99 protein-coding genes and 3 riboswitches (2 of these 102 only partly in view) are annotated in these 113,821 nt (G+C 69.1%); of the genes, 65 read left to right on the plus strand and 34 right to left on the minus strand.

Annotation, left to right across the window (positions count from 1 at the left end; all coding sequences use genetic code 11):
- The 11 genes from WS75_RS22615 to WS75_RS22670 form a co-directional block, all read left to right on the plus strand.
- Positions 1-41 carry the final stretch of a fimbrial protein gene (locus WS75_RS22615; RefSeq protein ID WP_059683715.1) on the plus strand. The gene continues 472 nt to the left of window position 1, outside the view, so 41 of the gene's 513 nt are visible here — the last part of the coding sequence; its start codon lies off the left edge, out of view; it ends in the stop codon at positions 39-41.
- Between the two features lie 122 nt (positions 42-163).
- A complete protein-coding gene (locus WS75_RS22620; RefSeq protein ID WP_059683322.1) occupies positions 164-2,617 on the plus strand; it encodes a fimbria/pilus outer membrane usher protein in 2,454 nt (817 codons plus the stop codon).
- Between the two features lie 16 nt (positions 2,618-2,633).
- Positions 2,634-3,380, plus strand: a complete 747-nt coding sequence (locus tag WS75_RS22625) for a fimbrial biogenesis chaperone (protein WP_059683717.1) — start codon at positions 2,634-2,636, stop codon at positions 3,378-3,380.
- Positions 3,377-4,399, plus strand: coding sequence for a fimbrial protein (locus tag WS75_RS22630; protein ID WP_059683324.1), 1,023 nt, complete (start codon positions 3,377-3,379; stop codon positions 4,397-4,399). Before WS75_RS22625 ends, WS75_RS22630 begins: the two co-directional genes overlap by 4 nt.
- A 369-nt stretch (positions 4,400-4,768) precedes the next feature.
- Positions 4,769-5,437 carry an RNA polymerase factor sigma-70 gene (locus WS75_RS22640; protein WP_059683328.1) on the plus strand — a complete coding sequence of 223 codons (669 nt, stop codon included), beginning with the start codon at positions 4,769-4,771 and terminating at the stop codon, positions 5,435-5,437.
- Positions 5,438-5,531: 94 nt separating this feature from the next.
- Positions 5,532-5,774: an MbtH family protein gene (locus tag WS75_RS22645; RefSeq protein WP_059510746.1), complete on the plus strand. Its 243-nt coding sequence runs from the start codon at positions 5,532-5,534 to the stop codon at positions 5,772-5,774.
- Between the two features lie 45 nt (positions 5,775-5,819).
- Positions 5,820-6,839 (plus strand): TauD/TfdA family dioxygenase, encoded by a 1,020-nt coding sequence (locus tag WS75_RS22650; protein ID WP_059683330.1) that lies wholly within the window; start codon positions 5,820-5,822, stop codon positions 6,837-6,839.
- The gene (locus tag WS75_RS22655; RefSeq protein ID WP_059683332.1) at positions 6,829-7,680 is read left to right on the plus strand and encodes an ABC transporter ATP-binding protein; all 852 of its coding nucleotides are present in this window, start codon (positions 6,829-6,831) and stop codon (positions 7,678-7,680) included. Before WS75_RS22650 ends, WS75_RS22655 begins: the two co-directional genes overlap by 11 nt.
- Positions 7,677-9,770, plus strand: coding sequence for a Fe(3+)-hydroxamate ABC transporter permease FhuB (gene fhuB, locus WS75_RS22660; RefSeq protein ID WP_059683334.1), 2,094 nt, complete (start codon positions 7,677-7,679; stop codon positions 9,768-9,770). The genes WS75_RS22655 and fhuB overlap by 4 nt, the downstream gene beginning before the upstream one ends.
- Positions 9,767-10,567: a siderophore-iron reductase FhuF gene (gene fhuF / locus WS75_RS22665; protein WP_059683336.1), complete on the plus strand. Its 801-nt coding sequence runs from the start codon at positions 9,767-9,769 to the stop codon at positions 10,565-10,567. The genes fhuB and fhuF overlap by 4 nt, the downstream gene beginning before the upstream one ends.
- Entirely contained in the window at positions 10,564-11,607 is a 1,044-nt protein-coding gene (locus tag WS75_RS22670) for an ABC transporter substrate-binding protein (RefSeq protein ID WP_059683338.1), read from the plus strand. The genes fhuF and WS75_RS22670 overlap by 4 nt, the downstream gene beginning before the upstream one ends.
- A 213-nt stretch (positions 11,608-11,820) precedes the next feature.
- Here the strand turns inward: WS75_RS22670 and WS75_RS22675 are convergent, their stop codons facing one another.
- Positions 11,821-13,566: a cyclic peptide export ABC transporter gene (locus WS75_RS22675; protein WP_059683340.1), complete on the minus strand. Its 1,746-nt coding sequence runs from the start codon at positions 13,564-13,566 to the stop codon at positions 11,821-11,823.
- 271 nt (positions 13,567-13,837) lie between these two features.
- Here WS75_RS22675 and WS75_RS22680 point away from each other — a divergent pair, with 271 nt between their 5' ends.
- The 9 genes from WS75_RS22680 to WS75_RS22720 all read left to right on the plus strand — a co-directional run bounded on the left by WS75_RS22680 (position 13,838) and on the right by WS75_RS22720 (position 36,121).
- Positions 13,838-23,521: a non-ribosomal peptide synthetase gene (locus WS75_RS22680; RefSeq protein ID WP_059683720.1), complete on the plus strand. Its 9,684-nt coding sequence runs from the start codon at positions 13,838-13,840 to the stop codon at positions 23,519-23,521.
- A 9-nt stretch (positions 23,522-23,530) separates the two neighbouring features.
- Positions 23,531-28,525, plus strand: coding sequence for a non-ribosomal peptide synthetase (locus tag WS75_RS22685; protein ID WP_059683343.1), 4,995 nt, complete (start codon positions 23,531-23,533; stop codon positions 28,523-28,525).
- Positions 28,515-29,540, plus strand: coding sequence for a GNAT family N-acetyltransferase (locus tag WS75_RS22690; protein ID WP_059683344.1), 1,026 nt, complete (start codon positions 28,515-28,517; stop codon positions 29,538-29,540). Before WS75_RS22685 ends, WS75_RS22690 begins: the two co-directional genes overlap by 11 nt.
- Positions 29,541-29,574: 34 nt before the next feature.
- Entirely contained in the window at positions 29,575-30,951 is a 1,377-nt protein-coding gene (locus WS75_RS22695) for a lysine N(6)-hydroxylase/L-ornithine N(5)-oxygenase family protein (RefSeq protein WP_059683346.1), read from the plus strand.
- Between the two features lie 46 nt (positions 30,952-30,997).
- Positions 30,998-33,214, plus strand: coding sequence for a TonB-dependent siderophore receptor (locus WS75_RS22700; RefSeq protein WP_059683348.1), 2,217 nt, complete (start codon positions 30,998-31,000; stop codon positions 33,212-33,214).
- An 87-nt stretch (positions 33,215-33,301) separates the two neighbouring features.
- Positions 33,302-34,141, plus strand: coding sequence for a formyltransferase family protein (locus tag WS75_RS22705; RefSeq protein ID WP_059683350.1), 840 nt, complete (start codon positions 33,302-33,304; stop codon positions 34,139-34,141).
- A complete protein-coding gene (locus WS75_RS22710; RefSeq protein WP_059683352.1) occupies positions 34,141-35,160 on the plus strand; it encodes a GNAT family N-acetyltransferase in 1,020 nt (339 codons plus the stop codon). Before WS75_RS22705 ends, WS75_RS22710 begins: the two co-directional genes overlap by 1 nt.
- A 275-nt stretch (positions 35,161-35,435) precedes the next feature.
- Positions 35,436-35,702, plus strand: a complete 267-nt coding sequence (vapB, locus tag WS75_RS22715; RefSeq protein ID WP_059606948.1) for a type II toxin-antitoxin system VapB family antitoxin — start codon at positions 35,436-35,438, stop codon at positions 35,700-35,702.
- On the plus strand, positions 35,699-36,121 hold the full coding sequence (locus WS75_RS22720; protein ID WP_082729703.1) for a PIN domain-containing protein: 423 nt from the start codon (positions 35,699-35,701) through the stop codon (positions 36,119-36,121). Before vapB ends, WS75_RS22720 begins: the two co-directional genes overlap by 4 nt.
- A 42-nt stretch (positions 36,122-36,163) precedes the next feature.
- Here the strand turns inward: WS75_RS22720 and WS75_RS22725 are convergent, their stop codons facing one another.
- Both WS75_RS22725 and WS75_RS22730 read right to left on the minus strand, forming a co-directional pair.
- Positions 36,164-37,069, minus strand: coding sequence for a nucleotidyl transferase AbiEii/AbiGii toxin family protein (locus WS75_RS22725; protein ID WP_059683354.1), 906 nt, complete (start codon positions 37,067-37,069; stop codon positions 36,164-36,166).
- Positions 37,038-38,105, minus strand: coding sequence for a type IV toxin-antitoxin system AbiEi family antitoxin (locus WS75_RS22730; protein WP_059683724.1), 1,068 nt, complete (start codon positions 38,103-38,105; stop codon positions 37,038-37,040). The genes WS75_RS22725 and WS75_RS22730 overlap by 32 nt, the downstream gene beginning before the upstream one ends.
- A gap of 354 nt (positions 38,106-38,459) precedes the next feature.
- On the opposite strand from WS75_RS22730, the gene WS75_RS22735 reads away from it, so the two are divergent.
- Positions 38,460-39,623 (plus strand): M20 aminoacylase family protein, encoded by a 1,164-nt coding sequence (locus tag WS75_RS22735; protein WP_059683356.1) that lies wholly within the window; start codon positions 38,460-38,462, stop codon positions 39,621-39,623.
- 168 nt (positions 39,624-39,791) lie between these two features.
- Positions 39,792-40,331, plus strand: a complete 540-nt coding sequence (gene bamE, locus WS75_RS22740; RefSeq protein WP_059683727.1) for an outer membrane protein assembly factor BamE domain-containing protein — start codon at positions 39,792-39,794, stop codon at positions 40,329-40,331.
- A 33-nt stretch (positions 40,332-40,364) separates the two neighbouring features.
- Here the strand turns inward: bamE and WS75_RS22745 are convergent, their stop codons facing one another.
- Genes WS75_RS22745 through cobA form a run of 4 tightly spaced genes read right to left on the minus strand, consistent with a single transcriptional unit; the run spans position 40,365 to position 43,433 of the window.
- The gene (locus WS75_RS22745) at positions 40,365-41,669 is read right to left on the minus strand and encodes a cobyrinate a,c-diamide synthase (RefSeq protein WP_059683358.1); all 1,305 of its coding nucleotides are present in this window, start codon (positions 41,667-41,669) and stop codon (positions 40,365-40,367) included.
- 3 nt (positions 41,670-41,672) lie between these two features.
- Entirely contained in the window at positions 41,673-42,275 is a 603-nt protein-coding gene (gene cobO / locus WS75_RS22750) for a cob(I)yrinic acid a,c-diamide adenosyltransferase (RefSeq protein ID WP_059524395.1), read from the minus strand.
- A 34-nt stretch (positions 42,276-42,309) separates the two neighbouring features.
- The gene (locus WS75_RS22755) at positions 42,310-42,687 is read right to left on the minus strand and encodes a cobalamin biosynthesis protein (protein WP_059683360.1); all 378 of its coding nucleotides are present in this window, start codon (positions 42,685-42,687) and stop codon (positions 42,310-42,312) included.
- Entirely contained in the window at positions 42,684-43,433 is a 750-nt protein-coding gene (cobA, locus tag WS75_RS22760) for a uroporphyrinogen-III C-methyltransferase (RefSeq protein WP_059683361.1), read from the minus strand. Before cobA ends, WS75_RS22755 begins: the two co-directional genes overlap by 4 nt.
- A 171-nt stretch (positions 43,434-43,604) precedes the next feature.
- Positions 43,605-43,842, minus strand: a riboswitch (cobalamin riboswitch).
- 124 nt (positions 43,843-43,966) lie between these two features.
- Positions 43,967-44,229, plus strand: a riboswitch (cobalamin riboswitch).
- A gap of 187 nt (positions 44,230-44,416) precedes the next feature.
- On the opposite strand from cobA, the gene WS75_RS22765 reads away from it, so the two are divergent.
- The 8 genes from WS75_RS22765 (at position 44,417) to WS75_RS22800 (ending at position 53,757) form a co-directional block, all read left to right on the plus strand.
- Positions 44,417-45,475: a HoxN/HupN/NixA family nickel/cobalt transporter gene (locus tag WS75_RS22765; RefSeq protein WP_059683363.1), complete on the plus strand. Its 1,059-nt coding sequence runs from the start codon at positions 44,417-44,419 to the stop codon at positions 45,473-45,475.
- Between the two features lie 25 nt (positions 45,476-45,500).
- Positions 45,501-46,589 (plus strand): cobalamin biosynthesis protein CobW, encoded by a 1,089-nt coding sequence (gene cobW, locus WS75_RS22770; protein WP_059683365.1) that lies wholly within the window; start codon positions 45,501-45,503, stop codon positions 46,587-46,589.
- 6 nt (positions 46,590-46,595) lie between these two features.
- The gene (gene cobN, locus WS75_RS22775) at positions 46,596-50,411 is read left to right on the plus strand and encodes a cobaltochelatase subunit CobN (RefSeq protein ID WP_059683366.1); all 3,816 of its coding nucleotides are present in this window, start codon (positions 46,596-46,598) and stop codon (positions 50,409-50,411) included.
- Positions 50,408-51,496 (plus strand): ATP-binding protein, encoded by a 1,089-nt coding sequence (locus WS75_RS22780; protein ID WP_059683368.1) that lies wholly within the window; start codon positions 50,408-50,410, stop codon positions 51,494-51,496. Before cobN ends, WS75_RS22780 begins: the two co-directional genes overlap by 4 nt.
- A gap of 68 nt (positions 51,497-51,564) precedes the next feature.
- A complete protein-coding gene (locus WS75_RS22785; protein WP_059683370.1) occupies positions 51,565-52,173 on the plus strand; it encodes a vWA domain-containing protein in 609 nt (202 codons plus the stop codon).
- Positions 52,174-52,248: 75 nt separating this feature from the next.
- The gene (locus WS75_RS22790) at positions 52,249-52,701 is read left to right on the plus strand and encodes a YaiI/YqxD family protein (RefSeq protein ID WP_059683373.1); all 453 of its coding nucleotides are present in this window, start codon (positions 52,249-52,251) and stop codon (positions 52,699-52,701) included.
- A 120-nt stretch (positions 52,702-52,821) separates the two neighbouring features.
- A complete protein-coding gene (locus WS75_RS22795) occupies positions 52,822-53,394 on the plus strand; it encodes a DUF1993 domain-containing protein (protein WP_059683375.1) in 573 nt (190 codons plus the stop codon).
- Positions 53,395-53,430: 36 nt separating this feature from the next.
- Positions 53,431-53,757 (plus strand): low molecular weight protein tyrosine phosphatase family protein, encoded by a 327-nt coding sequence (locus WS75_RS22800; protein WP_059683377.1) that lies wholly within the window; start codon positions 53,431-53,433, stop codon positions 53,755-53,757.
- A 15-nt stretch (positions 53,758-53,772) separates the two neighbouring features.
- On the opposite strand, the gene WS75_RS22805 is transcribed toward WS75_RS22800, so the two are convergent.
- Both WS75_RS22805 and WS75_RS32695 read right to left on the minus strand, forming a co-directional pair.
- Complete coding sequence (locus WS75_RS22805; RefSeq protein WP_059683379.1) at positions 53,773-54,201, minus strand: NUDIX hydrolase; 429 nt, start codon at positions 54,199-54,201, stop codon at positions 53,773-53,775.
- Between the two features lie 160 nt (positions 54,202-54,361).
- Positions 54,362-54,607, minus strand: coding sequence for a hypothetical protein (locus tag WS75_RS32695; protein ID WP_082729704.1), 246 nt, complete (start codon positions 54,605-54,607; stop codon positions 54,362-54,364).
- A gap of 270 nt (positions 54,608-54,877) precedes the next feature.
- Here WS75_RS32695 and WS75_RS22810 point away from each other — a divergent pair, with 270 nt between their 5' ends.
- The 3 genes from WS75_RS22810 to WS75_RS22820 all read left to right on the plus strand — a co-directional run bounded on the left by WS75_RS22810 (position 54,878) and on the right by WS75_RS22820 (position 58,254).
- On the plus strand, positions 54,878-56,044 hold the full coding sequence (locus WS75_RS22810) for a CaiB/BaiF CoA transferase family protein (RefSeq protein ID WP_059683380.1): 1,167 nt from the start codon (positions 54,878-54,880) through the stop codon (positions 56,042-56,044).
- A gap of 246 nt (positions 56,045-56,290) precedes the next feature.
- Positions 56,291-57,457, plus strand: a complete 1,167-nt coding sequence (locus WS75_RS22815) for an acyl-CoA dehydrogenase family protein (protein ID WP_059683382.1) — start codon at positions 56,291-56,293, stop codon at positions 57,455-57,457.
- A gap of 53 nt (positions 57,458-57,510) precedes the next feature.
- Positions 57,511-58,254 (plus strand): IclR family transcriptional regulator, encoded by a 744-nt coding sequence (locus tag WS75_RS22820; RefSeq protein WP_059683384.1) that lies wholly within the window; start codon positions 57,511-57,513, stop codon positions 58,252-58,254.
- 275 nt (positions 58,255-58,529) lie between these two features.
- Here WS75_RS22820 and cobJ read toward each other — a convergent pair whose 3' ends face one another.
- From cobJ to cobG, 4 genes are read right to left on the minus strand one after another with little or no spacing between them, the layout of a single operon-like run.
- Positions 58,530-60,245, minus strand: coding sequence for a precorrin-3B C(17)-methyltransferase (cobJ, locus tag WS75_RS22825; RefSeq protein WP_059683386.1), 1,716 nt, complete (start codon positions 60,243-60,245; stop codon positions 58,530-58,532).
- Positions 60,242-60,976, minus strand: a complete 735-nt coding sequence (locus WS75_RS22830) for a precorrin-2 C(20)-methyltransferase (RefSeq protein WP_059683388.1) — start codon at positions 60,974-60,976, stop codon at positions 60,242-60,244. Before WS75_RS22830 ends, cobJ begins: the two co-directional genes overlap by 4 nt.
- A complete protein-coding gene (locus tag WS75_RS22835) occupies positions 60,973-61,599 on the minus strand; it encodes a precorrin-8X methylmutase (protein WP_059683390.1) in 627 nt (208 codons plus the stop codon). The genes WS75_RS22830 and WS75_RS22835 overlap by 4 nt, the downstream gene beginning before the upstream one ends.
- Entirely contained in the window at positions 61,592-62,953 is a 1,362-nt protein-coding gene (gene cobG / locus WS75_RS22840; RefSeq protein WP_059683392.1) for a precorrin-3B synthase, read from the minus strand. The genes WS75_RS22835 and cobG overlap by 8 nt, the downstream gene beginning before the upstream one ends.
- Before the next feature lie 107 nt (positions 62,954-63,060).
- Positions 63,061-63,251: riboswitch (cobalamin riboswitch) on the minus strand.
- Positions 63,252-63,456: 205 nt separating this feature from the next.
- On the opposite strand from cobG, the gene WS75_RS22845 reads away from it, so the two are divergent.
- Genes WS75_RS22845 through cobM form a run of 4 tightly spaced genes read left to right on the plus strand, consistent with a single transcriptional unit; the run spans position 63,457 to position 67,280 of the window.
- Positions 63,457-64,692 (plus strand): bifunctional cobalt-precorrin-7 (C(5))-methyltransferase/cobalt-precorrin-6B (C(15))-methyltransferase, encoded by a 1,236-nt coding sequence (locus WS75_RS22845; RefSeq protein ID WP_059683730.1) that lies wholly within the window; start codon positions 63,457-63,459, stop codon positions 64,690-64,692.
- Positions 64,692-65,780: a cobalt-precorrin-5B (C(1))-methyltransferase gene (locus WS75_RS22850; protein WP_059683394.1), complete on the plus strand. Its 1,089-nt coding sequence runs from the start codon at positions 64,692-64,694 to the stop codon at positions 65,778-65,780. Before WS75_RS22845 ends, WS75_RS22850 begins: the two co-directional genes overlap by 1 nt.
- A complete protein-coding gene (locus WS75_RS22855) occupies positions 65,777-66,508 on the plus strand; it encodes a cobalt-precorrin-6A reductase (protein WP_059683397.1) in 732 nt (243 codons plus the stop codon). The genes WS75_RS22850 and WS75_RS22855 overlap by 4 nt, the downstream gene beginning before the upstream one ends.
- Positions 66,509-66,551: 43 nt before the next feature.
- A complete protein-coding gene (cobM, locus tag WS75_RS22860; RefSeq protein ID WP_059683400.1) occupies positions 66,552-67,280 on the plus strand; it encodes a precorrin-4 C(11)-methyltransferase in 729 nt (242 codons plus the stop codon).
- 197 nt (positions 67,281-67,477) lie between these two features.
- On the opposite strand, the gene WS75_RS22865 is transcribed toward cobM, so the two are convergent.
- Positions 67,478-68,662: an MFS transporter gene (locus tag WS75_RS22865; protein WP_059683402.1), complete on the minus strand. Its 1,185-nt coding sequence runs from the start codon at positions 68,660-68,662 to the stop codon at positions 67,478-67,480.
- Positions 68,663-68,794: 132 nt separating this feature from the next.
- Between WS75_RS22865 and WS75_RS22870 the strand changes: the two genes are divergently transcribed.
- Entirely contained in the window at positions 68,795-69,307 is a 513-nt protein-coding gene (locus WS75_RS22870; RefSeq protein ID WP_059683404.1) for a MarR family winged helix-turn-helix transcriptional regulator, read from the plus strand.
- A gap of 135 nt (positions 69,308-69,442) precedes the next feature.
- Here the strand turns inward: WS75_RS22870 and WS75_RS22875 are convergent, their stop codons facing one another.
- The 3 genes from WS75_RS22875 to WS75_RS22885 all read right to left on the minus strand — a co-directional run bounded on the left by WS75_RS22875 (position 69,443) and on the right by WS75_RS22885 (position 74,430).
- Positions 69,443-70,147: a glutathione S-transferase N-terminal domain-containing protein gene (locus WS75_RS22875; protein WP_059683406.1), complete on the minus strand. Its 705-nt coding sequence runs from the start codon at positions 70,145-70,147 to the stop codon at positions 69,443-69,445.
- Positions 70,148-70,362: 215 nt separating this feature from the next.
- A complete protein-coding gene (locus tag WS75_RS22880) occupies positions 70,363-71,487 on the minus strand; it encodes a porin (protein ID WP_059683407.1) in 1,125 nt (374 codons plus the stop codon).
- Between the two features lie 249 nt (positions 71,488-71,736).
- Positions 71,737-74,430 carry a LuxR C-terminal-related transcriptional regulator gene (locus WS75_RS22885; RefSeq protein WP_059683410.1) on the minus strand — a complete coding sequence of 898 codons (2,694 nt, stop codon included), beginning with the start codon at positions 74,428-74,430 and terminating at the stop codon, positions 71,737-71,739.
- Positions 74,431-74,684: 254 nt separating this feature from the next.
- Between WS75_RS22885 and WS75_RS22890 the strand changes: the two genes are divergently transcribed.
- The 13 genes from WS75_RS22890 to WS75_RS22950 all read left to right on the plus strand — a co-directional run bounded on the left by WS75_RS22890 (position 74,685) and on the right by WS75_RS22950 (position 87,413).
- Complete coding sequence (locus tag WS75_RS22890) at positions 74,685-75,596, plus strand: universal stress protein (protein WP_059683413.1); 912 nt, start codon at positions 74,685-74,687, stop codon at positions 75,594-75,596.
- An 18-nt stretch (positions 75,597-75,614) separates the two neighbouring features.
- Positions 75,615-76,595 carry a quinone oxidoreductase family protein gene (locus tag WS75_RS22895; protein ID WP_059683416.1) on the plus strand — a complete coding sequence of 327 codons (981 nt, stop codon included), beginning with the start codon at positions 75,615-75,617 and terminating at the stop codon, positions 76,593-76,595.
- A 10-nt stretch (positions 76,596-76,605) separates the two neighbouring features.
- Positions 76,606-77,454, plus strand: coding sequence for a TauD/TfdA dioxygenase family protein (locus WS75_RS22900; RefSeq protein WP_059683419.1), 849 nt, complete (start codon positions 76,606-76,608; stop codon positions 77,452-77,454).
- A gap of 119 nt (positions 77,455-77,573) precedes the next feature.
- Complete coding sequence (locus WS75_RS22905) at positions 77,574-78,629, plus strand: 3-keto-5-aminohexanoate cleavage protein (RefSeq protein ID WP_059683421.1); 1,056 nt, start codon at positions 77,574-77,576, stop codon at positions 78,627-78,629.
- A gap of 156 nt (positions 78,630-78,785) precedes the next feature.
- Entirely contained in the window at positions 78,786-80,114 is a 1,329-nt protein-coding gene (locus WS75_RS22910) for an MFS transporter (RefSeq protein ID WP_059683423.1), read from the plus strand.
- A 22-nt stretch (positions 80,115-80,136) separates the two neighbouring features.
- Positions 80,137-80,712, plus strand: a complete 576-nt coding sequence (locus WS75_RS22915; protein ID WP_059683425.1) for an RBBP9/YdeN family alpha/beta hydrolase — start codon at positions 80,137-80,139, stop codon at positions 80,710-80,712.
- A 262-nt stretch (positions 80,713-80,974) separates the two neighbouring features.
- A complete protein-coding gene (locus tag WS75_RS22920; protein WP_059683427.1) occupies positions 80,975-82,141 on the plus strand; it encodes an ABC transporter substrate-binding protein in 1,167 nt (388 codons plus the stop codon).
- Between the two features lie 49 nt (positions 82,142-82,190).
- Positions 82,191-83,270 carry an ABC transporter ATP-binding protein gene (locus tag WS75_RS22925; protein ID WP_059683430.1) on the plus strand — a complete coding sequence of 360 codons (1,080 nt, stop codon included), beginning with the start codon at positions 82,191-82,193 and terminating at the stop codon, positions 83,268-83,270.
- Positions 83,271-83,316: 46 nt separating this feature from the next.
- Positions 83,317-84,189 carry an ABC transporter permease gene (locus WS75_RS22930; RefSeq protein ID WP_059683732.1) on the plus strand — a complete coding sequence of 291 codons (873 nt, stop codon included), beginning with the start codon at positions 83,317-83,319 and terminating at the stop codon, positions 84,187-84,189.
- A complete protein-coding gene (locus tag WS75_RS22935; RefSeq protein WP_059683433.1) occupies positions 84,189-85,112 on the plus strand; it encodes an ABC transporter permease in 924 nt (307 codons plus the stop codon). The genes WS75_RS22930 and WS75_RS22935 overlap by 1 nt, the downstream gene beginning before the upstream one ends.
- A 191-nt stretch (positions 85,113-85,303) precedes the next feature.
- On the plus strand, positions 85,304-85,741 hold the full coding sequence (locus tag WS75_RS22940) for a hypothetical protein (protein ID WP_059683436.1): 438 nt from the start codon (positions 85,304-85,306) through the stop codon (positions 85,739-85,741).
- Positions 85,742-85,991: 250 nt separating this feature from the next.
- Positions 85,992-86,204, plus strand: coding sequence for a hypothetical protein (locus WS75_RS22945; RefSeq protein ID WP_059683438.1), 213 nt, complete (start codon positions 85,992-85,994; stop codon positions 86,202-86,204).
- A 381-nt stretch (positions 86,205-86,585) separates the two neighbouring features.
- Positions 86,586-87,413: an alpha/beta hydrolase gene (locus tag WS75_RS22950; protein ID WP_059683441.1), complete on the plus strand. Its 828-nt coding sequence runs from the start codon at positions 86,586-86,588 to the stop codon at positions 87,411-87,413.
- A 17-nt stretch (positions 87,414-87,430) separates the two neighbouring features.
- Here WS75_RS22950 and WS75_RS22955 read toward each other — a convergent pair whose 3' ends face one another.
- Positions 87,431-88,456, minus strand: coding sequence for a hypothetical protein (locus WS75_RS22955; protein ID WP_257129435.1), 1,026 nt, complete (start codon positions 88,454-88,456; stop codon positions 87,431-87,433).
- 294 nt (positions 88,457-88,750) lie between these two features.
- Between WS75_RS22955 and WS75_RS22960 the strand changes: the two genes are divergently transcribed.
- The 7 genes from WS75_RS22960 to WS75_RS22985 all read left to right on the plus strand — a co-directional run bounded on the left by WS75_RS22960 (position 88,751) and on the right by WS75_RS22985 (position 94,889).
- Complete coding sequence (locus tag WS75_RS22960; RefSeq protein ID WP_059683446.1) at positions 88,751-89,677, plus strand: LysR family transcriptional regulator; 927 nt, start codon at positions 88,751-88,753, stop codon at positions 89,675-89,677.
- 118 nt (positions 89,678-89,795) lie between these two features.
- Positions 89,796-90,998, plus strand: coding sequence for a YbfB/YjiJ family MFS transporter (locus WS75_RS22965; RefSeq protein WP_059683448.1), 1,203 nt, complete (start codon positions 89,796-89,798; stop codon positions 90,996-90,998).
- Positions 90,995-92,254 (plus strand): MFS transporter, encoded by a 1,260-nt coding sequence (locus WS75_RS22970; RefSeq protein ID WP_059683450.1) that lies wholly within the window; start codon positions 90,995-90,997, stop codon positions 92,252-92,254. The genes WS75_RS22965 and WS75_RS22970 overlap by 4 nt, the downstream gene beginning before the upstream one ends.
- A gap of 272 nt (positions 92,255-92,526) precedes the next feature.
- Positions 92,527-93,627, plus strand: coding sequence for an NAD(P)H-dependent flavin oxidoreductase (locus WS75_RS22975; RefSeq protein ID WP_059683452.1), 1,101 nt, complete (start codon positions 92,527-92,529; stop codon positions 93,625-93,627).
- A 168-nt stretch (positions 93,628-93,795) separates the two neighbouring features.
- On the plus strand, positions 93,796-94,167 hold the full coding sequence (locus WS75_RS22980) for a GFA family protein (protein ID WP_059606833.1): 372 nt from the start codon (positions 93,796-93,798) through the stop codon (positions 94,165-94,167).
- Entirely contained in the window at positions 94,164-94,307 is a 144-nt protein-coding gene (locus WS75_RS34235; RefSeq protein ID WP_179948940.1) for a hypothetical protein, read from the plus strand. The genes WS75_RS22980 and WS75_RS34235 overlap by 4 nt, the downstream gene beginning before the upstream one ends.
- 126 nt (positions 94,308-94,433) lie before the next feature.
- Positions 94,434-94,889, plus strand: a complete 456-nt coding sequence (locus WS75_RS22985; RefSeq protein WP_059683454.1) for a MarR family winged helix-turn-helix transcriptional regulator — start codon at positions 94,434-94,436, stop codon at positions 94,887-94,889.
- Positions 94,890-95,000: 111 nt separating this feature from the next.
- Here WS75_RS22985 and WS75_RS22990 read toward each other — a convergent pair whose 3' ends face one another.
- The 5 genes from WS75_RS22990 to WS75_RS23010 form a co-directional block, all read right to left on the minus strand.
- On the minus strand, positions 95,001-95,744 hold the full coding sequence (locus WS75_RS22990; RefSeq protein WP_059683456.1) for a GNAT family N-acetyltransferase: 744 nt from the start codon (positions 95,742-95,744) through the stop codon (positions 95,001-95,003).
- Between the two features lie 150 nt (positions 95,745-95,894).
- Complete coding sequence (locus WS75_RS22995; RefSeq protein WP_059683458.1) at positions 95,895-96,224, minus strand: DUF4148 domain-containing protein; 330 nt, start codon at positions 96,222-96,224, stop codon at positions 95,895-95,897.
- 72 nt (positions 96,225-96,296) lie between these two features.
- Positions 96,297-96,623 carry a DUF4148 domain-containing protein gene (locus tag WS75_RS23000; protein ID WP_059683735.1) on the minus strand — a complete coding sequence of 109 codons (327 nt, stop codon included), beginning with the start codon at positions 96,621-96,623 and terminating at the stop codon, positions 96,297-96,299.
- A gap of 66 nt (positions 96,624-96,689) precedes the next feature.
- Positions 96,690-97,109, minus strand: a complete 420-nt coding sequence (locus WS75_RS23005; protein ID WP_059683461.1) for an organic hydroperoxide resistance protein — start codon at positions 97,107-97,109, stop codon at positions 96,690-96,692.
- Between the two features lie 274 nt (positions 97,110-97,383).
- Positions 97,384-97,848 (minus strand): RidA family protein, encoded by a 465-nt coding sequence (locus WS75_RS23010; RefSeq protein WP_059683463.1) that lies wholly within the window; start codon positions 97,846-97,848, stop codon positions 97,384-97,386.
- Positions 97,849-98,202: 354 nt separating this feature from the next.
- Here WS75_RS23010 and WS75_RS23015 point away from each other — a divergent pair, with 354 nt between their 5' ends.
- Entirely contained in the window at positions 98,203-99,135 is a 933-nt protein-coding gene (locus WS75_RS23015; protein WP_059683465.1) for a LysR family transcriptional regulator, read from the plus strand.
- Between the two features lie 114 nt (positions 99,136-99,249).
- On the opposite strand, the gene WS75_RS23020 is transcribed toward WS75_RS23015, so the two are convergent.
- A complete protein-coding gene (locus tag WS75_RS23020) occupies positions 99,250-99,963 on the minus strand; it encodes an SDR family NAD(P)-dependent oxidoreductase (protein ID WP_059683468.1) in 714 nt (237 codons plus the stop codon).
- 542 nt (positions 99,964-100,505) lie between these two features.
- Here WS75_RS23020 and WS75_RS23025 point away from each other — a divergent pair.
- Positions 100,506-101,417: a HEAT repeat domain-containing protein gene (locus WS75_RS23025; protein WP_082729706.1), complete on the plus strand. Its 912-nt coding sequence runs from the start codon at positions 100,506-100,508 to the stop codon at positions 101,415-101,417.
- A gap of 352 nt (positions 101,418-101,769) precedes the next feature.
- Here WS75_RS23025 and WS75_RS23030 read toward each other — a convergent pair whose 3' ends face one another.
- A complete protein-coding gene (locus tag WS75_RS23030; protein WP_059683473.1) occupies positions 101,770-102,258 on the minus strand; it encodes an aminoacyl-tRNA deacylase in 489 nt (162 codons plus the stop codon).
- A 453-nt stretch (positions 102,259-102,711) separates the two neighbouring features.
- Between WS75_RS23030 and WS75_RS23035 the strand changes: the two genes are divergently transcribed.
- Complete coding sequence (locus WS75_RS23035; RefSeq protein ID WP_059606847.1) at positions 102,712-102,999, plus strand: YciI-like protein; 288 nt, start codon at positions 102,712-102,714, stop codon at positions 102,997-102,999.
- A gap of 12 nt (positions 103,000-103,011) precedes the next feature.
- On the opposite strand, the gene corA is transcribed toward WS75_RS23035, so the two are convergent.
- The gene (corA, locus tag WS75_RS23040; RefSeq protein WP_059683476.1) at positions 103,012-103,989 is read right to left on the minus strand and encodes a magnesium/cobalt transporter CorA; all 978 of its coding nucleotides are present in this window, start codon (positions 103,987-103,989) and stop codon (positions 103,012-103,014) included.
- A gap of 179 nt (positions 103,990-104,168) precedes the next feature.
- On the opposite strand from corA, the gene cydX reads away from it, so the two are divergent.
- Both cydX and WS75_RS23045 read left to right on the plus strand, forming a co-directional pair.
- Positions 104,169-104,315, plus strand: coding sequence for a cytochrome bd-I oxidase subunit CydX (gene cydX, locus WS75_RS32705; RefSeq protein ID WP_082729050.1), 147 nt, complete (start codon positions 104,169-104,171; stop codon positions 104,313-104,315).
- Positions 104,312-104,929 carry an AAA family ATPase gene (locus WS75_RS23045; RefSeq protein WP_059683478.1) on the plus strand — a complete coding sequence of 206 codons (618 nt, stop codon included), beginning with the start codon at positions 104,312-104,314 and terminating at the stop codon, positions 104,927-104,929. Before cydX ends, WS75_RS23045 begins: the two co-directional genes overlap by 4 nt.
- 119 nt (positions 104,930-105,048) lie before the next feature.
- Here WS75_RS23045 and WS75_RS23050 read toward each other — a convergent pair whose 3' ends face one another.
- Positions 105,049-106,149, minus strand: coding sequence for a saccharopine dehydrogenase family protein (locus WS75_RS23050; RefSeq protein WP_040144221.1), 1,101 nt, complete (start codon positions 106,147-106,149; stop codon positions 105,049-105,051).
- A 442-nt stretch (positions 106,150-106,591) separates the two neighbouring features.
- Positions 106,592-107,056, minus strand: coding sequence for an Lrp/AsnC family transcriptional regulator (locus tag WS75_RS23055; RefSeq protein WP_006481526.1), 465 nt, complete (start codon positions 107,054-107,056; stop codon positions 106,592-106,594).
- Positions 107,057-107,383: 327 nt separating this feature from the next.
- On the opposite strand from WS75_RS23055, the gene WS75_RS23060 reads away from it, so the two are divergent.
- Both WS75_RS23060 and WS75_RS23065 read left to right on the plus strand, forming a co-directional pair.
- Positions 107,384-107,929, plus strand: coding sequence for a Spy/CpxP family protein refolding chaperone (locus WS75_RS23060; RefSeq protein WP_059683481.1), 546 nt, complete (start codon positions 107,384-107,386; stop codon positions 107,927-107,929).
- 129 nt (positions 107,930-108,058) lie between these two features.
- Positions 108,059-108,490, plus strand: coding sequence for a PGDYG domain-containing protein (locus WS75_RS23065; protein ID WP_059683483.1), 432 nt, complete (start codon positions 108,059-108,061; stop codon positions 108,488-108,490).
- A gap of 52 nt (positions 108,491-108,542) precedes the next feature.
- Here the strand turns inward: WS75_RS23065 and WS75_RS23070 are convergent, their stop codons facing one another.
- From WS75_RS23070 to WS75_RS23095, 6 genes are all read right to left on the minus strand, one after another.
- Positions 108,543-108,905, minus strand: a complete 363-nt coding sequence (locus WS75_RS23070; protein WP_059683486.1) for a DUF3022 domain-containing protein — start codon at positions 108,903-108,905, stop codon at positions 108,543-108,545.
- A gap of 13 nt (positions 108,906-108,918) precedes the next feature.
- Positions 108,919-109,707 carry a YhfC family intramembrane metalloprotease gene (locus WS75_RS23075; protein WP_059683488.1) on the minus strand — a complete coding sequence of 263 codons (789 nt, stop codon included), beginning with the start codon at positions 109,705-109,707 and terminating at the stop codon, positions 108,919-108,921.
- A gap of 54 nt (positions 109,708-109,761) precedes the next feature.
- Positions 109,762-110,805: a LacI family DNA-binding transcriptional regulator gene (locus tag WS75_RS23080; RefSeq protein ID WP_059683490.1), complete on the minus strand. Its 1,044-nt coding sequence runs from the start codon at positions 110,803-110,805 to the stop codon at positions 109,762-109,764.
- Between the two features lie 311 nt (positions 110,806-111,116).
- A complete protein-coding gene (locus WS75_RS23085) occupies positions 111,117-112,082 on the minus strand; it encodes a 2-hydroxyacid dehydrogenase (RefSeq protein ID WP_059683738.1) in 966 nt (321 codons plus the stop codon).
- A gap of 5 nt (positions 112,083-112,087) precedes the next feature.
- Positions 112,088-113,368 (minus strand): MFS transporter, encoded by a 1,281-nt coding sequence (locus tag WS75_RS23090; protein WP_059683492.1) that lies wholly within the window; start codon positions 113,366-113,368, stop codon positions 112,088-112,090.
- Positions 113,369-113,623: 255 nt separating this feature from the next.
- Positions 113,624-113,821, minus strand: partial view of a sugar kinase gene (locus WS75_RS23095; RefSeq protein WP_059683495.1) — the 3' portion only. It continues 795 nt past the right edge of the window; only the last 198 of its 993 coding nucleotides appear in the window; the start codon falls outside the window, past its right edge; the stop codon is at positions 113,624-113,626.

A 113,821-nucleotide genomic window follows, 5' to 3' on the forward strand; every position in this document is an offset into this window, starting at 1 on the left:
CGGCCGACGGCGTCGCGAACTTCACGGTCAGCTACCAGTAAGCGGCCGTACCGGAGAAGGGGTGTCCACACCCTTTCTCCGGCTTCCTTGCCTTCACGTCTCACCTTCCTCGGATTTCCGGTAGCGCCGCGTGCGAATCAGACATTCCTTCCTTTGCGTCTCCGTGCTGGTGGTCGGCAGCCAGAGCCATGCGACGGAATTCAATTCGTCGTTCCTCGACATCGACGGCACGAACAACGTCGACCTGTCGCAGTTCTCGCAGCCCGACTTCACGCTGCCGGGCGAATACATGCTCGACGTGCAGGTCAACGACCTGTTCTACGGGCTGCATGCGATCCAGTTCATCGCGCTCGACGCATCCGGCGCGGGCAAGCCGTGCCTGCCGCCGGAACTCGTCGCGCGGTTCGGGCTGAAACCGTCGCTCGCGAAGGACCTGCCGCGCTTGCAGGGCGGACGTTGCGTCGATCTCGGCGCGATCGAGGGCGCGACCGTGCGCTACCTGAAGAGCGACGGACGCCTGAAGATCACGATTCCGCAGGCCGCGCTCGAATTCACCGATGCGACGTACCTGCCCCCGTCGAGCTGGTCCGACGGGATTCCGGGCGCGATGCTCGACTATCGCGTGATCGCGAACACGAATCGCAACTTCGGTTCGGGCGGCGGACAGACGAATTCGGTCCAGGCCTACGGAACGATCGGCGCGAACTGGGATGCGTGGCGCTTTCGCGGCGACTACCAGGTGCAGTCGAACGTGGGCAACACGGCGTATGCGGACCGCACGTTCCGCTTCAGCCGGCTTTACGCGTTTCGCGCGCTGCCGTCGATCCAGTCGACGGTGACGTTCGGCGACGACTACCTGAGCTCGGACATTTTCGACACGTTCGCGCTGACCGGCGCGTCGATCCGCAGCGACGACCGCATGCTGCCGCCTTCGCTGCGCGGCTATGCGCCGCTGATCTCGGGCGTCGCGCGCACCAACGCGACCGTGACCGTGTCGCAGGCGGGCCGCGTGCTGTACGTGACGCGCGTGTCGCCGGGCGCGTTCGCGCTGCAGAACATCAATACGAGCGTGCAGGGCACGCTCGACGTCACGGTCGACGAGGAAGACGGCAGCGTGCAGCGCTTCCAGGTGACGACGGCCGCCGTGCCGTTCCTCGCGCGCACCGGACAGTTGCGCTACAAGGCTGCCGTCGGCAAGCCGCGGCAGTTCGGCGGCGCCGGCATCACGCCGTTCTTCGGGTTCGGCGAAGCCGCGTACGGGTTGCCGTTCGACATCACACTGTACGGCGGCTTCATCGCCGCATCGGGCTATACGTCGATCGCGCTCGGCGTCGGCCGCGATTTCGGCACGTTCGGCGCGGTGTCGGCCGACGTCACGCACGCACGCGCGCGGCTGTGGTGGAATGGCGCGACGCGCAACGGCAACTCGTACCGTATCAACTATTCGAAGCACTTCGATGGGCTCGATGCGGACGTGCGCTTCTTCGGCTATCGCTTCTCCGAGCGCGAGTACACCAACTTCGCGCAGTTCTCCGGCGACCCGACCGCGTATGGCCTCGCCAACAGCAAGCAGCGCTACTCGGCGACGATGTCGAAGCGCTTCGGCGACACGTCGACCTATTTCTCGTACGACCAGACGACCTATTGGGCGCGCTCGTCCGAGCAGCGCGTGGGTCTCACGCTGACGCGCGCGTTCTCGGTCGGCGCACTGCGCAACCTGAACGTCAGCGTGTCCGCGTTCCGCACGCAGAGCGCGGGCGCGAGCGGCAACCAGTTCTCGGTGACCGCGACGCTGCCGATCGGCGGCCGCCACACCGTCACGTCGAACCTGACGACGGGCAACGGCAGCACGAGCGTGAACGCGGGCTACATCTACGACGATCCGGACGGCCGCACCTACCAGATCAACGCGGGCGCGACCGACGGCCGCGCGTCGGCGAACGCGAGCTTCCGCCAGCGCACGTCGACCTACCAGCTGAGCGCGCAGGCGTCGACGCTCGCCAACGCGTACGCGGCCGCGTCGCTCGAAGTCGACGGCTCGCTCGTCGCGACGCAGTACGGCGTGTCCGCGCATGCGAACGGCAACGCGGGCGATACGCGCCTGCTGGTATCGACCGACGGCGTGCCCGACGTGCCGCTGTCCGGCACGCTCACGCATACCGACTCGCGCGGCTATGCGGTGCTCGACGGGATCTCGCCGTACAACGTGTACGACGCGACCGTCAACGTCGAGAAACTGCCGCTCGAGGTGCAGGTGTCGAACCCGATCCAGCGCATGGTGCTGACCGACGGCGCGATCGGCTTCGTGAAGTTCTCCACCGCGCGCGGCAGCAACCTGTACCTGACGCTGACCGATGCGGCCGGCAAGCCGCTGCCGTTCGGCGCATCGGTGCAGGACGCGGCGAGCGGCAAGGAGCTCGGCATCGTCGGCGAAGCCGGCGCCGCGTTCCTGACCCAGGTGCAGCCGAAATCCGCGCTCGTGGTGCGTGCAGGCGAACGCACGCTGTGCGCGGTGAATGCACTGCCCAACCAGCTTCAACTCGAAGGCACGCCGATTCCGGTGACGTGCCAGACGCCCGGCGAGCCGCATGCAGCGGCCGCACGGACCGAACGATGATTTCACGGATCCAGCGATGAACCCTGCTTTCTCTCTTTCCTTCCCGCGCCGCGCATCGTGCATGCTGGCCGTGGCCAGCGCGCTGCTCGCCGGCGTCGCGCATGCGGCGATCGTGCCGGATCGCACGCGCGTGATCTTCAACGAAGGCGAAGCGGCCGCGATCGTCACCATCACGAACAAGAGCACGACGTATCCGTATCTCGTGCAGTCGTGGCTCGAGGACACGCAAGGCAACAAGATCACGTCGCCGCTGATGGTCGTGCCGCCGCTGCAGCGCGTCGAGGCGAACGAGCGCAACGTGCTGCGCATCGCGAAGCTGCCGGGCACCGAACTGCCGGCCGATCGCGAATCGGTGTTCTACCTGAACATCCGCGAAGTGCCGCCGAAGACCGATACGCCGAACACGCTGCAGATCGCGCTGCACACGCAGATGAAGCTGTTCTACCGGCCGAAGGGCGTGCAGCCCGTGCGTGACGAGGACTGGACGCTGCCGATGACGCTGCGCGTCGACGCGGGGGCGCACAAGCTGGTGTTCGACAATCCGACGCCGTATCACATCACGATCGTCGACGTGGCTTCGGGTGCGCAGAAGACGCATGTGCCGCTGGACCCGGTGATGGTGAGCCCGATGAGCATGGCCGACGTGCCGTTCAAGGCCGCGACGCCGTCGACGTTGTTCGTCACGCACGTGGACGACTACGGCGGCCAGGTGGCGGTCGAGTATGCGTGTGAGGCCGGTGCCTGCAAGAGCGTGAAGAAATGAGCGGCGGGATGCGCGCACGGCGGTTGCCGGCGGCGTGGCTGCGCTGGCTCGTGCTGGGATTGCTGGTCGCGGCCGCGCAGCCGGCGTGGGCGCTAAGATGCCTGACGAACAGCGGTGCGACCTCGCTGACCGAGCCGATCGGCGGTGTCGCGTCGTATCCGACCGACGCGCCGGACGGATACGTGATCTGGGTGTCGCCGGTCCGCACCACGTCAGGTTATTGCTACAAGGACCTCGGCGATGCAGACAGCCTGAAAGTCGTCGACAACATCTATTTCTACGCGAACCCGAATCGCACGAACCCGGCGGCGTGGGGGCTGGAGATCGGCATCCGCTACAAGGGAATCGACTATTTCGACAAGACGAGTAATCGCGGCGGAGGGGTGTTTACCGGCAATTCGGTACCGCCGTGCAGCAAGTACGACTTCGATCGCGGACGTTGCGAGCAGACCCGTATCAGCATCGACTACCAGGTCGTCGTGCGCAAGAAGGGCAACTGGGTCCAGCCACCGAGCGATATCTACACGGTATTCCAGTTCGACGGCGAGTTCGGGCTGAATGCATACAACCCGAGCTTCCAGTACCGCCTGAGCGGCCTGCGCAACCTCAAGCCGACGCCGTGCTTCGTCGACGTGCTCGTGACGCCCGAACCGGGCATCGTCAATTTCGGACAGGTGCAGGCCGTCGGCAACGGCTTCATGCCGGCGGTGCCGCGCAAGCGGTTCTCGTTGTCGTTGACCAAGAAATGCAACGTCGCGGTACGCGTCGACGGATATTTCGAAACGAGCTATCCGGTTCAGAACGGCTTGCTGGTGCCGGCGAAGGACAGCAATTTCGGTATCGGGATCGAGGACAGCCAGGGCAAGGCCATTCCGTTCAACCAACAGTTCAACCTCGCTCAGTTTCCGTCCAACGTCATGAACCAGAGCGTATTGATGGACGCGGTGCTGAAGTCGTTCGGGCCGCCGAAGATCGGGCGGTTCGATGCGACTGCAACGATCCGGCTGTTCATCTACTGACGCGAGCCGCGCGAGCGCGGCTCGACGCACCGCACGCACATCATGTGAAAGCGGCGGCATGCCGGCGCTTTTTTCCAGGCTCGCGGCGCGCCGCTCAAAGCACCCGGCGACACACCTTGTGATGGCGATGCACGAGGTCGCATACGTGGCGCGGATGCGCTTCGGCGGTGGCCGGCACGAGCCGTGCGACGGTGGCGGAGGCGTCTTCGTCGAGATCCTGTCGTTCGGCCTGTCCCGTTCGTCAAAACACCGAACCCGTCAATTAATCAGACAAATCCTGACAACCGAAAGGGGCATCCCGTAATCGTATTGAGAATGATTTGCGTTTACGTTAAATTGCGCTATCTCGGAATTTGACGGAGCAGATCGATGGCTATCGCGGAAGTGCTCGAACGACCGGCAGCGGCAACGGCGAACCCGTTCCTCGGCAGTTATCCGGACCTGCCGTCGCGTCCCGCGCCGCGGGCGCGCCGTACCGCCGAGCCGCATGCGCAGGGCGCGCTGCTCGACGTGCTGATCGCCCATCGCGCGATGCTCGTCAACGTCGCGCGCGGCTTCGTCGGCTGTGCGAGCCGCGCCGAGGACGTCGTGCACGACGTGTTCGTGAAGCTCGTCGAATTCCCGAACCAGGACGCGGTGCGCCAGCCGGTCGCGTACGTGACGCGGATGGTGCGCAACGCATCGGTCGACGCGTGCCGTCGGCAAAGCCTCGAAAACGTCTATCACACGGAAGAGGACGACGGCTTCGACGTGCCGTCGCCGGAACCGACGCCCGAGGCCGCGCTGATGACGCGCGACACGCTGCGCCGCGTGTGCGCCGCGCTCGACGACCTGCCGGCGCGCAGCCGTGCGGCGTTCGAGATGGTGCGGCTGCGTGAGGAGACGCTGCAGACCGCGGCGCGCGCGTTGAACGTGTCGCAAACCCTCGTGCATTTCATGGTGCGCGACGCGGAACGGCACTGCGCGGAATGCCTCGACGCGTGCCATCGCGGTGACGCGTGCCCGGTGTTTCTCGGCGGCCGTGCGCGGCGCCGGTAAAAAATCGCGCCGGCCAATCGTCTTCAAGACAGGAGCGGCCGATCCGACGGTTCGCCGCTTCGCCTCCTTCAACCGCCTCCCGCTTTTTTCGATCATGACGCAAGCCACGACGCCTTCCGCTGACACCGACGACCTCGTCTACACGGTCGTCATCAACGACGAAGAACAGTATTCGATCTGGCCGACGTTCCGGCCCGTGCCGGCCGGGTGGCGCGAGGTCGGCGTGCGCGGCCCGAAAGCCGACTGCCTCGCGCACATCGAGACCGTCTGGACCGACATGCGCCCCGCGAGCCTGCGCCGCGCGATGGACGGCGATCGCGCAACGCGCGCGTCGTGACCCGCTGCGCCGCGTGTGCGGCGCGCCACCTCAAGAGGACGTTGCATGACCCTGCTTTCGTTGCCGACGCTCGACGACCTGCGTATCGAGCCGGGGCTGCCCACCGTCGTGTCGCCGCGCGGCGCCGACGGCATGTCGATCGACGAGATCGCGCCGCTCGCGCATGCGATCGCGGCCGACACGCTCGAACGGGCGGGCGGTGTGCTGTTCACGGGCTTTCACGTGCCGTCGATCGACGCGTTCCAGCAGTTCGCGGCGTCGTTCGGCGATCCGCTGATCGGCTATGAATACGCGTCGACGCCGCGCAGCCAGATCGAAGGCGCCGTCTACACGTCGACCGAATACCCGCCGCATCGCGCGATTCCGCTGCACAACGAGCAGTCGTACACGCGCGAATGGCCGCTGCGGATCTGGTTCCATTGCGCGCTTGCGGCGCCGAAAGGCGGTGCGACGCCGATCGCGGACAGCCGCGCCGTCTATTGCGCGCTCGATCCGGCGCTGGTCGCGCGCTTCGAGCAGCGCGAGCTGCTGTACGTGCGCAACTTCGGCCAGGGGCTCGACCTGCCGTGGCAGCAGTCGTTCGGCACGGACGAGCCGGCCGAGGTCGAGCGGATGTGCGCGGCGCGCGGGATCGAATGCGCATGGCGAACGGACGACGACGGCGAACTGCTACTGCGCACCCGCGAACGTTGCCAGGCCGTTGCGCGCCATCCGCGCACGGGCGAGCGCGTGTGGTTCAACCAGGCGAACCTGTTTCACCTGTCGGCGCTCGACGACGACATGCAGGAAGCGCTCGTCGACGCGGTCGGGCTCGAGAACGTGCCGCGCAACGTGTATTACGGCGACGGCGAGCCACTCGAGGCCGACGCGCTCGCGGAAATCCGCGGCGTGCTCGATCGCCAGCGCATCGTGTTCCCGTGGCGGACGGGAGACGTGCTGATGCTCGACAACATGCTGACCGCGCACGCCCGCGACCCGTTCGAAGGGCCGCGCAAGGTGGTCGTCGCGATGGCGCAAAGTTATACGGTTCCGCGCGCGGCCGAACGGAGGACCGATGACGCGTAGTCCCGCCGCGCTGGCCGCGCGCGGATTGACGGTGGGTTATCGCGACCATGTCGTGATCGACGGGCTGGACCTGTCGATCGCGGCCGGCCGCGTGACCGCACTGTGCGGCCCGAACGGCTGCGGCAAGAGCACGCTGCTGCGCACGCTCGCGGGCCTGCAGCCGGCGCGTGCGGGCCGCATCGACGTGAACGGCAAGCCGCTCGCGTCGTTTCGCCGTCGCGCGCTCGCGCGCGAGCTCACGATGCTCGCGCAGTTCAACCAGATTCCGTCGGGGCTGACCGTGCGCGAGCTGGTCGCGTACGGCCGCTACGCGTATGGCGGTTTCCTGCGCGGGCTGTCGCGCGCCGACCATGCGGCGATCGACGAGGCGCTCGAGACGAGCGGCCTCGCCGGCGACGCCGGGCGTGACGTCGGCGCGCTGTCGGGCGGCGAGCGGCAGCGCGCGTGGATCGCGATGGCGCTCGCGCAGCAGGCGTCGATCGTGCTGCTCGACGAGCCGACGACCTATCTCGACATCCATCACCAGCTCGACATCCTCGACGCGCTGCGCGCACTGAACCGTGCGCGCGGGCTGACGATCGTGTGGGTCCTGCATGACCTGAACCAGGCAGCCGCGTTCAGCGACGACATCGTGCTGATGCGTGCCGGCCGCCTCGTCGCGCAGGGATCGCCCGACGCGATGCTGGAACCGGCGCGGCTGCGCGCGGCGTTCGGCGTCGACATGCTGAAGCTCGCGCATCCGCAGACGGGCGCGCCGATGTGCGTGCCGGCATACGGGCAGCAGGCATCCTGCACGGCGGACGGGTTCGATCGCGCCGTTCACCGGGATATCGCCGTATGACGACGTTCGCGATGCGCAAGCGGCTCGCGGCGAGCGGGCAGGGCGCGTCATCCGGCCGCCGTGCCGGCGCGCTCGCACTCAGCCTCGTCGTGCTGATCGCGGTGCTGGCGGTGCTGCGCATCGCCCCCGACCTCCGCGTATGGTGGAACGCGATGCCGGGCAGCGACGCTGCCGCGCTCGCGGGCGTGTTCCTGTTCGACCTCAACCTGCCGCGTGTCGCGGCCGCGCTCGTCGCGGGCGGCTGCCTCGGCATCGCGGGCGCGCTGTTCCAGTCGCTCACGCGCAACCCGCTCGCATCGCCCGACCTGCTCGGCGTGACGGGCGGCGCCCAGCTCGGCCTGCTCGCGGCGATGCTGGTGCCGGCGCTCGCCGATGTCGCGTCGGTGCCGCTGCTGTTCGTCTGCGGGCTGGTCGCCGCCGCGTGCGCGATCGTCGCGGCCGGCGGCTGGCGCGCGACGCCGCTGCGGCTCGTGCTCGCGGGCAGTGTGTGCATGCTGCTGTTCGCGGCACTGTCGACGCTCGTGCTCGCATTCTTCGAGCAGAACATCGCGGGCGCGGCGCTGTGGGCCAACGGCAGTCTCTATCAACCCGGCGCGACCGGGCTCGCGCTTGCCGCGCGCTGGCTCGTCGTGCCGTTGCTGGCGCTGCCGTTCGTGATCCGGCCGCTGAATCCGCTCGCGCTCGGCGACGAGGCGGCGGCCGCGGCCGGCGTGCGCGTCGACGGGGCGCGGCTCGCGGCGACGATCGTCGCGGTCGCGTTCACGAGCGTGGCCGTCAGCATCGCGGGCCCGCTGTCGTACGTCGGGCTCGTCGCGCCGAACCTGGTGCGCCAGGTGCGCGGCGCACGCGCGGCACGACTCGGCGTGCTGGTACCGCTGTCGGCGCTTGCGGGTGGCGCGCTCGTGCTCGTCACCGACAGTGCGGTGCTCGCGTCGGGCCTCGACGCGACGCTGTCGACCGGCGTCGCGATCGCGCTCGTCGGCACGCCGCTGATGCTCGCGATGATCCGGCGCGGCGCTGCTTGGTCGGGCGTGCTGCATGCGCAAGCCGAACGCGCGGCCGGCAGCGGGTCGACGCGGGTGGTCGCGTGGCTCGAGCGGCTCGGCTGGCCGCTGCGCACCGCGTTGTTCGTCGCGGCCGGCGTGCTCGTCGTATTCGCCGGCGTGTCGGCCGGCCCCGAATGGCTGTCGCCGGCACGCTGGTCGGCCGCGCTGTCGGGTCACGATGCCGTCGCCCGAATGCTGATCGACCTGCGCATGCCGCGGCTGCTGTGCGCGCTCCTCGCGGGTGCGCTGCTGGCCGTGAGCGGTGTCGCGATGCAGAGCGTCGTGCGCAACCCGCTCGCCGGCCCCGAAGTGCTCGGCGTCACGCAGGGCGCGGGGCTCGTCACGCTGTTCGCGTTGTCGACGTGGCCGCTGATGGGGCACGTGACGCTCGCCGTGGCCGCGTTGATCGGCGGTGCGCTGTCGCTCGCGATCACGCTCGCGCTGAATCACCGGCACCGTTACGCGCCGCTCGCGGTCGCGCTGACCGGCATCGTGATCGGTGCGTTGTGGACCACGCTCGCGCAATGGCTGATCACGCAGGAAAGCGTGCAGCCCGCGCGCTTCGTCGTGTGGCTCGTCGGCGGCACCTACGGCCGCGGCTGGGGCGAGGTGTCGATGCTGCTACCGTGGTGCGTGCTTGCGGTCCCCGTGTTCGCGTGGCTTGCGCGGCCGCTCGACATGCTCGCGCTCGGCGACGACCAGGCGGCCGCGCTCGGCCTGCCGGTCGCCGTGCTGCGGCCGCTCGCGCTGACGATCGCGACGCTCGCCGCCTGCGCGGCCGTCGCGGCGATCGGGCCGGTCGGCTTCATCGGACTGATGGCGCCGCACGTCGCGACGATGCTCGGCGCGCGCCGGCACCGCACGCGGCTGTGGCTCGCGGCCGCATGCGGCGCGCTGATCCTCGGGTGTGCCGACCTGGCCGCCCGCACGGTCGTCGCGCCGCGCGAAGTGCCCGCCGGCGTGCTGACCGCGCTGATCGGTGCGCCGTATCTGCTCGGGCTGCTGATCCTCGAGGGGCGCCGCGCGCGGCGCGCGGGGCGATGACACCAGCGCTCGACGGTGCACGCGCCACGTGCTTCTCCGCGTTCGCGCCCGAACCGTTCACCGGGTATCTCGACGCGGTGTGGCTCGGGATGCCCGACGACGCGCACGCGCCGGGCCGGATCATCGTGCCGGTAGCCGCGCTGCCCGATCATCGCGATGCGCTGCTCGATGCGATGGTCCGCCACTACGGCGGCGATCCGGCGCTGCATGCGCGCGCGCTGATGTCGCAATGGAGCAAGTACTACTTCGGCCGCGCGGCGCCGGCCGGCGTGGTTGCCGCGCTGACGCTCGGCCGGCCGCTCGACATGACGCCGGACCGCACGTTCGTCGCGCTCGACGACGGGATGCCGGCCGCGCTGTATTTCGCGCCGGACGCGCTCGGCGCGCCGTGCATCGCGCCCGCGCCGCGCTATGCGGGGCTCGTCGCGCATCTCGGCGCGGTGATCGGCCTGCTCGCGGCGATGGGCCGCGTCACGCCGCGCGTGCTGTGGAGCAACGCGGGCAACCTGCTCGACTATCTGTTCGACACGTGCCGTTCGCTGCCGTGCTCGGCCGATCCCGCTCGCGATGCCGACTGGCTGTTCGGCGCGTCCTGCGTCGAAGGTGAGCCGAATCCTCTGCGCCTGCCGGTACGCGACGCCGTGCCGCGCTCGCCGCTGCTGCCGACGCCATTTCGCGCGCGCCGCGTGTGCTGCCTGCGCTATGAAATTCCTGGAGAAACGCAACTGTGTGGAAGCTGCCCCCTGCTATTGACGATGGACGACGCGGCGCTGGCCGAGCAGGATGCGATCCGGTGACGCCGGCACCGCATGCCGGCCGCCGCCATGCGCTTGCCACACTGGCCGCATTCGGCGCCGCGTGCTGCGGCGCGCATGCGGCGCCGGCCGCTGTGGTCGCGAAGGACGCGCGCGGCGGGCAGGGCAGCACGCCTTCGCCATCGGGTCGCTTGCTCGCCGGCAACCCCGTCGTATCGCAGGCGAGCGCGACGATGCCGGTGCAGCCGCAACGTGTGGTCGCGCTCGACTTCATGTTCGCGGAAAGCGTGATCGCGCTCGACATCGTGCCGGTCGGCATGGCCGATACCGCGTTCTATCCGGGCTGGCTCGGCTACGAGAGCGACCGGCTCGCGCATGTGACGGACATTGGCTCGCGTCAGGAGCCGGGGCTCGAGGCGATCGCCGCCGTGAAGCCCGACCTCATCCTCGGCGTCGGCTTCCGGCATGCGCCGATCTTCGCCGCGCTCGACCGGATCGCGCCGACGATCCTGTTCCAGTTCAGCCCGAACGTGTCGGAAGGCGGCGTGCCCGTCACGCAGCTCGACTGGATGCGCCGGATCTTCCGGACGATTGGTACCGTGACCGGACGCGACGCGCGCGCCAAGGCGGTCGAAGCACGACTCGACGCGGGGATCGCGCGCAATGCATCGCGGGTCAAGGCAGCGGGCCGTGGCGGCGATCGCATCGCACTGCTGCAGGATCTCGGGCTGCCCGACCGCTACTGGGCGTATACCGGCAACAGCACGTCGGCGGGCCTCGCGCGCGCGCTCGGGCTCGACCCGTGGCCGAAGAAGCCGACGCGCGAAGGCACGCTTTACGTGACATCCGCCGATCTGCTCCGGCAACGCGATCTCGCCGTGCTGTTCGTCACCGCGACGGGGATGGATGTGCCGCTGTCGTCGAAGCTCGACTCGCCGGTGTGGCGTTTCGTGCCCGCGCTGCGCGAACGCAGGATCGCGCTCGTCGAACGGAACATCTGGGGGTTCGGCGGGCCGATGTCGGCGCTGAAGCTGGCCGACGTGATGACCGATACGATGCTGAAGCTGCCGGCCGTGCGCTGAGCGAGCGAATCGTCGTGGCGGGCAGGGGGCGCGCGTGGCCGAGAGCCACGTAGTTGTTCGCGTGTCGCAGCGTCCCGATGGCGTCACCTTTACGTCAGTACGCCGAACGATTTTTTCTTTCTGCTTTTCCAGTCCATTCCGCTCCGCCGAGCCGAACACCGGCCGCCTGCGCGCCGCAATCGACGCGTGCAGGCGGCCAGTGTTCACGCGTGCTCACGCGCTGAGCGCATCGGCACCGTCCCGTGCGCGTGACCGCGCGGGCGTCGTGTCGCTGACGATCTGCCCGTTGTCGAGCTTCAGCAGCCGATCGGCGAGATCGAAATAGCGGTCGTCGTGCGTGATCACGATCACGGCCTTGCCGCGCGCGCGCAGTTCGGGCAGCAGTTGCTCGTAGAACACCGCCTTGAACGACGGATCCTGGTCGGCCGCCCATTCGTCGAACAGGTAGAACGGCCGGTCCTCCAGATACGCGACGACGAGCGCGAGCCGCTTGCGCTGCCCGGTCGACAGCGCGCGGTTCGAGAACGCGCCGTCGACGACCTTCACCTTGTGATCGAGCGCGAGCTTCGCGACCAGCGCATTCGCGCGCGCATCGGCCTGCGCACGCGCCGGATCGTCGGGATCGACGATGCCGAGCAGCGCATCGAACAGATGGAAGTCGTTGAACACCGCGCTGAAGCGTTGCCGGTACGCAGCACGCTCGCGCCAGCCGATCGTCCGGCCGTCGACCTCGATCGCGCCTTCCTCCGGCTCGTAGAGCCCCGTCAGCACCTTCGCGAGCGTCGTCTTGCCGCTGCCGTTGCCGCCGACGATGAACACGAGCTCACCCGGCCGGATCGTCAGGTCGATCGGTCCGATCCGGAACATCCGTTCGTCACGCTCGTGGAAATACGCGTGCGTGACGCCGCGCAGCGTGATGGCGCCGGCGGGCGGCACGTCGGGGGCGTCGCTGGCGGGCGGCACCGTGCGCAGCGCACCGAATTCGGCCATCACGCTTTCGATGCGCCCGAGCGACACGCGCGCCGCATTGACGGTCGGCAGGTTGTTCAGCAGTCCGTCGAGCGGCACCAGCATGAACAGGAACACGACGACGTAGCCGGCCGCCGTACCTGCATCGGCATGCACGCCCAGCTGCGGCCAGAACGCGGCCGCGCCGAGGAACACGTAGAACAGGAAGATGATCCAGCCGACGCCGACCGCATACGCGCTGAACGCGCGGCGGCGATGGTCGCGCACTTCGCCGATCGCCGCGCCGAGCTGGCCGTCGACGAACTGGCGCGCGCGCGCGTCGTGCAGCTTCAGCTCCTTCGCGCCGGAGAACAGCGAGCCGAGATAGCCGAACAGGCGATCCTGCGCCTGGCCGGCCGCCTCGAGCGACGCGATCGCGCGGCGATCGCCGGTGTGATAGCCGAGCGAGCCCGCGACGATCGCGGTCAGCGCGAGCAGGCACACGGGCCATGACAGCCACGCGAGATAGCCGAGGCAACCGAACACGATCGAGCCGTGCATCACCAGGTTCGGCAGCGCGAAGAACAGCATCGACACGTTGGTCGCGTCGTCGGTCAGCACCGACTGCACGGGCGCCGCGCCGATCCGCTCGATGTCGCGCAGCTCGGCCGCGCCGACGCGCCGCGCGAGATGCACGCGCAGCCGCGCCATCGTGTCCTGCGACAGCCGGGCGAACAGCGTGCCCGACACGATGCGCGTGACGAGCGCGATCACCGCGCACAGCGCGAAGCGCCACGCGAGCGACACGTCGGCCGCGCCGGGCGTCGAGAGCGCGCGGTTCAGCGTCGCGACGAGCAGCACGCTCGCGACGCCATTGAGCACGCATGCGACGAGCGCCAGCGCGAGCGATGCGCGGCTTTCGCGCAGCAGCGCGAGGATCAGGCGGGCCGCGGGGCGGCCGGGGGAGGCGTCGAGGGACGGCGGGGAAGAAGGCTCGTGGGCGGCGGTCATCGGCAACGTCGGTAAATGAAGGGCAGGCAAATCCTGCGGAAACGGCAGGACTGGTGCGAAAGCAGCGCGCGGGACGGGCCAGTCGCGGCTTTCCTCCCTGATAGACGAACGGGGCGCGCAAATATTTAGCCGTGCCTTCAAAAAACGCATCCGCTCCGGCTTTGCGCGCAAAACGGTAAAAAATCGGTCGCGCCATTCGTCACACCAGTGAAGCCGCCCCTTGCGGCCCCGAGACTTGGCCGAAGCGGCCGGACCGAAGGACTTCACGCACATGACGAGTTTCCCGACTGCGTTGCATCACCGAATTCGCGAACTGGCGCGCCGCGCGCCCGACGCACCCGCGCTCGCCGCGCCTTTCCAGAACGACCTGCGCCTGTCGCGCGGCGCGCTCGACGCGCGTGCGTCGCACCTTGCCCGCCAGTTGCGCGCGGCCGGTGTCGGCGCGGAAGTGCGGGTGGGCGTCTGCGTCGAACGCTCGTGCGAGCTGTTCGTCGCGCTGCTTGCCGTGCTGAAAGCGGGCGGCGTATTCGTGCCGCTCGATCCGCGTCATCCGGCCGCGCGTCTGGACTGGATCGTCCGCGATGCGCAACTGCGCCACGGGATCGTCGACGCGGCTGGCCGCGCGGCGCTCGGCGCGCCGTTCGAACACGCGTTCGACGCGATGTCCGCGGATGCAGGGGCCGCCGCCTTCGTCGACGACGAGGACGTGCCGGTGCATCCGCGCTCGGCGGCCTACATGATTTACACGTCGGGCTCGACCGGCACGCCCAAGGCAGTGGTCGTCGAGCACGGGCCGCTTGCCGCGCATTGCGACGCGCTCGCGGCCGCGCTGCCGATCGAGGGCGGCGACCGCCTGCTGCATTTCGCGTCAGTCAATTTCGATGCCGCGCACGAATGCTGGCTCGCACCGCTCGCGGTCGGCGCAAGCGTGACGATTGCGCCGCCGCAGCCGTTCACTCCGGACGCCGCCCATGCGCTGATGGTGAGTGAATCCGTCAGCGTCGCCGCGTTTCCGCCCGCGTATCTGCGCGAATTCGCGGCCGTCGCTGCGCGCGACGGCGTGCCGCCGGCGTTGCGCGTGCTCGCGTTCGGCGGCGAAGCGCTGCCGCAACAGGCATTCGAATTCGTGCGCCGCACGTTCCCGTCGGTTCGCCTGATCAACGGCTACGGGCCGACCGAGGCCGTGATCTCCCCGATGCTGTGGCCGGTCGAGCCGGGCGAAATGCCGGTGCTGGCCGATGACGATGCGTATGCATCGCTGCCGATCGGTCGCGCGATCGGCCCGCGCGTCGCGCGCATTGATGGCGACCAGTCCGACGAGGGCGGCGAACTGCTGCTCGGCGGCGTATGCCTCGCGCGCGGCTATCACGGCCGCCCGGCACTGACGGCCGAACGCTTCATTCCCGATACGCACGGCGAACCCGGTGCCCGCGTGTACCGAACCGGCGACCTCGCACGCCAGCGCGCCGACGGCGCGTTCGATTATCTCGGCCGCCTCGATGATCAGGTCCAGGTGCGCGGCGTGCGAGTGGAGCCCGCGGAAATCGCCGCGTGCCTGCGCACGCATCCGGCGGTGGCCGACGCGGCCGTGATCGCCGAAACCGGCAACGGGCCGACGCGGCTGATCGCGTGCGTCGCGCTGCGCGCGGCCGCCGACGATGCGGCGCTGAAGGCGCACGTGGGCGCGCTGTTGCCCGCCGCGTGGCAGCCGCACCGTTTCGTGCGCTGCGACGCACTGCCATATACGCTGAACGGCAAGATCGACCGTGCCGCGCTACGCGAGCGCATCGCCGGCCTCCGCGACACCGAACAACCCGCAGGCGACGGGCCGCGCACGCCGACGGAGCAGCAGATCGCCAGCCTCTGGCAAACGCTGCTCGGCCTCGACGCGACGCCGTCGCGCGACGACCGTTTCTTCATGCTGGGCGCCGATTCGCTCGCCGCGATGCAACTGCAGGCCGCGATCCGCGCCGCGTTGCGCGTGAACCTGCGGCTCGACACGCTGTTCGCCGATCCGGCGCTGGCCGCGCTGGCCGCGCACGTCGATCGCGCGGAACGCGAAACGGGCGAGCCGCTGGCCGCGATTGCCACACGCCGCGCGCCGGCCGATGCCGCTGCATCGGGCGCTCCGTACGTCGATCGCGCCGCATCGCTCGCCCAGCAGCGCTTCTGGGTGCTCGCGCAAACGCGCGACGCGAGCGCCGCGTATCACATCGCCGCGCACTGGACGATCGACGGCGCGCTCGACCACGCCGCACTGCAGCGCGCGCTCGATCACGTGATCGAGCGGCACGACGCATGGCGCACGACGCTCGTCGACAACGACGACGGCATCGTGATGCAGCGCATCCATGCGCATCTGCCCGTTACGATCGAGACGCTCGACCTGCGCGGTCAACCGCTGGCCGCACGCGACGCGCAAGCCGCGCGCATCGCCGAGCGCGACGCAGGCATGCCGTTCGATCTGTCGAACGGACCGCTGCTGCGCGCGACGCTCGTCGCGCTCGCCGACGATCGCCACCGGCTGCTCCTGACCGCGCACCATGCGATCACCGACGGCTGGAGCTCGCGCTGCGCATTCGACGAGCTGTCGGCCGCGTACCGCGCGTATGCGCAAGGTCGCGAACCGTCGTTGCCGGCACTGCCGATCCAGTACGCCGACTATGCGGACTGGCAGCGCGACATGCTTGCCGGCGGCGAAGGCGAGCGTCAGCTCGACTACTGGCGCGGTGCATTGCGCGACGTGCCGGGCCCGCTTGCGCTGCCGGTCGACCGCCAGCCCGGTGCGACGCGCACGCTGCAGGGCGCACGCGTATCGCTCCGTCTGCCCGACGCGGTCGCTGCCGACGTCCGGCGTCTCGCGCGCGACGCGCAGGCCACGGTCTTCACGGTGCTGCTGGCCGCACTCGACGCATGGCTGTCGCGCCTGACGGGCGAGACCGACGTGGTCGTCGCGGTGCCGGTTGCGCATCGCCAGCGCCCGGAAACGCGCGCGCTGCTCGGGCTGTTCCTGAATACGGTCGCGCTGCGTGTGCGGGTGGCGCCGACGCAGCCGTTCCGTGCGCTGGTCGACGCGGCACGCACGGCGGCGCTCGATGCGGTCGCGCACCAGGACGTGCCGTTCGAGCGCGTCGTCGATGCGGTGAAGCCGCCGGTCAAGCGCGGCGACGAATGGCTGCGCGTGAAGTTCGCGCAGCAGTTCGATGCACGGCACGACAGCGTGCTGCCGGGCGCGACCGCGGTTGCGACGCCGGGGCCCGATCTCGCCGCGCGCTTCGACTTCGCACTGGATTTCACCGACGACGCGCACGGAATCGAACTGGTCGCCGCCTACGCAACCGACTGCATCGACGCCGACACCGCGCGCGCGTGGCTCGACAGCTACGCGGCGCTCGTCGCGTGCGCCGCACATGAACCGCACCGTGCGACGGCCGCGCTGCCGTGCGATGCCTCTCCGGCGTCGCGCCTGCCGCGCGATGGCCGTGCGCTGAACGTCGAACACGCCGACATCGTCGCCGCCTTCGCGCGGCAGGCTGCCGCGTATCCGCATCGCGTCGCGCTCGTCGATGCGTCGGCGTCGCTGACGTTCGCCGAACTCGACGATGCGTCGAACCGCATCGCGCATGCGCTGAAGTTGCGCGGCGCGGCGGCCGAAGCACCCGTCATCGTCTGCATCGAGCGCTCGGCCCGCTTCGTCGTCGGCCTGCTCGGCGCACTGAAGGCGGGCGCGCTGGCCGTGCTGCTCGACCCGGCCCAGCCGGCCGCACGCGTCGCGGCCGCAGCCGCCGATTGCGGCGCGCGCTGGGCCCTCGTCGCGCAGCGCCGGGATGTGGCCGTGTGGCCCGCCGGCAGCGCAGCACAGCCGCTCGACGTCGACACACTCGCGCACGACGCGACGCTCGCGCATGCGGCCGACGTACGCGTCGCGCCGCATCCCGAGCAGGGCGCCTATCTGATCTACACGTCGGGTTCGACCGGCACGCCGAAGGGCGTCGTCGTGTCGCACGGCGCGCTGGCCGATTACGTGCAGGGGATGCTCGACGAGTTCGCGTTCGCACCGGACGCGTCGTTCGCGATGGTGTCGACCGTCGCCGCCGACCTCGGCCACACGACGCTGTTCGGCGCGTTGTGCGCGGGCCGCACGTTGCACCTGCTGCCCGCCGCATGCGCGTTTGACCCGGACCTGTTCGCGGACGAGATGCGCCGCCGCGACGTCGGCGTGCTGAAGATCGTGCCGAGCCATCTGCAGGCGCTGCTCGATGCGCGCGTGCCGGCCGACGTGCTGCCGCGCCACGCACTCGTGACCGGCGGCGAAACGCTGACGTGGGCACTCGTCGCACGCCTGGCCGCGCTCGCACCGGCCTGCCGCGTGATCAACCATTACGGGCCGACCGAAGCGACCGTCGGCGCGATCGCGTGCGACACCGCGTCGATCGGCGCCGATGCGCGCGATCCCGCGAGCGGCGTGCCGCTCGGCCGGCCGCTGCCGAATGCGCGCGCGCTGGTGCTTGACGCGTTCGGCGCGTGCGTGCCGGTCGGCGCAACGGGCGAGCTGCATCTGGGCGGGCCGGGCGTGGCGCGCGGCTACCTGAACCGGCCGGCGCAGACCGCCGAGCGCTTCGTGCCCGACCCGTTCACGCCCGGTGCGCGCCTGTATCGCACCGGCGACCGCGTGCGCCTGCGCGCGGACTGCCGTCTCGCATTCCTCGGCCGCATCGACGACCAGGTGAAGATTCGCGGCTATCGCGTCGAACCGGGCGAGGTGAGTGCGGCGGTACGCGCGGCCGGCCCGGTCGCGCAGGCCGAGACGCTCGCGATCGAGCACGACGGCCGCCTGCGGCTCGCGACGTTCGTCGTGATGCGCGACGGCGCGGCATTCGACGAGGCCGCCATGCGCGCGGCACTCGGCGCGACGCTGCCCGACTACATGGTGCCCGCGCAGTTCGTCGCGCTCGCGCGCCTGCCGGTGACCGCGAACGGCAAGATCGATCGCGCGGCGCTGCGCGAACTGGCCGCCGCGCCGGTGGCGGTTGCCGCCGGCGCCGCGCCGCAGGGCCCGGTCGAAACGGCGCTCGCCGAAGTCTGGCAGGCGGTGCTGAAGGTGCCGCACGTCGGCCGCGACGACAACTTCTTCGAGCTCGGCGGCGATTCGATTCTGGTGCTGCAGGTGATCGCACGCGCCCGCAAGCGCGGCGTGCGCTTCACGCCGAAGCAGCTGTTCGACGGCCCGACGGTCGCCGAACTCGCGCGGATCGCGAAAACCGAGGACGTCGCCGCTGCACCGCCAGCAACGATATCGTCCGCGCCGGCTCAGGTCGCAGCGGCTGCCGCGGCGACGATCCTGACGCCCGCACAGCAGCGCTTCTTCGCGCTCGACGTGCCGCATCCGGGCCACTGGAACCAGTCGGTCGCGTTCGACATGCGCGATCCGTTCGACGCTGATGCATTCGCGCGCGCGTTCGACACGCTGCTCACGCATCACGACGCCTTCCGCCAGCGCTTTGCACAGGGCACGGATGGCCACTGGCACGCGAGCGATGCAGCGAAACCGTACGACGCACTCCCGTTCGTCGAGGTCGCCGCGCAAGACGAAGCCGACGCGCTGGCGCGCTTCGACGCGTTGCAGCGCCGCCTCGATCTCGGCCGCGGGCCGCTCGCGTGCGCCTGTGCGGCGCGCCTGCCGGACGGCGCGACGCAGCTGTATCTGGCGATTCATCACGCGATCGTCGACGGCGTGTCGTGGCGCATCCTGCTCGACGACCTGGGCGCCGCGTATCGCGCCGCATGCGAACGCACGCCGGTCCGCCTGTCGCCGCCGGGCTTGCGTGCGGATGCCTGGGCCGCACGCCTCGCGCGTGCCGCGACGGAACCGGCATCGCCGTTCGCCGCTGAAACGGCTTACTGGGCCGGCATGGCGCAGGGCGACGACCTCGTGCCCGATCATCCCGACGCACCGGCGACGAACGCCGACGCAGCCGTCGTCGTGCAGACGATCGATGCGGCGCTGACCCGCGCCGCGCTGACCGACGCGCACGCGGCGTATCGCACGCAGACGATCGACCTGCTGGGGGCGGCGCTCGCACTGGCGCTGGCCGGTGCCCGCGGCGCCGCGTCGTGCCGCGTCGAATTCGAGGGGCACGGCCGCGAGGCGCTGTTCGACGATGCGGACGCGAGTCGCACGATCGGCTGGCTGACGAGCCACTATCCGGTCACGCTGCCGGTCGAAGCCACCGCGCGCGACACGCTGTGCGCGGTCAAGGACACGCTGCGCGCGGTGCCGCACAAGGGGCTAGGCTTCGGCGTGCTCGCGCACTACGGCGACGCGGCGACGCGTGCGGCGCTGGCCGCCGTGCCGCGTCCCCGCGTCACGTTCAACTATCTCGGCCAGTTCGACGCACCGCGCGACGCGACGCTCGTGCCGCGCTTCGGCGGCACCGGCATCGAGCGTGACCCGCAAGGGCCGCTCGGCAACACGCTCGCGATTCACGCATACCTCGATACCGACCGCGACGGCGCACGCACGCTGAAGGTTCACTGGGTATACGGCACGCCGCAGTTCGAGCGCGCGACGATCGATGCATTCGCGGATCGCTTTGCCGCCGCGCTGCGCGAACTCGCCGACGCATGTGCATCGCGCGTCGCGCATCGCGGCGGCGGTGCGACGCCGGGCGACTTCCCGCTCGCGCGGGCCGCCGGCCTCACGCAGGCCGCGATCGAGCGCGCGCCGCTCGACTGGCGCACGATCGACGACGTGTATCCGCTGTCGCCGATGCAGCAGGGGATCCTGTTCCATGCGCTGTTCGCGCCGGGCCATGCAAGCTACGTGAACCAGCTCGTCGCGACCGCGACGGCGCTCGATGCCGACCGGCTCGTGGCCGCATTCGCCGCATCCATCGCACGCCACGATATCCTGCGCACCAGCGTGATGCCCGACGAGGCCGCACCGCTGCAATGCGTGCATCGCCATGCACGGATGCCGGTCGAACAGCTCGACTGGCGCACGCGTGGCGACACGCTGGACACCGATTTCGACGCGTGGCTCGCGGCCGACCGCGAACGCGGCTTCGACTGGCGCGAGCCGCCGCTGATGCGGCTCACGCTGATCCGCGTGACGGACGACGCGTGGCGCGTCGTGTGGACGCGCCACCACGTGCTGCTCGACGGGTGGAGCACGGCGCGCCTGCTTGGGGACGTGCTGCGCGACTATCGCGACCCCGACGCGGTGTCGCCGTTCGAGCGCCGCCCGGCGCTGCGCTATCGCGACTTCATCGCGTGGCTCGGCACGCGCGACCGCGAGGCCGACGAGCGCTTCTGGACCGGGCGGCTCGCGCGTCTCGACGCACCGACGCTGATCGCCGAGCGCGTGGCCGACCGCGCGGATGCCGACATGGTCACGTGGCGCGCAACGATCGACGCGGCGGCGACGACGCGTGTCGCGCAAACGGCGCGTGCGCTGAAGCTGACCGTCAACACGCTGGTGCAGGGCGCCTGGGCGCTCGCGCTGCAGCGCATGACGCACCAGCCGGCCGTCGAGTTCGGCGCGACCGTCGCGGGCCGTCCCGATGCGCTCGCGGACGTCGACACTGTGCTCGGCCTCTTCATCAACACGCTGCCCGTCATCACGGCACCCGCGCCGCAACAACGCGCAGCCGACTGGCTGCAAGCGCTGCAACGCGAAAACGCGGCGGCCGCCGAGCATGCGCATACGCCGCTCGCCGACATCCAGCGCTGGGCGCGCGGCGCCGGCGGCGCACTGTTCGACACGCTGGTCGTGTTCGAGAACTATCCCGTCGACGATTCGGTGCGCGACGCCGATCCACGCGCACTCGCACTGAGCGGCGTGCGCAGCATCGAGTCGACCGATTTCGCGCTGACGCTCGTGATCGAGAGCGGCGCCGAACTGACGATCGACTACGGCTACGACACCGCGCGCGTCGACGCGCAGCAGGTCGAGCGCTGGCACCGCGCGTTCGCTTGTGCGCTCGATGCGCTGGCCCGCACGCCGGACGCGCTGCTCGGCACGCTGTCGATCGCCGACGACGCGACGCGCGACGCACTGGCGCGCGCGCAGGACACCGCGCGGACGTGGCCGGATGCGCAACGGCAGCCGCTGCATCTGCAATTCGCGGCCGCCGCACGGGCAACGCCCGACGCGATCGCGCTCGAATACGCGGATGTCCACGGTGGCGTGCAGCGCGCGACCTATCGCGAGCTCGACCTGAACACGACACGCGTGGCCGCCGCATTGCGCAGGCGCGGCGTGCGGCCCGACACGCCGGTTGCGCTGTGCGTCGAGCGTTCGTTCGACATGGTGACGGCGCTCGTCGGCGTGCTGAAGGCCGGCGCCGCGTACCTGCCGGTCGATCCCGACTATCCGGCCGAGCGCATCGCGTACCTGCTGCGCGACGCGCGGCCCGCGGTCGCGATCACGCAGGCGCATCTGCGCGAGCGCGTCGAGGCCGCGCTCGGCGACGAAGCACCGACGCAACTGCTGACGGTGGCCGATCTGCTTGCGGACGGGGCGTGCGAAGCGGACGATGCCGCCGCCGACGTCGCAACCGACATCGACGACGCACGGCTCGCGTACCTGATCTATACGTCCGGCTCGACCGGCAAGCCGAAGGGCGCCGGCAACACGCACGGCGCGCTCGCGAACCGCATCGCGTGGATGCAGCACGCGTACCGCCTGACGCGCGACGACGTCGTGCTGCACAAGACGCCGTTCGGCTTCGACGTGTCGGTGTGGGAATTCGTGTGGCCGCTCGCGACCGGCGCGAAGCTCGCGATCGCCGCGCCCGGCGACCACCGCGATCCGGCCCGTCTCGCGGCCGCGATCCATGCGCACGGCGTGACGGTGCTGCACTTCGTGCCGTCGATGCTGGCCGCGTTCGCCGCGTATCTCGACGATTTTTCGGCCGCCGCGCAATGCGACAGCGTGCGCCTGATCGTCGCGAGCGGTGAGGCGCTCGCGCCCGAACTCGTCGCGAAGGTCGCGCGCCTCGTGCCGAGCGCGACGCTCGTGAACCTGTACGGGCCCACGGAAGCCGCGATCGACGTGTCGCACTGGACCTGCGGCCGCGACGACGCCAGCGCCGTCGCGGTGCCGATCGGCCATCCGATCGCGAACCTGCAACTGCACGTGCTCGACGCGGCCTGGCAGCCCGTGCCGGCCGGCGCGACCGGCGAACTGTATCTGGCGGGCGCGGGCCTCGCGCGTGGCTATCTCGGCCGCCCGGGGCTGACCGCCGAGCGTTTCGTGCCCGATCCGTTCGTGCCCGGTGCCCGCATGTATCGCACCGGCGACCTCGCGCGGCGTCGCGCCGACGGCGCGCTCGACTACCTCGGCCGCGTCGACATGCAGGTGAAGCTGCGCGGCCAGCGGATCGAGCCGGGCGAGATCGAGGCGCTGCTGCGCGCCGCGCCCGGCGTGCGCGACGCGGTCGTGATCGTGCGCGACGAGCAACTGATCGGCTATGTCGCATGCGGCGACTCGGGGCCGCTCGACCGTGCCGCGTTACTGGATTCACTGCGCGCGCAGTTGCCGGCTTACATGGTGCCGTCGCAGCTGATCGAACTCGACGCGCTGCCGGTCACGCCGAACGGCAAGTGCGACCGCCATGCGTTGCCCGCGCCGGTGCGCGAGGCGATCGCGGCCGTCGAGCTCGCGACCGACACGCAGCGCGCGCTCGCGGCGATCTGGCAGCGCGTGCTGCACGTGGACGCGATCGGCCGAGACGACGATTTCTTCCTGCTCGGCGGCCACTCGCTGCTCGCGACGCAGGCCCATGCGCAGGCGAACCTGCACTGGGGCCTCGCGCTGCCGCTGCGCACGCTGTTCGACACCCGCACGCTCGCACGCTGCGCGGACGCGATCGACGCGGCCTGCGCGGCACGCGGCGAGACCGACGCGGCGAGCACGATCGATGCGCTGCTCGGCGAACTGGAAGCCCAATAAGGACGACGAATGACGAAGGCTCAACCCGACTGGCTCGCGCTTGCGACGCGCTTCACGCAACTGCCGGACGCGCAGCGCGCGGTGTTCATCGACAAGCTCGGCGCGGCCGGCATCGACTTCCGCATGCTGCCGATCCCGCCGCGCACGCCGCGCGCCGACCGCGTGCCGGCATCGTTCGCGCAGACGCGACTGTGGCTGCACGCGCGCTTGATCGACGCGCCGCACGCGTATCACATCACCGAGCGGCTCGCGCTGACGGGCCCGCTCGACGCGCATGCGCTGCGGCTCGCGTGCGATGCGCTGATCGCGCGCCATGAAGCGCTGCGCATGACCTTCGACGAAGCGGAGGACGGCGTCGCGCAGACGATCCATCCGCCGCTGCGCTGCCCGTGGCGCGAGACCGATCTCGAAGCGTTGCCCGACGCGCAGCGCGTCGCGCGCGCCGAAAGCGTCGCTATGGCCGATGAAGCCGAGCCGTTCGATCTCGGCGCGGCACCGCTCGTGCGCGCACACCTGATCCGCTTCGACGCGACGCAACACTGGCTCGCGCTGACCGTTCATCACATCGTGTCGGACGGCTGGTCGTCGGAGGTGATGCTGTTCGAACTCGCGGCGTTCTATCGCGCGTATGCGTCGGGGGAACCCGTGTCGCTCGCGCCGCTGCCGATCCAGTACGCGGACTACGCGCTGTGGCAGCGCCGCTGGCTCGATGCCGGCGAGCGCGATCGGCAGCTGGCGTTCTGGCGCGAGCGGCTCGACCCGCAGCGCGGCGTGCTGACGCTGCCCGGCGCGGCCGCACGGCCCGCTCGCCGCAGCGCGCGCGGCGCACGTCACGTGTTTTCGCTCGACGCGCGCATCGGTGCGCGGCTGCGCGCGTTCGCAGCCGAGTCGGGCGCGACGCCGTTCGCGGTGTTGCTCGCGGCGCTCGACGCGCTGCTCGCGCGTGCGACCGGCGATGCGCGGATCTGCGTCGGCGTGCCGGCCGCGAACCGCGAACGCGCGGAAACGGCCGGCCTGATCGGCTTCTTCGTCAACACGCTCGCGATCGACGTCGACGTGCCCGCGCACGGCGATTTCTCGTCGCTGGTCGCGCGTACGCAGCGCGCGCTCGTCGATGCGCAGATGCACCAGGACGTGCCGTTCGAGCAGATCGTCGACGCGCTCGGCGTGCCGCGCAGCGCGAGCCACCATCCGCTGTTCCAGGTGATGGCCGCGTACGGCGAGCGCCGCGCGCTGCCGGCGCTGGGCGCGGCATCGGCAGCCTTGCTGCCGTCCGGCACGCCGTCCGCGAAATTCGACCTGACGCTTTCCGTCGAGGCGACGCCCGACGGCACGTTCGACGCCGCGTTCATCCATGCGCTCGACCTGTTCGACGGCGACGCGATCGCGCGGCTGGCCGCGCGCTTCGTCACGCTGCTCGCCGATGCGCTCGCGCGCCCCGACGTGCCGATCGGCGATCTTGACTGGCTGCCGGCCGACGAACGTGCGCAACTGTTCGCCTGGAACGCGCCGGCGGGCGCGGCCGAAGCCGAGCCGTTCGTCCCGGTGCACGCGCGCATCGCCGCGCATGCGCAGGCACGGCCCGACGCGCGCGGCGTCGCCGACATCGATCGCGCGCTGACGCGCGGTGAGGTCGACGCGCGCGCGGCACGCATCGCGCGCAACCTCGTCGCGGCCGGCGTGCGGCCCGAAATGCGCGTCGGCGTCGCGCTGCAGCGTTCGGTCGACCTGCTGGTCGCGCTGATCGCGGTGCTGAAGTCGGGCGCCGCGTTCGTGCCGCTCGATCCGGCCCATCCGCGCGAACGCCTCGCGCAGATCGTCGACGATGCGGGCATCGCGCACGTGCTGACCGACGGCGCGAGCGCCGCATCGCTGCCCGAGCTGCCGGCACTGCGCGTCTGGCGCGCGGACGAAGTCGACGCACTCGACGAAGCTGCGGACGTCGCACTGCCGGACGTGCTGCCCGGTCATGCGGCATACGCGATCTACACGTCGGGCTCGACCGGAAAACCGAAGGGCGTGATCGTCGATCACGCGGCGTTCGCGCGGCATTGCGCGGCGATCGCCGAACGCTATGGCGCGGGCGAGAACGACGTGTTCCTGCTGTTCCAGTCGGTCAACTTCGACGGCGCGCACGAAGGCTGGTTTTCGCAATACCTGTCGGGCGCCGCCGTGTCGGTGACGGCCGATGTGCTGTGGCCGCCCGCGCAGACCTGCGCGATGATGATTCGCGACGGCGTGACGATGACCTACGTGCCGCCCGGCTGCGCCGCGCAGCTCGCCGAATGGGCGCTCGTGCACGGCGCACCGCCGACGTTGCGCTCGCTGACCGTCGGCGGCGAAGCCACCTCGCGCGAAGCGTTCGCGATGCTGCGCCGCGCGATGCCGAACGTGCGCGTGGTCAACGGTTACGGCCCGACCGAAACCGTGATTACGCCGACGCTGTGGATGTTCCGCCCCGGCGACGATCTCGCGAAGCTGGGCGACGCCGCGTATCTGCCGATCGGCACGCTGGTCGGCGCACGCACCGCGCACGTGCTCGACGCGCGGCTGCATCCGCTGCCGGTCGGCGTGATCGGCGAGCTGTACCTGGGCGGCGAGGGGATCGGCGTCGCGCGCGGCTACCTCGATCGTCCCGCGCTGACGGCCGAGCGCTTCGTGCCCGATCCTTACGGCGCGCCGGGCGCGCGCCTGTATCGCACGGGCGACCTCGTGCGGCGTCGCGCGGATGGCGTGTTCGACTTCATCGGCCGCGTCGATCATCAAGTGAAACTGCGCGGGCTGCGCATCGAACTCGGCGAGATCGAGGCGCAACTGGCCGCGCACGACGCGGTGCGCGAAGCGTGCGCGGTCGTGCACGGGCAGGGCGCGCAGGCGCAGCTCGTCGCGTACGTCGAATTGACCGCCGACGCGCAAGCGGCCGCGCAACCGGTCGAAGCCGCGACGCTCGACGCGCATCTGCGCCGCACGCTGCCTGACTACATGGTGCCCGCGCAACTGATCGTGCTCGACGCGCTGCCGCGTAACGCGAACAGCAAGGTCGATCGTGCGCGGCTGCCGGCGCCGGTGCGCGTCGAACGCGCATACGAGGCGCCGCACGACGGTGACGAAGCCGCACTCGCGGCGATCTGGCGCGACGTGCTGAACGTCGAACGCGTCGGTCGCCGCGATCACTTCTTCGAACTCGGCGGCCATTCGCTGGCGGCGGTGCGCGTCGCGACGCGCGTCGCCGAGCGGCACGGCCGCGACGTGCCGGTGCGCGCCTTGTTCGAAGCGCCGGTGCTCGCGCAATACGCACGCCACGTGGCCGATGCGCCGCGCGCCGCGCACGCCGGTGCCGCCGTACCGGGCATCGCGGTGGTGAAACCCGACGCGTTCGGCGTATGGCCGCTGTCGCCCGCGCAGCTCGGCCTGTGGTTCCTGTGGCGCGCGCAGCCGGACAGCGCCGCATACAACATTCCGGTCGCGCTGCGCGTGCGCGGTCCGCTCGACGTCGATGTACTGCGCGCCGCGTTCTCGGCTGCGGCGGCCGCGCACCCGGCGCTGCGCACGCGGCTCGTCGCGCGCGACGGCATGCTGCCGGGCCAGCGGATCGATACCGCGCCGCCCGTCGCGCTGCCGCTCGTCGACTTGTCCGCGCACCCCGATGCGCTCGCCCGCGCTGCGGCGCTGACCGATGCCGACGCACTCGCGCCGTTCGATCTCGCGGCCGATGCGCCGCTGTGGCGCGCACGCGTGCTGCGGCTCGGCGCGGACGATCACGTGTTGTCGGTGACGATCCATCACATCGTGTCGGATGGCGAATCGATCGAGCTGTGGCTCGACGCGGTGCGCGCAGGCTATGTCGGACTGGTGCGTGGCGGAGCGGAACCGGTATCGACGCCGCGTCAAAACACGTCGCTCGTGCTGCCCGGGCCGTGCCACCCGGCCCGCGTCGCCTATTGGCGCGACGCGCTGGCCGACCTGCCGCCGCCCGTGCTGCCACGGCGCGCCAACGCACCGGCCGTCCCGCAATGGCGTGCGGCACGCATCGCGTTCGAATTCGACGCATCGTTGATCCGTGCCGCGCGCGACGCCGCGTCGGCCGCGCACGCGACACTGCCGATGCTGCTGCACGCGGCGCTCAACACCGCGCTGTTCCGCGTGACCGGTGCGGCCGATCAGCCGGTCGGCGTCCTGGCATCGACGCGCGAGCTGACGGGGGATGCCGCGCGCGATGCGCTCGGTCTGTTCATCAATTCCGTGGTCGTGCGCACACGGCTCGACACGTCAGCCTCCCGCTCGGACGTGCTCGCGCAGGTGCGCGATACGGCGCTCGCCGCGTATGCGCACGCCGACGTGCCGTTCGCCGACGTCGTCGCCGCGCTGCGCGCGCCGCGTGCCGCGCAGGCCAATCCGCTGTTCCAGGTGATGTTCAACTACCTGCGCCCGACCGGTGCCGCCGCGCGCGACTGGGCCGGCCTGTCGCTTGCCGCGTTCGATGACGTGCGTCATCGCGTCGTGTTCACGCTCGAGCTGGACGTCGTCGAGCATCCGGACGGCCGCGTGAGCGCTGCGTTCTCGTATGCGGACGAACTGCTCGACGGCGATTTCGTCGACGCGCTCGTCGACCTCTATCACGACGAGGTCGCGCGTTTCGCCGGTGCGCCGGAAGCGGCGCTCGGCGCGCCCGACGCGCTGTTCGCCGCACCGGCGGCGGTCGCGGTCGCACCGGCCGGCAGCGCGGCGACGCACGTCATGGCCACATCGTGCGCGCCGGACGCGGCAGCCGCGCTCGCCGCGCTGTGGTCGGACACGTTCGCGACGGCCGCGCCCGCACCCTGTGCCGATCTGTTCGAAGCCGGCGCGACTTCATTCGACGTCGTGCGCTTCGTCGATGCGGCCGGCCGCGCCGGGCTCGCGCTGACGGTGGCCGACGTATTCGCGTCGCCGACGCTCGCGGCGCTCGGCGCGCGTATCGATGCGTCGGCCGAAACGGAGCAGGAGGTGCGCGATGCTGGCTGAAGTGCGTCCGGACGGATTCACGATGCCGGATACGTGCCGTCTCGCGTTCGCGGACGGCCTGTTCGCCGTGCGCGACGACGCGGAGATCCGCGTCGCGCAGGGCGACGGCATCGGCGCGCAGCTGCTGCGCGCGCAGCTCGCGGACGACGGCACGCTGCGCCTCGTCGCGTACAACCATCGCGCGGCGCCGGGCGACCAGCGCCGCGCGCTGCTGGCCGCACTCGCCGCCGCGTTTTCCGACGACGCGCGCCGCGCGGCGATCCGGCTCGACCCGGCCGCGTGGCCGGCGGTCGCGCTCGATGCGCTGCGCGCGAGCGGCGTGCTCGGCGACGGCGGCCTGTGCATGCGTGAAGGCTGGGCGCAGCAAGCCGATCTGTGGCGCGTCGGCACGCCGCTGCCATGCGCGACGCTGCCGATGCTGACCGACGGCCGGCGGCATCCGCGCCGGCCACCCGCGCCGCGCGGCGACGTGTATGCGCGCGACCTGCCGGCACTCGGCGTGCGTTTCACGCTGCGCGGCTGGCAGCCCGGCGAGGACGCCACGCGCCTGGCGAACTGGTTCGACGCGCCGCGCGTGCGCGACGGCTGGCCGGGCACGCAGCCCGGCGCACACGGCACGGCGCCCGATGCCGATCCGCACGTGACCCCGCTCGTCGGCTGCTTCGACGGCGAACCCTTCGCGTACGTCGAGGCGTTCTGGCTGAAGGAAGACCCGCTCGCGCCGCACGTCGGCGCGCGCGATTACGACCGCGGGCTGCGGATGCTGGTCGGGGAATCGCGCTGGCGCGGCCCGCATTGCGTGGCGGGCTGGCTGCCGTCGGTCGTGCATTACCTGTTTCTCGACGATCCGCGCACCGAAGCGGTCGGCTGCGCGGTCCCGGCCGGCCGCGCGCGGGTCGTCGACACCCTCGCGCGGCACGGCTTCGCGCGGCAGCGCCGCCTGGCGCTTGCCGACGGGCAGCCGCTGTGGATGCGCACGTCGCGCGAGACCTTCTTCTCCGGCCGTCATGTCTGACGGGCCGGATTCACCGACAAGGGAGCTGAGAGACATGCAGAGAGAAACCGTATTCGACCTGATCGGCGTCGGCTTCGGGCCGTCGAACCTGGCGCTGGCCGTGCGCCTCGCGGAACGCAACGGCACGCGCCCGTTCGCGCATTGCTTCGTCGAACGCCAGCCGGAATTCGGCTGGCACCGCGGCATGCTGCTCGACGACTGCCGGATGCAGATCTCGTTTCTGAAGGATCTCGTCACGTTGCGCGATCCGAAGAGCCGCTACACGTTCATCAACTACCTGTTCGAACGCGGCCGGCTGAACGAATTCGTCAACCTGAAGAACTTCTATCCGACCCGCATCGAATTCCACGACTATCTGAGCTGGGTCGCCGACGCATTCGACGAGCACGTCCATTACAGCGAAACCGTCACGGCGATCGAGCCCGTGCGCGGCGACGGCGCGCGGATCGACGCGCTGCGCGTGCTGTCGCGCGACGCGGCCGGCCGCGAGCGCCAGCGCGTGACGCGCGCGCTGTCGGTCGGCGTCGGCGGCACGCCGGCGGTGCCGGACGCGTTCGCCGCGCTCGGCCGCGATCGCGTGATCCATTCGTCGTCCTACCTGACCGACATCGACCGGCTGGTCGCAGCGCCGGACGGCGAGCGCCGCCGCGTCGCGGTGATCGGCGCGGGGCAGAGCGCGGCCGAGGTGTTCATCGACCTCGCGCGCCGTTTTCCGCACGTCGACGCGAGCCTCGTGATGCGGGCGGGTGCATTGAAACCGGCCGACGACAGCCCGTTCGTCAACGAGATCTTCAGCCCCGAGTTCACCGACGTCGTCTACGCGCAGCCGCACGACGCGCGCCGCGCGCTGCTCGAGCGCTATCGCGACACCAACTACGCGGTGGTCGATCGGCCGCTGATCGAGCAGATCTACGAAATGCTGTACCTGCAGCGCATCGACGGCACGCCGCGCCATGCGCTGCTCGCGAACAGCGCGATCGAGGCCGCGGTGCGCACCGCCGACGGCCGCATCGAGCTGACGCTGCGCGACCGGCTGAACGGCGCGACGCGCGTCGAACGGTTCGACGCGCTCGTGCTCGCGACCGGCTACCGGCGCGACACGCATTCGGCGCTGCTCGAAGGGCTCGCGCCGCATCTGGGCGATGCGCTCACGCGCGGCGACGTCACGCGCGACTACCTGCTCGCGACGCCCGAGCACTTCGCGCCGCGCATCTACCTGCAAGGCTGCTGCGAAGACAGCCACGGTTTGTCCGACACGCTGCTGTCGGTCCTGGCGCGCCGCGCGGACGAGATCTGCGCGTCGCTCGAAGAAGGGACCGCGCCCGCCCATGACGATGGCGCGGCCCGGACACTGCATGAACAACGACATCAAAACGGGGCGAGCGCGGGCCGCATGGCTTTCGCTCTTTGACAAAGGCGCGGTCGGAGACCGCATCAGACAAGTGGAGCAGAGAAAGATGGAGTGGGCAACAGGCACGCGTGTGCGTGCGATCGCAGTTGCGGCGAGCATCGCGTTCGGGATGGCGGCAGGGCACGCATACGCGCAGACGGCGCCGGCCGTGAACGCAGGCGCCGCGGCGTCGGCCGGCAATGTGCAGAACGGCGCGACGTCCGGCACGCTGCCGGCGATCAACGTCAACGCGGGCTCGGAGGGCGACGGCACGATCGGGCTCGTCGCGAAGCGCAGCAGGACCGGCACCAAGACCGATACGTCGATCAACGAAATCCCGCAGACGATCAACGTCGTCACCGCGCAGCAGATCGAGATGACCGGCGCGACCGACGTGAACGCGGCGCTGCGCTACGTGCCGGGCTTCTCGTCGTACGGCTCGGACAACCGCTCCGACTGGTACGCGGCACTGCGCGGCTTCACGCCGACCGCGTACGTGAACGGCCTGCAGGTGCCGAACACGCTGAACCTGTCGAGTTGGCGCGTCGATCCGTACACGATCGACAGCATCACCGTGCTGCGCGGGCCGACGTCGGTGCTGTACGGTGCCGGCGACCCGGGCGCGATCATCGACGTGCAGACCAAGACGGCCGACGGCGAGCGCGTGCGCGAAGCCGGCGTGCAGTTCGGCAACTACGCGCGCAAGCAGTTCATGATCGATGTCGGCGACAAGCTCGACGCGGACGGCAAGTACGCGTACCGGTTCGTTGGCGTCGCGCGCGACGCCAACGCGCTGTCGGGCCCGAACAACGACCAGCGCGTCGCGCTCGCGCCGTCGTTCCGCTGGCGCCCGGACGCGGATACGTCGCTGACGCTGTCCGCCACGTATCTGCAGGACTGGGGCGACATCTCGTCGAACTTCCTGCCGGCGCAAGGCACGGTGCTGCCGAACCCGAACGGGCAGCTCGACAAGGACGTCTACGGCGGCGACCCCGATTTCAACTACTACCGCAAGAAGCAGTGGTCGCTCGGCTACCAGTTCGAGCGGAACCTGAACGCGATGTGGACGTTCCGGCAGAACGTGCGCTGGATGCACCTGTCGCTCGACAACGGCTCCGTGTTCGGCGCGGGCTTCGCCGACGGCAGCCTGACCGACATCAACCGCTGGGCCGGCGTGTTCCAGACGAACTACAGCCGCTTCGACATCGACAACAACCTGCAGGGCCGCTTCGGCACGGGGCCGCTCGAGCACACGCTGCTACTCGGCTTCCAGTACAACCGGCAGACCGCTACCGACAGCGAATGGCTGGCCGCCGCGCCGACGCTGAACATCTACAACCCGGTCTATACACCGGTCACGCTGTCCGTGTTCTCGCCGCCGAACACCACGTACCGCACCAACACGTACACGACGATGAACACGTTCGGGCTGTACGTGCAGGACCAGGTCAAGTGGAACCGCTGGACGCTGACGCTCGGCGGCCGCGAGGACTGGGTGAACCAGCGGATGGACGACCGCGAGGGCGGCACGCAGTCGAAGGCCGACATCACCGCGTTCACCGGCCGCGTGGGCATCACGTACCAGGGCGACTACGGGCTGTCGCCGTACATCAGCTACGCGACGTCGTTCAACCCGCTGATCGGCGTGAACCTGTATGGCGGCGGGCTGGCGCAGCCGACGCGCGGCAAGCAGATCGAGGCCGGCTTGCGCTGGCAGCCGCCCGGCAAGAACCTGATGCTGAGCGCGGCGATCTACCAGATCAACCAGACCAACGTGCTCACGCCGACGCCGCTCAATCTCGATCCGTCCAGCACGACGTCGGTCCAGACCGGTGAAGTGCGTTCGCGCGGGATCGAGCTGAACGCGACCGGCAAGCTCACGCGGAACCTGTCGCTGATCGCGTCCTACGTCTACCAGGACGTGAAGAACGTGCAGGCCAACGACGCATCGCTGAACAACTGGCCGGTCGACATTCCGCGGCCGCGTCAGATGGCGTCGCTGTGGGCGGACTGGACGTGGCACACGGGGCCGCTCACGGGCTTCGGCCTGGGCGGCGGCGTGCGCTACCAAAGTGCGTCGGCCGGTGCGGCGGACAACTCGCTGACGGTCGCGAGCTACACGCTGTTCGACGCGGGCGTGCATTACGACACACGCAACTGGCGCTTTGCCGTGAACGGGACGAACCTGTTCAACCGCCACTACATCAGCGGTTGCCAGTCGACGAGCGTCTGCATTTTCGGTACCGACCGCACGGTGATCGCCACCGCGAAATACAACTGGTGACGCCGCGCGCCGCGGCACGCCGGTCGGCCCTCGGGCCGGCGCGGGCGGGCCGCGGCGCCGTCGTCCGCCTTTTTCCACGACGCCTCCATGCCGAAGAAAAATCTCGTCTACATCCAGTCGCTGCGCAACGGCGCGGCCGATCGCGCCGGCCAGCCGGTCGCTTACCAGGGCGGCACGCGCTACATGAAGGCGCCGCTCGAATTCCTCGTCGAGCGCCTGAATGACTCGTCGCTCGGCGAACGCTACGCGCTCCAGGGTGTGATCGTCGACGACGACGAAGGCTCGCCGGCCGACCGCGCGAAGGTCGCCGACTACGGCTTCGCGCGCACGCCAGGCCGCCCGTGGATCCTGCCCGATGGGCTGACCGTGCAGGGCCGGCCGGTCGACGAACTGTTCTGCACGATTGCATCGACGTACCGCCGGTTGCCGCGCGACGCGCGTGAGCGCGTGACGGGCAAGCAGGCGTTCGAGCGCCGCCTGCTCGAACGCCTGCTCGAACTCGACGCCGACGTGGTCGTGCTCGACGGGCTGCTCGTGATCCTCGACGAGCTCGTGCGTCCCGGCGCGCGCTTTCATCGTCGCATCGCGAACATCCACCCCGGCATCACGGCCGACGATTCGCCGTACCAGAGGCGCGGTGCGTGGGCGACGCTCGACGCGCTGCACGGCGCGCGCGGCGAACGGGTCGACTGGGCGACCGGCGCGACCTCGCGCGTCGAACCCGTGACGATGACGGGCGCTTCGTTCCACTACGTCGACAACGGCATCGATTCCGGCGAGGTGATCTGCGACGTGCTCGACACGCCGATCGCGCCGGACGACACGATTCTCGAACTGCGCTGGAACAACTTCCAGCGCAGCCTGTTTCCGGCGCTCGAGCGGGGGCTGCACATCCTCGCCGATCGCCACGACGCGGGAGCACTGTGATGGAAGACACGCTGACGAAACCGGCCGGCAAGGAAGCGGACGCCGTCGAAGGCGAGGTCGCCGCGGCACTCGACGGCGCCGCGCACGGGCAGGAGCCGCCCGCCGCCGAGCGCACGCTCGACACGTGGCGGCCCGACGATCCGCCGGCCGCGCTGCTCGCGGAGTTCGTCGCGCTGTTCAATACGGAAACGCGGCACGATGTGGCGACGGTGTCGGTGCCGCTTGGCGGCGCCGATCCGGCGGCTATCGCGTCGTACGTCGCGCGCGCGGTGCGCGACGGCGTGATCGACGACGCACGGATCGCGGGCGGCCGGCTGCGCCTCGCCGCATCGCGTGCGACGTTCTGGCAGAATCCGCGGCCGTGGCTGAAGGCGCCCGCATCGGGCGGGATGCCGCTGCGCTACACGATCACGAACGGCCACCGGCATCCGGTGCGGCCGCCGTCGCCGGCCGGCGAGATCTATGCACGCTACATGCCGCAGGTCGGGATGACGTTCAGCCTGCGCACCGTCGACATCGATGCGCATGCGCAGTTGTTCAGCGACTGGATGAACCTCGATCGCGTCGCGCATTTCTGGGACCAGCGCGGCACGCTCGACGAGCACGCCGCCTATCTCGCGGAGCGTCTCGCCGATCCGCACATGCATCCGATGATCGGCTATTTCGACGATACGCCGTTCGGCTATTTCGAGTTCTACTGGGCGAAGGAGGACCGGCTCGCGCCGTTCTACGACGCGCACGACTACGATCGCGGGCTGCACTTGCTGATCGGCGATTCACGCTTCCAGAGCGCGGGCAAGCTGCATGCGTGGTGGAGCGGGGTGCTGCATTACATGTTCGTCGACGAACCGCGCACGCAGCGGCTCGTGGGCGAGCCGCGCGTCGATCACGTGCGGCATATCGCGTACATGCACCGGCTCGGGTTCTACACGCTGAAGGAGTTCGACTTCCCGCACAAACGCGCGGCGCTCACCGTGATGGAGCGCGAAACATTCTTCGACACTTTCCGGTTGCCGTGACGGGATGGGATGGGCGCGCGAAGTGTCGATGCGTCGATTCGCACATGTCGACGTTTCGCGCGACTTGAAAGGGGGCACACATCGGCCGTTCGGGATATGGATCGGGCGGGCGGCATGAGGAAGAATGGATCGCTCCCTCAATGCAGACAGGTCGTGACGACATGGCAAGCACATCCGCAGCAACATCAAGCGCAATCCCCGGCTCGTATGCCTCGACGTTGACATATGCTGGCATATGCCTAGAATGGGCGCATCGTACTCCCATGGAGTGGCTCATGCGCACCGTATCCATTTTCAAGAACGCCAGGAACCAGGCAATCCGCATCCCGAAGGACATGGAATTCGAGGGAGTGACGGAACTCGAGATCCGTCGCGAGGGCGACACGCTGCTGCTGCGTCCGGTGCGGCCGACATGGCTGTCGTTGGCGAGTGAACCGCTGGCCGATGCCGACTTCCTCGTCGAGCGCCCGGCTGTCATCGAAGCCGGTCGTTTCGACCTGTCCGGCACGGATGGCGACGCACAAACGGAGTCGGGCCGGTGACCACGCTCTACATGCTCGATACGAACATCTGTTCGTTCATCATGCGCGAGCGGCCGCCCGCGGTGCTGTCCCGGCTGCAGTCGTGCGTCAACGCGCAGCACCGGATCGTCGTGTCGGCGATTACCTATGCCGAAATGCGATTCGGCGCGGTCGGCAGAAAGGCATCGCCGAAGCATGCGGAACTCGTGACGGCGTTTGTCGCGCGGCTGGACGGCGTGCTGTCGTGGGATACCGCGGCGGTCGATGCAACGGCTGCGATTCGTGCCGACCTTGCCACACGCGGGACACCGATCGGCGCGAACGATGCATCGATCGCCGGTCATGCGATCGCGGCCGGTGCCGTGCTCGTCACGAACAATGGTCGCGAGTTCAGCCGCGTCGCGGGTTTGTCGCTCGAAGACTGGGCGGCCTCGGCCTAGGGCCGTGAATGTGCGATGGCGTTGCGGTCGCGCGGCCGCACGTCACGTCCGGGGCTCGGGCGAATCGGTGAGAAAGGCGTCGCGGAATGCGTCGAGATACCGGTCGGCGTCATCGCTGAATTCGCCCGGCAGCAGCGCGAACGCGCGAGCCTGCAGATCCTGCCCGAGCGTCGCGTAGATCGCTGCGTCGGATAACAGCGCGCGGATCGCATCGTGCGTTTGCGGCGAAGCAATCCGCCTTGCATCGCGCGCCAGCAGCGCGGCCGCCGCCAGTTCAGGCTGGAAACCGTGCCGCTCGAGCAGGTCGGGCGCGACGTCCCAGATCCGCTCGCGATTACCCGCGTCGTGAAAATGCGTGAGCAGGAACAGCAGGTCGTACGCGTCGCTGTTCTGGCGTGCGCGCCGGTCCTTCCACGCGAGCAACTTCAACAGCGCAAGGGCCGGCAGGCTCGCCACCGGCACCGCGATGTCGGCCGCGATCGACACGACCTGCGCCGTATCGACCGCCTCCTGAAAGCCCAGCACGTTCAGCACGAAATCGCCGCCCGGTGGCCAGGCGATTTCGCCGGGCGGCGCCTCGAGCGGCCCGAACGGCACGAGATCGAGCTCCGTGCGAAAGCCTTGCGTCCCGTTGTCGAACAGCAGTTTCTGCTGATGCTTCGGTGCGCGTGCGAATTGCTCCGTCGCGACGAGCGCATCGACGAGCCGTTCGTGAAACGGCCAGCTCACCGCGCACACCGCGACGTCGACGTCCCGCGTCGCACGCACCGGCCGGATGCCGTGGACATGCCACATCAGGATGTCGCGCGCGGTTGCGCCGGCGACGACGAATGCCGCGTCGAGCTGCGCGCAAGCCGCACGGACCGCCTGCAGCAACGCGACCGCCGCCGGCTCGAGCGGCCGGCGCGCGTCGACTTCAAGCGGGCGGGTGGGCGAGGTATCGGTCATGGATGTGTTCGGCGGCGGCAAGATTGCGGCTGTCTCCGGACGAGACGAGGTCCGCGTAGATCAGCAGCGGCGGCACGAGCGGCATGTCCTGCTCGCGCCAGTCGAGCGCCGGCGACGGCGGCCAGAATGCTTCGAGCAGCTCGACGTCGCCGCGCTCGTCCGGGCGCAGGCGCGCCTGGAGCAGCAGGCGGTTCGACACGGCGCCGTGCGTATAGACGGTGACCGCGGCCGGCTTCAGGTCGTGCGTCAGCAGGTCGGCCGCGGGTTCGCCGCCGAGCCGCGCGTCGAATGCCGCGAAATCGAAACCGCGCCACCAGTCGGGCGCGAGCGCGGCAAACCGCCGGCTGGGCAATTTCGCGCGCAGGCGGCTCGGATACAGCGCGACCCATTCCTGCACGAAGCGCGGCCAGTCGGTAAACGCGCGTTCGCCGTTGCGCCGCTGCGCGATGAGGCCGCGTGCGATCAGATCGTCCATTGCGAGATTGACCGTGCCGAGCGCGACGCCCGACGCGGCGGCGATCGCCCGCAGCGGTTGCGTGACGAGGCTCGGCTGTGTCGCCAGCGCGAACATTACGGCGAGCCCCTTGGGCGTCGTCGCGCGCGATGCCTGCCGGCGTGGCGTGCGTGCAGGTTTCGGCCGGCCGGAGATCATCACCGTCGCCTCCGGCTGGATCAGGCACGCGTTGCCGGCGGTATCGATAAACGGGATGTCGTGCTCGATCAGGCGGGCGGCCAGTTCGGCCGATAAATACGGCGTGACCAGCATCAGCGGCCGTTCGGCGGACGCTGGAGGAGCACGGCGGCGCAACGCGGCGAGCGCGCCTTGCAGCGATTCGACGCCGATGCTCACAACCACCGGCATCGCGAATGTTTGCCCGGCAATGCCGAAGCGGATCATCGCGTCGGCATGCGCGTGGTATGCGGCCGGCACGCGCACGGGCCGTGCGTTGAAGCGCCGGGTCACGCGTTCGAACGCGGCACAGGCTTCGTCGAGCACATGCTGTTCCGTTATCGGCAGGGTGGCGTTCTCGGGCATCGGGGCGGATCGCTTGTTCACTTTTTCGCTAGTGTATACAGAAAATGTACAGCCGTCAAAAAATGAACAAATACGCTCAACCCATTGATATACCGCAATTATTCAGGAATGACGAACGGCAATCAACGCGCACTCCCACCTTAAAAATCGAGACGGAACACGCAATGTCGCGAATCCCGATCGCAGGCGGCAGTCGTCCGCATGGCCGTTTCCTTCCGCCGTGCGATTCGTCGTGTACCCCGACGATCGACAGGCAACTCCAGGTTGTCGCGGCGACGACTTTCTGTCTTTTCGGTTGCCGCTCAACCGACTATCCTTGCCTGCACATTCCCACGGAACCCAGGAGACGACACCGTGACGCACAGCGTGATCCCCGCAGGCCTCGCCGACGAAATGATTGAGATCCGGCACCGCATTCATGCCCACCCCGAGCTGGGTTTCGAGGAATTCGCGACGAGCGACCTCGTCGCCGGGCAGTTGCAGACGTGGGGCTATACGGTGCATCGCGGGCTCGGCGGCACGGGTGTCGTCGCGCAGATGAAGGTCGGCAACGGTACGCAGCGCCTCGGCCTGCGCGCCGACATGGACGCGCTGCCGATCCACGAATCGACCGGCCTGCCGTATCAGAGCACGATCCCCGGCAAGATGCACGCGTGCGGCCACGACGGCCACACGGCGATGCTGCTCGCGGCCGCGAAGCACCTGGCGCGCGAACGCCGCTTTTCCGGCACGCTGAACCTGATTTTCCAGCCGGCCGAGGAAGGGCTCGGCGGCGCGAAGAAAATGCTCGACGACGGGCTGTTCGAGCAGTTCCCGTGCGACGCGATCTTCGCGATGCACAACATGCCGGGTTTCCCGACGGGCAAGTTCGGCTTCCTGCCGGGGCCGTTCATGGCGTCGTCGGATACCGTGATCGTCGACGTGCAGGGGCGCGGCGGCCACGGCGCGGTGCCGCACAGGGCGATCGACCCGGTCGTCGTGTGCGCGCAGATCGTCGTCGCGCTGCAGACGATCGTGTCGCGCAACGTGTCGCCGCTCGACATGGCGATCGTCACGGTGGGCGCGATCCACGCGGGCGAAGCGCCGAACGTGATTCCCGACCGTGCGCAGATGCGCCTGTCCGTGCGCGCGCTGAAGCCGGAGGTGCGCGACCTGCTCGAGACGCGCATCAAGGAAGTCATTCATGCGCAGGCCGCCGTGTTCGGCGCGACCGCGACGATCGACTACCAGCGCCGCTACCCGGTGCTCGTCAATGACGCGGAGATGACCGCGTTCGCACGCGGCGTCGCGCGCGAGTGGGTCGGCGACGCGAACCTCATCGACGGGATGGTGCCGCTCACCGGCAGCGAGGATTTCGCGTTCCTGCTCGAGAAGCGGCCGGGCTGCTACCTGATCATCGGCAACGGCGACGGGGAGGGCGGCTGCATGGTGCACAACCCCGGTTACGACTTCAACGACGCGGCATTGCCGACCGGCGCATCGTACTGGGTCAAGCTGGCCGAGACGTTCCTGGTGTGACGCCACGGCGCATCGATGCGGGCGCCGCCGCCTGTTGCATACCTGCGCGGCCGTGAAACCGGGCGCGGGATGCGCGCCGATTTGACGCTCCTTGACATCGACGAAGCGGTGCGCGTGCTACGCTGCGCGCGACGCCGGATCGGCTCGATGAATACAGGTGTGGACGACATGCGAAAACAGTTTCTGACCGTGCTGACGGCCTGCGCGGTCAGTGTTCTGGCGGCCGGGTGCGACGACCAGAAGGTCGCTGACGCGGTGAATGCGATCAAGCCCGATCCGATGGCGTTCGGCAATCTGCAGCCGGGCGTCTCGACGACCGAGGACGTGCTGCGTCAGGCTGGCAAGCCCGAGATGGTCAGGCAGGGCGAGGACGGTTCGCAGCGGTTCGAGTATCCGCGCGGCCCGTACGGCACGAGCACGTACATGCTCGATTTCGGGCCGGACGGCCGGCTCGTGTCGATCACTCAGGCACTGACGGCGGCGAACATCGCGAAGGTCGTGCCGGGGATGTCGAAGGACGACGTGCGGCAACTGCTCGGCAAGCCGACCGAGGTCGCGCAATACGCGTTGAGTCATGAAGAAGTGTGGAGCTGGCACTGGGCCGAGGGCGGCGTATCGGGCGACGCGATGTTCAATGCGCATTTCTCGCCCGACGGCACCGTGATCCGGACTTCACGCTCGGAAGCGCCGGGCCGCGAAACGCACTGACATCGCGGCTGCGCGGCATCCGACGGTTTTTCGTCAGAATGCCGTGCCGCCGAACAGCGCGGCCGCCATTTCCGGATTCGATGGCCAGTACATGTGCATGTACGTCGCGACGATCGGGCCCGCGCGATACACGGCTTCGCCGCTGCCGGGCGCGCCGTCGGGCCGCGCAGCGGTCGCCACCGGTGCCAGCGGCGTATCGAGCCGCGAATAATGAAACGTATGACCGCGCATCTGCCCGGTGCGCGTGTCCAACTGCTGCATCCCGAGCGCCGCGAACCGGCGCTGCATCGTCGCATGGCCCGACAGCAGGCCGAGCATCGGCGTCGTCGAGCCGTCCACATCGGTCAGCGATTCGCACAGATACACCATCCCGCCACATTCCGCGACGATCGGCCGGCTGGCCGCCGCGTGCGCGCGAATCGTCCGCGCGGTCACGGCATTCGCCGCGAGCGTCGCCGCATGCAGTTCCGGATAGCCGCCCGGCAGGAACAGCGCATCGCAATCGGCGGGGACGGGTTCGTCGGCGAGCGGCGAAAAGAACCGAAGCTGCGCACCGAGCGCATCGAGCAGCGCCAGATTCGCCGGGTAGATGAACGAGAATGCCGCATCGCGCGCGATCGCGATCCGCTTGCCGGCGAGTGCGCGCGGCAGCGGGGCGCGGGCGTCCGGCGCCGCGAACGAAACCGCAGGCGGCAATTCGGCGAGCGCCGTCTGCGCGAGCACGTCGGCCGCACGCTCGAGCCGCGCATCGAGGTCGTCGATGTCGGCCGGCTGGTGCAGGCCGAGATGGCGCTCCGGCAGCGCGATGCCCGCATCGGCCGGCACGTGCCCGAGCCAGCGCAAGTCGTCGGGTAACGCCTGCCGCAACAGTTCCGCATGCCGCGGCGACCCGACGCGGTTTGCCAGCACGCCGTGAAACGGCACCTCGGGGCGGAACCGCGCGAGCCCGAACGCGATCGCCGCGAACGTCTGCGCCATCGACTTCGCGGCAATCACCGCGACGACCGGCACGCCGAACGCGACCGCGAGATCGGCGCTGCTCGGCGTGCCGTCGAACAACCCCATCACGCCTTCGATTAGGATCAGATCCGCGTCGCGTGCGGCATCGGCGAGCAGCGCACGGCAGCCGGCTTCCCCGACCATGCCGAGGTCGAGCGCATGCACGGGGGCACCGCTCGCGCGTTCGAGCAACATCGGATCGAGAAAATCAGGCCCGGTCTTGAACACGCGCACGCGCCGGCCGAGCCGCCGGTGCAGCCGCGCGAGGCCGGCCGTCACCGACGTCTTGCCCTGGCCGGACGCGGGCGCGCTGACGAACAGCGCGGGGCAGGCCGGCATCGTTCAGAACTCCACGCCGGGCTGTGCCTTCACGCCTTGCTCCTTGTACGGATGCTTGACGAGCCGCATTTCGGTGACGAGGTCGGCCGCATCGATCAGTGCATCCGGCGCATGCCGGCCAGTGACGACGACGTGCACCGAATCCGGCCGCCCGACGAGCGTCGCGAGCACTTCGTCAAGCGGCAGATATTCGTACTTCAGCACGGTGTTCAGCTCGTCGAGGATCACCATCCGGTACTCACCGCTTTCGATCATCCGGCGTGCCTCGTCCCAGCCTTTGCGCGCGGTCGCGATGTCGGCGTCGCGGTTCTGCGTGTTCCATGTGTAGCCGTCGCCCATCGTCACGAAGTCGCATTGCGCGACCGCGCCGAGGAAGTCGCGCTCGGACGTGTGCAGCGCGCCCTTGATGAACTGCACGACGCCGAGCCGCATGCCGTGGCCGAGCACACGTACGGCCATGCCGAACGCGGCCGTGCTCTTGCCCTTGCCGTTGCCGGTGTTGACGATCAGCAGGCCCTTTTCCTGAGTGGCGGCAGCCTGCTTTTTTTCATGGCCGGCGCGGCGGCGTTCGGTCATCCGCTGATGGGATTCGGCATCGGTCTTCATCGGGAATCGTCCTGTCGAAAGCGAAACAAAGGGTTCAGAGCGGGCCGGCGAGCGCGACCGTCACGCCGCCCAGGATGGATTTGGGGCCGAGCAGCCGGCCCCGCGGCGCCGCGAGCCGAGCGCACGGCTCGGCCACGCCTGCGACGCCGAAACGCGCGAGCGCGGCAGCCGACGGGCCGCTCAATGCCGGTTCGGGGCAGTGCGCGAGCTGCGCCGCGTCGAACGCGACGAGCGGCCAGCCGCGGCGTGCGCACAGCGTGCGCAGCGGCCGGGCACGCGCCTTGTCGGCAAGCGTCGCGACGATGGCCGGCTCGGCATCCGGGTAGTGCGCCAGCGCCGCGCGGATCGCGGCATCGAGTTGCGCGGCCGTCACGTCCGCGCGAAAACCGACGCCGAGCGCGACGCGCATCATGCACGGCCGCCGAGCGCCGCGCGTACCGCCGGATCGTCGGCGAGCGCCGCGACGCGACCGATCACGACGATCGCGGGCGAACCGATACCGGTCGCATCCACGCGTTCGACGATGGTGTCGAGCGTAGCGAGCACGTGCCGCTGCTCGTCACGCGTCGCGTTCTCGATCGCCGCGCACGGCATGTCGCCGGGCATGCCGCCGTCGCGCAGCGCGGCCACGATCGCGTCGAGCCGGCGTATGCCCATGTAGATCACGATCGTCATCCGCGTCGCGGCCAGCGCGCGCCAGTCGGGCTCGTCCGCACCCGCGCCGTGGCCCGTGACGAAGATCACGCCCTGCGCATCGCCACGATGCGTGACCGGAATGCCGAGCGCGGCCGGGGCCGCGATACCGGCCGTGATGCCGTGCACGACCTCGACCGGGAAACCCGCCGCGCCGAGCGCGAGCAGCTCCTCGCCGCCGCGGCCGAATACGAACGGATCGCCGCCCTTGAGCCGCGCGACGCTGCGGCCTGCGCGCAGATGCGCGAGCATCGCGGCGACGATCGCTTCCTGCGGCGTCGACGCATGGCCGCCGCGCTTGCCGACGTACTCGATGCGCGCGTCCGCGCGCGCATGGCGCAATACGTCGGGGTTCACGAGGTCGTCGACGAGCAGCACGTCGGCCGCGGCGATCGCTCGCACGGCCTTCAGCGTCAGCAGATCGGCGTCGCCGGGGCCGGCGCCGACGAGCCAGGCGCGGCTCATCGGACGCGGCACGGCACACACCGTGTCGTGGCAGTGGAAAGGGGGCGGCGAGCGGCACATCGGCGGCCGGCGGACAGGCAAGGCATGGATGGATCGGGCGAAGCCCGCGCGAACGCGGGCGGGAAGCGCACCCCATCCGTCCCCCGCGGATCGGGCGTTCGGCGAGCAGCGGGCTCGCCCCTTGCGTCGGCCGGTATCCGGGCTGGCCGCTTGCCAGACCGCAGCCTTCCCGCCCGCTGAAGGGCAGTGGCATCGCGGGCGGCCTGGGCGCGTGCGGGGGGAACCGCGGCGCGCGGGCGGCGTACCGTTGCGGGGACAGCACAGGCCGGGCGGGCTTCCGCCTCCTGTTTCCCGTTTAACTGCGTGCGCGGAAATGCGCATGCGAGCACCGAACGCGGCGCATACGATAGCACAGCGGTCGACCCGCGCGAACCCGCCCCGCAGGCGCCGCGAGTGCCCCAGGCACGATGCCGCGGCCGTGCCGAACGCGCCGCGGCGGCCCGTTTCGCCTTGACGCTCCCCGCACCGCCGCCTACACTCGCACGCGTTTTGGTGCTCGCGTGCGCTCCTCCGGCGCGCGCAGTTAAACGGGAAACAGGGAGCCTGCCTGCACCGCAGTCGAGCCAACCTGTGCTGCCCCCGCAACGGTAAGCGAACGCATCGCGCTCAGCGCGATGCAGCGCCGCTTCGCCGCATGCCTGCCGCATGCGGACGACCGCCACTGGATGCCGCGCATCCGGGAAGGCGAAGCGGCGTGTTCGTCAGCCCGGATACCGGCCAGAACGTGGGGTTCAGCGCCGCGGGGAGGCGGCGCATCGTCCACGGCCGCAGCACGCCCGACGCCCGAACGTTGCCCGCTTCCTCCGCCGAACCGTCAGCCGCAGCACGCGCGCGGGCCGGGGCGAAGAACGGCCAGCGGCGCAGGCGGGGCCGACGACGGCCGTGTTGGCATTCACCATGTCGACCGTTCTCAAAGGAGCATCATGCTCGACTCGTTCTTCCGCCTGTTCAACGACAGCCCATCCGGGCTGCGCGGCAAAATCGTCGCGATCTATTCATTGCTCGTCGCATTCAACGTCGGCGCGTGGATCTGGGCCTTCGTCGCGTTCCGCGACCAGCCCGTGCTGCTCGGTACCGCGCTGCTCGCCTACGTGTTCGGCCTGCGCCACGCGGTCGACGCCGACCACATCGCCGCGATCGACAACGTCACGCGCAAGCTGATGCAGGAGGGCCGCAGCCCGCTCGGCGCGGGGCTGTTCTTCTCGCTCGGCCATTCGACGGTGGTGATCGTGATGTCGGTTGCGGTCGCGCTGACCGCGGCGTCGCTCGCGCGCTTCGAGAGCATGAAGACCTGGGGCGGCGTGATCAGCACGAGCGTGTCGGCGTTCTTCCTGCTGGTGCTCGCGGCCGCCAACCTGCTGATCCTGATCTCCGTCTACCGGACGTTTCGCGCGGCCCGCCGCGGCGAGACGATCGTCGACGCCGACCTCGACATGCTGATGAACCAGCGCGGCGTGCTGGCCCGCCTGTTCCGGCCGTTGTTCCGCCTCGTGTCGCGCAGCTGGCACCTGTATCCGGTCGGCTTCCTGTTCGGCTTCGGCTTCGATACCGCGACCGAAATCGCGCTGTTCGGCATTTCGGCCACGCAGGTGCAGGGCGGTCTGTCGTTCTGGTCGGTGATGGTGCTGCCGGTCCTGTTCACCGCGGGCATGACGCTCGTCGACACGACGGACGGCATCCTGATGATGGGCGCGTACCGCTGGGCGTACGTGCGGCCGATCCGCAAGATCTACTACAACATGACGATCACGTTCGTGTCGGTGCTGGTCGCCGCGCTGATCGGCGGCATCGAGGTGCTCGCGCTGCTCGCCGATAAACTGTCGCTGCAGGGCCCCGTGTGGGATTTCTCCACGATGGTCGCATCGCATTTCGGGATGCTCGGCTACGTCGTGATCGGCCTGTTCCTCGCGTGCTGGATCGTGTCGGCCGCGATCTATCGCCTCAAACGCTACGACGAGATCGACGTGACGCTCTCGGCCTGACTCCCTTTTCGACACAGGACCCACCATGACCTTACGCAAGCTTCCCGTCACGATCGTCACGGGCTTTCTCGGCAGCGGCAAGACCACGCTGATGCGCCACATCCTGCAGCACGCCGAAGGCCGCCGCATCGCGGTGATCGTCAACGAATTCGGCGAGCTCGGCATCGACGGCGAAATCCTCAAGGGCTGCGGCATCGGCTGCGAGGACGCAGACGGCGTGCCGGGCGAAGCGTCGGGCCAGCTGTACGAACTCGCGAACGGCTGCCTGTGCTGCACCGTGCAGGAGGAGTTCTATCCGGTGATGGAAGCGCTCGTCGAGCGCCGTGCCGACATCGATCACGTGCTGATCGAGACGTCGGGCCTCGCGCTGCCGAAGCCGCTCGTGCAGGCCTTCAACTGGCCGACGATCCGCAACAGCTTCACGGTCGACGCGGTCGTGACCGTCGTCGACGGTCCGGCCGCCGCGAGCGGCCAGTTCGCCGAGAACCCGCAGGCCGTCGACGCGCAGCGCCGCGCCGATCCGAACCTCGACCACGAATCGCCGCTGCACGAACTGTTCGCCGACCAGCTGTCGTCCGCCGATCTCGTGATCGTGAACAAGGCCGACCTCGTCGCCGACGCGCAGTTTGCCGAGGTCGAAGCCGCGATCCGCGAGGAAATCCCGCCGCAGGTGAAGATCGTGCGCGCGACGCGCGGCGAACTGGACGTCGCGATGCTGCTCGGGCTCGAATCGGCGTCGGAGGAAACGATTCACCTGCGGCACGACCATCACGGCTCGGCCGACGACGGCGATCACGACCACCATCACGACGATTTCGATTCGGTGGTGGTGTCGGGCGATGCGGGCACGCGCGAAGCGACGATCGCCGCGCTGCAGCGCGTCGTCGAGACGCACACGATCTACCGCGCGAAAGGGTTCGCCGCGCTGCCCGATGCGCCGATGCGGCTCGTGATCCAGGGTGTTGGCCGACGCTTCGACAGCTACTTCGACCGTCGCTGGCAGGACGGCGAAACGCGTGCGAGCCGCTTCGTGCTGATCGGCGAGGATCTCGACGCGGCCGCGCTGCAGCGCGCGTTCGACGCCGCGTGCGCGGCCGACCTGCAACAGGCGTAACGCGCGATGCATCTGCTGCGCACCACGCCGGGCGGCTTCGTCGACGATACGCAGGGCGTCGTGCGGATCGACCAGCAGCCGGCCGACATCGTGATCCTGAGCTCGGCCGACACGACGCTGTCGCTGCTGGCCAGCGTCGTGCCGAAACTGCCTGCCGGCTTTCCGAGCGTGCGGCTTGCGAACGTCACGTTCCTGCGGCAGCCGGCGTCGATCGATTTCTATGTCGACGACGTGCTGCGTCACGCGAAGACGGTCGTGATCGATCATCTGGGCGGCGAAGCTTATTGGCCGTACGGGATCGAGCAGGCCGTGTCGCTCGCGTCGAAACGGAAGCAGCAGCTGGCGATGTTCTCGGGCGACCTGCAGGAAGACCCGAACCTCGTCGCGAAGAGCACGGTCGCGCCCGACCTGTGCCGGCGGTGGTGGCGCTATCTGCGCGAAGGCGGAATGCACAACGCCGAAGCGTTGCTGCGCAGCATCGCGTTCCATACGCTCGGTTTCGGCGACGAGCCCGAGCTGCCGCGCCCTCTGCCGGCCGCCGCGCTGTATCACCCGGCGCGCGACCCGGCGAGCGTCGACGACTGGCGGGCGCACTGGACGCCCGGCGCCCCCGTCGTCGCGATCCTGTTTTATCGCGCGCACTGGCAGGCCGCGAACACCGCGGTGTTCGACGCGCTGGCCGATGCGCTCGTGCGCGAGGAGCTCAATCCATTACCGATCGCGGTCACGTCATTGAAGGATGCGGTGAGCCGCGAGGTCATCACGCAGCTGTGCGACACCCACGGTGTCGCGCTCGTGCTGAACACCACCGCTTTCGCGGCCGGCGCGATCGACAGCCCCGAGCCCGACGTGCTCGCCGGCGATGCGCCGGTGCTGCAGGTGATCCTGTCCGGCGGCAACCGCGACGCGTGGGTGGCTGACAACCAGGGGCTGCATGCGCGCGACATCGCGATGCACATCGCGTTGCCCGAGGTCGACGGGCGCATCGTCACGCGCGCGGTGAGCTTCAAGGGGCTGGCCTACCGTTGTCCGCACACCGAAGTCGACGTCGTGCGCTACCAGCCGGACGCCGAACGCATCGCGTTCGTCGCGGCGCTCGCGCGCGGCTGGTGCCGGCTGCGCACGCTCGACAATGCCGACAAGCGCATCGCGTTGATCCTCGCGAACTATCCGCAAAGCGAAGGGCGGATCGGCAACGGCGTCGGGCTCGACACGCCGGCGTCCGCACTGCATGTGCTGGCGGCGCTGCGCGATGCGGGCTATGCCGTGGCCGACCTGCCGGCCGATGGCGACGCGCTGATCGCGCGACTCACCGAAGGCGTCACCAACGACGCGGCCGTGCATGCGTTGCGCCCCGCGTTCCAGAGCTTCCCGCTGGCCGATTACGTCGCGCGTTTTTCGCGTCTGCCGGCCGCCGTGCGCGACGCGCTGAACGCACGCTGGGGCCCGCCCGAAGCGGAGCCGACGCTGCGGCAGGGGCGCTTCACGATTGCCGGCTGGCGCGCGGGCAACGTGTTCGTCGGCATCCAGCCGTCGCGCTCGCGCGGCGAGAACGACTATGCGAGCTACCACGATGCGGATCTCGTGCCGCCGCACGCGTATCTCGCGTTCTATTTCTGGCTGCGCGATGCGTTCGGCATCGACGCGGTCATCCACCTCGGCAAGCACGGCAACCTCGAATGGCTTCCGGGCAAGAGCGTCGCGCTGTCCGACGCGTGCTGGCCCGACCTGACGCTCGGGCCGCTGCCGCATCTGTATCCGTTCATCGTCAACGATCCGGGCGAGGGCAGCCAGGCGAAGCGCCGCGCGCAGGCGGTGATCGTCGATCACCTGATGCCGCCGCTCACGCGCGCGGAAAACTACGGCCCGCTGCAGGATCTCGAACGGCAGGTCGACGAATACTACGAAGCGCTGATGGTCGACGCGCGACGCGCGAAGCTGCTGAGGAAAACGATCCTCGCGACGATCGCGGAACACGGGCTGCATGACGAACTGAGCGTGTCGCCGCCGCGCGATGCGGGCGACGAGGATGCGCTGCTGACGCGCGTCGACGCGTGGCTGTGCGAATTGAAGGAAGCACAGATTCGCGACGGGCTGCACGTATTCGGCGTGTCGCCCACCGACCGTCAGCGACGCGACACACTGCTCGCGCTCGCGCGTTTTCCGGTCGGCGACGGCAAGGGCGAACGCGCGGGGCTGATCGGCGCGCTCGCGCGCGATCTCGCGCTCGGCGACGATTTCGATCCGCTCGCGGCCGACTGGGCCGCACCGTGGACCGGCCCGCGGCCGGCCGTTCTGCAAGCGCTCGACGCGTCGCCGTGGCGCCATGCCGGCGACACGCGCGAGCGGCTCGAACGGCTCGCGCAGCATTGGCTCGACGGGCTGTGCGGGTCCGTTTCCGGCGAGACCGGCGCCGATGCCGACCCAACGCCGCCCGGCGACTGGCCGCACACGCACGCCATGCTCGAACGCGTGCGCTCGACGCTGCTGCCCGCACTCGACGCATGCGGCGGCGAAGAACTGCGCCAGCTGCTGCGCGGGCTCGACGGCTGCTTCGTGCCGCCGGGGCCGAGCGGCTCGCCGTCGCGCGGCCGGCCCGACGTGCTGCCGACGGGCCGCAACTTCTATTCGGTCGATACGCGCGCGGTGCCGACGCAGGCCGCGTGGTCGCTCGGACTGAAATCCGCGCAGCAGCTGATCGAACGCCATCTGCAGGATCACGGCGACTATCCGCGCGCGATCGGGTTGTCGGTCTGGGGGACGGCCACGATGCGCACCGGCGGCGACGACATCGCGCAGGCGTTCGCGCTCCTCGGCGTGCGGCCGAAATGGGCGCACGGCAGCCATCGCGTGACCGACTTCGAGATCCTGCCGATCGAGATCTTCGACCGGCCGCGCATCGACGTGACGCTGCGCGTGTCGGGCTTCTTCCGCGACGCCTTCCCGAACCTGATGCACCTGTTCGACGCGGCTGTGCAGGCCGTTGCCGCGCTCGACGAGCCCGAGGCACTGAACCCGATCCGCGCGCGCGTCGAACGCGAACGCGCGAAATGGATCGAGCAGGGCGTGGCGCCGGACGAAGCGCGGCGTCGTGCCGGCTGGCGCGTGTTCGGCGCGCGGCCGGGCAGCTACGGCACGGGCCTGCAGGACCTGATCGACCAGCGCCGCTGGCAGACCGACGCCGATCTCGCCGATGCGTACCGCCAGTGGGGCGGCCATGCGTACGCGCAGAACAGCGCCGGCGACGCCGCGCCCGACGTGTTCGGCGAACGGCTCGCGACGATCGACGTCGTCGTGCAGAACCAGGACAGCCGCGAGCACGACATCCTCGATTCGAACGACTACTACCAGTTCCAGGGCGGGATGACGGCAGCCGTGCGGCACCTGTCGGGGCACCAGCCGAGCATCTACCACGGCGACCATGCGAACCCGGTCGCGCCGAAGATGCGCACGTTGCGCGAGGAAATCGCGCGCGTGATCCGTTCGCGCGTCGTCAATCCGAAATGGCTCGACGGCGTGAAACGCCATGGCTACAAGGGCGCGGCCGAAATGGCCGCGACCGTCGACTACCTGTACGGCTATGACGCGACCGCGCGCGTGCTGTCGGACCACCAGTACGCGCTCGTCGCCGACGCGTACCTGTTCGACGACGACACGCGCGCGTTCCTCGAACGCCACAACCCGAAGGCGCTGCACGGCATCTGCGAACGCTTCGTCGAAGCGATGCAGCGAGGGCTGTGGCAGCAGCCGGGCGACTATCGCGAGCGGATTGAAGCGGTCTGGCTCGACAGCGAACAATTTCAGGAAGGAGGACGGCGATGACCGATCCGACGACGCATCGCGCCCGCGCGGTATTCCCGTTCGCGGCGCTGGTCGCGCAGCAACCGCTGCAGCAGGCGCTGCTGCTCGCGGCGATCGACCCGTCGCTCGGCGGCGTGCTCGTCAGCGGGCCGCGCGGCACCGCGAAATCGACCGCCGCACGCGCGCTCGCCGAACTGTTGCCTGAAGGAGCATTCGTCACGCTGCCGCTGTCGGCGAGCGACGAACAGGTCACGGGCACGCTCGATCTCGCACATGCGCTCGCTGAAAACGGCGTGCGCTTCCGGCCGGGCCTGCTCGCGCGCGCGCATCGTGGCGTGCTGTACGTCGACGAGGTAAACCTGCTCGCCGACGGGCTCGTCGATACGCTGCTCGACGTCGCCGCGAGCGGCGTGAACGTGGTCGAGCGCGATGGCGTGTCGCATGCGCATGACGCGCGCTTCGTGCTGGTCGGCACGATGAATCCCGAAGAAGGCGAACTGCGCCCGCAACTGCTCGACCGCTTCGGGCTGATGGTCGAACTCGAGAACTGCTTCGATGCCGCGCAGCGCGAGCGGATCGTGAAGGCACGCCTCGCGTTCGATCTCGACCCGGACGCGTTTCGTGCACGTCACGCAGCCGCGCAGCGCGAACTCGGCGACCGGATCCACGCGGCGCGGGCACGGTTGTCGGCGCTGGATTTCGACGATGCGGTTCATGCGCGCGTCAGCGCGCTGTGCATCGACGCGTCCGTCGACGGCCTGCGCGCCGACCTCGTGATGCTGCGCGCCGCGCGCGCGCTCGCGGCGCTGGAGCAGGCCGACGCGGTGACGGTGTCGCACGTCGAACGTGTGGCCGACGCGGTGCTGCGGCATCGGCGTCATGCGGGTACGCCGCCGTCGTCGGGCGCGACGCGGTCGAATGCCGAGGCCGGCGGCAACCGCGACGACGGTACGCCCCCGGACATGCGCCGGCAGCCCGACGCTCCACCGGGCGCGGCCCGACACGACGCGACTGCGGCGCAAGGCGACTGGGGCTACCTTCCGCCCGAGCCGGCCGGACTGCGTGACGTGAAGAGCGTGGTGCCGCTGCCGTTAAAAAAACGCTGAGCCATCGAGCTGACGCCGCCGCGAACGCCGTTCGCGGTCCTCGATGGCAACCAGGCGCTGCCGCGCGCGTGCCGGGCACGGTGCGTGCCGGCACGGCCGTTGCTTGGCCAGCGACGCTCGCCGCGAAGCGCGGCGCCCCGCTGCACGCGGACCATCTGCGTTTCCGCAAGCGGGCCGGCACACCGCGCGCACTCCATTGCTTCGTGCTCGACTGTTCTGCGTCGATGCTGTCGCACGATCGGCTCGCGCTCGCGAAAGGCCTGATCGTCGCGTACTTCGATCAGGCCGCGCGCGACCGCGTGGAAACCGCGCTGATCTGCTTCGGCGGCAACGGCGCCGCGCGGCGCTTCGGCCCGGCCGTGCCGCGCTGGTGGAACGCGCGCTGGCTCGAACCGGTGGACGGCGGCGGCGGCACGCCGCTTGCCGACGGCATCGCGGCCGCCGCGCAATTGCTCGCGGGCGTCGCACGGCGTACGCCGGACCGGCAGCGCTGGCTATGGGTGCTGTCCGACGGACGCACGCGCGAAACGCCGCCGAGACCGGTGGCCGCCGATCACGTCGTGTTCGTCGACTTCGACGACGCGGCCGTGCGAATCGGGCAGGGCAGGCGGCTCGCCGATGCATGGGACGCGCAATGGATGACGGCCGCATCACTGTGCCCCGGGGCGGCCGGCTGATCGCGTGGTCAGCCGTGCGTGGCGATCGCCGGCGCTGCGCTATGATCGCCTTTTCTACCCACCGGAATGCCTGCCATGCAAGTACTCGTCGATGCCGACGCGTGTCCCGCCGTCATCAAGGACATGCTGTTTCGCGCCGCGCGTCGTGCCGAGATCTGCGTGACGCTGGTCGCGAACCAGTTCCTGCGCACGCCGCCGTCTCCGTTCATCAAGGCGCTGCAGGTGCCGGCCGGCTTCGACGTGGCCGATGCGCGGATCGTCGAACTCGCGCAAGCCGGCGATCTCGTCATCACCGCCGACATCCCGCTGGCCGCTGCCGTCCTCGACAAGGGCGCGCATGCGCTCGACCCGCGCGGCAACTGGTTCAGCCGCGAGAACATCGAGGAACGGCTGTCGACGCGCGCGATGATGGAACAGCTGCGCAGTTCGGGCATCGATACAGGCGGCCCGGCCCCGTTCAGCGCACGCGACGGCAAGGCGTTCGCGTCGCAATTCGATCGGTTCGTGGCTCGCCACGGCAAACCGTGACATACCGGGCGTCGATCGTGCGATACGTCACCGGTTTCGCGTCGAAACGTCGGCTACGGCAGAATACGGATTCGCCGCGATATTGAAGTCGAGGCGCGAACGCTTCATCGGAGAGCACGGATGTCACCGACCCAACTTCTCGTTCCGACCTTCACCCAGATGCTGCGCGCGCAATCCGCGTGGCTCGACAAGGCCGCCGCGCACCGGCAGGCCGAGGGCAACGCGCCCGATGCATTGCTGACGCTCAAGCTCGCGCCCGACATGTATCCGCTCGCCGCCCAGGTGAGGTTTTCGTGCTTCCAGGCAATGGAACCGGTCTACCGTCTGCGCGGCGAAGCGCTGCCGGACGCGCTGCTGGCGTTGCGGGAAGCCGGCTGGCATGCCGACGCGCAGCCCGGCACGCTGAGCGACGCGCAAGGGATCGTCGCCGGCACGATCGCATTCCTCGGCGAACTCGCGCCCGACGCACTCGACGGCGGCGCCGCGCTGCCGATCGCGCTCGAACTGCCGAACGGCATCGCGTTCGACATGACGGGCGAGCAGTACGCGCGCGATTGGGCGCTGCCGCAGTTCTACTTTCACGCGATCGCCGCGTACGCGATCCTGCGCCATCACGGCGTCGAGCTCGGCAAGGCCGACTACGTGCCGCACATGCTGGCCTACGTGCGGCCCGGCACGATTCCGCAGGGTTGAACGGTTGAGCGGACGATCCGGCCGCCGTGCACCGGCATGACACGGGCCCTGTTCATCTGTAGCCGCAACCGGCTGCGCAGCCCCACGGCCGAGGCGGTGTTCGCCGCGTGGCCGGGCGTCGAAACCGACTCCGCGGGCCTCGCGCCCGACGCGCAGACGCGCTTATCCGCCGAGCAACTCGAATGGGCCGAGATCGTGTTCGTGATGGAGCGTGCACACAAGGCGAAGCTGTCCGCGCGATTCGGCATCAGGCTGAAGCACAAGAAGATCGTCTGCCTCGACATTCCCGACCGCTACGCGTACATGCAGCCGGAACTGGTCGCGCTGCTCGAGCGCAAGGCCGGTCCGTTGCTGCGCACCTGAGCCGCGCGGGCCGGTTCAGCGCGAGCGGAGCCGCCCGTCCGCGAGCGCGGGAAAGCGGTCGAGGTGCAGCAGTTCGATGATCTTGCGGGTCGGCACGCTGGCGCGCAGCGTCTCGAGCTGTTCGACGTCGAACCACTTGCAGCGCGCGATCTCGTTGCTCGCGCGCGGCGTCAGGTGTTTCGGCACGTCGGCCACGAACACGTGATGGAGCTTCGTGAGGCCGCCGAACTGCACCGCATAGTCGAGCGCGAGCCCCTCCAGTCGCGTTTCCTCCGCGAGTTCCCGCTGCGCGGCCTCCAGCGGCGTCTCGCCGCGCCGGATCGTGCCGCCCGGCAGCGACCAGCGCGCCGCGGTGCGGGCGACCAGCAGCACGCTGCTGCGCTGGCGGCACACGATCGTGGCACGTTCCTTGATGCTGGCGACGGTATCCGGCCCGATATTCATGTTCGGCAAAACTGGTGCTGAATCGTGGTGGAAATGTAGGTCGACCGGCGTTGCCGGCCTGTCGCCCGATCGTCGGGCACGGCGGCATGCAAGCCGCCACGCCGATCTTACCGGGCGTTCGTGACAGTTCCGTGCGCTGTCGCGCGCAACGCGCATCGCATTACGCGTGCGTGTAGAGCCCCGAACGTGCCGGTTTCCCGGACCGCCCATGACGCCGCTTGTGGATCGCACGCCGGTGCTGATGCGGTGGCGGCGTCACGTGCGGGCGCGTGGGCGCGGGCCGTGCCGTCGGCGCAGCGGCTCGCGGCTGTGATTGTCCCTCGCCAAAATGGAAGGTCTGAGTTTGCGCGCGGGCGACGCCCAGCGTCGACGCCAGCATGATGGCCGCGAGCAGCATGTGTTTCATGAAAGGTCCGCCTTTATCCAGTGAGCACCTTGCGCCAGCTTAGCGAACCGCGGCCCGGCGCCGCAACCGGCCTGCGTTCGGTGTCGTCTCCACGTGCGGGCGGCCGCGTGCTTCGCACGGCTGCCGGGCATATCCGGCTTGACAATAAAATTCCCGAGTGTGAATATAAATTCACACACAAGAATTATCGTTCGCGTCCGGAAACCCGTGCCGCCGCTGTCGGCACGGCAGAACGGACGGTCCGATCAACCGGGAGCAGGAGCGAGACGCATGGCGGAGCTGGAGCAGCAGGGCGCGTTGGCGGGGTTGCGCATCATCGATCTGTCGCGGGTGCTGGGCGGCCCGTACGCGACGCAGATTCTCGCCGACCACGGCGCGGAGGTCATCAAGGTCGAACCGCCGTCGGGCGACGAGACGCGCACCTGGGGGCCGCCGTTCGACGGCGACACCGCGTCGTATTTCCTCGGCGTGAATCGTAACAAGCTCGGCATCGCGCTCGACCTGACGAAGCCGGAGGATCGCGAGCGGCTGCTCGGCCTGCTCGAGCACGCCGACGCGCTGGTTGAAAACTTCAAGATCGGCACGATGGAGCGCTGGGGCCTCGGCTTCGATACGCTGCACGCCCGCTTTCCGCGTCTCGTCCATTGCCGCGTGTCGGGCTTCGGCGCGGACGGCCCGCTCGGCGGGCTGCCCGGCTACGACGCGGCCGTGCAGGCGCTGGCCGGGCTGATGAGCGTGAACGGCGAGGCGGGCGGCGCGCCGCTGCGCGTCGGCGTGCCGATCGTCGATCTCGTCACCGGGCTGAACGCGGCGCTCGGCGTGCTGATGGCGCTGCGCGAACGCGATGCGAGCGGGCGCGGCCAATTCGTCGAATCGACGCTGTTCGACTGCGCGCTGTCGATCCTGCATCCGCATACGCCGAACTTCTTCCATTCGGGGCGGGCCCCGGTGCGCACCGGCAACGCGCATCCGAACATCACGCCTTACGACAGCTTTCCGACCGCGAGCGTCGACATCTTTCTCGCGGTCGGCAACAACGGGCAGTTCGCCGCGCTGTGCGACGTGCTCGGCACGCGCGAGTGGCCCGACGATCCGCGCTTCGCCGACAACCGCGCGCGCAGCGCGAATCGCGCCGCATTGCGCGCGCTGCTCGAAACGGCGCTGGCCGAATACGACGGCGCGGCACTCGCCGAGCAGCTGATGCGCCGCGGCGTGCCGTGCGCGCCCGTGCTCGGGCTCGACGCGGCGCTCGACCATCCGCACGTCGCGCATCGCCGGATGAAGGTCGAACTGGGCCGGCATCGCGGCATCGCGTCACCGATCAAGCTCGGCCGCACGCCGGCCACGTACCGGCGGCCGCCGCCCGCGCTGAACGAACACGCGGCGCAGGTGTTTGCCGGCGACGCACGCGACGACAACGGCCCGCGTCGCGACTGACCCGCAGCGTGGCCGGCGGCGTGCGGCACCGCACGCCCGCGCGCCCTTCGCACATCACACCGCGTCGCTTCCGTTCCTGTTCGCCGCCACCGTGCCGATGGTCTTCGCCGCAGTCGCGACGGGCGTGTTTCCGTTGTGAGCGTCCGTATCCGTCGGACCGCGCCGGCCTCCATCAAGAAGGCCGCTCCGAAACCCGGCGTCGTCTCGCGCGCGGCGCGCTGTTCACGTTCTCCTGGAGGGCAATCCATGCAGTTCGACCTGACCGACGACCAGCGCGCGATCGAAAGCGCGATCGAGAAAATCTGCGAGCGCTTCGGCGACGACTACTGGCTCGAACGCGATCGCGCGGGCGGGTTTCCGTCCGACTTTCACGCGGCGCTCGCCGAGGCCGGCTGGCTCGGCATCGCGATGGACCCGGCCCACGGCGGCGCCGGGCTCGGGATGACCGAGGCTGCGCTGATGATGCGCACGATCAGCGCGTCGGGTGCCGGCCTGTCGGGCGCATCGGCCGTCCACATGAACATCTTCGGGCTGAACCCCGTGCAGGTGTTTGGCAACGACGCGCAGAAGGCGCGCTTCCTGCCGCCGCTGATCGCCGGACGCGACAAGGCCTGCTTCGCGGTGACCGAGCCCGATGCCGGACTCGACACGACGCATCTGACCACGCAGGCGCGTCGCGACGGCGACCACTACGTGCTGAGCGGCCGCAAGATCTGGATCTCGACCGCGCAGGTCGCGAACAAGATGCTGATCATCGCGCGCACGACCCCACTCGACCAGGTCGCGAAGCCAACCGACGGCTTGAGCCTCTTCTACACCGACCTCGACCGTTCGCGCGTCGAGGTGCGCGAGATCGAGAAAATGGGCCGCAAGGCCGTCGATTCGAACATGCTGTTCATCGACGACCTGCGCGTGCCGCGCGACGACCTGATCGGCAACGAGGGCGACGGTTTCCGCTACCTGCTGCACGGGCTGAACCCCGAGCGGATCCTGATCGCCGCCGAGGCGATCGGCCTCGGTCAGGCCGCGCTGCGGCGCGCAACGCAGTATGCGTGCGAACGCGTCGTATTCGGCCGGCCGATCGGGCAGAACCAGTCGATCCAGCATCCGCTCGCGCAGGCATGGATGCAGCTCGAGGCCGCGTGGCTGATGGTGATGAAAGCCGCGACGCGCTACGACGCGGGGCAGTCGTGCGGCGCGGAGGCGAACGCCGCGAAGTACCTCGGCGCGGAAGCCGCGTTCCAGGCGTGCCAGACGGCGATCGCGACGCACGGCGGGATGGGCTATGCGAAGGCGTACCACGTCGAGCGCTACCTGCGCGAGTGTATGATTCCGAGGCTCGCGCCGGTGAGTCCGCAACTGATCCTGTGCTACATCGCGGAGAAGGTGCTCGGGCTGCCGAAGTCGTACTGACGCGCGGCGGCCCGCCCGGCGCGCGATTTCCCGTTCCGAATCAAGCGCTCGTCATGGACGTCAAACTCGTTGCCCGCACGCTCGACCTGTTCGAGCTGTTCGCCGCCGAACGGCGGCCGCTGCCGCTCACCGAACTCGCGCGCCTGCTCAACGTGCCGGCGTCGAGCTGCCTGGCGATGGCGCGCACGCTCGTGAGCCGCGGCTATCTGTACGAGGTGCGCAAGCGCGGCGGCTACTATCCGACGCGGCGCCTGCAGACGATCGCCGCCGCGATCGACGCGCCCGATCCCGTCGTCGACATCGTGCATCCGCATCTCGTCGCGCTGCGCGACGCGAGCCGCGAGACGGCCGTGCTCGGCAAGATCCAGGGCGCGTCGGTCACGTATCTCGACGTCGTCGAGTCCGAGCAGGCGATCCGCTACACGCGCCAGCCGGGCGAGCTGCGTCCGCTGCATGCGAACTCGATCGGCAAGGCGATCTTCGCGGAGCTCGCGAGCGACGCGCAGCAGGCGCTCGGCGCGCAGCTGTCGTTCGAACGCTTCACCGATGCGACGGTGGCCGACCTGCCGGCGCTCGTCGCGCAGACCGCACGGTTTCGCGAACTCGGCTGGGCCGAGAACCTCGCCGAGAGCGCGCCCGAGCTGTCGGCGATCGCGGTCGCGCTGACGCTCGACGGCGACTGGTACGGGCTGTCGGTCGTCGGGCCGACCGAGCGGATCCGCCAGCATCGCGACATGCATGCGGCGCTGCTGGTCGACGCAAAGGCGCGGCTGCTGGCCGAGCAGGGGCGGGGCTAGCAAGCGCCGCGAAGCAGGGCGCAGGCAGTTTCGGCGGCCGTTCGCCGCGATGCCGGGCGGCATCCGGGAGCGGCCGTGGCGCGTCACGCGCCGGTGGTGCGCCGCCGCCTCATGACTTCACCCACACGCCGCCCGCGCTCGGGTTATCGCCCTGCGTCCACCCGTTCGCGCAGTATTTCGCGCTCTGGTACGTGACGCACGTGCCGAAACGCGAACCGGGCGATTTTTCCGCCTGGTTTCAGCCGGATGGTCAGCCGCGCGTTGCGCGGCGACGCTCAACGATACCAGCGCGGCGTGTAGACCCACTCACGCCCGTCGCCGATTGCGAAACGCCGCGTCGTCGACGAGCCGACGATCACCATCGTGCGCATGTCCACCTGATCGCTGCGCAGCGCGCCGAGCGTCGTCGTCGTGAGCGTCGCGCCGGGCCGGCCGATATCGCGGCCGAGCACGACCACCGTGTCGGCCGCGCGATGCGCGCGCACCGCATCGAGCGCGCGGTCGAGCTGCCACGGCCGTGCACGCGAGATCGGGTTGTAGAACGCCATCACGAGATCGGCTTGCGCCGCGTGCCGCAGGCGCGTCTCGATCACGTCCCACGGCTTCAGGTTGTCCGACAGCGAGATCGCGCAGAAATCGTGGCCGAGCGGCGCGCCGGCCTGCGCGGCGGTCGCGAGCGATGCCGATACGCCGGGTTCGACGCGCAGCTCGACCGCGGCCCATCGCGGGTCGCGTGCTTCGTCGAGCGCTTCGAGCACGGCCGCGGCCATCGCGAACACACCCGGATCCCCCGACGAAACGACCGCGACGCGCCGGCCTTCGGCCGCCAGTTCGAACGCATGGCGCGCGCGCTGCATTTCCTCGCGATTGTCCGTGCCGTGGACGCGCTGGTCCGCGCGGAACGGGCCGGCCATCGTCACGTAGGTCGTATAGCCGAGGATGTCGGTGGCTTGCGCGAGCGCGGTGCGCGCGGCGGGCGTGAGCCACGCCGCATCGCCCGGGCCGAGGCCGAGCACCGTCAGGCGGCCGCGTGCACGGCCGAGCGTCGCGGGATCGACGGGTTGCGTCGCGACCGCGCACGCGAGGCCGTCGGACGTTGCGCGCAGCGTGTGCGCCACGCGCAACGTCGAACCCAGCAGGGCAGCAGCATCGGCGTCTTCGTCGGCATCGACATCGGCGAAGCGCAACGGCACGCCCAGCGTTTGTGCCGCCGCTTCGACGCGCGCATCGCCGAGCAACGACGCCGGGGCGACCAGTGCGGCGAGCGCCAGCCGCGCGAGCCCGTGCGTATCGAGCAGCGCGTCGATGCGCCCGGCAAGCGAAGCCGACGCATCGGCCTGCACGCCGCGCGCCTCGATGCCGACCACCACGCTGCGCGGATGGATCACGAGTTCGTCGCGCGCGCCGCGCCACGCATCGGGCGTCACGCGGATCGCATGCGCGGCCGCAGCGTCGCGCGGCAGCGCGACGTCGTCGAGCCATGGCGCCGCGCCGTCGATGCGCGTCGCCGCACCCGCGAGCAAATCGGACACGAAGCGCTTGCCTTGCTGGAGATCGGCGAGCGCATAGCCGTCGGGCGGGTTGAGCACGCACGCGCCGAAGCGCCGCTCGCCGCTCGTCGTGATCGCGGGCGCGACGCCGAGGCATTCGGCGATTTCGCGCGCGATCACGTTGACGCCCGTCAGCCCGCCGAGCAGCGGCACGACGGCCGAACCGTCTTCCGCGACCGCGAGCACCGGCGGCTCGACACCCTTGTCGGCCAGCGCCGGCGCGACGCAACGGATCACGATGCCGGCCGCGCACAGCGCGACGATCGGCAGGCCGCGCGCGTAAAGCTCGCGCAGGTGCGCGCCGAGTTCGTCGAACGGCACGTCGGCCTCGACGCGCGACGCGAGCCCGTGCACGACTGCGCTCGGATAACGCGCCTGGATGCGCCGCGCGGTATCGAGTGCACCCGCGCCGAGAATCACGATCGCGGGCGGAGTCGTCATCCTTGCCATTTTTCCCCCGGCACGACGAGCAGCGAGAAGTACGGCGACGCCATCGGATCGACTTCGTCGAGCGGCACGATGCGCTGCGCCGCCATCGTCGCGCGCTCGACGTACAACGCGCGCTTCGCGAGCCCCAGTTCGTCGAGCACGCGCCGCACCTTGTCGAAGTTGCGGCCGAGCTTCATCACGACGGCCGCGTCGGCCTGCGCGAGTCGCGCGCGCAATTCGTCCTCCGGCAGCACGCCGGACAGCACCGACAGACTCTGGTTGCGATAGACGAGCGGCTGGCCGAGCACGGCCGTGCCGCCGAGCATCGCGCACACGCCCGGGATCACTTCGGTGTCGTAGCGCGGCGCGAGGCGATCGTGCAGGTACATGTACGACCCGTAGAAGAACGGATCGCCTTCGCAGATCACCGCGACGTCGCGCCCGGCGTCGAGATGCGACGCGACGATCGCGGCGGCCGTGTCGTAGAAATCGGCGATCACGGTCTCGTAGCAGAGCGGCGGCGGCAGCGCCTCGGTCGTCACCGGATAGACGAGCGGCAGTTGCGTCTGCGCATCGAGCAGGTGCGCCTCGACGATCCCGTAGGCATTGCCCTTCTTGCCCTTCGCGACGAAATACGCGACCACCGGCGCGGCCTGCAGCACGCGCAGCGCCTTGATCGTCATCAGTTCGGGGTCGCCGGGGCCGACGCCGACCCCGAACAGGCGTCCGCGCGGGGCCGTCATTCTGCCTCCGTCGCGAGTGCGTTGACGGCGGCTGCGGCCATCGCGCTGCCGCCGCGGCGGCCAAGCAGCGCGACGTACGGCACGCCGCGGCTGTCGGCGTCGAGTGCCGCCTTGGATTCGGCAGCGCCGATGAAGCCGACCGGAAAGCCGAGGATCAACGCGGGGCGCGGCGCACCGGCGTCGATCATGTCGAGCAGGTGGAACAGCGCGGTCGGCGCATTGCCGATCACGACGACGCTGCCGGCCAGATGCGGGCGCCACAGTTCGAGCGCCGCGGCCGAGCGCGTGTTGCCGAGATGCCGCGCAAGGTCGGGGACTTCCGGTTCGCCGAGCGTGCAGATCACGCGATTGCCGGCCGGCAGCCGCGCGCGCGTGATGCCTTCGGCGACCATTCGTGCGTCGCACAGGATCGGCGCGCCGGCCGCGAGCGCCGCGCGGCCCGCCGTGCCGGCGCCGGCCGAGAAGCGCAGGTCGTAGGCCACATCGACCATCCCGCACGCGTGGATCACGCGCACTGCAAGCTTCTCGAGATCGGGCGGAATCTGCGACAGGTCGGCCTCGGCGCGGATCGTCGCGAACGACTGGCGGTAGATTTCCTGCCCGTCGCGAATATAGTCAAGCATCGGTGGTGTCCTGGCTGTGCCGCGCACCCGTCAGTCGGTCCGCGGCCTGGTCAATCGTCAGATGGCGCGCGAGCGGGGCGCCGAGGCCCGCGGCGGCGTCGCGCCGGTAAAGGTCGTAGCGTCCGGGCGCGACCGCGACGAGGGTATGCATCGCGGGATGCGGCAGCGCGCAGTGGCGCTCGCACCCGGTCAGGTGCATGTCGACCGGATGGCCGACGCGCGCGGCCAGCGCGAGCGCATCGTGTTTCGTATCGGCGCGCGACTTCGCGCAGCCCGCGCTGCCGGTGCAGGCGACCAGCGCCGCCAGCGGGTCGGACGTCGTGCACACGAGGCCGATCGACGCGAGCGCGTCGAGCATGGCTGGCGTGCGTTGGTGCCGCACGCCGTGCACGAACACGCCTTGCCACGGGGTCATCGACAGCGTGCCGTCGCCTTCCGCGTCGGCGAGTGCCGCAAGCCGTTCCAGTTGCGTTGCGTCGAGCCGGCCGAGCACGAACTGCGCGCCGACGCTGCAGCGACCCGCATCGCGCGACGGCCTTGCACCGAAACGCAGCGCGGCGTCCGCCTGCTTGCGCCGCCAGCTGGCCAGTGCCGGATCGGCATCGAGCGGGAAGGGCGCGTAATACTGCGCGCGCTCGCGCAATGCGCATGCGCCGCCGGTCGCGAGCAAAGCGCGCATCCGCGTGACGCCGGCCGGTGCGAGATCGAGGAACGCGAGCAGTAGTGCGCGAGCGAGCGCGACGGTCTGGTCCGGCGCGACGTCGAACGAAGCGGACGGATCACCGGGCGCGACCGGCGGGCAGCCTGCCAGGCCCGCGGCGATGCGGACCGCGCCGTCGCCTCGACGCCACGCGGCGAGCCAGATGTCGTGCGGATGATCGAGCGCCGCGACCGATTCGCCGCCGTCGAGCTGGATCGAGAATTTCGGCGACACCTCGCCGCGGCGCGGCTCGTGCGTCAGCATGTCGAGCAACGGCAGCGCGAGTGCGCGGCTGTCGAGCAGTGCCTCGGGATCGCGCCCCGCGAGCGGGCTGAGCATCAGGTTGCGGACGTCGTCGCGCGCGGCGAGCGCGGCCCGGTCGTCGGCGGCATCGCCGGCGCGCGCGCGCGGGCCCAGGCCCGCGTCGAGCAATGCGTCGGCCAGCGTATCGGCCGCGCCGTCGCGGATGCCGCGCAACTGGAGATTCGCGCGATTGGTCGCGTCGATCGCGCCGGAGCCGCAGGCGCGCGCGGCAGCGGCGATCGCACGCGCCTGCCGCGCGTCGATCAAGCCGCCCGGCAGCTTGATCCGGCACAGCCCGCCGTCGGCGGCCGCGACGACGCGCACGAGCCCCGGGCAAGCCGACGGGCGCACGACGGGCGACGCAGGAATGGAATCGGGGGCGGAACTCAACGGGATACCGGGGCAGTGTCGGGCCGCGGCCAACGTATCGGTACACCCCGCCCGACGCCGACTGGCACGCACGCACTTTCATGCCGGCAGGTCTCCTGGCTGACAGGTCGGCGCCGGCTCCCGGCCTTCCCGGTGAAACCAGTGGCATGAGGGGGAGATCGGCTCGCTGTCTACAGTTGCGGGGGCAGCCACAGCGGCGCGGTGCGCGCCCTGTGTTCCCTCTTCGGCCCCGAAGGGCACCGGCGAACGAACGGCCGTAGGATACCCGATTTCACCAGCGCTTCGCGACCGCCGAGCGGGCTCCGTGGCCGAAGCGAAATGCGGCCCGGCGTCGGCGGCCCTCGCAGATGAAACGCGCGGTGGAACACGGTACCATGCCGACTTTCGCAATGCGGACGGCCGCACCGGCGCCATCACGGCCGCCGTGCGGCGACTCGATGGAACCGGACGATGGGGAAGGGTGCATGACGGCGTGGCTGACGGTAGTGGGCATCGGCGACGACGGCTACACGGGGCTCGGGCGCAGCGCGCGGCGCGCGCTGCTCGAGGCGACGCAGGTCGTCGGCGCGAAGCGGCACCTCGACATGCTGCCCGCGCGGCTGCGGGCCGAACGCACCGCGTGGCCGTCGCCGTTCGACCTGTCGGGCCTGCTCGCGCGGCGCGGTTCGCCCGTCTGCGTGCTGGCGAGCGGCGACCCGATGCTGTTCGGCGTCGGCGCGACGCTCGCGCGCGAACTATCTCCCGACGAATGGCGCGTGCTGCCCGCACCGTCATCGCTGTCGCTGGCGGCCGCGCGGCTCGGCTGGGCGTTGCAGGACGTCGGCGCGGTGTCGCTCGTCGGCCGGCCGCTCGCGACGCTCGCGCGCCATCTGCTGCCGGGCCGGCGCCTGTTCGTGCTGAGCGCCGACGGCCGCACGCCGGCCTCGGTCGCGGCCGAACTCGCCGCGCGCGGCTTCGGTCCGACGCGCATCAGCGTGTTCGAACACCTCGGCGGGCCGCTCGAACGGCGCATCGACGGTCTCGCGCAAGACTGGAACATCGACGAAACCGCCGCGCTCAATCTCGTCGCGCTCGACTGCCAGGCCGGCCCCGATGCGCCGCGCCGAGCCCTTACGCCAGGCCTGCCCGACGACGCGTACCGCCACGACGGCCAGCTCACCAAACGCGACATGCGCGCGCTGACGCTCGGACGCCTCGCGCCCGCACCCGGCGAACTGCTGTGGGACGTCGGCGCGGGTAGCGGCTCGATCGGCATCGAGTGGATGCGCGCACATCCGTCGTGCCAGGCAATCGCGATCGAGTCGCATGCGGAGCGGCAGCGCTTCATCGAGCACAATCGCGACGCGCTCGGCGTGCCGGGCCTGCAACTCGTCGCGGGGCGCGCGCCCGCTGCGCTTGCCGGGCTTGCGACGCCCGACGCGATCTTCATCGGCGGTGGCGCGACCGCGCCCGGCGTGCTTGCCGCGTGCTGGTCGGCGCTGAAGCCCGGCGGCCGGCTCGTCGCGAACGCGGTCACGCTGCAGGGCGAGCTGGCGCTCGCCGCGTGGCGCGATATTCACGGCGGCACGCTCACGCGCGTGTCGATCGCGCACGCCGAACCACTCGGCCGCTTCGACACGTGGCGGCAGCCGTTGCCCGTCACGCTATACGACGTGCGCAAACCCGATTCCACGGCACCGGACCTCGCGGACCGCACGTGATGCGCGACGAAACCCCCGAACAACCGGCGCCGCTGCGCTTCGGCTATACGACCGGCAGCTGCGCGACCGCGACGTCGCTCGCGGCCGCGCGCCTGCTGCTCGCGGGGCGCGCGGTCGACGCCGTCGAGATCGTGCTGCCGAAGGGGCAGCGCGTGTTGATGCGGCTTGCGTTCTGCAGGACGACGGCCGACGGCGCGGAAGCCGGCACGATCAAGGATGCCGGCGACGATCCGGACGTCACGCACGGTGCGCTGGTCTTCGCGCGCGTCGCGCTCGCGGCGGTGCCCGGCGTGCGCTTTCACGCGGGGCCGGGTGTCGGCACCGTCACGCGCGCCGGACTCACGCTGCCGGTCGGCGAACCGGCGATCAATCCGGTGCCGCGCCAGATGATGACCACGCACCTCGACGCGCTCGCGGCCGAATTCGCCTACGCAGGCGGCTTCGACGTGACGATCGGCGTCGAGGGCGGCGAGGCGCTCGCGCTGAAGACGATGAACCCGCGTCTGGGCATCGTCGGCGGATTGTCGATCCTCGGCACGACCGGCATCGTGCGGCCGTTCTCGTGCTCGGCGTACATCGCGTCGATCCACCAGGGCATCGACGTCGCACGCGCGAACGGGGTCGCGCACATCGCCGCGTGCACCGGTAACGCGAGCGAGGATGCGATGCGCGCGCATTACGGCCTGCCCGACATGGCGCTGATCGAAATGGGCGATTTCGCCGGCGCGGTGCTCAAGCACCTGCGCCGCGCGCCGGTCGCGCGCCTGTCGATGTGCGGCGGGTTCGGCAAGCTCAGCAAGCTTGCGGCAGGCCATCTCGACCTGCACAGCCGCCATTCGAGCATCGACCTGCCGCTGCTGGCGCAGTGGGCGGCAGAGGCGGGCGCGAACGCGGCGCTGCAAGCCGCGATGCGCGCGGCGAACACCAGCCAGGAAGCGCTGAAGCTCGCGCAGGCCGACGGCGTGCCGCTCGGCGACATCGTCTGCGCGCATGCGCTGCGGGTCGCGCGCGACATCGTGCCGCCATCGGTCTCGGTCGAGATGTTCGCGATCGACCGGCAGGGCGGCTTCGTCGGGACCGCACGATGAGCGCGCGCATCCTGCTGCTCGGCGGCACGGGCGACGCGCTGAAGATCGCACGCGCGCTCGGCCCGCAGCACGTCTACAGCCTCGCGGGCCTCGGCAAGGTGCCCGACGACTTGCGCTGCGAAGTGCGCGTCGGCGGCTTCGGCGGAGCGGCGGGGCTCGCCGCGTACCTGCATGACGCCGGCATCGGCCTCGTGATCGACGCGACGCATCCGTATGCCGCGCGAATCAGCGCGAACGCGGCGGCCGCCGCGCGCGACGCGGGCGTGCCGCTGTGGGCGCTGCGACGCGCGCCGTGGGCGCCGCAACCCGGCGACGACTGGAGAATGGTCGACGATTGGGCCGGCATCGAGGCCGCGCTCGCGCCGTTCCGGCGGCCGCTGTTCACGCTCGGCCGCGAACCGCTCGCGCATCTCGACGAAATTCCGCCGCACCAGTTCTGGCTGGTGCGCTGCCTCGATGCGCATCCCGGCAACGCGCGCGCGCAGGTCCTCGCCGCGCGCGGGCCGTTCACGCTCGACGGCGAGCGCGCGCTGTTCGCGCTCGCGGGCATCGACGTCGTCGTCAGCAAGAACAGCGGCGGCGCCGCGACCGAGGCCAAGCTCGACGTCGCGCGTGAACGCAGGCTTCCGGTCGTGATGCTGCGCCGGCCGACGCTGCCCGACGCCGATCGCGTGTTCGACTCGGCCACCGCGCTGCTCGATGCGCTCGACCCGGCCGCGCGTGCGTGATGCCGCGCGACCGGCTGCCCCATGAATTGACGGAGATTTTTCGATGACGGTGTATTTCATCGGCGCGGGCCCCGGCGACCCGGAGCTGATCACGGTGAAGGGCCAGCGTCTCGTGCGCACGTGCCCGGTGATTCTCTACGCAGGCTCGCTCGTGCCGCCGGCCGTGCTCGACGGCCGTCGTGCGGAGCAGGTCGTCAATACGGCCGAGCTCGACCTCGATGCGATCGTCGCGCTGCTCGCCGATGCGCATGCGAAAGGCCAGGACGTCGCGCGCGTGCATTCGGGCGATCCGTCGCTGTACAGCGCGATCGGGGAACAGATCCGCCGGCTGAAAGCGCTCGGGATTCCGTATGAAATCGTGCCCGGCGTGACGGCCACGGCCGCGTGCGCGGCGACGCTCGGCGTCGAGCTGACGCTCCCCGGTGTCGCGCAGACGGTGATCCTCACGCGCTTCGCGGGCAAGACGACGATGCCGGAAGGCGAAGCGCTCGGCGCGCTCGCCGCGCATCGCGCGACGCTCGCGATCCATCTCGGCGTGCGGCATCTCGCGCGGATCGTCGACGAAGTGCTGCCGCATTACGGGCCCGCGTGCCCGGTCGCGGTGATCTACCGTGCGAGCTGGCCCGACGAGGAGCGTGTGACCGGCACGCTGGCCGACATCGTCGGCAAGGTGCAGGGCACGCGGATCGAGCGCACCGCGCTGATCCTGATCGGGCGCGTGCTCGATGCGGAAGGGTTTGCGGATTCGACGCTGTATGCCAGCGGCAGTTGATTGCGTGCGCACGGAACGCGAGGCACTTCGCGTTTCGAGGCATCGCGACGACGGGGTTTCTCGCGAGCCGGCCCGCTGATCGACGCCCTCGATCGAACGGCGCCCACCGTGCGACCCGGCGTGACTGAGCAACAACCGGCAGCCGCGCGAAGGCCACGATCCGGGTCAACGCCTTCACGCGCGGCGTCCCACCCGCGCTAAGCCCCCGCAACGCGCCGCGCGAACTGCGGCGCGAACCCCGCCGCCAGCGCGAACAGCGCGACGCACAGGCAAGCCATCGCGACCCACGCGGGCGACAGATCCGCGAGATGCTGGCGCACGACGCCCGCCGCGAACGGAAACAGCCCTGCGATCAGATAGCCGACGCCCTGCACGAACCCCGTCAACGATGCCGCATCGGCCGGGGTCGCCGCATGATCGACCGTGACGATCAGCGACAACGGAAACAGCGCGCCGATACCGGCACCCATCAGCAGCGCAGCCGGCAACGCAAGTGCCTCCGGCGCGGCCAGCATCACCAGCAGCCCCGCGAGCAGCGACGCGATCGCCGCGTGCAGCGCGGGCCGGCGATCGGGCAGGCGGTCGATCATCGCCGAGATCGCCAGCCCCGCGACGACTTCGGCGAGCGTCACGCCGCCGAGCAGGCTGCCGGCCGCGGTCGGCGACCAGCCGAGCCGCATGTAGTACGGCGGCAGCCATGCCAGCACGAGGGTGTAGGCGCCCGTCGCGATCCCGAAGAACATCGCGAGCCGCCACGCGCGCGGCGAGCGCGACGGCCGCGCCTGCACCATCGACCCCGACGTCGGCCCGGACACCAACGCGTCGCCGCCACGGCTGGCCAGCGGCCACGCGAGCGCCGCGAGCGCGGCCGGCAGCGCCCAACCCGCGAGCGCGACCAGACAGCCCCAGCGGGCCGCGGCGAGCGGCGCGACGACGCTCGCGAGCACCGCACCGCCCATGATCGACGTCGAATAGACGCCCATTGCGCCGCCGATCCGCGTCGAGAAATGTGCCTTCACGAATCCCGGCAGCAACGCCTGCACCATCGCGATCCCGAGGCCCGCGCAGCATGCACTCGCGAGCAGCAGCCACGCGTGCTGCGCGCCGAGTCGCGACGCGCACGCGAAGCCGATCAGCGCGACGCCCAGCCAGACGCCGCCCGCGATCCCCGTCACGCGCTGCAGCCGGCGCGCGCTCAGCGCGCCCAGCCCCATCAGCAGGATCGGGATCGTGGTCAGCAGGCTCGCTGCGCCGTCGCCGATGCCGGTCGCGCGCTGGATCATGTCGAGCAGCGGACCGATCGCGGCCAGCGCCGGCCGCAGGTTCAGTCCGACCAGCACGATCGCGGCAAGCCGCCATCCGGGGGAAGTGAAGCGATTCATGGAATGGCCCTCGTTATCGGTGCACGACACCTCCGTCAGAGGTGCCGCGCGTTTTCATGTAAAGTATCTCGACATCAAGATAAATGCGGATTTATCTCGACGTCAAGATAACTGGTGAGCCGAGGAGGGTTAATGGATCGAGCCGCGCATGCGCTCGCGCAATGGCGCATCGAGCGTCCGGATCTGGACGCGTCGTCGATGCTCGTGATGGGACGGCTGCAGGAGGCCGCGCTGGTGGTCGCACGCGACGGCCTCAATCCGTTGTTCGCGCGCTACGGGATGCAGCCGGGCGAATTCGACGTGCTGGCGACGCTGCGGCGCAGCGGCGCGCCGTTCGCGCTGACGCCGACCGCGCTGTACGACGCGCTGATGATGTCGTCGGGCGGGATGACCGCGCGCATCGACCGGCTGCAGAAGGCCGGTTGGGTCGAGCGCCGGCCGAACCCGGCCGACGGCCGCGGCACGCTCGTCGCCCTGACCGACGCCGGCCGCGCGCTGATCGACGATGCGGTGGTCGCGCACGTCGACAATCAGCGCGCGATGCTGGCCGCGCTGTCGGAGGCGGAGCAGGCGCAACTTTCGGCGTTGCTGGAAAAGCTGCTGGCGGGATTGCGGGAAGGGGCGTCGGCGTCGGCCGAAAAATAGCGCCGCCGAATCGTCAACGTCGAATGAACGCAGCGGGCGGAAAACGAAATCACCCAAAGGATGCGGAAGAATCGCCCGCCGCGGGATGCGGCGGGCCACGCGGAGCGCGGCCGCAGGGTGCGCCCGCTGCGCGGCTCAGCCGCGTGCCGGGATGTTGAGCCCGCGCGCGACGGCCGGACGCGCGACGAACGCATCGAGTGCCCGCGCGACATGCTTGAATTCAGCGAAGCCGACGAGGTCGCCCGCTTCGTAGAAGCCGACGAGGTTACGCACCCACGGGAAGATCGCGATGTCGGCGATCGTGTACGTGTCGCCCATCACCCACTTGCGGTTCGCGAGATGCGCATCGAGCACGGCGAGCAGACGCTTCGATTCGGCGACGTAGCGGTCGCGCGGACGCTTGTCTTCGTAATCGCGGCCCGCGAACTTGTGGAAGAAGCCGACCTGCCCGAACATCGGGCCGATGCCGCCCATCTGGAACATCACCCACTGGATCGTCTCGTACCGGCCCGCGGGATCCTTCGGGATCAACTGGCCCGTCTTGTCCGCGAGATAGATCAGGATCGCGCCGGATTCGAACAGCGGCAGCGGCCGGCCGTCGGGGCCGTTCGGATCGATGATCGCCGGGATCTTGTTGTTCGGGTTCAGCGACAGGAATTCGGGCGACAGCTGGTCGTTGGTGTCGAAGCGCACGAGGTGCGGCTCGTACGGCAGGCCGGTTTCCTCGAGCATGATCGACACCTTGACGCCGTTCGGCGTCGGCAGCGAATACAGCTGCAGACGGTCGGGATGCTGGGCAGGCCATTTCTTCGTGATCGGGAAGGCGGACAGATCGGGCATGGAGGTTCGCTCGTCAATGTGGAGGATCCGCGCTCCGCCGTCCTGCCGCGTATCGCTTGCCGCCCCTGCCACCGCGGCAGCAACGGGACGAGCACTTCGACAGGCGGGCGGAGCGCGCCGAAAACGCCCACTGTAGCCGATCCCCGCGATCGCTGCAGACGGCGGCCACGAGCCGTGCCCGGGCGCCGCCGCACGCGCATCGCGTCGCTGCGTCGTCAGAAGTTGTGCCGCAGCCCGAGCATCGCGGCGGTCGTGCCGACCCCGGGTGCGACCGGCTGCCCGTACACAAGCATCTGGTCCATCGTGCCGCGGTTGTTCACGTGGCCGACCTGCGCATACACCATCGTCCGCTTCGACAGGCTGTAGTCGGCCGTAAGCACGACGGCCGTCGACCGGTTCTCGGCGCGGTTGCGGTCCTTCAGGTAGTACACGGCCGAGGCGACCTGCAGCGCGGGCGTGAAGCGATAGCCGACGCCGGCCGACAGCATGTCGAGGTTCACCTTGTCCGCATGCGACGGATTCCGGCCGTTGCCGTACGACGCCGACACCGAGAAATCGCGGATCGTGTATCGCGCGCCGACGTAGACGAAACGGTTGTTGTCGACGCCGGTCGGCGCGACACCCGGCGCCGGATTCGTGTCGTGGCCGTTGTAGTACACGGCCGACGCATTGAGCCCGTAGTTCGAGTACCGCAGCACGACCGATTCGCGCGTGCCGCCCTGGAACTGCCCGGCGACGCCGCCGGGCGCGTATTCGAGCGCGATCGACGCGCCCGCGAACGTCGGCGACTGATAGACGAGCGCGTTGCTGTCGTACAGCGCGCCGATCGCGCCGTTGGTGCTCGTCCCGGGCCAGCCGGCCGCGGTGTTCAGGCCGAGCCACGCGGTCAGCACGCTGCCGAAGAACTGCGCGTTGCGCACGTCGGTGTCGGCCATCGCGTAGATCATCGGCACGATCTGGCGGCCGGCCGTGAATGTGCCGAACGGCCCCGACACGCCGAGCGACGCAACCTGGTTGAAGATCGCGGCGGCGCCCGGCGTGTCGCTCAGCTGCATCTTGCCGGTGCCGCTGTCGAACGAACCCTGCAGCTTGAAGTTGACCTTGTAGCCGCCGCCCAGGTCCTCGCTGCCCTTGATGCCCCAGAAGCTCGAATAGATGCCGCCGTCCTTCATGCGGAACACCTTGCCGGTGTTCGGCGCATTCGGGCTGAACGACGCGGCCGACGTGCTCTGGTACAGCAGGCCCGTGTCGACCACGCCGTACAGCGTGACGGAGGATTGCGCATGCGCGAGCGCCGAACAGCCGGCAAGCGCCGCGAGCGCGGCCAGTTTCGTCTTCATCGAAGTCTCCAGGATCGTAATGGACCGCACGGGATCGAGCCCGGGCGGGTGAAGCGGGGGAAGCATCGAGGCAGGCGGGACGGCGCATGATGCGACGCCGGTGCGAGCCGTGCGGAAAGGTTACGCAACGGCGCGCGGCCGCTCCCCCCCATGCGCGGGGGGCAGGGTTGCGGAGAATCGAAGGGCGGCCGGCAGCGTGGCTGCCGTCAACGGCAGGGCGAAGCCGCGACCGACGTGTTCAGACGGGGTTCAAGGTGCGCTTTCGAGCAATCCGAGCACCAGCGCGCGACGCACCGCGTGCTTGCGCGAGCTGGCGTCGAGCTTGCCGAACAGGTTCTTCAGGTGCCACTTCACGGTTTCCTCGCCGACGGCGAGCGCCACCGCGATCTCCTTGTTCGAGAGGTTGCGCGCGAGCAGTTCGAGAATCGCGCGCTCCTTGGGCGTCAGCACGACGCTCGGCACCGCGCGCGGGCTTGCCGGGCTGCGCGGCGCGGGCGGCACGATGCGCGGCTGCGGCTGCGCGGGCCGCACGGACCCGTCGCCGGCGGGCGCCTCGTCGCCGATGCGGCGCGCCCAGTCGGCGACGGCCGGATGCGCGTCGGCGAGCGTGCGCGTGAGGCCGAACATGTCCGCGAGGTTCATCGCCTCGTCGAGCAGCGCCCGGCCGCCGTGCCCGGACTGGTCGAGCGCGAACGCGCTGAGCGCCATGATCTCGATGCGCTCGCGTCCCATGCTCATCTCGCGCGCCAGCACGGCGGCTTCGTCGAGCGCCGCGCACGCATCGTCCCAGCGGCGCGCGGCCAGCGCGGCGCCCGCGTGCGCCGTCGCCTGCAGCAGCACGACGGGGCGCCGCCACAGCGGCCCGTGCGACGGAAACTCGGCCGCGGCGATCGCATCGATCCGTTCAACGAGCGCATGGCAGGTCGCCTCGCGATAGCGCGCCGCGTGAATGCGCACCTGCTCGGCGAGACTCGCGACCGACAGGCGCGGCAGCCGGCGCGCGACACCCATCGCGTCGAGCGCCTCGAGCAGGTCGATCGCGCGATGCTCGACGCCGCGCAGCAGCGCGATGCGCGCGGCCGTCCGGTAGCCGAACAGCACGGTGTCGGGCGTGCCCGCGTGTTCGAGCACGTCGAGACGGTTCGCGAGCAACGCGGCGGCCTGGTCGACGCGGTCGGCCTCGTACGCGATCGCCGCGCACATCGCCGCGAGCATGCAGGTCAGCGGATGGCGGCGCCCGAGATCGGCTTCCGCACGCGCGAGCGCCGGCGACAGTGCATCGTCCGCGAGCCGGATCTGGCCTTCGCGCAAGTAGCTCAAGCCCGTGATCAGCTCGCCCCAGCGCGCGACGTAGCCGAACCCGGCCGCCGTCTCGCCGCGCGGCGCGGCCTGCTGGAAGCGGCGCGCCTGCGCCGGTTCGCCGACGATGATCGCGCGCGCCGACAGCCGGTTCGCGTGCATCTGCGCGAGCCACGTCGCCGCCGGCGGCGTGAAGTCGGCCCACGGTTCGAACAGCTCGACGAAGCGATCGATTTCATCGGCGTAATACGCGGCCGCGCTGAGGATCAGCGCGCATTCGTAGCGCATCGCGGCCGGCGTGCCGGGGTCGGCCAGGATGCCCGCGATCTGGCGCTGCGCCTCGACATGGCGCTCGCCGAGCGCCAGCGCCCAGGCGACCGCGATCCGCAGCGTCGGGCGCTTGTCGAGTTCCGCGTCGGGCAGCAGCGCGAGCCAGTCGAGCACGTCGTTGATGCGGCCCTGCTTGATCGCGTCCTCGAGGCAGCGCTGCGCAAGCGCGTATGCCGTGTCGAACTGGTCGGCCGCATACGCGTGGCGCGCGGCTTCCTCCGTCATCCCGTGCGTGTCGAGCCACGCGGCCGCGCGCGCGTGCAGCGCGCTGCGCTCGGCGTCCGGCCTCGCCGCGAGGCGGTCGCGCAACGTATCGCGCACGAGCGGATGCAGCCGGCACCAGTCGGAATCGTCCGACGCGATGAACAGCGGCGTGTCGCGCGCGAGCCGCGAGAGCCGGTCGGGGGCGTTTGCGTCGTCGAGCAGCGCGGCGCACAGCGACGGATGCAGGCGGTCGGCGACGCTCGTGCGCGTGAGGAACGCGGTGTCGTCAGCCGACAAATTCGCGAGCAGCAGCTCGACGAGCCGGTCGCGGGTGCCGTCCATCCGCGCGGCAAGCGCGTCGACGGCCTGTCGCGGATCGGCCGAGCGTGCCATCGCGGCCATCGCGAGCTGCAGCCCGAGCGGCCAGCCGTCGACGCGTTCGAACAGGCGCGCGCACGCGTCGGCGTCGACCCGCTGCGCAAAGCGCGCGCCGACCAGCGCGATCGTCTCGTCGAGCGTGAAGCGCAGCCAGTCGGGGCCCGCGAGCGTGCATTGCCCGCCGGCGAGCAGGTCGCCGGCCGCGTGGTCGAGCCCGCGCCGGGCCGCGACGACCACCCGCAGGTTCTGCGGCGCGTTGTGCAGCACGTAGGTCAGCGCGTCGACGCCGGCGGGTGGCAGCCGCTCCGCGTCGTCGACGATCAGTAGCGCGTCGATCGACAGTTGCGCGACTTCGGCCAGCCACGCGGTCAGCCCCTCCAGCGCGCGGGCGGCACCGTCCGGAATCAGGCGCCCGAAGCCGGGCCGCGCGCAACCGGTGCGCACCGCCTGCACGAGCCCCTGCAGCAGGCGCGGTGCGTCGTCGCGCTCGTCGGCGGACAGCCACACGACGGCGCGGCCCAGCGCAAGGGATTCGCGGCGCCATTGCGCGAGCAGCGAGGTCTTGCCGTAGCCGGCCGGCGCCTGCACGAGCGTGACGGGCCGCGCGTCGAACGCCGGCGCGGCAAGGCTCAGCCGCGCACGCGCGAGCAACTGCGCCGGCACGCGCGGCGCGGTCGTCTTCAGCACGAGTTCGGTGGGGGGCGCGTCGGCGCGATCGGGTGGGTGGGCCATCGGGGCACGAGTGGGAATCCGGCGATGCCGTGCGGGCCAGCGTCCGGGGTGGGCGTGGGGGGAAGGATCGACCGAACCGCGTTCGCGCGTCAATCCCCCCCGCGACGAGTGGGGCCGCACCGCCGTCCGGTCGATAGCATGGGTTCCGATGCGTGATGAACGCAACCGACGAATGCAACCAGGAGGGACCATGAACATCGTATCGACCGGCGCGCGACTTAGCGCACCGAGCGCCGGATAAGCGGAGCGGCACGATGTATCGCCATCTGCTCGTGACGGTCGACGGCGTGCCCGGCGGCATCGATGCGATCGGCCATGCGCTCGAACTGGCGCGTGCGGTCGGTGCGCGGGTCACGTTCGTGCTGTCCGCCGCCGCGCCGGACTCGCGTTTATCCGGAGCGCGGATGCCGGAACACGGTGCGAAAGTGGAAGCCGCAGCACGGGCGCAGGGCCTGTCCCATGCGATCGCGGCGGCCGGCGACACCGCACCCGCCACGCTTGCCGGCGAGCTCGGCTGCGACCTGATCGGCGTCGCCGCGCTGCCGCACGATTGCGATGCCGCCGCAGCCACGCAACGGCGGGTGCTGCTGGCGACGAGCGGCGTGCCGGTGCTCGTGTGCCCGACGCGGCGTGCGCCGGCCGAGGCACGCGTGATGGCCCGCTGTCTCGCGGCGCATCGCGCGCTCGGCGAGCGCCTGCAGGCATTGACGATGGCGAGCGCGGACCCGGACGCGGCCAGACGGCCGATCGCCGACGCGCACGGCCCGCTGGCGGCACTGGCATCGCTCGCGGCGCTGCAGAACGCGCGCTTCGGCGCGTCCGCCGAAGCACGACTGTTTGCGGCATTGCGCATGCGGGCGGAGAGCACCGCGGCCGAACTCGACGAGCTCGACCGCCAGCGGCGCCGCGATGCGCATGCGCTCGACGCGCTGGCGCGGCTCGCCGCCGACGGGTTGCCGTCGGTCGCGTTCGATGCCGCGCTCGCCGACTATGCGCGCGGCGCGTTCGAGCAGATGGGGCGCATGGAAGGCGTGATTTTCCCGGCCGCGCGGCGCTACCTGGGCGACGCCGACTGGAACGAACTGGACGTGCCCCCGGCGAGCGGCGCAGCCGCGACGACGCCCGGCGCGGACGAACCCGACGATGCGCGACGCGCATCCGACTGAATACTTACGGAGAACACGATGGCACATGCAGTGCGATTCCACGAAACCGGCGGCCCCGACGTGCTGCGCTGGGAAGCGGTCGAAGTCGGCGAGCCGGGCGCCGGGCAGGTTCGCCTGCAGCACGAGGCCGTCGGCCTGAATTTCGCCGACACGTATTTCCGCAGCGGCCTCTACCCGGTTCCGCTGCCGGCGGGCATCGGCGTCGAGGCGGCCGGCGTGGTCGAGGCCGTCGGCCCCGGCGTGACGAACGTCGCCGTCGGCGATCGCGTGACCTACACGGGCTTCCTCAACACGCTCGGCGCGTACAGCACCGAACGGCTGATTCCGGCCACGCCCCTCGTGAAGCTGCCCGCCGGCATCGCGTGCGAAACGGCCGCCGCGATGACGATGCGCGGGCTGACGTCGGCCTACCTGCTGCGCCGCATCCACGCGTTCGCGCCGGGCGACACGATCCTGCTGCATGCGGCCGCGGGCGGCGTCGGGCTGATCATGTCGCAATGGGCGAAGCTGCTCGGGCTCACGGTGATCGGCACCGTGTCGAGCGAACACAAGGCCGCGGTCGCCCGCGCACACGGCTGCGACCACACGATCGACTACAGCCGCGAGGACGTCGCGAAACGCGTGCGCGAACTGACGGACGGCGCGGGCGTCGACGTCGTGTTCGACAGCGTCGGCAAGGACACCTTCGAAGGCTCGCTCGATTCGCTGAAGCGGCGCGGGCTGATGGTCTGCGTCGGCACCGCGTCGGGCCCGATCCCGCCGTTCGACCCGCAGCGCCTCGCGATGAAGGGCTCGCTGTACCTGACGCGCCCGGCGCTGGCCGACTACATCGCCGATCCGGCCGAGAAGAACGACCTGGCCGGCGAACTGTTCGCGCACGTCGCGGCCGGCCGCATCAAGATCGAGATCAACCAGCGCTACGCGCTGCAGGACGCCGCGCAGGCGCACCGCGATCTCGAATCACGCAAGACGACCGGTTCATCGGTGTTCATCGTCTGAGGAGACGCGCATGCGAGTCGAACCCCTGACCTGCGCGATCGGCGCAGAACTGCTGGACGTGAGCCTCGCCGACGCCGTGCACGACGACGGCCTGTTCGCCGAGATCCGCGCGCAGCTGCTGCGTCATCGCGTGCTGTTCCTGCGCGACCAGGACATCACGCGCGCCGAGCACGTCGCGTTCGCGCGGCGTTTCGGCGAGCTCGAGGATCATCCGGTCGCCGGCAGCGATCCCGAGCACCCGGGTCTCGTGCGGATCTACAAGTCGCCCGACCAGCCGAACGACCGCTACGAGAATGCGTGGCACAGCGATGCGAGCTGGCGCGTGGCGCCGCCGTTCGGCTGCGTGCTGCGTTGCGTCGAGGGTCCGCCGGTTGGCGGCGACACGATGTGGGCGAACATGGTGCTCGCGTACGAGCGCCTGCCGGAATCCGTGAAGCAGCAGATCGACGACTTGCGCGCGCGCCACAGCATCGAGGCGAGCTTCGGCGCCGCGATGCCGATCGACAAGCGCCTCGCGCTGAAGGCGCAGTACCCGGACGCCGAGCATCCGGTCGTGCGCACGCATCCCGAAACCGGCGAAAAGGTGCTGTACGTGAACGCGTTCACGACGCACTTCACGAACTTCCACACACCTGCTCGCGTGCGTGTCGGGCAGGACGCGAATCCCGGCGCTGGCCAGCTGCTGCAGTACCTGATCAGCCAGGCCTATATCCCCGAGTACCAGGTGCGCTGGCGCTGGAAGAAGAACAGCGTCGCGATCTGGGACAACCGCAGCACGCAGCATTACGCGGTGATGGACTACCCGCCGTGCGTGCGCAGGATGGAGCGCGCGGGCATCGTCGGCGACGTGCCGTTCTGAGCGCGCCCGCACCGTAAGCGATCCGCAACGACGCAACAACGCACCGGGCCCGCCGCCCGGCGCGACGGGATACGCACGCCCGTACACCCCGAACACAACGATTCCATCTGGAGGACGACATGCAATTTCTCGACGATTCGCTGCACCCGGAAAACCAGGACAAGGTAGTCATCACGGTCGCGCCGTACGGCCCCGAATGGATGCCCGCGGACTTTCCGGAAGACATTCCGGTAACGATGGACGAACACGTGCAGAAGGCCGTCGACTGCTACAACGCGGGCGCGACGGTGCTGCACCTGCACGTGCGCGAGCTCGACGGCAAGGGCAGCAAGCGGCTGTCGAAGTTCAACGAACTGCTCGGCCGGCTGCGCGAGGCGGTGCCCGACATGATCCTGCAGGTCGGCGGCTCGATCTCGTTCGCGCCGGAAGGCGAGGGCGCGGAAGCGAAATGGCTGTCCGACGACACGCGCCACATGCTCGCCGAGCTGACGCCGAAGCCCGACCAGGTGACGGTCGCGATCAACACCGTGCAGATGAACATCACCGAGCTGATGAACCGCAAGGACATCGCCGGCACGTCGCTGAACGAGGCAGCGCTGTGGGACGCATACCGCGAGATGACCGTGCCGGCCGGCCCCGGCTGGGTCGACGAGCACCTGCGCCGGCTGCAGGCGGCCGGCATCCAGCCGCATTTCCAGCTCACCGGCATGCACGCGCTGGAGACGCTCGAACGGATCATCCGCCGCGGCGTCTATCGCGGCCCGCTGAACGTCACGTGGGTCGGCATCGGTGGCGGTTTCGACGGCCCGAACCCGTACAACTTCATGGAATTCGTGCGGCGCTGCCCGGACGGCGCGTGCATCACGCTCGAATCGCTGATGAAGAACGTGCTGCCGATCAACACGATGGCGATGGCGCTGGGGCTGCATCCGCGCTGCGGGATCGAGGACACGATCATCGACCAGAAGGGCAACCGGATGACGTCGGTGCAGCAGGTCGAGCAGTGCGTGCGGATCGCGCGCGAACTCGGCCGCGACATCGCGACCGGCAAGGAGGCGAAGGCGATCTACCGGATCGGCGTGCAGTACGACGGCATCGACGAGACGCTCGCGCAGCTCGGGATGGCGCCGAACCGCCGGCCGGGCGAGGTGAACGTGCCGCTGCGCGCGGCCTGACGCACCGCGCATCCGGGTGGCGCGCCAGCGCCGCCCGCCGATCGATGTGCCGCGGCACCCACCCTCGCGCGGTGCGCGAGGCAAGCTCCGACGAACGGAGCGGGGCCGTGCAAGCCGCGCCGGCGCATTGCCGCACCGGTGCCGGAGGAGACACGCATGCTGATTCATCACGTCGAGCCGTCGCTGCAGGACGTGGCGGCCACCGGGCGGCGCGCGCCGGCCTATGCCTGGCTCGTATTCGGGCTCACCGTCGGTCTGCTGCTGTCGGACTACATGTCGCGGCAGGTGCTCAATGCCGTGTTTCCGCTGCTGAAGCACGCGTGGGGACTGTCGGACACGCAGCTCGGGTCGCTGTCCGGCGTCGTCGCGCTGCTCGTCGGGTTGTTGACGTTTCCGCTGTCGGTGCTCGCCGACCGCTTCGGCCGCGTACGCAGCATCGTGCTGATGGCCGCGCTGTGGAGCGTCGCGACGCTCGGATGCGCGCTGTCGACCAACTACGCCGAAATGCTCGTGGCGCGCGGGCTCGTCGGTCTCGGCGAAGCCGCGTACGGCAGCGTCGGCGTCGCGCTGATCCTCAGCATCTTTCCGGCGCGCCTGCGCGCGACGCTGACCGGCGCGTTCATGGCCGGCGGCGCGTTCGGCTCCGTGTTCGGGATGGCGCTCGGCGGCCTCGTCGGCGCGCATCTCGGCTGGCGCTGGTCGTTCGGCGTGATGGCCGCGCTCGGCATCGTGCTGCTCGTCGCGTATCGCTGCGTCGTGACCGAACGGCGGCTCGCCGCTTATCGCATCGAACCGTGCCGGCGCGACGCCAGCGCGCCGCGCGACCTGCGCGGCAGCGTGCGCGCGCTGATGTCGGGCTTGTTCGCATCCCGTTCGGTGATCTGCGCGTATGTCGGCAGCGGGCTGCACCTGTTCGTGCCGGGCGCGCTGTTCGCCTGGTTGCCGAGCTACCTGAACCGCTATTACGCAATGGCGCCGGACCGCGCCGCCGTGCTTGCGGCCGGCTTCGTGCTGCTGTCGGGCGTCGGGATGGTCGGCTGCGGGATCGTCACCGACCGCATCGGCAAGACAGACGGCAAGCGCAAATGGCTGACCGCGATCGCGTATTGCGTGCTGACGGGAGTGTGCCTCGCGGTCGCGTTCCGGCTGCCGCCCGGGCCGCTGCAACTCGCACTGATCTGCGCGGGCATGCTGGTCGGCGCGGGTGCGTCAGGCGCATCGGGCGCGATGGTCGCGAACCTCACGCCGGCCGCGATCCACGCCTCGGCGTTCGCGACGCTCACGCTCGCCAACAACCTGCTCGGCATGGCGCCGGGCCCGCTGCTGACGGGGTGGGTCGCCGATCGCACCGGCCTCGTCGGCGCATTGCAATGGATTCCCGCCGTGCCGCTCGCGGCCGCCGTGCTGTTCGCGATCGGACGCGCGAGCTACGCGGCCGATATCGCGCGCGTCGAACGCGAACGGCGCGCGTCACACCTTTCCTGAACCGAACCCTCCCGGAGGCAGCATGACCCTGGCAACCGCCCCCACCATCCTGATCGTGCCCGGCTTGCGCGATCACGTCGAAGATCATTGGCAGACGCATCTGCAACGGCGCCTGCCGAACGCGCGCGCTGTCGCGCCGCTCGAAGCCGACAAGCTGAGCCGCGCCGCGCGCGTCGCGGCCCTCGATGCGGCTTTGACCGCGATCGACGGCCCCGTGATCCTCGTCGCGCACAGCGCGGGTGTCATGATCGCCGTGCATTGGGCGCTGCAGGCCACGCGTGCCATCGATGGCGCGCTACTCGCCGCGCCGGCCGATCTCGATACGCCGATGCCCGCAGGCTATCCGACGCAGGATGCGCTCGACGCGCAGGGCTGGACGCCGGTGCCGACCCGGCCGCTGCCGTTTCCGAGCATCGTGGCCGCGAGCCGCAACGATCCGCTCGCGCGGTTCGAACGCACGCAGGCGCTGGCGGCAGGATGGGGCAGCCGGCTCGTCGATCTCGGCGAAGTCGGACACCTGAACCCGGCGTCCGGGTACGGCGAGTGGCGGGATGCGGAGCGGCTGATCGGGGCGGTGATCGCGCTGCGTGCGGCCTGAGCGCCGTCTGCAACGCGCCGCGCACGATTTCATGCCGGCGCGTCCGTCGGACCCGATTTCAGTTCAGCGTCCGTTGATATACGACGTCCTAACATGCGACCTATCCGTCGCAACGGCCAATCAACAAATCCTCAACGAACGGAAGGTTTTTGTTAGGGAAATTCCCGCCCCGCGCGGGTCGGTTTTTTGTTGACCGACATCGTATAACGCCGTCATGATTTCCCGAAAGAAAGGTCCCATCCACCGACCGAAGCGAGGAGACATGAACACCACCACGATCGCGCGCCGTGTCCGCCGGATCGCCCTGGCGCTGGGCCTGACGCTGTCGGCTGCGGCCGCCGTCGCGGCTCCCGTATCGCTGAACGTCGTCGACGTCGCGGGCAACCTGCAGCTCACGCAGAAGGCCATCGAGGCGTTCAAGGAGAAGAACCCGAATCTCGTTTCGAACGTGACGTTCACGAACGCGCCCGCGCCGCAGTTGCCGGGCAAGATCAAGGCGATGCAGGCGGCGGGACGTGCCGACATCGACCTCGTGCTGACGGGCACCGACGCGCTGGCCGCCGGCATCGAACAGAACCTGTGGCTGAAGCTGCTACCCGACAACGCGGGCGCGTTTCCCGGCGTGCTCGACAAATACGCGCCCGGCCCGCGCAAGATGCAGGACCTCGCGCAGGGCTTCGGTCTCGAAGTGACCTACATGCCGGCCGGCCCGCTGCTCGAATACAACCCGGCCAAGGTCAGCGATCCGCCGAAGACGCCCGAGCAGTTGCTCGCGTGGTGCAAGGCGCATCCGAACAAGCTGATCTACGCGCGCCCGGCGAACTCGGGCCCCGGCCGCACCTTCCTGATGGGGCTGCCGTACGTGCTCGGCGACAAGAACCCGCAGGATCCGATCAACGGCTGGGACAAGACCTGGGCGTTCCTGAAGCAGCTCAACGACTGCGTGCCGTACTACCCGGGCGGCACGTCGGCCGTGATGAAGGAGCTCGGCGAAGGCACGCGCGACATGACGGTGACCGTCACCGGCTGGGACCTCAACCCGCGCGCGCTCGGCATCGTGCCGGCCGACTTCCGTATCCAGGCATTCGACAACATGACGTGGGTCAACGATGCGCACTTCATGGTGATTCCGAAGGGCGTGGCGAAGGACAAGCTCGACGTGCTGTTCAAGCTGATGAACTTCCTGCTCGAACCGGCGCAGCAGGCGATGACCTACGACGACGGCTACTTCTATCCGGGCCCGGCGGTGAAGGGCGTGACGCTCGAGATGGCGCCCGCGCACAGCCAGGAGGTGATCAGGAAGTTCGGCCGCCCCGAATACGCGAAGCTGCTCGCGGATCGTCCGCACGTGCAGCCGCTCAACGCGCAGGCGATGGTCGCCGCGTTCCAGAAGTGGGACCGCGAGATCGGATCGCAGAAGTCGAAATGACGCATGACCCCGCGGGCGCCGCGGCGCCCGCGCCGACGGAGTTCGCGTAATGAAGCACAGTTTCGAACGGTTGCGGCTCGACGGCGTGTGTCGCAGCTTCACCAATGCGGAGGGCGCGCAGGTCGCGGCACTGAACGGGCTCGATCTCGACATCAGGCGCGGCGAGTTCATCGCGCTGCTCGGCCCGTCGGGCTGCGGCAAGTCGACCGCGCTGAACTGCATCGCCGGGCTGCAGCCGCTCACGAGCGGCGGCATCTGGCTCGACGACACGCGCATCGACGTGTTGCCGCCCGAGCGTCGCGGCTTCGGCATGGTGTTCCAGAACTACGCGCTGTTTCCGCACATGTCGGTGCTCGAGAACGTCGGCTTCGGGCTGAAGATGCGCGGCGTGCCGAAGCAGGAAGCGCGGCGGCGCGCGCAGCAGGCACTCGAACTCGTGCAGCTCGTCGGCCACGAGGGCAAGCTGCCCGGGCAACTGTCGGGCGGGCAGCAGCAGCGCGTCGCGATCGCGCGCGCGATCGTCATCGAGCCGCCGCTCGTGCTGATGGACGAGCCGCTGTCGAACCTCGACACGAAGCTGCGCATCGAGATGCGTGCCGAGATCCGCCGCATCCACACGCAGCTCGAACGCGCGACGATCTACGTGACGCACGACCAGGACGAAGCGCTGTCGATGGCCGACCGGATCGTCGTGATGAAGGAGGGCGTCGTGCAGCAGGTGGCGTCGCCGAAAGACGTGTACACGCGCCCGCGCACCCTGCACGTCGCACGCTTCATGGGCTATCGCAACGTGCTGCCGTTCACGCTCGAAGGGATGGCCGGCGATTACGTGAACGTCACCGCGGCCGGCGTGCGCATCACGGGTGTGCCAATGGCCGGTTTCGACGGCAAGGACGTCGTGGTCGCGCTGCGCCCCGACGACATCGAGCGTGCGGAAGAGGGCGCCGACAACGCATTCGACGCGACCGTCGAAACGGTCGAATACGGCGGCCGCGACTCACTCATCCGCGTGATCACGCCGTTCGGCCCGATCTGGGCGCGGGTCGCCGGCGAATTCGCCGAGGGCGAGCGGTTGCGGTTGCGCGTGGCGCAGGCGCGCACGCTTGTCTATGCGGGAGACGCGCCATGAACGGCCGCTGCGCCGCATGCGTGGCAGCGCGCTGCCCGGAGGCCGCATGAGCACGCTCGCGACAGGCGGCGCGCCGCGTGACGCGAAGGCGTGGCTCGTCACGCCGGCGATCGCGTTCGTCGTCGCGCTGTTCATCTATCCGTTCGCGTACGGCCTCGTGCTGTCGTTCCAGCCGATGAACGGCGGCGGCGCGCTCGCAAACTACGTGCAGTTCTTCACCGACACCGCGATGTGGCCGACCGTGCTCGTCACGCTGAAGCTCGCGGTGCCGGCGACGCTGATCAACGTCGGCATCTCGGTGCCCGTCGCATTTGCGCTGCGCCGCAACTCGCCGTACCAGAAGCTCGTCACGACGCTGCTCGTGATTCCGGTCACGCTCGGCACGGTGCTGGTCGCCGACGGGATGCTCACGTATTTCGGACCGAACGGCTGGTTTCCGCAGGCGCTTCAGGGGCTGCACCTTTACACGGACGAAGTGCGCCTCACGCACAATTATTGGGGCGTCCTGCTGTCGCTGATCGTGTCGGGCTTTCCGTTTGCGTTCCTGCTGATGCTGTCGTACATCAGCGGCATCGACCCGACGCTCGCGCGCGCCGCGGCCACGCTCGGCGCGAACCCGTGGCAGCAGTTCCGGCGGATCTACCTGCCGCTGCTCGTGCCGGGGCTCACGATGGCCGCGTGCCTGTCGTTCGTGCAGGCGTTCTCGGTATTCCCGTCGGCCGTGCTCCTGGGCGCGCCGGCCGGGCCGACGCGGGTGATCTCGATCGCGGCCGCCGAAGCCGCGTTCGAGAGCTACGACTATTCGCTCGCATCGGCGATCGCGATCGTGATGGGCTTCGTGCAGTTGCTGGTGGTCGCGTCGATGCTCGGCGCGCGCCGCTTCTTCTATACCGGTCCGGTCACGGGGGGCAAGGGCTGATGGCGACCGACAATCATGCGGCGCCGGCATGGCCGCCGAAGCACAGCCCGCCCGGCGCGCGGCCCGTCAACGCGATGAAGCCGCGGAAACTACGCGACAGCCTCGCCGGCCGCGCGTGGAAGGCGCTCGTATGGGGGCTGATGGCGTTCTTCCTGCTGAACGTGATGCTGCTGATCGCGACCGTCGCGGTGAACTCGGTCGCGACACGCTGGTTCGGCACGCCGCTGCCGCAGGGCTTCACGCTGCACTGGTATGCGAAGGCGTGGGAAGACTTCCAGCTCGCCAGCGTGCTGTGGGTGACCGTCGAAGTCGTCGGCGCGGTCGTGCTGCTGTCGGTCGCGCTCGGCGTGCCGGCCGCCTACGCGCTTGCGCGCGTGCAGTTTCGCGGCAAGCGCTTCGCGCTGCTGGTGTTCCTGCTGCCGCTGATGGTGCCGCCCGTCACGTACGGGATCCCGATGGCGACCGTGATGTACAAGGTCGGGCTCGCGGGTACGCTACCCGGCGTGATCCTCGCGAACCTCGTGCCGGCGCTGCCGTTCGTGATCCTCGTGATGACGCCGTTCATCGAGCAGATCGATCCGAATCTCGAAGCCGCCGCGCGCATCTTCGGCGCGAACACGTGGCGCTATTTCCGCTACGTTCTGCTGCCGCTGCTGGTGCCCGGCATGCTCGCGGCGGGGCTGCTCGTACTGGTGCGCACGATCGGGATGTTCGAGCTGACCTTCTTCACCGCGGGCCCCAGCACGCAGACGCTCGTCGTCGCGCTGTATTACGCGGTGTTCTCGACGGGCGTGCGCGCGCCGCAGTCGATCGACGCGATGGCGATGATCTACATGGCCATCACGCTCGTGTGGGTCGTGATCGCGCTGCAGTTCGTGAGCCCGACGCAGCTCGTGAGTCGCGTGAAGCAGGAGCGGCAGTAGGCGCGCACGAAAGCGGCGGGGCAGCGGGGCGCTTGCACCGATCACGCCGTTCCCGCCTTCCGTGCAATTGGTTACAAATGGATACCGCGAACGACGCGCGGACGTTGCAGACTACGCGGCATACCGGCTCGGCGATGCGCTCACTGGCATCGCTGCATGCCGCCCGACGTTCACCCGATTCGCGGAGTTCCATGAAGTTTCCCACGCTGCTGACACTCGGCTGTGCCGCCACGCTGCTCGCCGCCTGCCACCTGCTCCACGACGGCCCCGGATCGAGCGACATCGATGCGGCGGTGCGCCGCGCGCTCGAAGCGGAAAACCACGGTGGCCTGAACGCGCTGTTCGGCCAGCCGCTGCCCGTGTCGGCCGACGTGGTCTCGGCGAAGCCCGCCGGCGACTGCAGGAAGGCCGGCGACCGCACCTACGCGTGCGACGTCGTGATCACCTGGCGCAACAGCGATTACACGCCGTCGCGCGCGAACCTGACCTTCGTGCAGGCCGCCGACGGTTCGTGGCAGACCTCGGGTGTCGACGCCGCCATCGCGACCGGCGCCGCCAAGTCGCTGATCGACCAGATCGGCAAGGCCTGGCCTGGCAATGCGGCCAGCGGCGCGTCGGCACCGCAGTGATGCGCCGGCGACGAGCTTCGTCGCCGCTTCTGCCGAAATACCGTGCGGACGATGCGTGCGGCACCGTCGCCTGCCTTCCGTTGAAGGCGACCGTTACCCCGTCTTGTCCGACGCATGAACCGTGCGTAACGGGGAAAAAGGGCGCAAACACTGCCTCCCATCAGTCGAAGCCATCCTCGGTATGCGGGTCGACATATAGGGAAAACCCTTAATTCGAGATATAATCGCGGGCTAGTAGAAAGGTCGAACCATGCCCGAACGTTTCCAATCTCTCGAAAAGTTTTTGTTCTCCCTGGTCGTGATGTCCGCGGTCTTCTGCTCCGCATTCCTCGCTTACGAGCGTCACCCCGAGATCAAGATCGCGCTGCACGAAGGCGAAGCGCTGATGCGCGAAAGCGCCAAGTATTCGGCCATCTGCTCGCCGTCCAAGGTCGATCCTTGCGTCGAGATGTCCGCTTACTGAGCCTCGTCTCCCGCTGACGCACCCCGCTGATTCCCGCCGACACGCGTCGGCGGCACGCATCGCGCACCCGCGCGCACCGGTTCCGGTCGCGCATCGCCTGAACTGAACCCCGCTTCCCCGATTCCCGGATTCCGCTGCGGCGACTGTCATGCCGCTTCGTCACGCCGGTGCGCCCGTTCGCGCATGCGCCGGCACGATGCGCGTGCTGCTCAACAATTCTCCGCCGAAAGCGGACAGGCACGCGCCGCCCCCGCCGATTCCGGATAGCCGGCGCCCGTTGCGCTGCACATAATGGTGCAACGGCGTCGGCCCGTCCGACGCCTTCGTAGCGTGGCACCGCGACTGTCCCGCGCATCCGCAATCCGACCCGGCGCTTCCCGAATGACGATCCTCTATCGCGGCATGGACCTCGCAGCGCTCGATGCCGCCTACCTGAACACGAAGGCCATTCCCGATTTCCCCGCGGTGCTCGCGTCCTGCCAGGCACGCAGCGCAGCGCTTTACGATGCGACGCCCGGGCAACGCGACCTGCGTTACGGTGCGCATCCGGCGCAGCGCTTCGACTGGCTGCGGTGCGGCCGGCCCGACGCGCCGCTGTTCGTGTTCATTCACGGCGGCTACTGGCAGCATTGCGCGAAAGAGGATTTCGCGTACGCGGCCGCCGGGCCGCTTGCACGCGGCTTCGACGTCGTGCTCGCCGAATACACGCTCGCACCGACCGCATCGATGACCGACATCGTCGGCGAGATCGGCGCGTTGCTCGACCATCTCGCGGCCGACCCCGACGGGATCGGCACCGCGGGACGACCGATCCACCTGAGCGGTCACTCGGCCGGCGGCCACCTGACGGCCGTGCATCGCGCGCATCCGGCCGTCGTGTCTGCGCTCGCGATCAGCCCGCTCGTCGATCTCGAACCGATCTCGCTGTGCGTGCTCGACGACAAGCTGAAGCTCACCGCGCAAGAGATCGCCGCGTACAGTCCACTGCTTCACGTCGGGCCCGGCGCACCGACCATCGTCGCGGTCGGTGCGGCCGAGCTGCCGGAGCTCGTGCGCCACGCGCACGAATACGCGGACGCATGCGAAGCGGCCGGCGAACGGATCGCACGCGCGTGGCTACCCGGCATGCAGCACTTCACGGTGCTCGACGATCTCGCGAAACCTGAGAGCGCGATGCTCGCTGCGTTGCAGGCGGTCGCGCCGCATTGACCGCGCCGCATTGCCGCTCATTGCGACGCGCACGGATCAGGGCATTCGGCTGTCGACGTCAGACCGGCATCGACATCGGGGGCAGGGGCGGCGTCGGCGCCTTGCTGGCGGACCGTATCCGACGCCACTGCCTGCAACCTTGCTGCCATGTCCGGCGCGATGCCGAGCTGCGCGGCCGCTTGCTCCTGCGGGCCAAACGTGCGGACGTCGACACCGGCGATCTGTTGGAATAGCACGAGCGCGCTCAGGTAAGCGCCCAGCACGCCTGGATGCAGATAGTCTGGCCGCGAGATCGGCGGGTCGTTCTGCGCGCGCATGCCGTACCACAGCAGCGGCGCGCCGGACGGCGCATACGGGTCGGGATCGGCGACGCCGGTCGTCCACGCGCGCTGCCACGCGCGGCCGACCGGCACGACGGCAGCGATGGACGGATCGCCCCGTCGCGCGCCATCGAACGCATCGCGATATGCGGCGACGAGGGCGGTGAGGCGATCGAGGTAGCGCGCGTGAAAACCGACGCTATCCGGCTCGCCTGCCAGCGCTTTCGCGAGATCGGCACGTGGCCAGGTTTCATACAGATAGACACGCGCTTGCGGCGCCGCCGCGCGAATGCCGCGTGCGAGCTTCGCGACGCTCGCACGGAAACCAGCGGGATCGCTAGCGCGGCTGTGCGTGAGCGCGAACGGCAGAGGCTTCGCGCTCAGTTCCTGCAGGACCACCACATCCCACGTGGGCCGGTCGATCACGTCGGATGCGACGCGGTCATGTTTCGCGAGACTCGTCGCCGACATCGCTTCCAGATGAACCTCGTAGTCGAGTCCGGCTTCGGCGGCGAAGCGCGCGAAAATCCCCGGAATCCCGCCCCAGGGGCCCGGCTCGCGTTCGGCGCGGGCCCCGGTCTGCCCGACGTTTTCGTCGACGACCCGCGCGGTGCCGCCAACGTCCTTGCTGCCGGAGCGCATCGCGCCGTACGAACGCACGGGCGTGTAACGGCCGTGCGTGAGGCTGTCGCCGACGAACAGGATGCGTTGCGGCGTGCGCATTGACGGAACGGGCGACCCGCCCGGCAAGTGCGTGGCTTCCGTGGCTGAGGTGGCCGTCGCCGGCCCGACGACCAGCAACGCCACGACGCACGTCAGTGCGAAACGCAAGATCGGGCAGCAGAACGAGGGCATGGCGGGCATTTCAGTCATCGCGGGGTTCCGGAGGACGCGTGGCCGCAGTATTTCACGAAGCGGCCCAACGAGGCCGACCACGCATCGCCGGACGCGTACGGTAGACTGCTCGCTGGCTTTCCCGCCGCCAATGACACGACCACTCGCGCCCGCTCACACGCCATGGACCGAATCGATGCGATGAAGGTGTTCGTCGCCACGCTGGACGAGGGCAGTCTCGCAGGCGCGAGCCGCCGTCTCGGCCGCTCGCCGGCGGCAGTCAGCCGCGCGATCGCGTTTCTCGAGGAGCACACGGGCACCGCGCTGCTGTACCGGACCACCCGGACGATTCGTCTCAGCGAAGCCGGTGAACGCTACGCCGCAGCGTGCCGCCGCATCCTCGCGGATCTCGAGGAAGCGGACATGCTGATCGCCGACGAACGCTCGGCGCCGCGCGGCCTGCTGACGATCACGGCACCGGTCGCCGCCGGCGAGGACGTGCTGCGCGCGCTCATCGACGAATTCATCGACCGCCATCCGGCCGTGTCGATTCGCCTGCAACTGCTCGACCGTCCCGTCAGCCTGATCGACGAAGGAATCGACGTCGCGCTGCGCATCGCACATCTGGCGGATTCGACGCTCGTCGCGATGCCGGTGGGCGCGGTGCGGCGCGTCGTCGTCGCGTCACCCGACTATCTGGCGAAGCATCCGCCGATCACCGCGCCGGCCGATCTCGCACGGCACCGGATCATCTCGATGACGCACTTCGGGCTCGATTCATGGAGCTTCCCGCCGTCGGGCCAGTCGGCGCTGCCGCAGGTGGTCCAGTTCACGCCGCGCTTCATCGTCAACACGATCCGCGGCGCGATCGCATCGGCGCTCGCCGGCCACGGCGTCACGCGTCTCTTCTCGTATCACGTCGCCGAGCAGGTTCGGGACGGCGCGCTGCGAATCGTGCTGCGCGACAGCGAACATGCGCCGCTGCCGATTCACGTCGTCACGCCTTACGGGCGGCTGTCGGTGCCGAAAGTGCGGACGTTCGTCGATTTCGCCGCGCCACGGTTGCGTGAGCACTTCGCACGGCTGGCCGCCATCACCGACGAAGATTGAACCGAAGCGCGGAAGAATGGCTTCCGCAGCGCGTGGATTATCCCGACACCCGGTTCAATCTAGACTTCCTTCAACCGTCGGGCGCGTATGCGTCCGCCCACCGAATGGAGGTCCTTCAATGCAACAAGCGCTTCTCGACCGGCAGCACGCCCCCACGTTCAACGTGTGGCGCGGCACGGTGTCCGGTGCCAGTGCGAGCCTGATCGGCATCGGTCTGGCACGATTTGCGTATACGCCGCTGCTGCCCGCGATCATCGGCGCGCACTGGTTTCCCGCGTCGACGGCCGCCTATCTGGGGGCGGCCAACCTCGGCGGCTATCTGGCCGGGGCGCTGGTCGCCGGCGCGCTCGCGCGCCGCGCCGGCTCGACCGCCGTGCTGCGCGCGATGATGCTGCTCGCGACGCTGGCATTCGTCGCGTGCGCGGTGCCTGTGTCGTTCCTGTGGTTCTTCGTCTGGCGCTTTGCGTCCGGCCTGTCCGGCGGCGCCCTGATGGTGCTCGCCGCGCCGGCGATCCTCACGCACGTGCCGCCGGCGCGCCGCGGTTTCGCGAGCGGCGGCATCTTCACGGGAATCGGTCTCGGCATTGCGGCGTCGGGCACGATCGTGCCGATCCTGCTGCGGCAGAGTCTCACCGCGACGTGGCTGGGGCTCGCGATCGTGTCGCTGCTGCTGACCGCCGTCGCGTGGCGCGGCTGGCCCGCAGACGATGCGCCGCCTGCGGCCTTCGCGTCGCCGGCCACGCACGCGCGCAACCTCCCGACCGGCAGCCTGCGCGCGCTGTACGTCGAATACGGGCTCAACGCGGTCGGGCTGGTCCCGCACATGATCTTCCTCGTCGACTACGTTGCGCGCGGGCTCGACAAGGGCGTTGACGCGGGCGCGCAGTACTGGGTGCTGTACGGTCTCGGTGCGATCGTCGGGCCGCTCGCATGCGGGCATCTCGCCGATCGAGCGGGATTCGGTCGCGCGCTGCGCATTGCATTCGCGATCGAGGCCGTCGCCGTCGTGCTGCCGCTGCTCGGGATGGGATCCGCCGCGCTGATCGTATCGAGCGTGGTGGTCGGCGCGTTCACGCCCGGCATCGTACCGCTCGCACTCGGCCGCGTGAATGAACTGCTCGCACATCATCCGTCGGTTGCGAAACGCGCATGGCGCAGTGCGACGACCAGCTTCGCGATCATGCAGGCGATGGCTGCCTACGGCCTGTCGTACCTGTTCGCATCGAGCGGCGGTCGATACGAAACGCTGTTCGCCGTCGGGGCCGCCGCGCTGCTGCTGGCGCTCGCGGTCGACGTCGCCGCATCGGCGAGGGCGCGATGAGCACGACCATCCAGGCACCTGACACGGTGCGCGCCGGCCGGTCCGCCGCCAGCTATGCCGAACGGAACGCGCGCTACTGGCGGCGCAATCTCGCCGTGTGCGTGTTCGGCTCGTTCACGACGCTCGTCAGCCTGAGCATGCTGCTGCCGTTCCTGCCGCTGTATGTGCGACAGCTCGGCGTCGATGCGCAATCGGCCGTGATCGAGTGGTCCGGCGTCGCGTTCGGCGCGACGTTTCTCGGCACCGCAGTCACCGCGCCGCTGTGGGGCCGCCTCGCGGATCGCTTTGGCCGCAAACCCATGCTCGTGCGCGCTGCGCTCGGAATGGCCGTCGTGATGTCGCTGATCGGCGTTGCGCACAACGTTCAGGAACTCGTCGCACTGAGGCTCGTCGCCGGGCTCGTCGGCGGCTATGCGTCGGCATCGACCGTGATGGTGGGCACGCAGGCACCGCGCGAACGCGCGGGCTGGGCACTCGGCATCCTGTCGACCGGTGCACTCGCGGGCAACCTCGTCGGGCCGCTCGTCGGCGGCTTGCTGCCGGGCTGGCTCGGCATCCGCGGGACATTTTTCGCGGGTGGGGCGATGATCGCCGTCGCCGCGCTGCTGACGATCCTGGTCGTGAAAGAGGACTTTCACGCGGACACCGACGCACTGACGCGACACGCCCGCGCAACGACCGCGGACACGGCACGGCGCACCGATGTTGCAGCGGTCGCCGCGCTCCTGGTGACGGCAATGATGGTCCTGCTCGCGAACATGTCGATCGAGCCGATCATCACGGTCTATATCGGCGGGCTCGGCGTCGACGGCAGTCACCTGGCGCGCGTCGCCGGCGTCGTGATGGCCTGTTCCGCACTGGGCAGCATGCTGACCGCCGCGCGGCTCGGCGCGCTCGCCGACCGGATCGGCAGCTGGAATGTAATCGTCGGCTGCCTGCTGCTGACCGCGCTCGCAATGGTGCCGCAGGCGTTCGTCTCGCACTGGTGGCAACTCGCGGCACTGCGCGTGCTGATGGGGATGACGCTCGCCGGGCTGCTGCCGTCGATCGGCAAGCTGGTCCGGCAGTCCGTCGACGAGCGCGCGACGGGCCAGATGCTCGGCTACCTGCAATCCGCGCAGTTCGGCGGGCAGGTGATCGGCCCCCTGATCGGCGGGCAGATCGGCGTCGCGCTCGGCCTGCATGCGGTGTTCTTCGTGACAGCCGCGCTGCTGACGGCCTGCGCGGGGCTCGCGTATCGGGTACGCAGGCGCTAAGAGGCAAGTTGGGCTGGCGCGCGAGCGGCAGGCCGGCGTAGCATGGGCGCAGTTGCCGAGGGCGGTTTCGCGCACCGTTCTGATGCGCCCCGCGCCTCAAGTCGCGCGACGGCCGCGTCATCGCCCGATCGGCCGCCGCGTTCGACACCGCTTTCCCGTGACCGGCTCCGCGCGACACGCCGTGAACATGCCGCATGCCGGACCCGACCCAGCCGCTTCGGCCAGCACCTGGCCGCAGCATTCCGATCCCGGACGTTGCAGGAGGCAACGACATGAATCGACCGACCGACAACCGGACGCTGTTGCGCACGCTCGGCATCCGCTCCCCGATCATCCAGGCGCCGATGGCCGGCGTCAGCACGCCCGCGCTGGCGGCCGCCGTGTCGAACGCGGGCGGGCTCGGCTCGCTGGGCGTCGGCGCGACGAACGCCGAAGGCGCGCGCAAGATGATCCGCGACACGCGCGCGCTCACCGACCGGCCGTTCAACATCAATCTGTTCTGCCACCAGCCGGCCCGCGCCGACGCCGCCGTCGAACGCGCGTGGCTCGAGTGGCTCGCACCCGCGTTCCGCGAACAGGGCGCGACGCCGCCGGCGTCGTTGTCGGAGATCTACACGAGCTTCGTCGCGGACGATGCGATGCTCGCGATGCTGGTCGAAGAAAAACCGGCGATCGTCAGCTTTCATTTCGGGTTGCCGTCCGATGAGGCCATCGCCGTGCTGAAGCGCGCGGGCATCACGCTGTTCGCGTCCGCGACGAATCCCGACGAAGCCCGGCAGATCGCCGCGGCCGGTATCGACGCGATCGTTGCGCAGGGTATCGAAGCCGGCGGGCACCGTGGCGTATTCGACTCGACGCCGCACGACGACCGGCTCGGCACGTTCGCCCTGACGCGACTGCTGGTGCGCGAATGTGCGTTGCCGGTGATCGCCGCCGGCGGCATCATGGACGGCGACGGCATCGCCGCGGCGCTCGCGCTCGGTGCGCAGGCCGCGCAGCTCGGCACCGCCTTCGTCGCGTGCCCGGAAACGTCGATCGACGACGGTTTTCGCCGCGCGATCCTCGGCGACGCAGCGCGCCGCACGACATTGACGACCGCGATCTCCGGACGGGTCGCGCGCGGCATCGCGAACCGGCTGACCGCGCTCGGCGACGATCCGCACGCACCGGCCACGCCAGCCTATCCGATCGCATACGACGCCGGCAAGGCACTGCATGCGGCCGCGAAGGCGAACGGCGAGTTCGGCTACGGCGCGCAATGGGCCGGGCAGGCGGCGCCGCTCGTCCGGTCTCTGCCGGCGACCGAACTGTTCGCGACGCTCGAGCGCGAGACACGGGCGGCCATCGCACGATTGCAGCACGCGCTGGACTGATTTCGCGGCCGCACGCGGTGCGCCGTCGTTCGGCGAATGCGCCGCAATGCGAAGGGCCGGGTACGGAATTGCAACGTTCTGTATCCGCGCGCGGCGTGGATACAGCGTGATACACGGCGTCGGCGAAGGCCCGTTATAAAGCGGACATGACTTCTTGAGGAGCACGACATGTCTGCTACATGGTTCAACGGATCCTGCCACTGCGGCGCCGTGAAATTCCAGGTCCGGACGGCGCTTGCGCCGGCGGCTCGCTGCAACTGCAGCCTCTGCCGCCGTCGCGGCGCGCTGATGAGCCCGATGTTCGCCGCGGCCGACCTGAAGATCGTCGAAGGCGAGGGCGCGCTGACGCTCTACCGCTTCAACACGCACACGGCCCGTCACTATTTCTGCAGCCGCTGCGGCGTCTATCCGTTCCATCAGACACGCAAGGATCCTGCGTGCTGGCGCGTCAATCTCGGCTGCCTCGACGGCGTCGATCCGTATGCGCTCGATGCGACCGTCGCCGACGGCGCAAGCCTCTCCGTCGTGGAGGACGCATGAAGCGCTGGCTGATGATCCTGCTGTTCGCCGCGGGCGGCCTCGCGACCGAGATCGCGCACCCGGTGCAGTGTTCGCTTCTGTCGATCAGCCGCCAGCGGACCGGCGACCGACGCGGTCGGAACGACAGCGGACGAGACTGAGCCCGAGCAGGCGCCGGGGGTGTCGCATCGTGTTGATCGGAAGCGATAATCATGCTTCCGATAAGATCGCACGCGATATATAATGCGTTCGTCTGCGACACGAACCGCTGTCGCTGGAGAACGCTCATGAAACCGACCGAAGCACAAACGCCCGCCGCACCGAAGCTGTCCGAGTTCCTGTGTTTTGCGATCTACTCGACGAATCTCGCGTTCGGCAAGGCATACAAACCGATCCTCGAAGAGCTCGGCCTCACGTACACGCAATACATCACGATCATCGCGCTGTGGGAGGAGGGCAACCAGACGGTCGGACAGCTCGGCGAAAAGCTGTTCCTCGAATCGAACACGCTGACGCCGATCCTGAAGAAGCTCGAGGCGATGGGCTATCTGGAGCGGCACCGCGATCCGTCGGACGAGCGCCAGGTACTCGTGAGCCTGACGAAAAGCGGCCGCCGCGTGCGCGAGAAGGGGCTCGACATGGATCTGGTCGAAGCCACCGGCCTGAAACCCGACGAATTCGCGAAGATGCAGAAGGCCATCGTCACGCTGCGCGGCAACCTGATCGATTCGATCGAAGAATAGACGATCAAACGCAGGCTCGATGTCGAGCCTGCGATGCCATTGCCGCCGGCTCCCTCCGCCATTTCAGTGCATTTTCCGCGGTTGGGACCGACGCATCGCCGCGACCGGTCCTTATGACTGGCGCTCCGGCTGGCCGGCCCCGTTCTCCTCGCGCCCCAGCACCAGCAGATGCATGTCGCGACGCGTCGCGAAACCGAGTGCGCGATAGCGCTCGATCGCGCCGTGATTCGACGTGAGCACGTGCAGGAACGGCGTTTCCGCCCGCGCGCGAATGGTCGCGACCAGCGACCGGATCAGTCCGGCCGCGAGGCCTTGGCCCCGGAAAGCCGCATCCACGCACACGGCGCTGATCTCCGCATGACCGCCGGCCCTCAGCCGCTGACCGGCCATCGCTACGAGCCGGCCTTGCCGGCGTACACCGATGTAGCCGCCGAATTCGATCGTGCGCGTGCCGAACGGGCCTGGCTCCGTCGCCGCGATCAATTCGAGCATCTCCGGCACGTCGGCTTCGGTGAGCCGGACATGCTCCAGAACAGGCGCGCCGTCGAGCGTTCCCTGCCAGATCATCTGATGCAGCATCGCCCGCCTGACCACGGAAAAACCGTCCGGCGTCGGGATCTCGTCCGGCGTGACGAGTGCCGCAGGTCCATGCACGTCGATCAGTCCACGCAGCGCGTCGAACGCGGCCGGGCTGCGGTCGGCCATGCCCGCAAACGGTGCGAGCGCAGGAGGAAATCGACGCGCAAGCCTGTCGCCGAGGGCGAAACGATGTTGCTCCCCGGTGAGCGCATCCCATACGGCATTGTCGAGCGGATGCGATCCGCCTCCTGCCTGCTCCGTCGTTCCTTCCCGCATCGCCTGCTCCTTGATTGAAGGCCGTTCGTCGCACAAGCATAGACGCGATCGCTCGGGGCAGGTTGAGGACACACGGACAATCAAAAGCGCATGCGATTAGATCGCATGCGCTTTATTTGGCGGACGGTGGCGTCGATTGCGTCGCGACGCTCAACGACCGAAATAGATCGAGCGCTCTGCGGTGCGAATCGTCATGCGACTACCGGATTGCGTCGCACCGTCGGCGTTGTTGCCGTAACCAGCTGTCTGGGTGTCGGCCGCCGTTGCATCGTTATCGCGCACCCGCTTCAGCGCTGCCTGCAGGTTGTCCGGATAGTTGGGATCGTTCGGGCGATTCGGCAGATAACCGGCCTGCTGGAGCGCGGCCAGTTCCGCCCGCACTTGCGCACGCGTCACGGTGCTTTCAGTTGCGAAGGCCGGTGCGGCAACGGAAGCCGACACGGCGACGAGCAGGGCTGCAATCAGTTGGGTCTTCATCATTTACCTCGACAGAAAAGAGTAATCGGAATGTGAACGCCGCGCGCCGGCAATCGGCGTCGATCGCATCTTCGTTCAATGGCCGAAGTAGATCGAGCGTTCGGCGATGCGCATGACAGGACGGCTGCCCGATTGCGTGACGGCTGCGGCGTCGGCGCCATAACCGGACGTCGCCGTATCGGCTGCGACGGCGTCGTTCGCGTGGATACGCGTCAGCGCCGCCTGCAGGTCGTCCGGGTAGTGCGGATCGTTCGCGCGGCCCGGAACATACCCGGCCTGCTGCAGCTGGACGAGTTCGGCACGCACTTGCGCACGCGTTACAACGGCGTCACTGGCAAAAGCCGGCACGGCAGCAGCAGCGGACACGGCAACGAGAAGGGCAGCGATCAGTTGGGTTTTCATCATTCACCTCGACAAGAAAATGGCAGGACATCCAGGAAGGCAGCACGTGGCCGCCCAGGGCATTGCTCAGACGATGCGGATCTCGACGTCGATGTTGCCGCGCGTCGCCTTCGAGTACGGGCAGGTCTGGTGTGCGGTGTCGACAATGTGCTGCGCCACGTCACGATCGAGCCCCGGCACGCTCACGTTCAGGCGAGCCTGCAGGAAGTACGCGTTGCCACCCGTGCCCAGGTCCACTTCGGCATCGACCGCGAGATCGGCAGGCAGCGTGACCTTCGCCGCGCGCGCCGCGAGCTGCATTGCGCCGATGAAGCAGGCCGACCAGCCGGCCGCGAACAGTTGTTCAGGATTCGTGCCGGTACCGGCGCTGCCCGGCGACGACAGCTGGATGTCGAGGCGGCCGTCGGAACTGCGAGCCGCGCCGTCGCGGCCGCCGGAGGTCGTATGCGTCTTGCCCGTGTACAGCACTTTTTCGATCTTGCTCATCGTTTACTCCGTCAGGTAGGAAGGTTTTCTCTGATGCGATTACATCGCATGCGACGCAGTTTGATCGGAGCAGTTTGCCACGTCAAGCGCATTCGATTAAATCGCATACGATATTTTGTATTGCAATGTATCGAGATCGTGTCGAGCCTTGCCGGACAAGGCCCTCCGATGATGGATCCCTTATATTGAAAAGACGACTCGGATCGAAAGTCGCAGCGATGGCAGGGCAGATGGCCGCCGGAATCGCGGCCCCCCCGGGTCTGCGGCAACCCGGTCATGCCGAGCGGATTTCGGCGATCACGACCAGGACCACCGTCGCGTCGGCCGGCAACTGACGATGGGAAAAGGCCGAGCGCGCGTGTCCGGCCTTGTTGCCCAGCACCTTGGCGAACAGGTCGGAGGCGCCGTCGATCACGGCGGGCTGACCGTGGAAGCCGTCGGCCGACGCGACGTGCCCCTCGACACGCACGAGGTGATGCAGGCGGTCGAACCCGCCGAGGTGCTTTCTGATCTGCGCGAGCACGTTCAGCGCCGCGAGCTGCGCCGCGCGCCGGCCGTCATCGACATCCAGTTGTTCGCCGACGCGGCCCGTATAGGCCACCTTGCCGTCGACGAGCGGCAATTGCCCGGAAATGAACAACAGGTTGCCGGCCTCACTGACGGCCGTGTAGCTGCCGAGCGGTTGCGGCGGTTCGGGTAGCGTGAAGCCTAGTTCGGCCAGCTTCTGTTCGATCATCATGGCATTCTCCTTCAGGGATCGTTGATGAGTGGGCGGCGGTGCGGAAGCGCAGCTCGCCAAGGCCTCTGTCAATCACTCTAGTGAGGCGGTCGGGGCCGGTAAATATCGTTCGCGCAATTGACTCGACACACGGTGTAATGAATCGCCCGCAGTGCAACGCGGCGCGAACGCGTACCTCCGGTGTCGCCATACGCTGGTTTCCCAGCGGGGATTCATGCACACTCGGTGCTTCGGCGTCCCGCCACGAAACACCCAGCGCTGGCGGGCCGCAAGCGTGGCGCCTCGTTGCAGGCGCAAGCCGAATTCGCCGTCTTGCAACCGGTCGAGGGAGCACGAGGAAGCAGGAGCCGCCCCATGCAGAGAAAATTCGATGACCTCCTGCTCGGCAGCATCGAGCTGTTCTGTCTGGCAGCCGAACTCGGCAGCTTCACGCTCGCCGCAACGGCCGCGAGCGTCACGCCGGCCGCGGTGAGCCGGTCCGTCGCGCGGCTCGAGGAGCGTCTCGGTGTACGCCTGTTCATACGGACGACGCGCCAGATCCGCCTCACCGATTCCGGGCGGCGCTATTTCGAGCAATGTCGTGATGCGCTATCGCAGCTCGTCGACGCGGAGCGCGAAGCGACGGGGCAGCAGACAACGCCGGCCGGCGTGCTGCGCATCAGCATGCCGACGCCATACGGACACTATCGCGTGCTGCCGCTGCTGCCCGCGTTTCGCGAGCGATACCCGGACGTACGCGTCGAAACGCATCTCAGCAACCGCAACATCGACTTCGCCGAGGAGGGTTTCGACCTTGCGATCCGCGGCCGCGCGCCAGCGGACTCGAGCCTGGTCGCACGCAAGCTCGAGGACGCCGAACTCGTCGTCGTCGCGACGCCCGGCTATCTGAAGCGCGCCGGCGTACCGCGCACGGTCGACGATCTGCACGCGCACGAATGCATCCAGTTCGAGCTCCCGAGCAGCGGGAGGCCGATTCCATGGCTGTTCAACGACGGAGCAGCGGAAATCGACGTCGCGACGACGGGTGGCTATGGCACGTCGGGCGACGTCCTCGCCGGCGTCACCCTCGCGCGCAGCGGTGCGGGCCTGTTCCAGACCTATCGCTTCATCGTCGAACGGGATCTGCGGGACGGCACGCTCACCGAGGTGCTGTCCGCCCAGGGCGGGCGATCGCGGCCGTTCATGCTGCTGTATCCGCATGCCCGTTATCTGTCGTCGCGCGTGCGCGTCTTCGTCGACTTTCTCGTCGAACATCTCGAACAGGCACCCGGCAGGCGGACTCGGTAGCCGCGGCCGGCCAAGGCGGCAACCGGGCAGAGCGGGGCGCGCAAGCCTCGCCTGCGGCGGCATCGGAGCGCCCGGCGCGCCATCCGCGCCGGCGCAGGTTCACGACGTCGCCGCTCAGTGCCCGGCGCTCTGGCCGCCGTCCACGTGCAGGATCTCGCCGGTGACGAACGGCGCGGAATCGAGATACAGGATCGCGCCGACGATGTCGCTCATTTCGCCCATCCGGCCGACCGGATGCAGCGATGCGAGCGTCGCGTGCGTGTCGGGCGCGTGCATCGGCGACTTGATGATGCCGGGCGACACGGCGTTCACGCGGATGCCGGCCTTCGCATATTCGATTGCGAGCGACTTCGTCGCCGCGTTGAGCCCGCCTTTCGTCAGCGATGCGAGCACCGACGGCACGTTGCTGTTCGCGTGATCGACGAGGCTCGTCGTGATGCTGACCACATGACCGCCGCCGATTCCGTTTCGCTGCATCGCCGCAATCGCGCGCTGCGTGACGTGGAAGAAGCCGTCCAGGTTCACGCGGGTGACGGCTGCGTAGTCGTCCGCCGTGTATTGCGTGAACGGCTTCGCAATGAAGATGCCCGCGTTGTTGACGAGCGTGTCGACCCGGCCGAAGCGCTCGATGGTGGCGTCGACCACGCGTCGCGCGACAGCCGGGTCGCCGATGTCACCCGCGACGGTGACGAGATCGGGATCGTCCGACGGCCCGATCGAACGGGACGTCGCGACCACGCGATGGCCCTGGGCGCGGAATGCGTTGACCGTTTCGGCGCCGATGCCTTGCGATGCGCCGGTGACGATGATGACTTTGGAAATGCTCATGATTTGCCTCGAGAGGTGACTGGTTTTCGGCTTCAGCGCCGACCGGATTGATGAATCCGATGGACGCAACTCTAGGCGCGCCTGGCCGGAGTTCGAATACCCACCATGGACCAACAGTCTTGCGTCGCGGGAACAAATGCGGGGAAGAGCGGGGACGGACGCAGCGGCGAGGATGCCGGCGGAGATGAGTCGACGCGCCCCACGTGCGCCGTCATTCCCACGGGGCGACACGCGTCGATCGTTGCGAATTCGGAGGTTTACGCGGCGAAATGATGTGAATCCCGTATCCGGGATCGTTCGTCACGCGTCGGGCACTTCTGATTTTTATTGAAGCTATCCGGATAACTTTTCTTATCACAATAGCTTTGTTTTTCACGAAAACTCCCGGATGCGAAAACGCGCCTGGTCTGACGGTCACACGCTTCGTCGAACGGCTCCCAAAGCGAATCAGGGCAGGGCATGCCGTCGCACGTGGATGCTCGGTGCGCTAACCGGCACTCCGAACACGACCAAAACTGGCACAATCGTGCCCACAGCCGTAGATGCGGCCCGATATCGCCCGACGATTGCCCGGCAGCGAACGCCACCGATCCGCTTGTCCCGGACACTTGCTTCGGCCGGCGCCGCACCTGCACCAAGCGCAGGATCGCGCGAGCACCGCCCAACAGCCGGCGCGGCATGCCGGATGCGGCGCGGCGAACATGGCGAGCGGGCGGCTCGAAGCATCCGGTTTCGTGCTGCGAGGGCGACGCTCCGCGCCTGATGGCGCAGCTTCACGCCGCGTGAATCGCACGGTGAAGCAAGCCGCAATCGATACAATTTCCATGCACGCGTTGAACACACTGCACGAACAGGTCGAAAAATTCAGGGAATGGGCGGCGCTATACCCGGTCCACCAGCGAAGTACCGACTGGGAATGCGAGTACGGCCATTGGGAAGCCCTGTGGGACGCGTCGCTTGCCGTCGTCGACTCGCTTGCGCCGGACGCCTGGACCGTAACCGCGTGCGCCGATCTGCTTTACGCGATTGCCCGCGACCACGCGCTGGAACACATTTCGAGCATGCTCTGGACGCAACCGGACGCGTTGCTGGCACTTGCGCGCGCCTCGATCGACGCGTCGGAGCCGAACGCCAAATGGCAGTTGGCCGCGCGACTCGGCGGGCAGAGTTCGCATGCCGCAGAGGCCGAAGCACTGCTGTTGCGCCTGGTGAACGACGAGGACGAATACGTGCGCCGGCGTGCCTTGCTTGCGTTGGGCGCACTGAAGTCCGCTTATGCCGAAACGCTCGCGGAACGTGCATGGCACACCGGACATGAATATCAGCGGATTGCCGCGTTGTGGGTGCTCAAGGACATCAAATCCGGCAAGCTGGCGCAATACGTGAAGCTGGCCGAGGAAGACGGTCGCGAATACGTCGTCCGGAATGCGCGAGACGTCATGATTACGCGGTGAACACCGCCGCATCGCGCGCAGCCTGCGGCTGAACCCGGGAAGCTGGGAATCCGGTGGCTGGTCGGCAGACCGGCCGCAGAAGCGACATTTCCATGTAGCCAAAAGCGGACATTACAACTTAGCCGCTACAATATGAATTGTCGATAATTATGATTATGTAAAATACGAAACTTGCCCGACAACTCCACTGAGATCCCGATAGGACGCCACCAGAATCCCGCCTCACCGTTCGCTCGCGGCACCGATTTCCAGCGTGAACGCAGCCGCGGCAAAACCGGCGAAACGCAATGCCCCTGACGGCCGTCCGCCAGACGCCGTCTCCAACCCCCGCAAATCGCCCCAAACAGGCCGATCAGGACAACCACATCCCCTGCATCTTGTGCGAGAAATGCGCGCGCTCGGCCGTCTCCATCAGCGACAGGAATTCGTCCTGCATCATGTGGATCAGCGCTTCGTGGTCGCCGGCTTCGAAATACACTTCCGGCTGCTGCGCGAGATGTTCCTCGAGGTACGTCTTCATCCCATAGGCCATGCACACCGGCGGCAACGCGCCGAGGTCGCAATCCTTGAACAGTTCGCGCAGTTCGATTTCCCGGGCGAGCACGAGATGACGACCGGTCTTGACCCAGAGATCCGACAGCCGGACTGCATGCGACGTCGGCAGCACGGCGGCGACGTAGCCTTCGTCGTCCTCGAGCAGCACGGTTTTCGCGAGGCGATCGCCGGGGATATGCGCGGCGGCGGCTGTCTCCATGCTGGTATGACTATACGGGTGGTACACGACTTCGTACCGCGATGACTTCTGGCGCAGGCAATCCTGCAGGGTGGCTGATACAGGCATGGCACACCTCGTCTCGACGAATCGGGCGAACGAAGTTCGCTCCGGATTCGTTCAGCATAGGTCGCATTGCGGCCAATGGAAACGCCCTCGCACAACACCCGCACGGACAGCCCCGATACCTGACTTCGGCCCCTTTTCCAGTCGATGCGGCCGCGCTGGCCGCCCTAACCGGCATGCGAAATTCGGGCCCGGAATGTGCATGGAACATGCCGGCCGGCCCCGCCTTTCCTGAAGACAAAACCGGCGATAACCGGTCAAACGCGATAACGCGGATCCATGCGACGGCGGATTCAGGCTAGACCGTTAGTTGCATTTTAAGGAAAAGCGTCGAGACCTGAAAATCATCTTCGTGGTCGCCCGAAATCGGCCGGCCACGCGCCGACAAAGCCCGAACCGCGCTCTATACTGAGCCAACCGCCCGCCATCCAGCGGCAACCGATTCCGGGAGCGACCATGCATTACCAGTTGATCTACGAACTCGTCGACGATTACCTGTCCCGGCGCGAACAGTACCGCGCCGAGCACCTCGCACTCGCGCAGGCGGCAACCGAGCGCGGCGAACTCATGCTCGCCGGCGCATTGCAGGATCCAGCCGACCGGGCCGTGCTCGTCTTCGAAGGCGACTCGCCGGAAGCCGCCGAATCGTTCGCCCGCGCCGATCCGTACGTGCAGCACGGCCTCGTCAAATCCTGGTACGTGCGTCCGTGGCGCGTCGTGGTCGGCAAGCACGCCCCGCGCTAGCGGCGCGCCCGGCTACAGCCACCCCGCCCGCTTGAAGCGCCACCACAACGCGAGATCGGCGGCGACCATCACCGCGATGCAGCCGTAGAAGCCGTACTTGAGGTGCAATTCCGGCATGTTCGCGAAGTTCATCCCGTAGATGCCGGCGATCATCGTCGGTATCGCGAACAGCGCGGCGAACGAACCGAGCCGCTTGGTTACTTCGTTCTCCGCGAGCGAAATCATCCCGAGATTGACCTGGATCGCGGTCACGACCATCTCGCGCCGCCCTTCGATCGTCTTCACGATCCGCTGCAGGTGGTCGTACACGTCGCGGAAGTAATGCTCCATCCCGCTACAGACCTGCGGAATGCGTCCGCCGGTGAGCTTCGCGAGCGGCTCGATCAGCGGCGCCGTGTGCTGGTGCAGCGTTACGAGCCGGCGTTTCAGCGAATAGAGATCCTCGATGATGACGCGCGACGACGCGGGCGAGGCCTTCGTGAAGATGCGGTCCTCGAGTTCCTCGAGCTCGTTGCCGAGCGTCTCGAGGATCGGGAAATAGCGGTCGACGACCTGGTCCATCAGCGCATAGAACACGAACGCCGACCCTTCCTGCAGCAGATGCGGCTCGCGCTCGCAGCGCTTGCGCACGTCGCGGAAGTCCTGCTCGGTTTGGTTGCGGATCGACAGCACATAGTTCGGGCCGACGAACACGTTCAGCTCGCCGACCTTGAATTCGCCGTCGTCGTCGAGCTCTACCATATGCAGCACCGCGAACAGCGAATCGCCGTACTCCTCGATCTTCGGTCGCTGATGCCCCTTGCGGGCATCCTCGAGCGCGAGCTCGTGCAACCCGAATTCCTCGCCCATCAGGTCAATCTCGTCCGGCGTCGGATCCTTCAGCGCGACCCACACGAAACATTCGGGCTTGGACACGTAGTCGCTGATGGCGTCGATATCGATTTCGGCCAGCTTGCGGCCGTCCTGGTATGCAGCACAATTGATCAGCATGTTGTCCGTCTTGTTGCAGTTTTCGCATCAGTTTACCGGTTTGACGCGCGGGCGGCCCGGCTTGCGCGACACGCCGATATTGGTCATGATCGGACTACGTGCGACGCGGCATGCGCACGGCATCGCTTCGACAGACGCACGGCACGGCCGTGCGGCCCAACCGTCAAGGAGACAGACCCATGTGGTATTTCTCGTGGATACTCGGCATCGGCGTGGCGCTCGGCTTCGGCATCATCAACGCGATGTGGCTGGAGGCGGAAGTGTTCTCGCGCGGCGACAAGCGCACCGACGCATCGCGCGCGGATCCGGGGAGCCGATATTCGTGACGCACCTGGTGTTCTTCTGCGGTCATGCCGGCACCGGCAAGACCACGCTCGCGAAGCGGCTGATCGGGCCGCTGATGCGTGCGACCGGCGAAGCCTTCTGCCTGCTCGACAAGGACACGCTCTACGGCCGCTACAGTTCGGCCGCGATGGGCGCCCTCACCTCCGATCCGAACGATCGCGACAGCCCGCTCTACCTGAAGCACCTGCGCGATCCCGAATACCAGGGTCTGCTCGACACAGCCCGCGAGAACCTCGCGCTCGGCATCGGCGTGCTGGTGGTCGGCCCGCTGTCGCGCGAAGTGCGTGATCGGCGCATCCTCGACCGCACGTGGCTTGGCATCGGGCCGGACGTCGCGCTGACGGTCGTGTGGGTCCATACCGCGGAAGACGTCGCGCGCCAGCGGATCGTCGCGCGCGGCAATCCGAACGACGCATACAAGCTCGCGCACTGGGACGAATACCGGCAGCGCCGCTTCGTGCCGACCGGCCACGAATGCGACGGCATCGTGATGTTCGACAACACCGCGCCGTCCGACGCGGACATCGATACTTTGCTGTACCGCATCGCACCACCGGCGCCGCAGGCATCGATCGTCCCGCCGCTGCCCGCCTGAGCGGCAGGCATCGCCCTGCTCTTCCCTGCTTCGACTCGCTTCGACTCGCTCAAAAAAACAACGCCGGAAGCGCTGTTGCGCTCCCGGCGTCGCACGGCCCTCGTGCCGGAGACCCGTCGTCAGGCGACTTCGTGCACGCGCTCCATCGTGCCGCCTTCGTACAGCTTGCCGAAGCGGTTCGCGAGGAACGCCTTCAGCGACACCTTTTCCTGCGGGATGAAACCGCTCTGCGGCAGCTTCTTTTCGCGGAACAGATCCAGCACCGCGCACATCGCGCCGGCCGTCGTGATCTGGATCGCGCTCATGTGCATCCCGCACACGTCCTTCGCGAAAATCTTGCGCGTGAACACGTCCTGCACGAGCTGGCCATCCTTCACGCCCGTCACCGTGACGAACACGAGCACGACGTCCTGCTTCGTCGACGGCACCGCGCGGCGCATGATCGACTTCAGCGTGTCGCGGTCGCTCGACAGGCGCAGATCCTCGAGCAGGAATTGCACGAGTTCGCGGTGACCCGGATAGCGCACCGACTTGTAGTCGAGCGTCTCGACCTTGCCCGACAGCGTCTCGCACAGCGTGCCCAGGCCGCCCGACGTGTTGAACGCTTCGTATTCGGTACCGTCGAGCGAGAAATGCTCGAGGCCTTCGAGCGGCTGCACCCACTGCTTGCGGCCGTCACGGATCGCTTCGCACGGCTGGCAGTATTCGTTGATCAGGCCGTCGACGCTCCACGTCAGGTTGTACTTCAGCGCGTTGGTCGGATACTCGGGCAGCGCGCCGACGCGCATCTTCACGTCGCGCACTTCGCTGAAGCCGTTCACGAGCTCGTGTGCGGCGATGCCGATGAAGCCCGGTGCGAGGCCGCACTGCGGCATGAACGCGCGGTCCGAACCATCCGCCAGTTCGCGGATCGCGTGGGTCGCGCGCACGTCTTCGGTCAGGTCGAAGTAATGGACGCCGGCAGCCTTGGCCGCCGCGGCGACGTTGACCGCAAGGTAGTACGGCAGCGCGTTGACGAGCGCATCGAAGCCCTTCACGGCTTCACGGATCGCATTGGCATCGGCCGAATCGACACGCTGCGTCGCGATGCCTTCACGCGACAGCTTGGCGAGCGCATCCGCGTCGCGGTCGAACGCGACCACTTCGTAGTCGCCCGTTTCACGCAGCATGTGAGCAATGGTGTGACCGATCAGACCTGCGCCGACGATGGCGATTTTCATGCGCTTATCTCCTGATGATGAGTTTGGTGTTGGTGTACGGCGTCGAGCCATGAACACAGTTTAGGGACGCGCAAAATCAGTTCCAAGACGAAGAATGATGCGAAACGACCGTTTAATTCGACGATATGACGACACATTTCGTCACAACGACTAAATCATCTAAAAATCACGTATATGACGCGCTGCAAACGGGCCGCGATGGACGCGTTTGGACGGGTACGAAGGAACATGCAAGGTGGAAGATGCGCACGCGAATGAATCGCTGCTCGCGCGCAAGCCGGCATTCGACGCAACGATGCGTGCTCGCGTCCAGATGCGCGACGCAACGCCCCGCCTCGCGGCGAGTGCCGGCGGCGGGTATCAAGGGAAGGGAAAGGAGGAAAAGCCTGCGCGACGATTCGAATCGCACCGCGGTGTCACACGCGACGCCGCATGCGATGCGTCATCCGCCGATCGTGCCGCGATCGATCTTGCGCGACAGGATGATCGACGTCGTCGTGCGCTCTACGCCTTCGAGCGTGCCGATCTGGTCGAGCAGGTCGTTGAGCCGCTCCGGCGAATCCGCACGCAACCACGCGACGTAGTCGTACTCGCCGCTCACCGCGCACAGCAACTGCACCTCAGGCATCCGGTCGAGCTTGCGCAGCACGTCCTTGCCGAACTTCGGCGTGAGGATGATGCCGACATACGCGTAAATGCTCGCGTCGAGCACGTCCTGCCCGAGCCGGACGCTGTAGCCGGCGATCACGTTGGTGCGTTCGAGCCGCGCGATGCGTGCGACGACCGTCGTGCGCGCGACGTCGAGCTGTCGCGCGAGATCGGCGACGCTTGCGCGCGCATCGGCTTGCAGCAGCGCGACGAGTTGCCGGTCGAGGTCGTCGAGTTGGTCGAGACGAGGTGGACGCATGAGGCTGGGCCGGCGTGCAACGCGCCGGCGAAATGGAACGTGACGCGATGATAGCGCCGAACGCCGGTGCGCCCAAACGGCATCGCATGCGGTCACGGGCTTACGCGTTCGTCTCGCCTGCCTCGTTCGCGTGCGGCGTCCGACGTCGATCGAACGCCGTCCGCCCACTATGTCCCTTTCAATTTCGATTCGTTTCGGATGTAAGCAAGTGTCGCATTCACTGCCGCGCCGCACGCAACGTGCTACTAATAGTGTGCGACGCGAGCGGCGCGCTTGCGGCAGTTGCCGCCGCGCCCGTTCGCAAGACACCACCCCGGAGAGCCAATCATGAAGAAAATCTCGCTCACCCTCGCTACGCTCGCCGTTGCAGCCAGCGCGTTCGCGCAAACGCCGGCGCAGCCGCCGGCGCCCGCTCCGTCAATGGCGGCTGCGGCGTCGGCCCCGAGCGCCGAACAGCGCGCAGCGCGCCACGAAGCGCGCATCGAGCAGCGCATCAAGTACCTGCACGATCAACTGAAGATCACGTCGGCGCAGGAACCGCAATGGAAGACGTTCGCCGACACGATGCGTGAAAATGGCGACACGATGGGCCGCCTCTATCGCATGCGGATGGAAAGCCAGAACGTGTCCGCGGTCGACGACATGAAGCAGTACGCGGAACTCGCGCAGGCGAACGCGGACGGCGCGAAGAAGCTCGCCGACGCATTCGCGCCGCTCTACGAGAGCTTTCCGGCCGACCAGAAGGCACTCGCCGACACGACGTTCCGCAGCTGGCTGCATCACGGCGGCGAGCACCGCGGCAAGGGCAAGGCCCGGAGCAAGGAAGGCAAGGCGGCCGCCGCGCCGGCCGCCAGCGCGCCCGCACAACCCTGACGCCCGCCTGCCGGCGCCACCGTGCCCGTCCGGGGCGAACGGCGTCGCGCATCCCGCAGGAATCCGGTGCGTCACACGGCGCGCCGGATTCGGGATAAGCTCCCGGCTTTTCCCGCACTTCCCCCCGCCATGCTCGAACTCAAGCACCTCGATCTGCGTACCGACCCGCAGGCCCGTCGCGTCGTGAAGGACGAAACCGTCACGGTCGCATTCGCGGAGGCCGACGGCGAACTGATGAGCCTCGAAGGCCCGAACCGCTATGTCGCGGGCGACGCGCTGATCACCGGCTCGACCGGCGACCGCTGGGTCGTGTCGCGCGCACGCTTCGACGCAAAATACCTGCCCGCCGATCCGGCACTCGTGCACGGTGCGCCGGGCGCCTACCGGAACCGGCCGGCCGTCGTGCTCGCCCGCCGGATGGACGAACCGTTCACGATCGCCCGCTCGGAAAACGGCGACACGCTGCGCGGCATCGCCGGCGACTGGGTGATGCAGTATGCGCCCGGCGACTACGGCGTCGTCCAGGCGCAGCGTTTCGCGCAGGTCTACCGCGACGCGTAACGCGTAGCGCGCGACGCCGGCATCGCGCCGGCGCGCTCGTTCACGTCAAGGTTCAGGCGAAGTCTTCGTCGAGTTCGAGTTCCGCGTCGCGCTCGACGGCCTCGCCGGCCGCGTGCCGCTCCTCGAGCGAGCCCAGCATCGCTTCCGTGTACGCATGCAGCACCGCATGGCTGCGGGCGCGCTGCATCGGCCTGAGCGCCAGATAGCGCGCCAGCGCGGCCGGCACGATGCGAATGTCGAGCGTCATCCGTTTCGGCGTCGAACCGAAACGCATCGCGAGCCACTGCACGGACAGGAAGCGTCCGCGTTCGTCGCTGCTTTCTGTAAAGCGCGTCTGCTCCGGAAAGAGATCGCAAATCACGCGCGCGAGCGCGTCGAATTCGGCGCTCTGGCATTCGATCAGATAGTCGTCCATTCCGCCTCTCCCGTCAGGCCGCCGCACGCGGCGACCGGCACGTCTTCGCCAGCACGGCGACCAGGATCGCGGCCAGCACGAAATACACGGCCTCGAGCGATCCGGCCGGCAGCACGCGCACCTGATACAGCAGCGCCGGCGCGACCGCCAGCGCATGCAGCACGATCGCGAGCGGCAGCACGCCCGCGCGGCCGGCGCGCACGCCGCGCCAGACCAGCACCGACAGCGCGAGTTGCACCACGAACGCCGAGCAACGCTCGAGCAGCAACAGCAGGATCGACTGTGCCGACAGCGTCGCCAGCATCACGTGCAGCCGCACGACGGTGTCGCCCGGCAGATCCGCGAGCTGCGTCTCGAGCTGGCCGCGGCTCGCGAGCCACGCAAGATACGACCACTGGCCCCATACGAGCACGCCGACGAACCAGGCTTCGGCACCGGCGTGGCCGATCCCGTAGCCGATGCCGCGCCCGTCGCCGGCCGACGCGCCGTAGCGGCGGTTCAGGAACCGGAACCCGAGATAGCGGCCGACTTCCTCGAACACGGCAGTCGCGAGCGCGCTGTACGCGACGAACGCGAGCGGCTGTGTGAGCCAGCCGCCAGCGGGCGTCTGGCTCAGCACGAGGCCATGGAAGGCGCGTTCGACGATCATCGCGAACAGCGTGAAGACGGCGACGCCGACGATCGTGTCGCGGCGGTCGAGCGAAAGTGGCTTGCGCAGAATACGGAAGAGAACGAACGGCAGTAGCGCGATGATCAGCGTGGCGGCGATCAGCACCGCCAGCGTGACGGGAGCGACAGTCATGAATTTCCTTGTTCGGGGCAGCGCACCTGACGCGCGCCGTGCCCCGAATGATACTCAGCTTGCGGTCGACGCGCGCGCAATCAGCTCGCCCGGCAGCAACGCGACGCGCACGTCGCCGGCCGCGCCGTCGATGCGCTCGTGCACGAATTCGACCGCCTTGTAGCCGATCTCGTAGGTCGGCTGGCGAATCGTCGTGATGCCGATCAGTTCGGCCCATTCCGGATCGTCGATCGACAACAGCGCGGCCTTTTCCTGCCACGCCGCGCCGAAACGCGCGCGCAGATGGCGCGCGATCGCGAGCGCGACCGGTGCGTTGGCGGCAAACAGCGCCGCACGCACGCCGCGCCGCATCGCGTCGTCGATGCGCGCGTCGAGGTCGGCAAGCGCCGCCGCCGCCGCGGCGGGCTCGTTCAGCTCGAGCACGACCGTCGGCGGCACCGGCAGCCCGCGGGCGTCGAGCGCCGCGCGAAACGCGGCCTCGCGCAGGCGCCGCGAACTGACACGCTCGAACGGCTGCACGACGAAATGGATCGCATCGAAGCCGCGCGCGACCAGGTGCGCGATCGCCGTCTCGATCGCATCGGAATTGTCGAGCCCGATCAGGTCGGCCTCGAAGCCCTCGACCGTCCGGTCGACGAGCACGGCCGGAATGCCGGCGCCGCGCAGCGGGCGCAGCACGTCTTCGTCCGCGCCGAGCGCGTTGACGATCAGCCCTTCGACCCGGTAGGTCGTCAGCAGCTGCAGGAAGCGCCGTTCCATCTCGACCTCGTTGGCCGCGTGACAGATGAGCGGCATGTAGCCGAGCGCGTGGCACGCGGCCTCGACGCCCTGCAGCACTTCGACGGTATACGGATTGGTCAGGTCGGCCGCGAGCATGCCGAGCAGCCGGTTGCGGCCGCGCTTCAGCCCGCGCGCCATCTGGTTCGGCCGGTAGTTGAGGCGCGCGATCGCCGTCTCGATCCGCTGGCGCAGATCGGCGGACAGCACGTGCGTCTCGCCGTTCAGATAGCGCGAAACGCTGGTCTTGCCCGTGCCGGCTTCGCGTGCGACGTCGCTGATCGTCGCCGGACGCTGCGTGGAAGGTTGCGAATCGCTCAAGTCGTGCCTCGCGACGTACGATCCGCGCCGCTTCGTGTGCGGACGGACCTTTGTTGTTGGATACGAAAGCCACCCGGTGGACGCCGCCGCCCCCCCTGCTTCGCTGTCGATCGAAGCCGGCGCGTTCGCGCCTGCTCCGGTCGCCTGGCACGCATGGCGATCGGCCGCACCGGACCTGGCACGGATGCCCGTCGCCGAACGCCGCCGGCCGCATGGCCGGGTCGTCGATGCGACGAGCGGGCGATCATAACGCAGCCTGCCCTCCGCTACCAAGACCATCGCCTCTAACCCCGCCGGCTGACCGGCCCCGCTCAGGCGCGCGCGAGCGCGTCGGGATTGACGAGGTTCGTGCGCAGCGTCCCGGCCAGCGCGCCGACCAGGTTTTCCGCGGCGCAGCGCGCCATCGCATGGCGCGTCTCGTGCGTCGCCGAGCCGATATGCGGCAGCGCGACGACATTGTTCATCCGCAGCAGCGGGGAATCCGCCGGCAACGGCTCCGTCTCGAACACGTCGAGCCCCGCGCCGCGGATCGTGCCCGCGCGCAGCGCGTCGACCAGTGCGGCCTCGTCGACCACCTGCCCGCGCGATGCGTTGATCAGGATCGCGCCGCGCTTCATCTTCGCGAATTCGGCCGCGCCGATCAGGTGACGCGTTTCCGGCGACAACGGCACCTGCAGGCACACGAAATCCGACTGCGCGAGCAATTGGTCGAGCGTCACGCGGCGGGCGCCGTACTGCGTCTCGGCTTCGGCGTTCGCGGAACGGTTCGCGTACAGCACCTGCATCCGGAAACCGAGCGCCGCGCGGCGCGCGACCGCGCCGCCGATCCGCCCGAGCCCGACGATGCCGAGCGTCTTGCCCTGCACGTCGGTGCCGTACAGATCGGGGCCGATACTACGATGCCAGTGGCCGGCCTTCACCCATTCCGCCAGTTCGACCACGCGCCGCGCGGACGCGAGGATCAGCGAGAACACGGTATCGGCGGTCGATTCCGTCAGCACGTCGGGCGTATGCGCGAGCACGATGCCGCGCCGCGTGAGATCCGCGACGTCGAAGTTGTCGTAGCCGACCGAGATCGTCGACCAGGCCTTCAGCCGCGGTGCGCGATCGAGCATCTGCGGCGTGACCTTCAGGCTCGCGCCGATCGCGCCGTCCGCGTCGCCGAGGGCATCGGCGAGCGCGTCGGCGCCGTCGGCCTGCACGACTTCCGCATGCTCGCGCAGGTACGCGAGCACGTCATCGGGTAGCGGCTTGTACGCGACGATACGAGGCTTCATCGTTTTCATTTTCCTTGCAGCGGCGTCGCGAGCGGATGCGCATCGCGCGCCTGGGGTTTCACGGACAGCGTGAGGATCACCGCGGCCACGAGCGCGGCGCTCATGAACGCATACGATGCGACGGGCGACCCGGTCGCCCCGTTCAGGTAGCCGACGAAATACGAGCCGACGAACGAGCCGAGCGCACCCATGCTGTTGATCAGCGCCATTGCGCCGCCGGCGACGTTCTTCGGCAGCAGTTCCGGGACGATCGCGAAAAACGGGCCGTACGGCGCGTACATCGCGGCGCCCGCGACGACCAGCAGCGCATACGAGATCCAGAAATGCGACGAGCCGAGCGCATACGACGCGGCGAACGCGGCCGCGCCGACCAGCAGGAACGGCCACACGAAGCCGCGGCGCGAACCGACCTTGTCGGACGCCCACGACGCGACCAGCATCGCGATCGTCGCCGCGAGGTACGGCAGCGCCGACAGCCATCCGGTCGCGACCATGCCGAGCTCGGAGCCGTTCTTGACGATCGACGGCAGCCACAGCACGAAGCCGTACACGCCGATGCTCCAGCAAAAGTATTGCGCGCACAGCTTGATCACCGCCGGCGAACGGAACGCCTCGCCGTAGTTGCGCACGGGCTTGATCGCCGCCTGTTCGGCTGCGAGCGCGGCAGCGAGGTCGCTCTTTTCCTGTGCGGTGAGCCACGGCGAATCGGCCGGCTTGTCCTGCACGAGGAACCACCAGCACACGGCCCAGATGATGGCCGGCACGCCTTCGGCGATGAACATGTGGCGCCAGCCGAATTCGTGCACGAGATAGCCTGACACGATCGACATCCAGAGCACGGTGACCGGATTGCCGAGGATCAGGAACGTGTTCGCGCGCGAGCGTTCGTTCTTCGTGAACCAGTTGCTGATGTAGATGAGCATCGCCGGCATCACGGCCGCTTCGACCACGCCGAGCATGAAGCGGATCACCATCAGCGACGGGATGTTGGTGACGACGCCCGTGAGCGCGGCGCAAGCGCCCCACAGCACGAGGCTCGCGAACACGAGCTTCTTGACGCTGCGGCGCTCCGCGTAGATCGCACCCGGAATCTGGAAGAAGAAGTAGCCGAGGAAGAACAGCGCGCCGATCAGCGACGACAGGCCCTTGCTGATCCCGAGGTCCTGGTTGATGCCGGCCGCTGCCGCGAACCCGTAGTTTGCGCGGTCGAGATAAGCGAGGCTGTAGGTGATGAAGACGATCGGCATGATCGTCCACCAGCGTCGTGCTGCGAGATTGGCTGCCATCAGTGTGTCTCCTATGTCGACGGGAGTTGGCGCTTCAGCGCTTACTCCCGTCCCATGCCGCTGTTGGCACGAGTTGGCGCTTCAGCGCTTACTCTTGCCCTGCGGCGGTCGACGGGAGTTGGCACTTCAGCGCCAACCCCCGTCCCGTCCTTTCGGGAATCGACCGGCGTCGGCGCATCGGCGCCTGCTCCGGCCTCATGCAAAACCGTGCACGAAGCACGAAATGGGTCCGCGGATTGTGCCGTGTCCGGCCTCTCATTGCGCGGTGACGCTTTCCTCTAAGCGATCGGCGCGATTGCTGACGTTTTCGAGCCGATCAAGTGCCTCACGGGTCGGCAGGCCTTCCGAATCGCCGATCACCTGGATCGCGAGCGCCCCGATGCGGTTGCCGCGCGCGACCGCGTGCTCGACGGACCGACCTTCCAGCAGCGCGCTGACCACGCCGACCGCGAA

The sequence above is a fragment of the Burkholderia sp. FL-7-2-10-S1-D7 genome, assembly GCF_001524185.1.
Taxonomy (GTDB): domain Bacteria; phylum Pseudomonadota; class Gammaproteobacteria; order Burkholderiales; family Burkholderiaceae; genus Burkholderia; species Burkholderia diffusa.

What these genes read in the sequence shown, in the direction of transcription:
- WS75_RS22625 (WP_059683717.1), top strand. Translation starts at nt 2,634, where the DNA reads ATGAACCCTGCTTTCTCTCTTTCCTTCCCGCGCCGCGCATCGTGCATG.
- WS75_RS22630 (WP_059683324.1), top strand. Translation starts at nt 3,377, where the DNA reads ATGAGCGGCGGGATGCGCGCACGGCGGTTGCCGGCGGCGTGGCTGCGC.
- WS75_RS22640 (WP_059683328.1), top strand. Translation starts at nt 4,769, where the DNA reads ATGGCTATCGCGGAAGTGCTCGAACGACCGGCAGCGGCAACGGCGAAC.
- WS75_RS22645 (WP_059510746.1), top strand. Translation starts at nt 5,532, where the DNA reads ATGACGCAAGCCACGACGCCTTCCGCTGACACCGACGACCTCGTCTAC.
- WS75_RS22650 (WP_059683330.1), top strand. Translation starts at nt 5,820, where the DNA reads ATGACCCTGCTTTCGTTGCCGACGCTCGACGACCTGCGTATCGAGCCG.
- WS75_RS22655 (WP_059683332.1), top strand. Translation starts at nt 6,829, where the DNA reads ATGACGCGTAGTCCCGCCGCGCTGGCCGCGCGCGGATTGACGGTGGGT.
- fhuB (WP_059683334.1), top strand. Translation starts at nt 7,677, where the DNA reads ATGACGACGTTCGCGATGCGCAAGCGGCTCGCGGCGAGCGGGCAGGGC.
- fhuF (WP_059683336.1), top strand. Translation starts at nt 9,767, where the DNA reads ATGACACCAGCGCTCGACGGTGCACGCGCCACGTGCTTCTCCGCGTTC.
- WS75_RS22675 (WP_059683340.1), bottom strand. Translation starts at nt 13,566, where the DNA reads ATGACCGCCGCCCACGAGCCTTCTTCCCCGCCGTCCCTCGACGCCTCC.
- WS75_RS22680 (WP_059683720.1), top strand. Translation starts at nt 13,838, where the DNA reads ATGACGAGTTTCCCGACTGCGTTGCATCACCGAATTCGCGAACTGGCG.
- WS75_RS22685 (WP_059683343.1), top strand. Translation starts at nt 23,531, where the DNA reads ATGACGAAGGCTCAACCCGACTGGCTCGCGCTTGCGACGCGCTTCACG.
- WS75_RS22690 (WP_059683344.1), top strand. Translation starts at nt 28,515, where the DNA reads ATGCTGGCTGAAGTGCGTCCGGACGGATTCACGATGCCGGATACGTGC.
- WS75_RS22695 (WP_059683346.1), top strand. Translation starts at nt 29,575, where the DNA reads ATGCAGAGAGAAACCGTATTCGACCTGATCGGCGTCGGCTTCGGGCCG.
- WS75_RS22700 (WP_059683348.1), top strand. Translation starts at nt 30,998, where the DNA reads ATGGAGTGGGCAACAGGCACGCGTGTGCGTGCGATCGCAGTTGCGGCG.
- WS75_RS22705 (WP_059683350.1), top strand. Translation starts at nt 33,302, where the DNA reads ATGCCGAAGAAAAATCTCGTCTACATCCAGTCGCTGCGCAACGGCGCG.
- WS75_RS22710 (WP_059683352.1), top strand. Translation starts at nt 34,141, where the DNA reads ATGGAAGACACGCTGACGAAACCGGCCGGCAAGGAAGCGGACGCCGTC.
- vapB (WP_059606948.1), top strand. Translation starts at nt 35,436, where the DNA reads ATGCGCACCGTATCCATTTTCAAGAACGCCAGGAACCAGGCAATCCGC.
- WS75_RS22725 (WP_059683354.1), bottom strand. Translation starts at nt 37,069, where the DNA reads ATGACCGATACCTCGCCCACCCGCCCGCTTGAAGTCGACGCGCGCCGG.
- WS75_RS22730 (WP_059683724.1), bottom strand. Translation starts at nt 38,105, where the DNA reads ATGCCCGAGAACGCCACCCTGCCGATAACGGAACAGCATGTGCTCGAC.
- bamE (WP_059683727.1), top strand. Translation starts at nt 39,792, where the DNA reads ATGCGAAAACAGTTTCTGACCGTGCTGACGGCCTGCGCGGTCAGTGTT.
- WS75_RS22745 (WP_059683358.1), bottom strand. Translation starts at nt 41,669, where the DNA reads ATGCCGGCCTGCCCCGCGCTGTTCGTCAGCGCGCCCGCGTCCGGCCAG.
- cobO (WP_059524395.1), bottom strand. Translation starts at nt 42,275, where the DNA reads ATGAAGACCGATGCCGAATCCCATCAGCGGATGACCGAACGCCGCCGC.
- WS75_RS22755 (WP_059683360.1), bottom strand. Translation starts at nt 42,687, where the DNA reads ATGATGCGCGTCGCGCTCGGCGTCGGTTTTCGCGCGGACGTGACGGCC.
- cobA (WP_059683361.1), bottom strand. Translation starts at nt 43,433, where the DNA reads ATGAGCCGCGCCTGGCTCGTCGGCGCCGGCCCCGGCGACGCCGATCTG.
- WS75_RS22765 (WP_059683363.1), top strand. Translation starts at nt 44,417, where the DNA reads ATGCTCGACTCGTTCTTCCGCCTGTTCAACGACAGCCCATCCGGGCTG.
- cobW (WP_059683365.1), top strand. Translation starts at nt 45,501, where the DNA reads ATGACCTTACGCAAGCTTCCCGTCACGATCGTCACGGGCTTTCTCGGC.
- cobN (WP_059683366.1), top strand. Translation starts at nt 46,596, where the DNA reads ATGCATCTGCTGCGCACCACGCCGGGCGGCTTCGTCGACGATACGCAG.
- WS75_RS22780 (WP_059683368.1), top strand. Translation starts at nt 50,408, where the DNA reads ATGACCGATCCGACGACGCATCGCGCCCGCGCGGTATTCCCGTTCGCG.
- WS75_RS22790 (WP_059683373.1), top strand. Translation starts at nt 52,249, where the DNA reads ATGCAAGTACTCGTCGATGCCGACGCGTGTCCCGCCGTCATCAAGGAC.
- WS75_RS22795 (WP_059683375.1), top strand. Translation starts at nt 52,822, where the DNA reads ATGTCACCGACCCAACTTCTCGTTCCGACCTTCACCCAGATGCTGCGC.
- WS75_RS22800 (WP_059683377.1), top strand. Translation starts at nt 53,431, where the DNA reads ATGACACGGGCCCTGTTCATCTGTAGCCGCAACCGGCTGCGCAGCCCC.
- WS75_RS22805 (WP_059683379.1), bottom strand. Translation starts at nt 54,201, where the DNA reads ATGAATATCGGGCCGGATACCGTCGCCAGCATCAAGGAACGTGCCACG.
- WS75_RS32695 (WP_082729704.1), bottom strand. Translation starts at nt 54,607, where the DNA reads ATGAAACACATGCTGCTCGCGGCCATCATGCTGGCGTCGACGCTGGGC.
- WS75_RS22810 (WP_059683380.1), top strand. Translation starts at nt 54,878, where the DNA reads ATGGCGGAGCTGGAGCAGCAGGGCGCGTTGGCGGGGTTGCGCATCATC.
- WS75_RS22815 (WP_059683382.1), top strand. Translation starts at nt 56,291, where the DNA reads ATGCAGTTCGACCTGACCGACGACCAGCGCGCGATCGAAAGCGCGATC.
- WS75_RS22820 (WP_059683384.1), top strand. Translation starts at nt 57,511, where the DNA reads ATGGACGTCAAACTCGTTGCCCGCACGCTCGACCTGTTCGAGCTGTTC.
- cobJ (WP_059683386.1), bottom strand. Translation starts at nt 60,245, where the DNA reads ATGACGACTCCGCCCGCGATCGTGATTCTCGGCGCGGGTGCACTCGAT.
- WS75_RS22830 (WP_059683388.1), bottom strand. Translation starts at nt 60,976, where the DNA reads ATGACGGCCCCGCGCGGACGCCTGTTCGGGGTCGGCGTCGGCCCCGGC.
- WS75_RS22835 (WP_059683390.1), bottom strand. Translation starts at nt 61,599, where the DNA reads ATGCTTGACTATATTCGCGACGGGCAGGAAATCTACCGCCAGTCGTTC.
- WS75_RS22845 (WP_059683730.1), top strand. Translation starts at nt 63,457, where the DNA reads ATGACGGCGTGGCTGACGGTAGTGGGCATCGGCGACGACGGCTACACG.
- WS75_RS22850 (WP_059683394.1), top strand. Translation starts at nt 64,692, where the DNA reads ATGCGCGACGAAACCCCCGAACAACCGGCGCCGCTGCGCTTCGGCTAT.
- WS75_RS22855 (WP_059683397.1), top strand. Translation starts at nt 65,777, where the DNA reads ATGAGCGCGCGCATCCTGCTGCTCGGCGGCACGGGCGACGCGCTGAAG.
- cobM (WP_059683400.1), top strand. Translation starts at nt 66,552, where the DNA reads ATGACGGTGTATTTCATCGGCGCGGGCCCCGGCGACCCGGAGCTGATC.
- WS75_RS22865 (WP_059683402.1), bottom strand. Translation starts at nt 68,662, where the DNA reads ATGAATCGCTTCACTTCCCCCGGATGGCGGCTTGCCGCGATCGTGCTG.
- WS75_RS22870 (WP_059683404.1), top strand. Translation starts at nt 68,795, where the DNA reads ATGGATCGAGCCGCGCATGCGCTCGCGCAATGGCGCATCGAGCGTCCG.
- WS75_RS22875 (WP_059683406.1), bottom strand. Translation starts at nt 70,147, where the DNA reads ATGCCCGATCTGTCCGCCTTCCCGATCACGAAGAAATGGCCTGCCCAG.
- WS75_RS22880 (WP_059683407.1), bottom strand. Translation starts at nt 71,487, where the DNA reads ATGAAGACGAAACTGGCCGCGCTCGCGGCGCTTGCCGGCTGTTCGGCG.
- WS75_RS22885 (WP_059683410.1), bottom strand. Translation starts at nt 74,430, where the DNA reads ATGGCCCACCCACCCGATCGCGCCGACGCGCCCCCCACCGAACTCGTG.
- WS75_RS22890 (WP_059683413.1), top strand. Translation starts at nt 74,685, where the DNA reads ATGTATCGCCATCTGCTCGTGACGGTCGACGGCGTGCCCGGCGGCATC.
- WS75_RS22895 (WP_059683416.1), top strand. Translation starts at nt 75,615, where the DNA reads ATGGCACATGCAGTGCGATTCCACGAAACCGGCGGCCCCGACGTGCTG.
- WS75_RS22900 (WP_059683419.1), top strand. Translation starts at nt 76,606, where the DNA reads ATGCGAGTCGAACCCCTGACCTGCGCGATCGGCGCAGAACTGCTGGAC.
- WS75_RS22905 (WP_059683421.1), top strand. Translation starts at nt 77,574, where the DNA reads ATGCAATTTCTCGACGATTCGCTGCACCCGGAAAACCAGGACAAGGTA.
- WS75_RS22910 (WP_059683423.1), top strand. Translation starts at nt 78,786, where the DNA reads ATGCTGATTCATCACGTCGAGCCGTCGCTGCAGGACGTGGCGGCCACC.
- WS75_RS22915 (WP_059683425.1), top strand. Translation starts at nt 80,137, where the DNA reads ATGACCCTGGCAACCGCCCCCACCATCCTGATCGTGCCCGGCTTGCGC.
- WS75_RS22920 (WP_059683427.1), top strand. Translation starts at nt 80,975, where the DNA reads ATGAACACCACCACGATCGCGCGCCGTGTCCGCCGGATCGCCCTGGCG.
- WS75_RS22925 (WP_059683430.1), top strand. Translation starts at nt 82,191, where the DNA reads ATGAAGCACAGTTTCGAACGGTTGCGGCTCGACGGCGTGTGTCGCAGC.
- WS75_RS22930 (WP_059683732.1), top strand. Translation starts at nt 83,317, where the DNA reads ATGAGCACGCTCGCGACAGGCGGCGCGCCGCGTGACGCGAAGGCGTGG.
- WS75_RS22935 (WP_059683433.1), top strand. Translation starts at nt 84,189, where the DNA reads ATGGCGACCGACAATCATGCGGCGCCGGCATGGCCGCCGAAGCACAGC.
- WS75_RS22940 (WP_059683436.1), top strand. Translation starts at nt 85,304, where the DNA reads ATGAAGTTTCCCACGCTGCTGACACTCGGCTGTGCCGCCACGCTGCTC.
- WS75_RS22945 (WP_059683438.1), top strand. Translation starts at nt 85,992, where the DNA reads ATGCCCGAACGTTTCCAATCTCTCGAAAAGTTTTTGTTCTCCCTGGTC.
- WS75_RS22950 (WP_059683441.1), top strand. Translation starts at nt 86,586, where the DNA reads ATGACGATCCTCTATCGCGGCATGGACCTCGCAGCGCTCGATGCCGCC.
- WS75_RS22955 (WP_257129435.1), bottom strand. Translation starts at nt 88,456, where the DNA reads ATGCGCACGCCGCAACGCATCCTGTTCGTCGGCGACAGCCTCACGCAC.
- WS75_RS22960 (WP_059683446.1), top strand. Translation starts at nt 88,751, where the DNA reads ATGGACCGAATCGATGCGATGAAGGTGTTCGTCGCCACGCTGGACGAG.
- WS75_RS22965 (WP_059683448.1), top strand. Translation starts at nt 89,796, where the DNA reads ATGCAACAAGCGCTTCTCGACCGGCAGCACGCCCCCACGTTCAACGTG.
- WS75_RS22970 (WP_059683450.1), top strand. Translation starts at nt 90,995, where the DNA reads ATGAGCACGACCATCCAGGCACCTGACACGGTGCGCGCCGGCCGGTCC.
- WS75_RS22975 (WP_059683452.1), top strand. Translation starts at nt 92,527, where the DNA reads ATGAATCGACCGACCGACAACCGGACGCTGTTGCGCACGCTCGGCATC.
- WS75_RS22980 (WP_059606833.1), top strand. Translation starts at nt 93,796, where the DNA reads ATGTCTGCTACATGGTTCAACGGATCCTGCCACTGCGGCGCCGTGAAA.
- WS75_RS34235 (WP_179948940.1), top strand. Translation starts at nt 94,164, where the DNA reads ATGAAGCGCTGGCTGATGATCCTGCTGTTCGCCGCGGGCGGCCTCGCG.
- WS75_RS22985 (WP_059683454.1), top strand. Translation starts at nt 94,434, where the DNA reads ATGAAACCGACCGAAGCACAAACGCCCGCCGCACCGAAGCTGTCCGAG.
- WS75_RS22990 (WP_059683456.1), bottom strand. Translation starts at nt 95,744, where the DNA reads ATGCGGGAAGGAACGACGGAGCAGGCAGGAGGCGGATCGCATCCGCTC.
- WS75_RS22995 (WP_059683458.1), bottom strand. Translation starts at nt 96,224, where the DNA reads ATGATGAAGACCCAACTGATTGCAGCCCTGCTCGTCGCCGTGTCGGCT.
- WS75_RS23000 (WP_059683735.1), bottom strand. Translation starts at nt 96,623, where the DNA reads ATGAAAACCCAACTGATCGCTGCCCTTCTCGTTGCCGTGTCCGCTGCT.
- WS75_RS23005 (WP_059683461.1), bottom strand. Translation starts at nt 97,109, where the DNA reads ATGAGCAAGATCGAAAAAGTGCTGTACACGGGCAAGACGCATACGACC.
- WS75_RS23010 (WP_059683463.1), bottom strand. Translation starts at nt 97,848, where the DNA reads ATGATGATCGAACAGAAGCTGGCCGAACTAGGCTTCACGCTACCCGAA.
- WS75_RS23015 (WP_059683465.1), top strand. Translation starts at nt 98,203, where the DNA reads ATGCAGAGAAAATTCGATGACCTCCTGCTCGGCAGCATCGAGCTGTTC.
- WS75_RS23020 (WP_059683468.1), bottom strand. Translation starts at nt 99,963, where the DNA reads ATGAGCATTTCCAAAGTCATCATCGTCACCGGCGCATCGCAAGGCATC.
- WS75_RS23025 (WP_082729706.1), top strand. Translation starts at nt 100,506, where the DNA reads ATGCGGCCCGATATCGCCCGACGATTGCCCGGCAGCGAACGCCACCGA.
- WS75_RS23030 (WP_059683473.1), bottom strand. Translation starts at nt 102,258, where the DNA reads ATGCCTGTATCAGCCACCCTGCAGGATTGCCTGCGCCAGAAGTCATCG.
- WS75_RS23035 (WP_059606847.1), top strand. Translation starts at nt 102,712, where the DNA reads ATGCATTACCAGTTGATCTACGAACTCGTCGACGATTACCTGTCCCGG.
- corA (WP_059683476.1), bottom strand. Translation starts at nt 103,989, where the DNA reads ATGCTGATCAATTGTGCTGCATACCAGGACGGCCGCAAGCTGGCCGAA.
- cydX (WP_082729050.1), top strand. Translation starts at nt 104,169, where the DNA reads ATGTGGTATTTCTCGTGGATACTCGGCATCGGCGTGGCGCTCGGCTTC.
- WS75_RS23050 (WP_040144221.1), bottom strand. Translation starts at nt 106,149, where the DNA reads ATGAAAATCGCCATCGTCGGCGCAGGTCTGATCGGTCACACCATTGCT.
- WS75_RS23055 (WP_006481526.1), bottom strand. Translation starts at nt 107,056, where the DNA reads ATGCGTCCACCTCGTCTCGACCAACTCGACGACCTCGACCGGCAACTC.
- WS75_RS23060 (WP_059683481.1), top strand. Translation starts at nt 107,384, where the DNA reads ATGAAGAAAATCTCGCTCACCCTCGCTACGCTCGCCGTTGCAGCCAGC.
- WS75_RS23065 (WP_059683483.1), top strand. Translation starts at nt 108,059, where the DNA reads ATGCTCGAACTCAAGCACCTCGATCTGCGTACCGACCCGCAGGCCCGT.
- WS75_RS23070 (WP_059683486.1), bottom strand. Translation starts at nt 108,905, where the DNA reads ATGGACGACTATCTGATCGAATGCCAGAGCGCCGAATTCGACGCGCTC.
- WS75_RS23075 (WP_059683488.1), bottom strand. Translation starts at nt 109,707, where the DNA reads ATGACTGTCGCTCCCGTCACGCTGGCGGTGCTGATCGCCGCCACGCTG.
- WS75_RS23085 (WP_059683738.1), bottom strand. Translation starts at nt 112,082, where the DNA reads ATGAAGCCTCGTATCGTCGCGTACAAGCCGCTACCCGATGACGTGCTC.
- WS75_RS23090 (WP_059683492.1), bottom strand. Translation starts at nt 113,368, where the DNA reads ATGGCAGCCAATCTCGCAGCACGACGCTGGTGGACGATCATGCCGATC.